101 protein-coding genes, 1 tRNA gene and 1 pseudogene (2 of these 103 only partly in view) are annotated in these 113725 nt (G+C 64.0%); 66 read left to right on the top strand and 37 right to left on the bottom strand.

The genetic code is table 11. The features are described from left to right. The 9 genes from ACYVRU_RS02770 to ACYVRU_RS02730 form a co-directional block, all read left to right on the top strand. Nucleotides 1-62, top strand: partial view of a cyanophycin synthetase family protein gene (locus ACYVRU_RS02770; RefSeq protein WP_114540407.1) — the final stretch only. The gene continues 340 nt to the left of window position 1, outside the view; 62 of the gene's 402 nt are visible here — the last part of the coding sequence; its start codon lies beyond the left edge, outside the window; its stop codon occupies nucleotides 60-62. A gap of 1 nt (nucleotide 63) precedes the next feature. Further along, on the top strand, nucleotides 64-1500 hold the full coding sequence (locus ACYVRU_RS02765; RefSeq protein WP_022741101.1) for an aminotransferase-like domain-containing protein: 1437 nt from the start codon (nucleotides 64-66) through the stop codon (nucleotides 1498-1500). Nucleotides 1501-1540: 40 nt separating this feature from the next. Then, nucleotides 1541-2542, top strand: a complete 1002-nt coding sequence (locus ACYVRU_RS02760) for a D-alanine--D-alanine ligase family protein (protein ID WP_114549190.1) — start codon at nucleotides 1541-1543, stop codon at nucleotides 2540-2542. 157 nt (nucleotides 2543-2699) lie between these two features. Beyond that, nucleotides 2700-3272, top strand: coding sequence for a YtxH domain-containing protein (locus ACYVRU_RS02755; RefSeq protein WP_114549189.1), 573 nt, complete (start codon nucleotides 2700-2702; stop codon nucleotides 3270-3272). 3 nt (nucleotides 3273-3275) lie between these two features. Then, nucleotides 3276-4094: a PRC-barrel domain-containing protein gene (locus ACYVRU_RS02750; protein WP_114549188.1), complete on the top strand. Its 819-nt coding sequence runs from the start codon at nucleotides 3276-3278 to the stop codon at nucleotides 4092-4094. 154 nt (nucleotides 4095-4248) lie between these two features. After that, on the top strand, nucleotides 4249-5028 hold the full coding sequence (locus ACYVRU_RS02745; RefSeq protein ID WP_114540410.1) for a TVP38/TMEM64 family protein: 780 nt from the start codon (nucleotides 4249-4251) through the stop codon (nucleotides 5026-5028). A 149-nt stretch (nucleotides 5029-5177) separates the two neighbouring features. Continuing rightward, entirely contained in the window at nucleotides 5178-6125 is a 948-nt protein-coding gene (locus ACYVRU_RS02740; protein WP_114540411.1) for a beta/alpha barrel domain-containing protein, read from the top strand. Nucleotides 6126-6325: 200 nt separating this feature from the next. Then, nucleotides 6326-6835: a GNAT family N-acetyltransferase gene (locus ACYVRU_RS02735; protein WP_302233484.1), complete on the top strand. Its 510-nt coding sequence runs from the start codon at nucleotides 6326-6328 to the stop codon at nucleotides 6833-6835. Between the two features lie 703 nt (nucleotides 6836-7538). Further along, a complete protein-coding gene (locus ACYVRU_RS02730) occupies nucleotides 7539-8594 on the top strand; it encodes a hypothetical protein (protein ID WP_147270662.1) in 1056 nt (351 codons plus the stop codon). A 681-nt stretch (nucleotides 8595-9275) separates the two neighbouring features. Here the strand turns inward: ACYVRU_RS02730 and ACYVRU_RS02725 are convergent. Both ACYVRU_RS02725 and ACYVRU_RS02720 read right to left on the bottom strand, forming a co-directional pair. Then, nucleotides 9276-9359: transfer RNA gene (locus ACYVRU_RS02725), tRNA-Leu, on the bottom strand. A gap of 105 nt (nucleotides 9360-9464) precedes the next feature. Beyond that, nucleotides 9465-10928 (bottom strand): sodium-dependent transporter, encoded by a 1464-nt coding sequence (locus ACYVRU_RS02720; protein ID WP_256156174.1) that lies wholly within the window; start codon nucleotides 10926-10928, stop codon nucleotides 9465-9467. 191 nt (nucleotides 10929-11119) lie between these two features. Here ACYVRU_RS02720 and ACYVRU_RS02715 point away from each other — a divergent pair, with 191 nt between their 5' ends. Then, the gene (locus ACYVRU_RS02715) at nucleotides 11120-12481 is read left to right on the top strand and encodes an Mbeg1-like protein (RefSeq protein WP_417757961.1); all 1362 of its coding nucleotides are present in this window, start codon (nucleotides 11120-11122) and stop codon (nucleotides 12479-12481) included. Between the two features lie 96 nt (nucleotides 12482-12577). Here the strand turns inward: ACYVRU_RS02715 and ACYVRU_RS02710 are convergent, their stop codons facing one another. Both ACYVRU_RS02710 and lysA read right to left on the bottom strand, forming a co-directional pair. Further along, complete coding sequence (locus tag ACYVRU_RS02710; RefSeq protein WP_461185695.1) at nucleotides 12578-13078, bottom strand: nitroreductase family protein; 501 nt, start codon at nucleotides 13076-13078, stop codon at nucleotides 12578-12580. A gap of 215 nt (nucleotides 13079-13293) precedes the next feature. Continuing rightward, entirely contained in the window at nucleotides 13294-14649 is a 1356-nt protein-coding gene (gene lysA, locus ACYVRU_RS02705; RefSeq protein WP_278980467.1) for a diaminopimelate decarboxylase, read from the bottom strand. Nucleotides 14650-14890: 241 nt separating this feature from the next. On the opposite strand from lysA, the gene ACYVRU_RS02700 reads away from it, so the two are divergent. From ACYVRU_RS02700 to ACYVRU_RS02680, 5 genes are all read left to right on the top strand, one after another. Next, on the top strand, nucleotides 14891-15286 hold the full coding sequence (locus ACYVRU_RS02700; protein WP_114549182.1) for a molybdenum cofactor biosynthesis protein MoaE: 396 nt from the start codon (nucleotides 14891-14893) through the stop codon (nucleotides 15284-15286). A gap of 283 nt (nucleotides 15287-15569) precedes the next feature. After that, nucleotides 15570-16853, top strand: coding sequence for a homoserine dehydrogenase (locus ACYVRU_RS02695; RefSeq protein ID WP_114549181.1), 1284 nt, complete (start codon nucleotides 15570-15572; stop codon nucleotides 16851-16853). After that, nucleotides 16854-17516 (top strand): HAD family hydrolase, encoded by a 663-nt coding sequence (locus ACYVRU_RS02690; protein WP_114549180.1) that lies wholly within the window; start codon nucleotides 16854-16856, stop codon nucleotides 17514-17516. It begins immediately after the preceding gene. 98 nt (nucleotides 17517-17614) lie between these two features. Next, nucleotides 17615-17749: a hypothetical protein gene (locus ACYVRU_RS02685; protein ID WP_261797841.1), complete on the top strand. Its 135-nt coding sequence runs from the start codon at nucleotides 17615-17617 to the stop codon at nucleotides 17747-17749. Nucleotides 17750-17923: 174 nt separating this feature from the next. Beyond that, a complete protein-coding gene (locus ACYVRU_RS02680) occupies nucleotides 17924-18670 on the top strand; it encodes a helix-turn-helix domain-containing protein (protein WP_278980463.1) in 747 nt (248 codons plus the stop codon). A 235-nt stretch (nucleotides 18671-18905) separates the two neighbouring features. On the opposite strand, the gene ACYVRU_RS02675 is transcribed toward ACYVRU_RS02680, so the two are convergent. After that, on the bottom strand, nucleotides 18906-19217 hold the full coding sequence (locus ACYVRU_RS02675; protein WP_173114617.1) for a hypothetical protein: 312 nt from the start codon (nucleotides 19215-19217) through the stop codon (nucleotides 18906-18908). Between the two features lie 167 nt (nucleotides 19218-19384). Here ACYVRU_RS02675 and ACYVRU_RS02670 point away from each other — a divergent pair, with 167 nt between their 5' ends. Then, on the top strand, nucleotides 19385-20188 hold the full coding sequence (locus ACYVRU_RS02670) for a spermidine synthase (protein ID WP_455803493.1): 804 nt from the start codon (nucleotides 19385-19387) through the stop codon (nucleotides 20186-20188). 207 nt (nucleotides 20189-20395) lie between these two features. Here the strand turns inward: ACYVRU_RS02670 and ACYVRU_RS02665 are convergent, their stop codons facing one another. After that, nucleotides 20396-20698, bottom strand: a complete 303-nt coding sequence (locus ACYVRU_RS02665) for a response regulator transcription factor (protein WP_114540437.1) — start codon at nucleotides 20696-20698, stop codon at nucleotides 20396-20398. Between the two features lie 85 nt (nucleotides 20699-20783). On the opposite strand from ACYVRU_RS02665, the gene ACYVRU_RS02660 reads away from it, so the two are divergent. From ACYVRU_RS02660 to ACYVRU_RS02650, 3 genes are all read left to right on the top strand, one after another. Next, nucleotides 20784-21080 carry a hypothetical protein gene (locus ACYVRU_RS02660; RefSeq protein WP_114549177.1) on the top strand — a complete coding sequence of 99 codons (297 nt, stop codon included), beginning with the start codon at nucleotides 20784-20786 and terminating at the stop codon, nucleotides 21078-21080. Between the two features lie 110 nt (nucleotides 21081-21190). Then, the gene (locus ACYVRU_RS02655) at nucleotides 21191-21349 is read left to right on the top strand and encodes a hypothetical protein (RefSeq protein ID WP_022741004.1); all 159 of its coding nucleotides are present in this window, start codon (nucleotides 21191-21193) and stop codon (nucleotides 21347-21349) included. 143 nt (nucleotides 21350-21492) lie between these two features. Then, nucleotides 21493-23055, top strand: a complete 1563-nt coding sequence (locus ACYVRU_RS02650) for a putative ABC transporter permease (protein ID WP_161127724.1) — start codon at nucleotides 21493-21495, stop codon at nucleotides 23053-23055. A gap of 101 nt (nucleotides 23056-23156) precedes the next feature. On the opposite strand, the gene ACYVRU_RS02645 is transcribed toward ACYVRU_RS02650, so the two are convergent. After that, nucleotides 23157-24899: an FAD-dependent oxidoreductase gene (locus ACYVRU_RS02645; protein WP_417177645.1), complete on the bottom strand. Its 1743-nt coding sequence runs from the start codon at nucleotides 24897-24899 to the stop codon at nucleotides 23157-23159. A 220-nt stretch (nucleotides 24900-25119) separates the two neighbouring features. Here ACYVRU_RS02645 and ACYVRU_RS02640 point away from each other — a divergent pair, with 220 nt between their 5' ends. Further along, entirely contained in the window at nucleotides 25120-26793 is a 1674-nt protein-coding gene (locus ACYVRU_RS02640; protein WP_181869738.1) for a response regulator transcription factor, read from the top strand. Nucleotides 26794-26808: 15 nt separating this feature from the next. Here ACYVRU_RS02640 and ACYVRU_RS02635 read toward each other — a convergent pair whose 3' ends face one another. Further along, on the bottom strand, nucleotides 26809-27258 hold the full coding sequence (locus ACYVRU_RS02635; protein ID WP_114540428.1) for a type II toxin-antitoxin system HicB family antitoxin: 450 nt from the start codon (nucleotides 27256-27258) through the stop codon (nucleotides 26809-26811). Nucleotides 27259-27287: 29 nt separating this feature from the next. Next, nucleotides 27288-27467, bottom strand: coding sequence for a type II toxin-antitoxin system HicA family toxin (locus ACYVRU_RS02630; protein ID WP_227069497.1), 180 nt, complete (start codon nucleotides 27465-27467; stop codon nucleotides 27288-27290). 263 nt (nucleotides 27468-27730) lie between these two features. On the opposite strand from ACYVRU_RS02630, the gene ACYVRU_RS02625 reads away from it, so the two are divergent. From ACYVRU_RS02625 to ACYVRU_RS02615, 3 genes are all read left to right on the top strand, one after another. Further along, complete coding sequence (locus ACYVRU_RS02625; protein WP_114540430.1) at nucleotides 27731-29014, top strand: O-acetylhomoserine aminocarboxypropyltransferase/cysteine synthase family protein; 1284 nt, start codon at nucleotides 27731-27733, stop codon at nucleotides 29012-29014. A gap of 8 nt (nucleotides 29015-29022) precedes the next feature. Further along, complete coding sequence (gene metA, locus ACYVRU_RS02620; protein ID WP_461185694.1) at nucleotides 29023-29949, top strand: homoserine O-acetyltransferase MetA; 927 nt, start codon at nucleotides 29023-29025, stop codon at nucleotides 29947-29949. A gap of 147 nt (nucleotides 29950-30096) precedes the next feature. Then, nucleotides 30097-30324: a hypothetical protein gene (locus ACYVRU_RS02615; RefSeq protein ID WP_114549171.1), complete on the top strand. Its 228-nt coding sequence runs from the start codon at nucleotides 30097-30099 to the stop codon at nucleotides 30322-30324. Nucleotides 30325-30326: 2 nt separating this feature from the next. On the opposite strand, the gene ACYVRU_RS02610 is transcribed toward ACYVRU_RS02615, so the two are convergent. Beyond that, nucleotides 30327-31721 carry a helix-turn-helix transcriptional regulator gene (locus ACYVRU_RS02610; RefSeq protein WP_173114602.1) on the bottom strand — a complete coding sequence of 465 codons (1395 nt, stop codon included), beginning with the start codon at nucleotides 31719-31721 and terminating at the stop codon, nucleotides 30327-30329. A 471-nt stretch (nucleotides 31722-32192) separates the two neighbouring features. On the opposite strand from ACYVRU_RS02610, the gene ACYVRU_RS02605 reads away from it, so the two are divergent. Beyond that, on the top strand, nucleotides 32193-33845 hold the full coding sequence (locus tag ACYVRU_RS02605; protein WP_417177644.1) for an FAD-dependent oxidoreductase: 1653 nt from the start codon (nucleotides 32193-32195) through the stop codon (nucleotides 33843-33845). A 189-nt stretch (nucleotides 33846-34034) separates the two neighbouring features. On the opposite strand, the gene ACYVRU_RS02600 is transcribed toward ACYVRU_RS02605, so the two are convergent. The 3 genes from ACYVRU_RS02600 to ACYVRU_RS02590 are packed head-to-tail and all read right to left on the bottom strand — an operon-like array spanning nucleotide 34035 to nucleotide 37482. Continuing rightward, a complete protein-coding gene (locus ACYVRU_RS02600) occupies nucleotides 34035-34757 on the bottom strand; it encodes a GltB/FmdC/FwdC-like GXGXG domain-containing protein (RefSeq protein WP_161128058.1) in 723 nt (240 codons plus the stop codon). Between the two features lie 4 nt (nucleotides 34758-34761). Next, on the bottom strand, nucleotides 34762-36267 hold the full coding sequence (locus ACYVRU_RS02595) for a glutamate synthase-related protein (protein WP_202427885.1): 1506 nt from the start codon (nucleotides 36265-36267) through the stop codon (nucleotides 34762-34764). 3 nt (nucleotides 36268-36270) lie between these two features. Next, complete coding sequence (locus ACYVRU_RS02590; protein ID WP_114549166.1) at nucleotides 36271-37482, bottom strand: class II glutamine amidotransferase; 1212 nt, start codon at nucleotides 37480-37482, stop codon at nucleotides 36271-36273. Nucleotides 37483-37756: 274 nt separating this feature from the next. Between ACYVRU_RS02590 and ACYVRU_RS02585 the strand changes: the two genes are divergently transcribed. After that, nucleotides 37757-38065, top strand: coding sequence for a hypothetical protein (locus ACYVRU_RS02585; RefSeq protein WP_114549165.1), 309 nt, complete (start codon nucleotides 37757-37759; stop codon nucleotides 38063-38065). Between the two features lie 454 nt (nucleotides 38066-38519). Here ACYVRU_RS02585 and ACYVRU_RS02580 read toward each other — a convergent pair whose 3' ends face one another. From ACYVRU_RS02580 to ACYVRU_RS02570, 3 genes are all read right to left on the bottom strand, one after another. After that, the gene (locus ACYVRU_RS02580) at nucleotides 38520-39386 is read right to left on the bottom strand and encodes a ZIP family metal transporter (protein ID WP_173114591.1); all 867 of its coding nucleotides are present in this window, start codon (nucleotides 39384-39386) and stop codon (nucleotides 38520-38522) included. A 140-nt stretch (nucleotides 39387-39526) separates the two neighbouring features. Then, on the bottom strand, nucleotides 39527-39898 hold the full coding sequence (locus tag ACYVRU_RS02575; protein ID WP_114549164.1) for a PIN domain-containing protein: 372 nt from the start codon (nucleotides 39896-39898) through the stop codon (nucleotides 39527-39529). Then, nucleotides 39882-40139 carry a type II toxin-antitoxin system Phd/YefM family antitoxin gene (locus ACYVRU_RS02570; protein ID WP_114549163.1) on the bottom strand — a complete coding sequence of 86 codons (258 nt, stop codon included), beginning with the start codon at nucleotides 40137-40139 and terminating at the stop codon, nucleotides 39882-39884. Before ACYVRU_RS02570 ends, ACYVRU_RS02575 begins: the two co-directional genes overlap by 17 nt. 779 nt (nucleotides 40140-40918) lie before the next feature. Between ACYVRU_RS02570 and rplM the strand changes: the two genes are divergently transcribed. From rplM to ACYVRU_RS02515, 11 genes are all read left to right on the top strand, one after another. Then, nucleotides 40919-41353, top strand: a complete 435-nt coding sequence (gene rplM, locus ACYVRU_RS02565) for a 50S ribosomal protein L13 (RefSeq protein ID WP_022740957.1) — start codon at nucleotides 40919-40921, stop codon at nucleotides 41351-41353. 2 nt (nucleotides 41354-41355) lie between these two features. Beyond that, nucleotides 41356-41748 carry a 30S ribosomal protein S9 gene (rpsI, locus tag ACYVRU_RS02560; protein ID WP_022740956.1) on the top strand — a complete coding sequence of 131 codons (393 nt, stop codon included), beginning with the start codon at nucleotides 41356-41358 and terminating at the stop codon, nucleotides 41746-41748. A 242-nt stretch (nucleotides 41749-41990) separates the two neighbouring features. Then, on the top strand, nucleotides 41991-43484 hold the full coding sequence (locus ACYVRU_RS02555; RefSeq protein ID WP_288219480.1) for a hypothetical protein: 1494 nt from the start codon (nucleotides 41991-41993) through the stop codon (nucleotides 43482-43484). A 121-nt stretch (nucleotides 43485-43605) separates the two neighbouring features. After that, entirely contained in the window at nucleotides 43606-45267 is a 1662-nt protein-coding gene (locus ACYVRU_RS02550) for a molybdopterin-dependent oxidoreductase (protein WP_415978962.1), read from the top strand. A 9-nt stretch (nucleotides 45268-45276) separates the two neighbouring features. Beyond that, nucleotides 45277-46086, top strand: coding sequence for a molybdopterin-dependent oxidoreductase (locus ACYVRU_RS02545; RefSeq protein WP_114540627.1), 810 nt, complete (start codon nucleotides 45277-45279; stop codon nucleotides 46084-46086). A gap of 6 nt (nucleotides 46087-46092) precedes the next feature. Beyond that, nucleotides 46093-46383: a molybdopterin-binding protein gene (locus tag ACYVRU_RS02540; protein ID WP_114540628.1), complete on the top strand. Its 291-nt coding sequence runs from the start codon at nucleotides 46093-46095 to the stop codon at nucleotides 46381-46383. Between the two features lie 305 nt (nucleotides 46384-46688). Continuing rightward, entirely contained in the window at nucleotides 46689-48203 is a 1515-nt protein-coding gene (locus tag ACYVRU_RS02535; RefSeq protein WP_417177642.1) for a rhamnulokinase, read from the top strand. A 68-nt stretch (nucleotides 48204-48271) separates the two neighbouring features. Next, nucleotides 48272-49525, top strand: a complete 1254-nt coding sequence (locus ACYVRU_RS02530) for an L-rhamnose isomerase (protein ID WP_418380298.1) — start codon at nucleotides 48272-48274, stop codon at nucleotides 49523-49525. A gap of 48 nt (nucleotides 49526-49573) precedes the next feature. Beyond that, entirely contained in the window at nucleotides 49574-50506 is a 933-nt protein-coding gene (rhaD, locus tag ACYVRU_RS02525) for a rhamnulose-1-phosphate aldolase (protein ID WP_417003620.1), read from the top strand. A 26-nt stretch (nucleotides 50507-50532) separates the two neighbouring features. Further along, nucleotides 50533-51894 (top strand): MFS transporter, encoded by a 1362-nt coding sequence (locus tag ACYVRU_RS02520; RefSeq protein WP_173114570.1) that lies wholly within the window; start codon nucleotides 50533-50535, stop codon nucleotides 51892-51894. A gap of 269 nt (nucleotides 51895-52163) precedes the next feature. Further along, nucleotides 52164-54257, top strand: coding sequence for a glutamine synthetase III family protein (locus tag ACYVRU_RS02515; RefSeq protein ID WP_461185693.1), 2094 nt, complete (start codon nucleotides 52164-52166; stop codon nucleotides 54255-54257). A gap of 77 nt (nucleotides 54258-54334) precedes the next feature. Here ACYVRU_RS02515 and ACYVRU_RS02510 read toward each other — a convergent pair whose 3' ends face one another. Both ACYVRU_RS02510 and ACYVRU_RS02505 read right to left on the bottom strand, forming a co-directional pair. Then, nucleotides 54335-56392: a tetratricopeptide repeat protein gene (locus ACYVRU_RS02510; protein WP_461185692.1), complete on the bottom strand. Its 2058-nt coding sequence runs from the start codon at nucleotides 56390-56392 to the stop codon at nucleotides 54335-54337. A gap of 223 nt (nucleotides 56393-56615) precedes the next feature. Next, complete coding sequence (locus ACYVRU_RS02505) at nucleotides 56616-57392, bottom strand: response regulator transcription factor (RefSeq protein ID WP_231699524.1); 777 nt, start codon at nucleotides 57390-57392, stop codon at nucleotides 56616-56618. A 165-nt stretch (nucleotides 57393-57557) separates the two neighbouring features. On the opposite strand from ACYVRU_RS02505, the gene ACYVRU_RS02500 reads away from it, so the two are divergent. The 3 genes from ACYVRU_RS02500 to ACYVRU_RS02490 all read left to right on the top strand — a co-directional run bounded on the left by ACYVRU_RS02500 (nucleotide 57558) and on the right by ACYVRU_RS02490 (nucleotide 60651). Beyond that, nucleotides 57558-58502 carry an ATP-binding cassette domain-containing protein gene (locus tag ACYVRU_RS02500; protein WP_161128053.1) on the top strand — a complete coding sequence of 315 codons (945 nt, stop codon included), beginning with the start codon at nucleotides 57558-57560 and terminating at the stop codon, nucleotides 58500-58502. Continuing rightward, nucleotides 58495-59634 carry a hypothetical protein gene (locus ACYVRU_RS02495; protein ID WP_227069476.1) on the top strand — a complete coding sequence of 380 codons (1140 nt, stop codon included), beginning with the start codon at nucleotides 58495-58497 and terminating at the stop codon, nucleotides 59632-59634. The genes ACYVRU_RS02500 and ACYVRU_RS02495 overlap by 8 nt, the downstream gene beginning before the upstream one ends. A gap of 135 nt (nucleotides 59635-59769) precedes the next feature. Next, nucleotides 59770-60651, top strand: a complete 882-nt coding sequence (locus ACYVRU_RS02490; protein ID WP_227069477.1) for a sensor histidine kinase — start codon at nucleotides 59770-59772, stop codon at nucleotides 60649-60651. Between the two features lie 124 nt (nucleotides 60652-60775). Here the strand turns inward: ACYVRU_RS02490 and ACYVRU_RS02485 are convergent, their stop codons facing one another. The 3 genes from ACYVRU_RS02485 to ACYVRU_RS02475 all read right to left on the bottom strand — a co-directional run bounded on the left by ACYVRU_RS02485 (nucleotide 60776) and on the right by ACYVRU_RS02475 (nucleotide 64447). Continuing rightward, nucleotides 60776-61300, bottom strand: coding sequence for a hypothetical protein (locus tag ACYVRU_RS02485; RefSeq protein ID WP_022740922.1), 525 nt, complete (start codon nucleotides 61298-61300; stop codon nucleotides 60776-60778). A 510-nt stretch (nucleotides 61301-61810) separates the two neighbouring features. Beyond that, nucleotides 61811-63706, bottom strand: coding sequence for a response regulator transcription factor (locus tag ACYVRU_RS02480; protein WP_417000237.1), 1896 nt, complete (start codon nucleotides 63704-63706; stop codon nucleotides 61811-61813). 225 nt (nucleotides 63707-63931) lie between these two features. Then, entirely contained in the window at nucleotides 63932-64447 is a 516-nt protein-coding gene (locus ACYVRU_RS02475; protein ID WP_173114561.1) for a hypothetical protein, read from the bottom strand. Between the two features lie 331 nt (nucleotides 64448-64778). On the opposite strand from ACYVRU_RS02475, the gene ACYVRU_RS02470 reads away from it, so the two are divergent. After that, the gene (locus ACYVRU_RS02470) at nucleotides 64779-65615 is read left to right on the top strand and encodes a hypothetical protein (RefSeq protein WP_461185691.1); all 837 of its coding nucleotides are present in this window, start codon (nucleotides 64779-64781) and stop codon (nucleotides 65613-65615) included. Nucleotides 65616-65620: 5 nt separating this feature from the next. Continuing rightward, nucleotides 65621-66328 carry a TorD/DmsD family molecular chaperone gene (locus ACYVRU_RS02465; protein WP_461185690.1) on the top strand — a complete coding sequence of 236 codons (708 nt, stop codon included), beginning with the start codon at nucleotides 65621-65623 and terminating at the stop codon, nucleotides 66326-66328. 211 nt (nucleotides 66329-66539) lie between these two features. Here ACYVRU_RS02465 and ACYVRU_RS02460 read toward each other — a convergent pair whose 3' ends face one another. Together ACYVRU_RS02460 and ACYVRU_RS02455 are read right to left on the bottom strand one after the other, a co-directional pair. After that, nucleotides 66540-68492 (bottom strand): UvrD-helicase domain-containing protein, encoded by a 1953-nt coding sequence (locus ACYVRU_RS02460; protein WP_461185689.1) that lies wholly within the window; start codon nucleotides 68490-68492, stop codon nucleotides 66540-66542. Nucleotides 68493-68501: 9 nt separating this feature from the next. Continuing rightward, nucleotides 68502-69455 carry a hypothetical protein gene (locus tag ACYVRU_RS02455; protein WP_461185688.1) on the bottom strand — a complete coding sequence of 318 codons (954 nt, stop codon included), beginning with the start codon at nucleotides 69453-69455 and terminating at the stop codon, nucleotides 68502-68504. Between the two features lie 363 nt (nucleotides 69456-69818). Between ACYVRU_RS02455 and ACYVRU_RS02450 the strand changes: the two genes are divergently transcribed. The 6 genes from ACYVRU_RS02450 (at nucleotide 69819) to ACYVRU_RS02425 (ending at nucleotide 78536) form a co-directional block, all read left to right on the top strand. Continuing rightward, nucleotides 69819-73463 (top strand): molybdopterin dinucleotide binding domain-containing protein, encoded by a 3645-nt coding sequence (locus tag ACYVRU_RS02450; RefSeq protein ID WP_412669003.1) that lies wholly within the window; start codon nucleotides 69819-69821, stop codon nucleotides 73461-73463. A gap of 15 nt (nucleotides 73464-73478) precedes the next feature. Beyond that, nucleotides 73479-74138 carry a 4Fe-4S dicluster domain-containing protein gene (locus tag ACYVRU_RS02445; RefSeq protein ID WP_114549334.1) on the top strand — a complete coding sequence of 220 codons (660 nt, stop codon included), beginning with the start codon at nucleotides 73479-73481 and terminating at the stop codon, nucleotides 74136-74138. 6 nt (nucleotides 74139-74144) lie between these two features. After that, the gene (locus ACYVRU_RS02440) at nucleotides 74145-75059 is read left to right on the top strand and encodes a dimethyl sulfoxide reductase anchor subunit family protein (protein ID WP_461185687.1); all 915 of its coding nucleotides are present in this window, start codon (nucleotides 74145-74147) and stop codon (nucleotides 75057-75059) included. A 219-nt stretch (nucleotides 75060-75278) separates the two neighbouring features. Further along, a complete protein-coding gene (locus ACYVRU_RS02435) occupies nucleotides 75279-75968 on the top strand; it encodes a 4Fe-4S dicluster domain-containing protein (RefSeq protein WP_227069483.1) in 690 nt (229 codons plus the stop codon). Nucleotides 75969-75980: 12 nt separating this feature from the next. Next, nucleotides 75981-77051, top strand: a complete 1071-nt coding sequence (locus ACYVRU_RS02430) for a 4Fe-4S binding protein (protein ID WP_231699520.1) — start codon at nucleotides 75981-75983, stop codon at nucleotides 77049-77051. 285 nt (nucleotides 77052-77336) lie between these two features. Beyond that, the gene (locus tag ACYVRU_RS02425; RefSeq protein ID WP_114540349.1) at nucleotides 77337-78536 is read left to right on the top strand and encodes a 4Fe-4S binding protein; all 1200 of its coding nucleotides are present in this window, start codon (nucleotides 77337-77339) and stop codon (nucleotides 78534-78536) included. 248 nt (nucleotides 78537-78784) lie between these two features. Here the strand turns inward: ACYVRU_RS02425 and ACYVRU_RS02420 are convergent, their stop codons facing one another. Both ACYVRU_RS02420 and ACYVRU_RS02415 read right to left on the bottom strand, forming a co-directional pair. Continuing rightward, a complete protein-coding gene (locus ACYVRU_RS02420) occupies nucleotides 78785-79825 on the bottom strand; it encodes a sensor histidine kinase (protein ID WP_455798328.1) in 1041 nt (346 codons plus the stop codon). A 584-nt stretch (nucleotides 79826-80409) separates the two neighbouring features. Further along, nucleotides 80410-81084, bottom strand: a complete 675-nt coding sequence (locus ACYVRU_RS02415) for a response regulator transcription factor (protein WP_461185686.1) — start codon at nucleotides 81082-81084, stop codon at nucleotides 80410-80412. A gap of 260 nt (nucleotides 81085-81344) precedes the next feature. Between ACYVRU_RS02415 and ACYVRU_RS02410 the strand changes: the two genes are divergently transcribed. The 3 genes from ACYVRU_RS02410 (at nucleotide 81345) to ACYVRU_RS02400 (ending at nucleotide 85805) form a co-directional block, all read left to right on the top strand. After that, nucleotides 81345-82418 carry a VTC domain-containing protein gene (locus ACYVRU_RS02410; protein ID WP_461185685.1) on the top strand — a complete coding sequence of 358 codons (1074 nt, stop codon included), beginning with the start codon at nucleotides 81345-81347 and terminating at the stop codon, nucleotides 82416-82418. 252 nt (nucleotides 82419-82670) lie between these two features. Next, nucleotides 82671-83366, top strand: a complete 696-nt coding sequence (locus tag ACYVRU_RS02405) for a DUF4956 domain-containing protein (RefSeq protein WP_451916801.1) — start codon at nucleotides 82671-82673, stop codon at nucleotides 83364-83366. A gap of 279 nt (nucleotides 83367-83645) precedes the next feature. Next, entirely contained in the window at nucleotides 83646-85805 is a 2160-nt protein-coding gene (locus ACYVRU_RS02400) for a carbohydrate-binding domain-containing protein (RefSeq protein WP_461185684.1), read from the top strand. 4 nt (nucleotides 85806-85809) lie between these two features. Here the strand turns inward: ACYVRU_RS02400 and ACYVRU_RS02395 are convergent, their stop codons facing one another. Then, complete coding sequence (locus ACYVRU_RS02395; RefSeq protein ID WP_461185683.1) at nucleotides 85810-86610, bottom strand: helix-turn-helix transcriptional regulator; 801 nt, start codon at nucleotides 86608-86610, stop codon at nucleotides 85810-85812. Between the two features lie 114 nt (nucleotides 86611-86724). Here ACYVRU_RS02395 and ACYVRU_RS02390 point away from each other — a divergent pair, with 114 nt between their 5' ends. The 5 genes and pseudogenes from ACYVRU_RS02390 to ACYVRU_RS02370 all read left to right on the top strand — a co-directional run bounded on the left by ACYVRU_RS02390 (nucleotide 86725) and on the right by ACYVRU_RS02370 (nucleotide 89447). Continuing rightward, complete coding sequence (locus tag ACYVRU_RS02390) at nucleotides 86725-86982, top strand: hypothetical protein (RefSeq protein ID WP_461185682.1); 258 nt, start codon at nucleotides 86725-86727, stop codon at nucleotides 86980-86982. 86 nt (nucleotides 86983-87068) lie between these two features. Continuing rightward, the gene (locus tag ACYVRU_RS02385) at nucleotides 87069-87272 is read left to right on the top strand and encodes a solute carrier family 23 protein (RefSeq protein ID WP_451918023.1); all 204 of its coding nucleotides are present in this window, start codon (nucleotides 87069-87071) and stop codon (nucleotides 87270-87272) included. Beyond that, entirely contained in the window at nucleotides 87212-87409 is a 198-nt protein-coding gene (locus ACYVRU_RS02380; RefSeq protein WP_407925153.1) for a solute carrier family 23 protein, read from the top strand. The genes ACYVRU_RS02385 and ACYVRU_RS02380 overlap by 61 nt, the downstream gene beginning before the upstream one ends. Nucleotides 87410-87424: 15 nt before the next feature. Further along, nucleotides 87425-88345 (top strand): annotated as a pseudogene (locus tag ACYVRU_RS02375) (MFS transporter); the annotation flags it as partial. A gap of 181 nt (nucleotides 88346-88526) precedes the next feature. Further along, on the top strand, nucleotides 88527-89447 hold the full coding sequence (locus tag ACYVRU_RS02370; RefSeq protein ID WP_173114526.1) for a carbon-nitrogen hydrolase family protein: 921 nt from the start codon (nucleotides 88527-88529) through the stop codon (nucleotides 89445-89447). 193 nt (nucleotides 89448-89640) lie between these two features. Here ACYVRU_RS02370 and ACYVRU_RS02365 read toward each other — a convergent pair whose 3' ends face one another. From ACYVRU_RS02365 to ACYVRU_RS02335, 7 genes are all read right to left on the bottom strand, one after another. After that, nucleotides 89641-90321 (bottom strand): TorD/DmsD family molecular chaperone, encoded by a 681-nt coding sequence (locus ACYVRU_RS02365; protein WP_451918022.1) that lies wholly within the window; start codon nucleotides 90319-90321, stop codon nucleotides 89641-89643. Nucleotides 90322-90435: 114 nt separating this feature from the next. Next, nucleotides 90436-91305 carry a DmsC/YnfH family molybdoenzyme membrane anchor subunit gene (locus ACYVRU_RS02360; RefSeq protein WP_256156208.1) on the bottom strand — a complete coding sequence of 290 codons (870 nt, stop codon included), beginning with the start codon at nucleotides 91303-91305 and terminating at the stop codon, nucleotides 90436-90438. Nucleotides 91306-91307: 2 nt separating this feature from the next. Continuing rightward, nucleotides 91308-91895, bottom strand: a complete 588-nt coding sequence (locus tag ACYVRU_RS02355; protein WP_256156209.1) for a 4Fe-4S dicluster domain-containing protein — start codon at nucleotides 91893-91895, stop codon at nucleotides 91308-91310. Then, on the bottom strand, nucleotides 91896-94784 hold the full coding sequence (locus ACYVRU_RS02350) for a molybdopterin-containing oxidoreductase family protein (protein WP_173114514.1): 2889 nt from the start codon (nucleotides 94782-94784) through the stop codon (nucleotides 91896-91898). It abuts the gene before it with no gap. Between the two features lie 40 nt (nucleotides 94785-94824). Beyond that, nucleotides 94825-95562, bottom strand: coding sequence for a hypothetical protein (locus tag ACYVRU_RS02345; RefSeq protein WP_173114511.1), 738 nt, complete (start codon nucleotides 95560-95562; stop codon nucleotides 94825-94827). Beyond that, on the bottom strand, nucleotides 95549-96541 hold the full coding sequence (locus ACYVRU_RS02340) for a 4Fe-4S binding protein (protein ID WP_461185681.1): 993 nt from the start codon (nucleotides 96539-96541) through the stop codon (nucleotides 95549-95551). Before ACYVRU_RS02340 ends, ACYVRU_RS02345 begins: the two co-directional genes overlap by 14 nt. Continuing rightward, nucleotides 96534-97199: a 4Fe-4S dicluster domain-containing protein gene (locus ACYVRU_RS02335; RefSeq protein ID WP_173114505.1), complete on the bottom strand. Its 666-nt coding sequence runs from the start codon at nucleotides 97197-97199 to the stop codon at nucleotides 96534-96536. The genes ACYVRU_RS02340 and ACYVRU_RS02335 overlap by 8 nt, the downstream gene beginning before the upstream one ends. A gap of 259 nt (nucleotides 97200-97458) precedes the next feature. Here ACYVRU_RS02335 and ACYVRU_RS02330 point away from each other — a divergent pair, with 259 nt between their 5' ends. Further along, a complete protein-coding gene (locus tag ACYVRU_RS02330) occupies nucleotides 97459-98982 on the top strand; it encodes a helix-turn-helix transcriptional regulator (RefSeq protein WP_256156212.1) in 1524 nt (507 codons plus the stop codon). A gap of 12 nt (nucleotides 98983-98994) precedes the next feature. Here the strand turns inward: ACYVRU_RS02330 and ACYVRU_RS02325 are convergent, their stop codons facing one another. Then, the gene (locus ACYVRU_RS02325) at nucleotides 98995-100434 is read right to left on the bottom strand and encodes a helix-turn-helix transcriptional regulator (RefSeq protein WP_173114499.1); all 1440 of its coding nucleotides are present in this window, start codon (nucleotides 100432-100434) and stop codon (nucleotides 98995-98997) included. Nucleotides 100435-100668: 234 nt separating this feature from the next. Between ACYVRU_RS02325 and ACYVRU_RS02320 the strand changes: the two genes are divergently transcribed. From ACYVRU_RS02320 to ACYVRU_RS02285, 8 genes are all read left to right on the top strand, one after another. Then, nucleotides 100669-101349: a hypothetical protein gene (locus ACYVRU_RS02320; protein WP_173114496.1), complete on the top strand. Its 681-nt coding sequence runs from the start codon at nucleotides 100669-100671 to the stop codon at nucleotides 101347-101349. Then, nucleotides 101349-104207: a molybdopterin-containing oxidoreductase family protein gene (locus tag ACYVRU_RS02315; RefSeq protein WP_173114493.1), complete on the top strand. Its 2859-nt coding sequence runs from the start codon at nucleotides 101349-101351 to the stop codon at nucleotides 104205-104207. Before ACYVRU_RS02320 ends, ACYVRU_RS02315 begins: the two co-directional genes overlap by 1 nt. Beyond that, entirely contained in the window at nucleotides 104200-104790 is a 591-nt protein-coding gene (locus tag ACYVRU_RS02310; RefSeq protein ID WP_157012922.1) for a 4Fe-4S dicluster domain-containing protein, read from the top strand. Before ACYVRU_RS02315 ends, ACYVRU_RS02310 begins: the two co-directional genes overlap by 8 nt. After that, entirely contained in the window at nucleotides 104791-105651 is an 861-nt protein-coding gene (locus tag ACYVRU_RS02305; protein ID WP_418133648.1) for a dimethyl sulfoxide reductase anchor subunit family protein, read from the top strand. A 63-nt stretch (nucleotides 105652-105714) separates the two neighbouring features. Beyond that, entirely contained in the window at nucleotides 105715-106638 is a 924-nt protein-coding gene (locus ACYVRU_RS02300; RefSeq protein ID WP_461185680.1) for a molecular chaperone TorD family protein, read from the top strand. A gap of 128 nt (nucleotides 106639-106766) precedes the next feature. Continuing rightward, on the top strand, nucleotides 106767-108098 hold the full coding sequence (locus ACYVRU_RS02295; protein WP_288219440.1) for a uracil-xanthine permease family protein: 1332 nt from the start codon (nucleotides 106767-106769) through the stop codon (nucleotides 108096-108098). A 96-nt stretch (nucleotides 108099-108194) separates the two neighbouring features. Further along, nucleotides 108195-109541: a uracil-xanthine permease family protein gene (locus ACYVRU_RS02290; protein WP_114540343.1), complete on the top strand. Its 1347-nt coding sequence runs from the start codon at nucleotides 108195-108197 to the stop codon at nucleotides 109539-109541. Nucleotides 109542-109557: 16 nt separating this feature from the next. Next, entirely contained in the window at nucleotides 109558-110787 is a 1230-nt protein-coding gene (locus tag ACYVRU_RS02285; RefSeq protein ID WP_302683107.1) for an MFS transporter, read from the top strand. Between the two features lie 52 nt (nucleotides 110788-110839). Here the strand turns inward: ACYVRU_RS02285 and ACYVRU_RS02280 are convergent, their stop codons facing one another. Next, nucleotides 110840-111262: a hypothetical protein gene (locus ACYVRU_RS02280; protein WP_114540358.1), complete on the bottom strand. Its 423-nt coding sequence runs from the start codon at nucleotides 111260-111262 to the stop codon at nucleotides 110840-110842. Further along, nucleotides 111255-111887 carry a DUF3990 domain-containing protein gene (locus tag ACYVRU_RS02275; RefSeq protein WP_114540341.1) on the bottom strand — a complete coding sequence of 211 codons (633 nt, stop codon included), beginning with the start codon at nucleotides 111885-111887 and terminating at the stop codon, nucleotides 111255-111257. The genes ACYVRU_RS02280 and ACYVRU_RS02275 overlap by 8 nt, the downstream gene beginning before the upstream one ends. A gap of 155 nt (nucleotides 111888-112042) precedes the next feature. On the opposite strand from ACYVRU_RS02275, the gene ACYVRU_RS02270 reads away from it, so the two are divergent. Together ACYVRU_RS02270 and ACYVRU_RS02265 are read left to right on the top strand one after the other, a co-directional pair. Continuing rightward, nucleotides 112043-112822, top strand: coding sequence for an ATP-binding protein (locus ACYVRU_RS02270; protein ID WP_114540340.1), 780 nt, complete (start codon nucleotides 112043-112045; stop codon nucleotides 112820-112822). 45 nt (nucleotides 112823-112867) lie between these two features. Continuing rightward, entirely contained in the window at nucleotides 112868-113080 is a 213-nt protein-coding gene (locus ACYVRU_RS02265; protein WP_173114467.1) for a hypothetical protein, read from the top strand. Between the two features lie 103 nt (nucleotides 113081-113183). On the opposite strand, the gene ACYVRU_RS02260 is transcribed toward ACYVRU_RS02265, so the two are convergent. Continuing rightward, nucleotides 113184-113725 carry the 3' end of an ATP-binding protein gene (locus ACYVRU_RS02260; protein ID WP_173114464.1) on the bottom strand. Its footprint extends 784 nt past the window's final position, so 542 of the gene's 1326 nt are visible here — the last part of the coding sequence; its start codon lies off the right edge, out of view; its stop codon occupies nucleotides 113184-113186.

Below are 113725 nucleotides of genomic sequence, written 5' to 3'. Positions count from 1 at the left end.
ACCTCATCGCATTGGGCGCCCTGAAGGACGCCTTGGCGCTTCTGGAAGGGACGGTTGAATAAGATGTCGTCAGCTCACATCACCTTCGACACCACCGGCGACAAGATCGCCCGACGCGTGCGCAAGATGCGCCCGTCGGCCGTGCGCAACCTGTTCGCCGCCGCTACGCGCGACGATGTAATCTCGCTGTCGGGCGGCATGCCCGCTGTGTCGCTTCTGCCCGAGGAGGACATTCGCCGCGCCACGCTGGCCGCCATTGAGAGCCCCGAGGCCCGCGCAGTATCGCTGCAGTACGGCCCCACCGACGGGCTCGCCGGGCTGCGCGCGGTGCTCGCCGACATGATGCGCGATCTGGGCATCCGCGTGAAGGCCGACCAGGTGCTCGTCACCACGGGCGCCCAGCAGGCCCTAACGCTCATCGCCGAGGCTTTCATCGACCCCGACGACATCATCATTACCGAGGGCCCCACCTATCTGGGGGCGCTGCAGGCCTTCTCCGCCTTCGAGCCCGATGTGCGCGCGATCCCCTTCGACGAGGACGGCATGCGCATGGATCTCCTGGAAGAGGAACTCAAGCGCATCGGCAAGGACAACCCGCGCCTGAAGTTCTGCTACACCATCCCGAATTTCCAGAACCCCGGCGGCGTCACCATGACGGCCGAGCGCCGGCGCCGCCTGCTCGAGCTGGCCCATGAGTACAACTTCATGGTGGTGGAAGACGATCCTTACGGCCGTCTCCGCTACGACGGCGGCCACCAGGTGCCCCTGAAGGCCATGGACGATTCGGTCATTTACCTGGGCACGATTTCGAAGATGCTGGGGCCGGGGCTGCGCACGGGCTGGATTGCCGCGCCTGAGGCCGTGCTCGCCCGCATCAACCTGGTGAAGCAGGGTGCCGATTTGTGCGGCAGCGCCTTCGACCAGCTGGTCGTGCAGCACTACTTTGCCGATGTCGCCTGGCAGCGCACGCTGCAGAAGTTCATCGCGCTGTACAAGGAGCGCCGCGACGCCATGCTGGCGGCCCTCGACGAGTTCTTCCCGCCCGAGGCCACCTGGACGCATCCGGCCGGCGGCATGTTTCTCTGGATTACGCTGCCGGACTATATGGATACCGATTCGATGCTTGCCGAAGCGCTGGAGTCGGGCGTAACCTATGTGCCGGGGAATTCGTTCTTCCCCGATGGCAAAACCGGGCGCAACTCCATGCGCGTGAACTTCAGCTTCGAGACGCCCGAATCCATCACCGAGGCCATCCGACGCCTGGCGAAGGTGATCGAGGAGCGCCTCGAACTCTACCGCGTGTTCATTGAGGCCGGCGCGCTGCCCGGCTACGACAGAAAGGATGCAGCCATGGACGAGAATGCCACTTCTTGGAAGGACGTCATCGTCGATTCCGAGCAGAACGAGGAAGCGGTCATGCAGGCCCGCGAAGGCGATGCCGAGCAGATCGAGATCGCCGAGGAGAAGGTGACCGAGGCGCAGGAAGCCGCGGCAGAATAAAGGCCGCCCCCGAGGAGTTTCAACAACAAAGGAGACGTGTATGAAAGTTGCAGTGCTCATGGGAGGCAAGTCCTTCGAGCGCGAGGTGTCGCTGGCCTCCGGCAAGGTGGTGTGCGAGGCGCTGGAAGAGGCCGGCCACAAGGTGGTGCCCCTGGACACCAACGCCGATCTGGTTCCCACGCTGCGCAGCGAGCGGCCCGATGTGGTGTACAACGCCCTGCACGGCAAGCACGGCGAGGACGGCACCATCCAAAGCCTGCTGGAGTTCCTCGGCATCCCGTTCGTGGGCTCGCCGGCGAGCGTCTGCCATCGCGCTTGGAACAAGGACGCCCTGCACTCGTCGCTGGCGAAGTACCGCGACCTGACTGGCGAGGAGGGCTGCGCGTCCTGGCCCCAGGGTGTCTACCTGGCGCGCGATGCTTTCAAGGGCATGGGTGCGGCCACGGCGCTCGATATGGTGGCCGACCGCGTCATCGGCGGGTATCCAGTTTGCGTGAAGCCGGCCCACGGCGGCAGCGCCCTGGGCGTGCACAAGGTGAAAAGCCAGGAGGAGCTGGGCGAGGCGGTGCTCGATGCGCTGTCCTACGACGAGGCCGTGAACATCGAGCAGTGGGTCGATGGCGTGGAGCTTTCCGTGTCCATCCTCGGCACCGGCTGGGACGCCCACGCGCTGCCGCCGGTAGAGATTGTGGCTCGCGAGGGCTTTTACGACGCGGCGGCCCGCATGGCCGACGACGCTGTGGAGTTCTTCTGCCCCGTGCGCGACGAGTCGCTTTCCCCCAACGCGGCCGATGCCCAGGCAATCCGCGCGGAAATCGAGCGGGCGGCGCTGGAAGTCTACCGCGCCTACAGCGTGCGCGATCTCGGGCGCGTCGACCTCATCTGGGACGGCGGCGCGGCCCGCTGCTTCGAGGTGGACGTGTCCCCGGGCATGACCGAGCGCTCCCTGTTCCCCATGGCCTGCGCCGCGGCCGGCCTGTCGCTGCCCGCGGTGCTCGACACGCTCGTGAACGAGGCCTACGCCCGCGGTGCCTGTTTCTAGGTTCGCACGGACTGAGGTTTTCTCTGAGAGATTTCCTCATCTATGACGAATTACAACTTGTTTACCGTAAGGTGAGCAATGAGCAGCGAGAGCCCCCGCGCGGGGCTCTCCGCCTATAATGGGCGAACCTGATACTCTGTCGATAAAGGAGGCAGTTATGGCCAACAAATTCGGAATGTTCCTCATCGGTGGCGTCGTTGGCGCCGTTGCAGCTCTGCTGGCCGCGCCCCGTTCTGGCGCCGAGACGCGCGCCATGGTGGCTGACAAAGCCGGCGAGTTCGCGGGCAACGCCCAGCAGTGGGGCGATTCCGCCGCCGCCGGGGCCCAGCACATCTACCAGGAAGCGGCCACCAAGGGTGCCGAGGTCGTGAACAACGTGACGGCCCGTGGCCAGGAGATCGCCTCCGAGGCCGCCGCTCGCGGGGCCGATGTGGCCGCCACCATCCAGGAGGCCGCCAGCAACATCTCCCCGACGATCAACGAGAAGGGCGACGAGCTGCGCGACAAGATCGAAGCCGCCCGTCAGCGCATTGCCGATCAGGTGGCCAAGAACGCCGATGCCGACGCCGACGCCGCCGAGATCGTCAAGGACGTCGCCGAGACGGCCAAGGAAGCCGCCAAGGATGCCGCCGCCACGGCCGAGGAAGGCGCCAAGGAGACGGCCGCCGAGGTGAAGGAAGCCGCCGGCGAGGTGGCGAAGGCCGCCGAGGGCAAGAAGGACGAGAAGTAAATCATGGCCAAGCGATACGGCACCACGGGCGAGATCGTTGGAAAGCGCGTGCTTCTCGACAAGAGCACGCCGAAGAAACCTGAGGCGGTAAAGCGGCTCGGGAAGGTGCGCCACTGCGTGTTCCACCCCACCCAGCGCCGCTTTGTCGGCTTCATCGTGAAACGCCCCGACTTGCTGTGGATGTTCCGCCGCAAGGACGTGTTCGTGGCCTATAACGGCTACGACGTGGTGGACGGCCGTATCGTGGTGTCCCAGGCCCCCGAAGCCACGGGCAAAGGCGCCTGCAAGGCCATGGGCGTGAACTACGATGACTGCGTGCTGTGGGCGGGGCTGCCCGTCATAGGCGAGGACGGCACCGTGTACGGCACGGTGGGCGACGTGTCCTTCGATCCGAAGACCGGCGAGGTGCGCTCGCTCACGGTGACCCAGGGGGCCACGGCCAACGCGCTGCTCGGCGTTCGCGAGATCCCCGGGCACCTCATCCGCGGCTTCAAGCGCGGCATCGGCACGGCGCTTTCCGTGAACGGGCAGGACGAGGGGGAAGAGCCGATTTTGGGCGCCATCCTCGTGTCCGACGAGGTGGCCGAGCTTGCCGTCGAGGGTGGCCTGGCCGCGAAGGCCGGCGAGGCCACGGCCGTGGTGGCCGACCGCGCCCGCGAGACCGTAGAGGCCGTGAAGCCGGCCGTGTCCACTGCCACCAAGGCTGCGGGCAAAGCTGTGAACAAGGGGGCCTACGCCACGGGCCGCCAGATCAAGCGCGCCAGCGGCATGTTCTCCGCCTTCAAGGAGGAGTACGACAAGGCTCGCAAGGAAGACGACTAGGCCGCGCGCTGTGGGCGGGCGCTGGGCGCCGACGTTTTGGGCGCCGAGGCGCCGACCTGCGCGCCGCGGGCCTGCGGCTTACGATTTCGTCACTAAGGTAAAGAGTTCCTGAAAGCCGCCCCCGTCGTGGGGCGGCTGCATTAGACTGGAAGCCATGGAAAAGCACCCGAACAACCACCACCATTCCGAACGGCTCGAGAAGCTCGAGGCGAAGGCCCACGAGGAGAAGTCGGTCGCCGGGCATCCGATGCCTGCGGCGGACATCTTCAAGTTCGTGGGGCTCATCGCGTTCTTCGTCATCATGATCGTGGTGGTCGTGCTCGTCTGGCCCATGATCCACGAGCTGTTCGAGCCCGGCGGTGTCGACCGCGTCACCTCCGACATCCGCAACGCCGGCCCCTGGGGCTTCCTCATTCTGCTGGCAATCCAGTTCCTTCAGATCGTCGTGGCCTTCATCCCTGGCGAGGTAGTCCAGGTGGCCGCCGGTATGATTTACGGGCCTTGGGTGGGCGCGCTCATCATCTGGCTCGGCTGCATTATCTCGAGCTCGTTCATCTTCGTGCTGGTGCACAAGTTGGGCGCCCCGTTCGTCCAGGCCATGGTGCCCGAGAAGTACATGGGCAAGTTCCGCGATTGGGAGACCTCCGACAAGTTCAACGTCATCGTGTTCATCCTGTTCCTCATTCCGGGGCTGCCCAAGGACGTGTTCACCTACATCACGCCGCTCACGCACATGTCCATGAAGAACTTCGTGCTCATCTCGAACTTCGCCCGCATTCCCGGCATCGTGCTTTCCACCTACGCGGCAGCGGGGCTTGTGTCGGGCAATATCGTGGAATCGGTCATCATCTTCGCCGTGACCGCCGCTGTGGCCATCGTGGCGCTTGTCGTATACGGACGCGTGACCAAAAAGTCGAACGGCTCCGAGAAGTAATCCGTGCCGCGCCGCCTCCGTGCCAGCGCTTGGGCGCAACGAGAGGTTCTGCGCCTACTTTCTTTGTGAAAGAAGGCGCGGTCAGGCTTTGTTTCTGTACAATAAGCGCGTTATTGCAACGACTCTAACGACTCTCTAGGAGGAAACCCATGCCGAAGATCACCCGGGAAGAGGTGCGCGTTCCCGCCGACGTCATGCCCGAGGCCCGTGACGAGTACATCACCAACTACCTGAAGGCCACGCGCGAGACCGGCCGTCTCATGCTGTTCGCCTGCGATCAGAAGATCGAGCACCTGAACAAGGACTTCTACGGCGAGGGCATCGACATCGCCGATCTCGATCCGGAGCATCTGTTCAAGATCGGCTCCGAGGGCGTGTGCGGCGTGCTCGCCGGCCAGCGCGGGCTGGTGGCCCAGTACGCGGCCGACTACCCGGAGATCAACTACCTCATCAAGATGAACTCCAAGACCAACCTCGTCGGCACCAAGCAGGAGGATCCCTACTCCCCGCAGCTGTACGATTTGGACGCCGTGCTGGCCATGAAGGAGGCCGGCGTGAACATCGTGGGCCTCGGCTACACGATCTACCTCGGCTCCGAGTACGAGGCCACCATGATGGCCGAGGCGGGCGAGCTCATCGCCCAGGCCCATGCCAACGGCCTCATCGTCGTGCTGTGGATCTACCCTCGCGGCAAGGCCGTGACCGCCGAGAAGGATCCCGACCTCATCGCCGGTGCCGCCGGCGTGGCTCTCTGCCTTGGCGCCGACTTCGTGAAGGTGAACCCGCCGAAGCCCGAGGACGGCCGCACTCCGGCCGAGGCCCTGAAGGTGGCCTCCACCGCCGCCGGCCGCACGGGCCTCGTGTGCGCGGGTGGCTCCACCGTGGATGCCGAGACCTTCCTCACCCAGCTGTATGACCAGATTCACGTGGGCGGTGCCGACGGTAACGCCACGGGTCGCAACATTCACCAGCGCTCCCTGGACGAGGCGGTGCGCCTGACCAAGGCCATCTCCGCCATCACCTTGGCCGACTGGGCCGTCGCCGACGCCCTGGCCGTGTTCAACGGCGAGAAGGACTTCACCCTGGCCGACATCTAGTCCGGCCTCGGAGCTTGCTGGCGGCTTCGCGCCCAGAGCGTCCGCCAACCTTGCGTTCGATCCCGTAGGGGCGACCTCGGTCGCCCCTTTTTTGTCGTGCGGCATTGTGCCGCTTGCGGGGGGCTGACCAAGGTCAGCCCCTACGGAAATTGCTCCCTGCAGAGATCGCTTCTTGAGAATACCATGGAAAGAAAGCCACTATGAGCACACTGGATCCATTAGCCTTGAAGGTTACCCGGCCTTACCGGGAGGACGATCTGCCGGCGATGGCGGAGATCTGGAACGAGGTCGTAGAAGCGGGCAATGCCTTCCCGCAGACCGAGCCGATGACGTTGGAAGAGGCGCGGATTTTCTTTGCCGAGCAGTCCCATACGGCCGTGGCTACGGTGGGTGGGCGCATCCGCGGGCTGTACACTCTGCATCCCAACAATATCGGGCGCTGCGGCCACGTTGCAAACGCGAGCTTCGCTGTGGCGGGGGCCAGCCGCGGCGAGGGCATTGGGCGCCTGCTCGTGGAGGACTGTCTGCGCCAAGCGGCCGCATGCGGCTTCCGCGGCCTGCAGTTCAACGCCGTGGTTGCCAGCAACGAACGGGCCCGAGCGCTCTACGAGAGCCTCGGCTTCGCGCGTATCGGCATGATTCCCGGCGGCTTCCGCAACAAAGACGACGTCTACGAGGATATGTACATCTACTATCACCCGACGGTTTAGCTTCCTCCTTGAACTTCGTTCTTGATCCAAGCTCTCCGCCGCAGCCTCCTTTTTTGGCGGTTAGCTAGAAGATACGCAAGGCGGCATAAGCCTCTCTTCGTAAACAAAGGGCCCTATGGGGGCATTGCAGGTTGGAGTACGGCTATTGAGGCGTTGGGATCGCATTCGCAAGAGCGCCCAGCCATGGGTATCGTATTAGCCCTGTAGTCCTGCTGCGTTTCCGGGCGGTTTCATCTCGAGGCGGCCTAGGGTGACCGGCGATATGTCCCGGTTTCCAAGCAGACTGTTTTTTTGCACCAAACTCCGTTAGGTAGATTGCCGGTTTCGAAAGCTCGCGCTAAAGCAGCCCAAACAACTCGAACGTAAGGCTAGGTTTGTCAGAAAAAGGCTTCCGAAACCGGCTCCTGTCTTTCCGGCAGGACTCATGAATCTGCATAACGGAGTTTGATGCAGAATTTTTGGCTTGCGAGAAGCTCGGAGAGTCGCTATTGGCGGCATAGCGCCTTTTGCCCAAGGGTTTTGGTGGCACTGAGGATCGCTTTCCTGGGGATGCCCTTGAAATCGCGATGTCTGCGCGTAAAAGGCAAGCGATAACGCGCGACAGTATGAGTCGAATTATGTGCGATGGCCTCAGGAATGGAGGCTAGATCGATTCTTCGATATTGCTCGTACGTACAATCTGCGGATCGGTTATGCTAGCGGAATGAATATCTATCCTAGTCATACACTCGCTTTGGGTCTTTGGCGTGCGTGGTCGTTGGCGCATCCTGTATCGCTGTCGGCTTTTCATGCATCGAGCAAGCGGAACGGCCTGCCCCTTCCCGTCCATGCGCTGCCGTCCTCATCAGTTGTAAAAGCCGCTGCCTCGAAGTGGGCCGATGTGGTTGCGGCCTTGTCCGCGTTGCCGTCAGCGCTGCTCGCGGAAACTATCGAAGATGCGCAGAATGAGAGAAGGCCTCTTGAGATTCTTGTTGGGACAAAACGCGGCGCGCGCAGCACGAACTGCATTCAACGCCACCAGTGTCAGTTGCGCTTTCCCCGTAATGCGTTTCTTGAGATGGTGCCCGAAGTGTGGGTGTCTGCGCCAGAACTTGTCTTCGTGCAGATGGCCTCGCGACTTGAATACGGGGCTTTGCTTGCATTGGGCTATGAGCTGTGCGGCTGCTATCCTCTTGGAGAGGGTTCAGGGTTTCAGGTGCGCGGTCCTCTGACGACCCCTGAGCGTCTCGTGGCGTTCTCCGGGCAGCTGGGCGGTGCGCGGTCGGCGAAGCTGGCGCGTTCTGCGGCGCTGCAAGTACGAAGGAAGTCCGCTTCAATTATGGAGACCGAAGTGGCTATAGCTGCTCTGACGTCTCGGAGGCGCGGCGGCTTGGGCTTGCCTCCCGCGCGGCTTAACGAGCCTTTCGCTTTGGGAGAGAAGGGCCAGCGCATCGCCCATCAGAAGAGCGTGGTGGGCGACATTTGCTGGTGGGACAAAGGTGCTGTGGTGGAGTACGACGGACGTGAGAGCCACGGGAGCCGTGAGGCTCAAATCAGAGATTCGCGTCGGCGCGACGCCCTCTTGGCCGAGGGGATCGATGTCACGACGATAACCTCCTCGCAATTCGCGAATGTCTGTGAGTTCTCAACGCTTATGGGTGAGGTGTCGCAAAAAGCAGGGAAGGTGTTTCGGGGATGGCGGCCAGGCCAGATTGAAAAGCATATGAAGCTGCGGCAGGACGTTCGCTCTTTTCATCGGGATTATCCTTCGCGACGTTGATGAAGCGACTTCGGTGTGCTTCTTCGCTGCTTGTCGATTCAGGGGGGCGATACCCATCATGGCGAGAGTGGCAGATCGGCTTCACGCTGAAGAGCATGTCGAAAGGTGACGTAGCGGGGAGGGCGAAGAAAGGTGGTTTATGGGCGAGGGACGGCGCGGGCGTGACGCGTGAACGTGACGCGCGAGGGCAAGCGCGCGAGAGGGCGCTGCGAGGGCTCATAAGGTGAAAGAGCGGTGCGGATATGTCGTGTGCGAGAGCTATGACGGAAAATGCTGGTTTATAGAAAATCGTTGTCTGCGGAATGCCGGAAAATGGAACGAGCGCTTGAAAGCTCGGGTATGGTTTCTGAAAGAGGCTATTTGATGCACCAAACTCCGTTTTGCAGACACTGCAGCGCGGGAAAACCGCTGCTCGTCTGACTGAGCGATTTTGACTGGATCAGCGACCTGCGAAAATGCACTGCATTAGCGTGTAGGGCGTCAGATTAGTTTAGATGAGTGTTCTGCGAAATCTACAAAATGGAGTTTAGTGCGGTGGCGTTGGTTGTAGAGGAGCGCGAAACAGTTTCGGACGGATCGCGCAGCTGGTCATAGGAAGCGCGGACGATTTCGCGCGAGCAGGACTATCGGCCACAGGGGAGCGCAAAACGGCCCCGAGGGGACGGGGCCGTTGATTTTCGATGGTGCCCGAGGCGGGATTTGAACCCGCACACCTTTCGGCAACGGTTTTTGAGACCGTCGTGTCTGCCGTTCCACCACTCGGGCTCAGGGGCACCAATGCAGTATAGCGGAAGGGCTCGCCAACGTCGAGGTGAAATCGGCGACGCTTAGGGAATTCCCCGAACTACGTCACGCCGCTATGCCAAGCTGCTACGCCAAACCCGCCCACATCATGATCTTGGGCACGTAGCCCATGATGAAGATGATGATAATGAGCGCGGGCAGCCCGAAGGTGAGCCAGCCGCGGGCCCAGCGCGGGAACTTCATGCCCGTGCCCGCATCGGCCTCGGCAAGGAAGTTGTCCCAGCCCCAGCCTTTGCGCGACACGCAGAACACCACGTACAGCAGACTGCCCAAGGGCAGCAGGTTGTTCGACACGATGAAGTCCTCGATGGATTGAATGTCGCCGATGCCCGGAATAGTGATGCCGGCAAGCACGTTGAAACCCAGGGCGCAGGGCAGGCTCAGCACGGTGACGAGCACGGCGGTGCGGGCCAAGGCGCGCTTGCGGTCGAGATCCCATTTCTCCATGGTGAAGGTGATGAGGTTCTCGAAGACGGCGATGATGGTGGAGAGCGCCGCGAAGCTCATGAACACGAAGAACAGCGTGCCCCACAGCTGCCCCAAAGGCATCTGGTTGAACACGTTGGGCAGGGTGACGAACACGAGCGAGGGGCCCTGGTCGGGGGCGACGGCGAAAGCGAAGCAGGCGGGGAAGATGATGAGGCCCGCGAGGATGGCCACGGCGGTGTCCAGGCCGCAGATGCGCAGGGCCTCGCCCGTGAGCGAGTTCTGCTTGCCGATACGGCTGCCGAAGACCTCCATGGCCGAGATGCCGAGCGACAGCGTGAAGAACGCCTGGCCCATGGCCGCATACACCGCGTCCCCGAAACCGGCCAGGCCGCCGGCGAACATCTTGCCGAAGTCGGGTACCAGGTAGAACTCCAGGCCCGCGTCGGCGCCGGGCAGCGTGACGGAGCGCACCACGAGCAGCGCCATGACGCCGAGCAAGGCGATCATCATCACTTTCGTGATACGCTCGACGCCCTTCTGCAGGCCCAGGCTGCAGACGAAAAAGCCGATGACCACCACGGCGAGCATCCAGCCCACCATCTCGGAGGGGTTGGCGAGCATGGTGCCGAAGACGCCAGCGACGCCATCGGGATCGAGTCCGACGAAGGTGCCCGTGGCCATTTTCGCCATGTAAGCGAGCATCCAGCCGCAGACGGTGGTGTAGAACATCATGAGTAGCATGCAGCCGATGTAAGCCCACCAGGAGAACCAGTGCCAGCGCCGCGAGGGCTGCAGGATGTCGAAGGCCTGGGCGGCCGAACGCTGGGAGGCGCGGCCGACGGCGAACTCCATGACCATGACGGGCAGTCCCAAGATGACGAGGAAGATGAGGTAAAGCACAATGAAGGCCGCCCCGCCGTACTCGCCGGCGATGTAGGGGAAGCGCCACACGTTGCCCAGGCCGATGGCGCAGCCGGCCGAAATGAGGATGAAGCCGAGGCGGCTCGCGAAGTGCTCGCGGGGCGCGGTGGCCGACGCGGGGGCGTTGGCGTTGCTGTCCGAGGCGCAAGCCGGGGAAGTGGAGGTGGTATCGGTGGCCATGGGAACCTTCCTGATGCGGGATTTCCAAGCGTTTTGAACGAAATTGCAGCGTCATTGTAGCGGAAGATAAGCGGGAGGGTCATGGTGATGCGAGGCAGCTTTGGCAACGGCTCTGTGTCTGGTGGGGGAGGCGACCGTGCGGCTTAAAGCGGCGCCCTCATAATGCAGTCATGAACGATGTGCTCACATACTTGCAAACTCAACTTGCCCCTTTCGACGAGGTGCCCTTCAACGCCGTGGACTCGGCGCTGCTCGCGCAGTTCTGTATGGTGCGCGGCGAGGGGATTATGCCGCAGGTGTACAGCGGGGAGGCTTCGGAAACTGCGTCTTCGAAGGCACGTGAGGGCTGCGGGCCTTTAAGCGAGCTGCGCGGTCTGCTCGGGCGGCTGCGCAGGCATGCGAGCGAGCGTGCTGCGGAGCCTTCTGCGGCAGCCGAGCGCGATCGGGCGGAAGTGGCGCAGGATGCGAAGGCCCCCGTGGCTCCCGTACGGTTCGTCGATCTCATGCGAGCCGAGTTGTTTCCTGCGATGTTTTCCGGTATGCACGCAGCGCAGATGAAGCAGCAGCTGTTCTGGATGGCCGCGAGTCCGCGTTTTCGGGACGTGCTCATCTACGATCATGCGGCCGCATTCGACGAGGTGCGTGATTTGCAGTTCGCCGCCACAACCTACGTGTGCCCCGGGCGCTTCGCTTACGTGGGCTTTCGCGGCACCGACACGACGCTCACCGGGTGGCGCGAGGACTTCAACATGGCCTATCAGGCGCCGGTCGAGGCCCAGGCGCTGGCGGCCCGCTATCTGGCGGCGGTGGCCGCTGATCCGCGACTGCCCGAGGCCCTCATTTTGGGCGGCCATTCCAAGGGCGGCAACCTGGCCGAGTACGCGGCGCTCGCGGCGGCGCCGGAGGTGCAAGGCCGCATTGCTCACCTGTACAACCACGACGGCCCCGGATTCAAGGCCGGTTTGTTCACGGCGACCGACTACGCGCCGCTTGCGGGCCGCATGACCAAGCAGGTGCCGGCCGATTCCATGGTGGGCATCCTCATGGAATCGGCGATGCCGACAAACGTGGTGCAGGCCACGGGCCGCGGCTTCGAGCAGCACTCGGTGTTCCACTGGGTCGTGGAAGGCGCGGATGGGGCGCCGGGGCCACGCGATGCAGAACGTGCGCGCGATGCGGGCGAGGTGCGGGATGCAGACGGGATGCGCGAGGCACCAAGGGCCTTCGCCACGCTCCCCGAGCTTCCCGAGCGCACGCAGCGTCGCGCCGAGGCGCTGGATCGCTGGCTCGCCTCGCTGGATGGCAGCGAGCGCGAGGCCATGGTGAACGCGCTGTTCGCCGCTTTGAAGGCGGCCGGCATCACTGATGCCTCCCAACTCTTCGAGGGCGGCCGCGAGTGGGCGATTTTGCGCGACGGCGTGATGGGAACGCCTGCGGAGGACCGCACGATCATGCTGAATGCCCTGCGCGGGCTCACGCGCGCCTTCAGCGACGTCACCGCCGAGCGCAACAGCGCCCGTCGTGCCGAGCAGCGCCGCGCCAAGGGCGCCTGACCGATGCTCCTGCGGCGCCGTGTCCTGCCGAGTCTGTCAACGCTTCCGTAGGGGCGGACTTTAGTCCGCCCTCATCGGCTGAGATGACGGTGCATTCTAAATCCAATGCACGCGCGTCTCGTCGTAGCGCGTGGGGCCTTTGGGCTCCGGTTTGTGCTCGGGATGGCCCACGGCGATGAGCGCGAAGGGCGTAACGCCGCGCGGGCTTCCCAGAGCCACATCAACAGCGGCCATGCGATCCTTCTCCGGCGCGATGCCGAGCCACACGGCGCTTAGGCCCAGGTTGGCGGCCTCGATGAGGATGTTCTCCACGGAAGCGCTCATGTCGTAGGAGGCGTCTTGCGGCGCGCGCAGGCCCTCGGTGCGCTGGCACGCCACAATGACGCAGGGGGCGAGTTTGGCCGGCGTGCCGTAGGGGCTTGAAGCGGCCAGAGCCAGACGCGTGGTCTCGTCCCGCGCGATGTAGAATTCCCAGGGCTGCTGGTTCACGGCGGAGGGGGCGGCCATGGCGGCACGCATCAGCTTCTCGATATCTCGGATGCCCACCGGCTCGTCGGTGTACTGACGGACGCTGCTGCGCAGGTAAATGGCATTCATAGGGCTTGGCCTCGATCCTGAACGTGCGGCGCAAGGCCTCGCGCCAACGGCGAGCCCCAGAGCCTCAAGGGACGAGCGGAAATGGGCATGAGGGTGGGTGCCGCTTCCCGCGATTGCCTTCACCTTAGCAAGCTGGTTTCGTTGCCAGGGTGTGAACCGTTCCTTATTACGGTTCCGCCAACCCGCCGCAATAAAACCGACAAGAAGCCGGTGCCCTACAGGTCGCGCTGGTAGAGGTCCTCGTAGGTCTCGCGGCGGGTGACCACGCGCGATGCGCCGTCGCGCACGAACACCACGGCCGGGCGGGGCTGTCCGTTGTAGTTGCTGGCCATGGTCATGTTGTAGGCACCGGTGCCGAACACGCACACGATGTCGCCGAGGTCGGCCTTCTGCAGGGGCATGTCGATGACCACGGCGTCGCCGCTCTCGCAGTGCTTGCCGCACAGCGTGACGATTTCCTCGCGGGGTTGCCCGGCTTTGTTGGCGATGGTGGGCTCGTAGTCGGCGTGGTAGAGCGCCGTGCGGATATTGTCGGACATGCCGCCGTCGATGGCCACGTACTTGCGGATGCCCGGCAGCGTCTTCAAGATGCCCACGGTGTACAGCGTGACGCCGGCCGGGGCCACCAGCGAGCGGCCCGGCTCCACCAGAAGGCGCGGCAACGGCAGGTTGTGCAGCGCGCACAAATCGCGCACCGCCGAGCAGGTGACCTCGGCGAAGTCGTCGATGGAAGAGGGCTGATGCTCGGCCAAATACGCGATGCCCAAGCCGCCGCCCAAGTCCAGCTCGGTGATCTCGTGGCCGTAGGTGTCGCGGATGCGGGCCATGAACTCCACCATGACCGCCGCCGCCTCGCGGAAGGAGTGCAGCGCGAAGATCTGCGAGCCGATGTGGCAGTGCAGGCCCGCAAGGCGCACGTTCTCGGCGGCCAGCACGTCGCCGACGCACTTGAAGGCGAAGTCCTCGCGCATGGTGAAGCCGAACTTCGAGTCCTCGCAGCCGGTGCGGATGTACTCGTGGGTGTCGGCCTCCACGCCGGGGGTGATGCGCATGTACACGTCCTGCACCACGCCGAGGCGCCCGGCGATCTCGTTCACGCGGGCCAGCTCGATGCGGCTGTCCAGCACGATGCGTCCCACACCGGCGGAGATGGCCTCTTCCAGTTCGCGGGGCGTCTTGTTGTTGCCGTGGACGAACACGCGCTCCATGGGGAAGTCCACCGAGCGGGCGCAGGCCAGCTCGCCGCCGCCGGACACATCCAGGCACAGCCCCTCGGCCTCGGCGATGCGCAGCACTTCCTTGTTCAGAAACGCCTTCGACGCGTAGATGATGTCGGAGTTCTCGTAGCGGCTGCGGAAGGCCTCGCGGTAAGTTTCCATGCGGTGGCGCAGGTCGGCCTCGTCGAACACGTAGAGCGCGGTGCCCTCCTTGCGAGCCAGCTCCACCATGTCGACGCCGCCGATGAACAGGTGGTCGTCGCGCACCTCGGCGGTCTCGGGCAGCACGGCGCCCAGCTCCATGGTGGTGCGCATATCGGGCTTCTTCGTCAGGTCTGAGGCGGGCAAGCTCATGGCCGTGTCCTTTCTCGGCGTGTTGCAGCGCCGCGTTGCGGCGGCGCAGGTCTCTCATGGTCTGGCGCCTATGGTAACAAGGCTCTGTTTTAAGCGCTTAAAATCGGCGGCCTTCCGTGTGATAATTGGGAGGGAATGGCGGCGTGCGGCCGAGGTTCCAGCTCCTGTGGTATATTCTCGGCGACAGATAATGTCGAGCGAAATGCTCTACTTTGGAAAGCTCCGAACGAAAGGACGCGAGATGGCTAAGACCGAACCTTCCGTTGATCAGTGGCTGCGCGAGGCTAAGGCTGATCCGGCGGCGGCCCAGTGCGGCATGTTCCTCACCCACAACGGCGTGGTGCGTATCACCCCGAAGGCCCAGGTGCGCGAAGGCGTGGAAGGCTTGGGCGAGGTGGCGGCCGTCGAGTTCTCCTATGATGCGGAGGGTCTGGCCGCCGCCGAGGCCGAGGCGCTCACCTGGCCCGGCGTCTACTATGTGCGCACCTGGCTGAACGAGGGGCGCTGCGAGGTGGGCGATTCGCTCATGTACGTGCTCATCGGCGCCGATATCCGCCCCAACTGCATCGACGCGCTGCAGAAGCTCGTGGGGCATATCAAGAATGACCTGGTGGTTGAGAAAGAGATCTTCGCGTAGAAGCTGATGGTGGAGCGGGGAGAGGGCGGTTTCCCAGCCCGCTGCGCGCTTTATCCCCTTCCGAATGCGGCAAAAGAAACAGCGAAAGGAACGCACATAAGTCGGTATTATCCCGACATCGTTGCTGCTGACGTGGAAGCTGTTTCTTAATGGCCGCGTTCTTCAGGGGGCGCGCAGAGGTCTGGGAAACCGCCCTCTCCCCGCTCTGATGCACGACTTCCTTCGCGGTGCTTGTATAATCGTCCGATCACAGAGAACTTTCGCGCTCGGGAGAGGACGTAACATGGCAGTGAAAATCGGCTTGGTGGGCACCGGCACCGTTGGCGGTGGGTGCATCGACATCATCCAGAAGCACAAGGACGACTTCCTGCGCCACTTCGGCGTGGATATCGAACTGGCGCGCGTGTGCTCGCTGTCGCCGGCCGAGGCCGAGGCCCACGGGGTCGGCCACCTGTTCACCGACAACTTCAACAACATCATCAACGATCCCGAGATCGATATCGTGGTGGAGCTCATCGGTGGCACCACCATCGCCCGCACGGTCGTGCTGAACGCACTCGCTGCCGGCAAGAACGTGGTTACGGCCAACAAGGCACTCATGGCCACCCACGGCAAGGAGGTTATGGAAGCCGCCGAGGCTGCTGGCAAGGAACTGGCCTTCGAAGCGTCCGTGGGCGGCGGCATCCCCATCATTGATCCGCTGAAGCACTCGCTCATCGCCAACGAAATCACCTCGGTCATGGGCATTGTGAACGGCACCACCAACTACATGCTCACCCGCATGGCCGACAACGGCCTGTCCTACGAGGATGCCCTGCATGAGGCGCAGCAGAAGGGCTTCGCCGAGGCCGACCCCACGGCGGACGTGGGCGGGTTCGACGCGGCGGCGAAGATCGCCATCTTGGCTTCCATCGCCTTCAACTCGCGCGTGACCTTGGACGATGTCTTTACCGACGGCATCACGAATATCTCGCCGGTGGATATCGAGGCTGCTCGCGACATGGGCTACGTCATCAAGCTTCTGGCCATCGCCCATCGCCGCGAGGATGGGGTCGATGTACGCGTGCATCCCACCATGATCCCGACGAACCACCAGCTGGCCACCGTGAACGGCGTGTTCAACGCCATTTACGTGGTGGGCGACTTTGTGGGCGAGACCATGTTCTTCGGCGAGGGCGCCGGCGCGGGTGCCGCGGCTAGTGCCGTCATGGGCGACGTGCTGGAAGTTGCGCGCCACATTCAGCAGGGCGTGGCTCCCATTGTGGGCTGCACCTGCACCGATGACCTGCCCATCCTGCCCATGGACGAGCTGGTCATGCGCTATTACCTGCGTTTCTCGGTGACCGACCGTCCGGGCGTTCTGGAAACCATGGCCGGTGTGTTCGCGCGTCACAACATCTCGGTGAAGTCCATCGTGCAGCGCGGCCGCTCTGGCGCCGAGCGCGTCGACCAGGTAGTGGTCACCCACCGCTGCCGCGAGCGCGACATCCGCGAGGCTCTGGAAGAGGCCCTGGCCCTGGACAACGTGGTGCTGGACACGCCTTCCGTCATCCGCGTGGAGGAATAAGTGATCGGCACCATTTTCGATTGCGATGGGACGCTGGTGGATTCCATGGGAGCGTGGCATGAGGTGGATCGCACCCTGGCGGCCGAGGCCGGCATCACGCTGACCGAGGCCGACGCCGAAGCCATCACCACCATGTCGCTGCCCGAGGCCAGCGCCTATTTACATGAGCAATGCGGTCTCGGCGAGAGCAACGAGGCGGTGCTCGAGATGATCTTCGACCGCATGCGCGCCTTCTACGCCAACGAAGTGGAGGCTCGTCCGGGCGCGCTGGCCTTCGTGCAGGCCCTGCACGAGCGTGGCGTGCCCATGGCGGTAGCCTCGTCCACGCCGGCCGACATGCTGGCCACGTGCGTGGAACGCTGTGGGTTCGCCCCCTACATGAAGACCGTCGTGTCTGTGGACGACCTGCAGACGAGCAAACGCGAACCGGCTGTTTACGACCACGCCCGCAGCTTCCTCGGCACTGATCGCGCCCACACCTGGGCTTTCGAAGATGCCGCCTACGCCCTGGACACCCTGCGCGCGGCCGGCTACCGCACTGGCGCCATCTACGACAACGACATCTCCGGCACCCGCGACCAGCTCTTCGAGCGCGCCGACTTCCTCATCGCCTCATGGGAGGATCTCGACCCCGACATCTTTCTCGCCAAGGCCGGCGCTTAAACGGCAAAACCGTAAGATACGCGCAACGGCAGCGTAAGTGGATGCTGCCATGATGGAACCATCGAAATTGGGGGATGCGGAACCGCCGAAAGGCTCAATTGGGAGCACACCGCCCAGCCCGTGCCCCGCCCGAGCGAAAGGAGCCCATCATGATCACCACGCTCTGCGCCGTCGCCCTGCTCGCCGTCGCCGTCTTCGTCCTCGCCGGCTGCATTGCCACCGCGGCTTTGTAGAACCAGCTTGCTTTCTTGGCTTGCGGCGAACTCCGTGCCGGAGGATGGTTCCTCCGGCACGCCGGTCTATGAAGTACCAGTTCAGCGATCCTTTGTTAAGCATCGTTGCTTGCGCATGCGGAGCTTTCTTGTTACGGTGAAGCGGTGAGAACGTTTCCGAGAAGGGCTGGCGCCATGCTGAAGGACACCATCAAGAAGCTGCGCACTGAGCAGGGATTGAGTCAGGACGAGTTGGCCGAGCGCATCCACGTGGTGCGCCAGACCGTCTCGAAGTGGGAGCGTGGCACCTCGGTTCCCGACGCCGATTCGCTTGTGGCCCTGGCCCGCGCCCTCGGAGTGAGCGCCGCTGAACTGCTGGGGGAGAGTGCGATGGCGGAGAAAAAGCCGGACGACCTTGCGTGGGAGACCTCTCTTCTTGATGAGCGCATTACCAGTGAGTCGCAACGGCTCGATCGCCTCGTGCGCTCCCTCAAATGGGCGTTCGTCGGCGCGGCGGCTATGGCGCTGGCCTTCGGACTTTTCGTCTGGCTGCCAAACCAGCAGTTCTCATACGTGATATGGTGGGACAGCGTGGCCGACGACCCGGATTACTGCAAGATCGTTTATCGCCTCGATGGCGAGGAGAAGTCGATGCGACTTTTCCTGGATCCCGAGGATCATGAGTGTGTTATTGGCTGCGCTGGGGAGCCGGGTATGGCGGAGGCCATGGATGCAGCGGAGCTTCTCAAGAAGCCGGGCGGCCTGGATGCGCTGTCCGAACGCGCGAATCAAGCCATAGAGGCGATGGGCGGCACCGTGCTTCGCCACGAGCTATGGCTCCCCGCCGCCAGTCGCGAAGACGATGATCCTACCAATGACGATGTGCCTTACTCAGTTTGCTTCTACGCCGATTCCGACGACCAAGATATCCCATGGCTATGATCTGGGCTTTTGCAGTTTCCGAAGTTGAAGGTGCATTGCGCTACAGACAACGGCACCCCGCGAAATCGTGACAGGTGCTGACGCCGTCGAATGAGGAATCGTAGCTGCGGGCTGGTGGTACCAGGTGCTGTCGAGGACAATGGGAAGGCTGAGGCTAGGTGCTCTGCTAGATGAGTTTCCAGGGGGCTGGCCGAACGAGTCCCCGAGATTCGCTGATATGCCGTTAATAATCTAGCTAAGACTCCGAGATCGTCTCTACGGAGGTGACGGTGCCGCCGTGGTCTTCTATGTAGGCGCAGACGGCCTCTTCGAATTCGCTGGCGCTGCCTGGGATGTTGTAGAACTGCTGGGCGTTCACGGCGCCGGCTATGGCGGGGGAGCCGGTGCAGCCGATGGCTGTCGTGGGGTCGTAGGCGTCTAGGTCGATGACGAACTGGCTTGCCTGGCCGTTGAGCTCGTAGTCTATGATAGTACGGTTGATCGCCGCTTCTTGGATCGCTATGGAACCCGAGAGCCCTGGTATGGCGTAGAAGGCGACGGCCAGCACAAGGCCCTCCTTGTCGCCGATGATCTCATTCTCCTTTCAACCGTAGCGATTGCCGCCCGATCAGGCAAGCAACTGAAACTAACACGGCGGTTTCTGTGCGATACTGTGGCACAGAGTGCGATAAGGTTCGGCCGTGGTCGCAGTTGCAGGCTCGGAAAGGGGCGATGGTGCTGGCGGATTGGTGGGACAGGGTCGCCGGGCGCGCGGGGAAGCGCGAGGTGTTTCCTTCTCGGTTCGGGGAGGCGGCGGTGTATGCGATGCCGGCGGAGGACGGATCGCTTGTGCGCATGTTGAACGTGGGCGGGGTGCTGCAGTCGGCGACCTATCTGGACGAGCGTTGGGCGACGTGCCCCTTTGCGTACCTGCGATCCTTCGACCACCTCTTCGAGGCGGCGCTTTCCGAGGCGCCGGATCCGCTGGTCGTAAACCGCGTGCTCATGCTCGGCGGCGCTGGGTTCGCCTATCCCAAGCAGCTGCTGCTGGAGCATCCGGGCGTTGCGCTGGACGTGGTGGAAATCGATCCGGCCATGGTGCAAATCGCCCGGGAACGTTTCTTCCTTGATCGTCTGGAGATGCAGCTGGCTGCCGAGGGCCGCGCCGACGATCTGCGCATCTTCGTGGAAGACGGCGAGGCGTTCCTGCGGCGGTCGGACGGCGCCCCCTACGATGCCATCATCAACGACGTTTTCGTCGGGCGCGAGGCGGTGCCGTTCTTCGCCAGCGACGAGGGCATTGCTTGCGCCCGCGCGCACTTGACGCCGGGCGGCCTACTCATGGCTAACTGTGTCGTGGAATACACTGGCGACGCCATGTACCGCCTCTTCTCCCAGGTGGAGCGCCTGCGCGGTCACTTCGCCAACGTGTACGTCATCGACGCCTCTGACGACGAGTTCGGCGGCGCCGACAACTACCTCCTCATAGCCACCGACGGTTCCTACCCCTTCACGGGCGTCATCCCCTACGGGGATTAGGGGGCATTGCGCGATGGCGCTGCGAACTGTCGCAAATTTTGCGATAGTTGATTTCGGCGAGTCTTCCAGCTTTTTCTTAAGTGTGTTGACTATGGGCTACCGACAGTCTTGACGTCGCAGTCGAAAGGAAGGACATCTACGAGCGGTCTCTCTTAAAGTTAGAGCTTGGATAATGTCAGCGCGTGCTATTTCTAGCAAGGATCGCTTTTAGCTTTCGAGGCGGCAGGCGAGGTCGGCGCGGCGGTTGATGCCGAGCTTTCGATAGAGGTTGCGCACGTGGGTTTTCACGGTGTTGGGCGAGACGACGAGCTCCTCGGCGATTTGCGGTGCCGTGCGCCCTTCAACGAGGAGGCGCAGCACATCCTCTTCGCGGCGGGTGAGGTCGTAGGTGCGGGCGGCCTTGGCGCAGAGGGCTTCGATATCAGGCTCTTGCGGCACCTCCGGGTCGGCCAGCTGCGAGTCAGCGTAGCCGCTTTTCGCCAGTTGCAAACGCTCTGCTTCGCGCTTCATGGCGGCTTCGCGCCAGTAACGACTTAGGAAAAAGGAGGCCAGTGCGGTTGCTGCCAGCAGCGCCGCTGAGGCGATCGCGGCCGTTTTGGATGCTCAAGCAGCGCTGTATCCTCTTGGTGGCGATGACTTCATAGTGGGCCTTGCCGGCGGGTATGACACGCTGATGCCGGGTGAGACGCGCGTAATCCGCTACGCCTTCGTCATTTACCGTAACAGCTTCGCCGAGCAGGACGGCATCGATAATGCCGATCTTTCGGCCATGGAAGTTGCGTATCTCGATTGCAGCCCGTGGCGCGTTATCGCCCTGAAGCTGGCGAACGCTCGCGATGCCGCCCAAGTGCACCCGCGCAACGCCTACACCGACGGGATCCTCGGGCGCTAGATTGGCGAGGCGCCTGGTCGACGTTCTTGTCCCGCGCGTTTCTTCGTAGCCCTCTTTCGCGGTCGAGGCGTTCTCTGGTTCGTGCTGCTTTTGTGGAAGGTGGGTGGGGCGTGCAACAAAGCGGGCTTCCCAAACGTCTAGTAGATAGAGAATCAGAGCAGAACGAGCGCGAGGAGGCTGACGTGCACAAGTTGAGCGACATTATGGCCGTTATGGGGCTGGCCGTCGTGTTCGTGGGCATTGCGATGTTCATCGCCTGCTGGGGGTAGGCCGCCGGCCGCTTGTTTCCCGTAACCGCTGCATAACGAGGGCTTATCGGGTTGGCAGACGTTGCGTCAGCTGGTCATGGTTTCACAGAGCGCCCCTTTACACTGGATGCCGAGACATGCGTTCAGGGAAAAGGAGGCCGGCCATGGGAGATGAAAAACGCCATGTAGATCACCTGGAAGAGGCCGCGCACAAGGCCGAGGCCGACCTGCGGGACGACCTTGAGAAGGCCGTGGAATTCGAGAAGGCCGACGTGGCTGAAACTCATCGCGAGTGGCACGACCAGCTACATAACGATCATGCCGAGCTGGTGGCCGACGTTGCTCGCGACAAAGAAGAGATCCGCGAGGCCTTAGACGACGCGCGCCACCCCGAGCGCATCGTGCATGCGGCCGAGGAAAAGCTCGCCCACGCCGCCGACGAGGCCCGCGATGTCGTGCGCGCCGTGGAGCACCCGAGCGTCATTGTCGATGACGCTAAGGAGGCTCTGGCCGAGAAAAAGCACGCCCTTGATGAGACCGCGGCCACTATCGCTGCCGAATTCGCCAGCCCCGCCGACAAGAAGCGTCTGCCAGTGGTGCTGCGCGTGTTCGGCGTGCTGCTCATTATCGGCTCGGGCGTCGCGCTGCCGGTCATCGCGAAGACCATGTATCAAGCTGTGACCATGTTCGACTCTGGGGCTATGCGCGGCGAGGGCATCTCCACCATCGTGGTTACCTTCGTGAATCTGGCCGTGCTGGTGGCCCTCGCCGTCACGCTCATTGTGTTCGGCGTGCGCCTCATCCGCAACCAGCGGCGCTGGGCGGCGCTGCTCTCCTACGGGTTGTACGTGCTTCTTCTGGCCGGGGCTCTGTGCTCCATCATGCTGGCCGGCATTGGCTACGAGCTTATTCCCTACGGCGTCGGTTTCGCAGTCACGGTGGCGCTGCAGAGCTACCTTGACCCCTCGCTGCTCGAAGAACGTCGCGCCCACCGCAAGGCCCGCGAGGCCGAGGAGCATGCGGAGGGGGAGGCCGGCACGCTCGGCCGCGACCCCTCGGGCAAGGGCTACATCACGCTGAACTTCTTCAACCTGTTCTGGATATTCGTCGTGGCCAGCGTGCTGGGGCTGCTCATGGAAGAGATCGTCCACTTTCTGTTCGTGGTGCCAGGCCAATGGCAAGACCGCGCGGGGCTGCTGTTCGGCCCGTTCTCGCCCATCTACGGTTGCGGCGCGGTGCTCATGACCATCTTCCTCAACCGCTTCCACAAAAGCAATTGGCTCGTCATCTTTCTGGTGGCGGCGGTCATCGGCGGTGCCTTCGAGGCGTTCGTGAGCCTGTTCATGCAGTACGCGTTCGGCGCGGTGGCCTGGGACTACTCTAACATGCCCGGATCACTGTTCGGCGGCCGCACGTGCCTGCCGTTCATGGCCTGCTGGGGTCTGCTCGGCGTGGTGTGGATAAAGCTGCTGTTGCCGTTCATGCTGCGGCTCGTGAATTTCATTCCGTGGAACTGGCGTTATATGCTTACCACTGTGGCCGCCTGCTTCATGTTGGTGGACGCCGTCATGACCCTGCAGGCCCTCGACTGCTGGTATATGCGCCTGTCCCACGACCCGGTGGACACGCCTCTCCAGCAGTTCTACGATCACGAGTTCGGCGATGCTTACATGGCCGATCGCTTCCAATCGATGACCATCGTCCCCTCAGATGCGGTGCGCGGATAGAAGGGGCGACAACGAAACGGGCGGCGCGCTTGGCGGCCGCCCGTTCGCATGCAGGACGCGGGGAGGGAAGGCGCCCTATCGGAATAAGTGGGGATGCGGAGCTACTGCTTGGCGCCCAGCACCTGGCCGATGGTGTAGCCCATCAGGCAGTTGCGGGTGTGCGAGAGGCAGTTCAGGTGGTGCGGATAGGTGTTGTAGAACATGCCGCCGGACACGATGCCTGCCGCGAACAGGCCCTCGATGGGCTGGCGATCCTTGTCGAGCACGCGGCACTCGGTGTCGACGATGAGACCGCCCGTGGTGCACAGGCCGTCGGCGAACTCCTTGGTGGCGTAGAACGGCGGCTGATCGATGGTCATCATCATGGAGCCGGGCATGTCGAAGTCGGTGTCGGCGCCGGCGGCGCACATCTCGTTCCAGTGGTTGATGGTCTCCACGAAGGTGTCGGCGGGCACTTCCATGAGCTCGGCCAGCTCTTCCAGGGTGTCGGCCTTGAAGGCGTTCTCGCTCTGGGCGGCAGCTACCCACTGCTCCTTGGGCCCGTAGCAGGAAGAACTCGGCGTCCAAATCTTGTCGATCTTGGTGTCCAGGGCGCTGTCCACGATGTAGAAATCGTAGGTGCCGGGCTGGTACTGGATGGCCATGGCCAGCTGGCCGTAAGGGTCGTACTCCGGGGTGAACCTCTTGCCGAGCTTGTTCACGCGCACGAAGGGCATGAGCTGCTCGGGATCGAGCATGATGGACTGCGGGAACTCATCCTCGGCAGCGCCGACGGCCACGCCCATTTGAAGGCCGTCGCCCGTGTTGCCGAAGGCGCCGGTGAGCCAGCGGCCCGGCACGCTGCGCGGGCGGCAGCGCTCTTTCAGCATCTGCTGGTTGAACTCGTAGCCGCCGGTGGCCAGCACGACGCCCTTGGCGCAGTTGTACTGCTCGTACCCGTCGGCGCTCTTCACGATGACGCCGGTCACGGAGCCCGCCTCGTCGGCCACCAGCTGGCAGGCCGGGGTCTCGTAGCGGATCTCGACGCCGGCCTCGGTGAGGATGCCAGCGAGAATGTCGGCCAGCTCGCCGGAAGGATAGGGGAGGTTCAGCGACGTGTTCCACGAGCGACTGAGCGCCGTGGGGCCGTACTGCTCGCGGAAGTCGGGGAAGTCGCCGGCGGCGAAGGTGAGGGGGTAGTCGTTGAAGTCTTGGTTGTCGAAGTGGCTGATGTACCAGTTCACGGCTTCGCCGTTCTTCTCGAGGTAGTGCTGGTACAGCGTCATGTCCGCCTGGAACGAGCAGCCGATCATGGCGTCTGACATCCACTCGGTGGTGTCGTACTCCATGCCCCAGAACTTGTGCAGCTCGGAATTGGTGCCGCCGATGGTGGCCGAGTTGTAGTTGCCGCGGTTCTGCTTCTCCACGGCCACGGTTTTCAGGCCCTGCTCGGCGCAGGCCAGGGCGGCGGCGTCGCCGGCCGGTCCCAGGCCGCAGACGACGACGTCCACGTCGTGGGTGGCGACGATCTCATCGGCGGCGATGGGCTCTGCCACAAAAGCGACCACTCCCTCGCCGGCCGAGCCCACTTCCACTTCCTCTACCACCGGCCAGACGGCCTTGGCGGGATCGGTGGTCTGCATGGTGCCGCCGGTCGCCGCATCGTCGGCGGCGATGGTCTCGCCCGCGACTTCGGCCTGGGTCTTGGGCGCGCAACCCGCAAGGCCTGCGAGGGCGGCGGTCCCGGCGGCGACGGCCGCGCCGGAGAGGAAGCCGCGCCGGCTCACGGAAGGCGCCGCGGCGGGGTTCGAGCTGCCCGTGGGGCAAGGGGCGGACGGGGTGCTGGGTTGGGTGCATTCGGTCATGATGTTCCCTCCATCGTGTCTCTCGGCGTCGGGTGCCGGCCCTTTGCCGGAGCCTCAACGCAGTGGCCCTATCTTTGCTCGCCAGGTGCGCTAACCCCATCCACCGAAACGGTAGATATTTGAGAAAACGCAGGTAAAAGCCATGTCGTCTCCCGTGGTTGTTCGTGATGGCCGCGCTGATCTGTGCGATACTTACTCCAGTTCAAGAGAGGAGCGTGTGGTGGCTGGGGCTGTGCTAAATGAACGAGAAGGTGCCGAGGCGGTGCGGGGCGCCCGCCGCGTGGGCTGGGGCCGGGCGGTGTTCGGCTCGGCCTGCCTGTGGGCTTGGGGGTTTCTGGCGTATCTGAGCCCCGTGCTCATTCCCGCCGAGCGACCGGTCGGCGGCGTCGGCATCGAAGTCGGTTTCTTCGTCTCCCAAGGTGCGGTGGTGGTTGCCGCTGTGGCCATCGTCCTCGCTTTGCGGAAGCGCTCCGTTGCGGTGGGGCGCGGCGTGCTGCTGGTGTGCGCCTCGCTGCTCGCGCTGGCGAGCGCGCTGCTTCCGCTGACGGTGGCGATCGACGCGCCATGGCCCCTCGTCGGCTGCGGGGCGATATGCGGGGTTGCGGGAACGCTGCTCGGCTGCGCCTGGGGCGCCCGCTACTCCTTGGAGTCGAGGGATGTGTCGGCAGTCGTCATGGTCTCGTTCCTCGTGGCCTATGGGATCTATTTCGCAATTCTCTTGCTTTACGTCGCAACGCCCTTTGTCGTGGCGGCCCAGGTCGTTGTTGTCTTTCTGCCCCTAGCTTCCTGGGGCCTCTGGTTCTGGGATGCCTCGGCACGTTCGGGGCTTGCTCCCGAGGTGTTCCCCTCCTCTGCTCTCTCTACCGACATAGCGGGTTCGCCGGGTTCCTCGGGGAAGGCTCCCGGTGAGGTGACGGCCGGCTCGCGCGAGCTACATGCGCTTCCGTGGCGCTCGCTGGGGGTGATTGCCGTGGCGGCCCTTGTGGGCAACGTGATGGCCTCGGTCATCATGGGCACTTCCTACGAGGGGGCCGACAGCCTTTACCCGGGTGGCATCGCTCTTTGCGCCTGCATCGCCACCATGGCGCTCGTGCCCCTGACGGCTGAGCGGACGGCCTTCTCCGTAGCGCAGCTGTATCGCATCACCGTCACCTTCAGCGTCGTGGGTCTTGTGGCCATTCTGGTGCTCGGTGCGGCGGCGGTGCCGGTCGGAGGGGCGCTCGTTCAGGGCTGCACGCTGTTCTTCCAGCCGCTCGTCTATGTGGTGGTGACGCGCAGCACCCGCCTTCAGGGCTTGTCCCCCTTGGTGGCCTTCGGTGTGGGCCAAGCGCTGATCAGCGCCGTGGTGCTCGCGGGGAACCTGGCGGGAAAGCTGCTGTTTCAGGTGGCGGGGGAGACGCCTTTGCTGCTGTCTGCCGTATGCGGTGCCGGTGTGCTCGCGCTGTTCTTCATGGTGGTGGCCCGAGCCGCGCAGGTGGGGGAAGAGGGGAACGAGGAGAAAGACGGCGGTACGGAAGAAATGGAAGCCGAAACGAGAGGCGCCGATCGGGTTAAGGCTGCTGCTGCCGGACGCGGCTCTTCTGGTGTTGCGGCAGGAGAACGGCTCTTTGAGGACGGCGGCACCACCGAGGCTGCAACGCTGCCGAATGGTGATTGTGCCGCTGGCGTCGGAGCGCAGGGAGAAGATTCCGCCGCTGTTTTTGCGCGGGCAGTAGGACTAACGGCCCGCGAGACGGAGATCCTCTCACTGCTGGTGCGCGGTCGCACCCTTCCTTACATCGCCAACGAGCTGTTCGTGACCACGGGCACCGTGAAGACCCACGTGCGCCACATCTACGAGAAGGCCCTGGTCAACAACCGACAGGAACTCCTCGACAAGGTGGAGGCCCGCTAGACACATCTCCCGAAATCAGGCGGTCGCGACCTTCTTTGGGCGGCCAGCGGTTCGGGGGCTATTGAAATAGTCTATGACATCGTCGGCTGACACAAGGCGGGCGCTGCCAACTTTCTCGGTTCTCAGAATGCCGTCGCGAATCATGGCGTGTATGCGCGAGGTGCTGACATCGAGGGTATCCGCCGCTTCTTGGACGGTCATGGTGGTGAGGGAAGGCGTGTCGGCATCGCATTCCACGGCAACGGCGATGGCCTTGCCGTTTGCGGGGGTGGGATGGTCCATCCGCGGCTCCGGCAAGGGCCGTCCTTCGCGAAGCGCTTGGGAGATCCAGAGGGTCAGCAGATCTTGCGCCATGAAAGCCGCATCGAACAGAGTGTCCCCCTGGGTGCAGATACCCAGGTCGGGAAACTCTGCCTCCCACCCGCCGCTCCACGGGGTGAGGATGGCTTCGTAGAGAAACTTCATAGGTCGCTTCCTCTCTATTAGGTGAAGTATTAGAGAAGCCCTAGCTTTTCTTTGATGGCTCGCTCGACCCCCGGCGAAAGATCTCCGGGATGCCGGGGGATAGGGAACTCTTCGCCAGCAGCATTCGCGAAAATGTCATGTTTCGCTCCGTGTCTGACGAAGCGGCCGCCCATTTTCTTGGTGAGCCGTATCGCTTCTCTAGCTGTCATGGGCATGTCTCTCGACCTCCTGCATGGCGCAATTTATTGTAACAATTAGTAACAATAAATGCAAGTACTGCCGTCTTCTCAAAGCGAATTATAGCAAACAAATGTTCTTAGAACAATAGTTCATTTCAGGATAATCGAGGGGGTCTCGGCAGAAAGCTCTCGGATTTTCCGATGACATTCGCTGGGGACTTCCTATAACCGGGGTGGCCCGGGTGCCCCTATAATGGGCGAGCGAAAAAATGCGAGACCCAAAGGAGCCCTGAATGAGCGAGCGGATTGGAACGACCTGCGTGCAAGGCGGATGGCGGCCCGGCGACGGCGAGCCGCGCCAGGTGCCCATCTACCAGAACACCACCTGGAAGTACGACACGAGCGAGCATATGGGGCGCCTGTTCGATCTGGAGGAGTCCGGCTACTTCTACACGCGCTTGGCGAACCCCACCAACGATGCGGTGGCGGCGAAGATCGCGGAGTTGGAAGGCGGCGCGGCGGCGATGCTCACCTCCTCGGGCCAGGCGGCGAACTTCTTCGCGGTGTTCAACATCGCCGGCGCGGGCGATCACGTGGTGGCCTCCTCGGCCATCTACGGGGGCACCTACAACCTGCTCGCCCACACCATGGGCCGCATGGGCCTGGAGTGCACCTTCGTCGATCCGCACTGCACCGACGAGGAGCTTAAAGCCGCTTTCCGGCCCAACACGAAGTGCGTCTTCGGCGAGACCATCGCAAACCCGGCGCTGGCCGTGCTCGACATCGAGCGCTTCGCGGCGGCGGCCCACGGCCACGGGGTGCCGCTCATCGTGGACAACACCTTCCCCACGCCGGTGCTGTGCCGGCCCATCGAGTGGGGCGCCGACATTGTGACCCACTCCACTACCAAGTACATGGACGGCCACGGCGCTTCCGTCGGAGGCGTCATTGTGGATTCGGGCCGCTTTAATTGGAACGCCCACGCCGACAAGTTCCCGGGGCTCACGACGCCCGATGAGAGCTACCACGGCGTGGTGTATACCGAGCGCTTCGGCTTGGAAGGTGCCTACATCACCAAGGCGACGGCGCAGCTCATGCGCGATTTGGGCTCTATCCAGTCGCCGCAGAACGCCTTCCTCATCAATCTGGGGCTGGAGAGCCTGCACCTGCGCATGGCCCGGCACGCCGCCAACGGACGCGCGGTGGCCGAGCACCTGGCGAGCCACCCGAAGGTGGCTTGGGTGCGCCATCCGTCGCTGGAAGGCGACTCGGAGGCGGCGCTCGCGGCGAAGTATCTGCCGGAGGGTTCCTGCGGTGTGGTGAGCTTCGGCGTGGCCGGCGGGCGCGCGGCGGCCGAGACGTTCATGAAGAACCTGAAGCTGGCCCAGATTGCCACCCATGTGGCCGACGCCCGCACCTGCGTGCTGCACCCGGCCAACGCCACTCATCGCCAGATGAACGACGCGGAGCTTGAGGCGGCCGGCATCAGCGCCGACCTCATCCGCCTGTCCTGCGGCATCGAGGACGCCGCCGACCTCATTGCCGACATCGACCAGGCCCTGGCTGCCGTGGAATAGGAGGACGCATGCCCATTCGCATTCCCGATGCGCTGCCGGCCACGGCGGCGCTGGAGAACGAGAACATCTTCGTCATGACCGAGCATCGCGCCATGCACCAGGACATTCGTCCGCTGCGGCTGCTGCTGCTGAACCTCATGCCCACCAAGATCACCACGGAGACCCAGATTCTGCGGAAGCTGTCGAACACGCCGCTGCAGGTTGAAGTGGAGCTGCTGCAAACGGCGAGCCACGACTCGAAGAACACGGCCGCCGAGCATCTGGAGGCCTTCTACACCACCTTCGACGCGGTGCGCGACGAGCACTTCGACGGCCTTATCATCACCGGGGCGCCGGTGGAGCGGCTGGAATTCGAAGAAGTGGACTACTGGCCGGAACTCTGCGAGATCATGGAGTGGTCGAAGACCCACGTGCACTCCACGCTGCACATCTGCTGGGGCGCCCAAGCCGGCATCTACTATCACTACGGCGTGCCCAAGCACGAGCTGCCCGAGAAGATGTTCGGCGTGTTCCCCCACGAGGTGGTCAAGCGCACCTCGCCTTTGGTGCGCGGGTTCGACGATAGGTTCTTCGCGCCCCATTCGCGCTTCACCGAGGTGCGGGCGGCCGACATCGAGGCGCATCCCGCGCTCGAGCTGATCGCGGTGTCCGACGAGGCTGGGGTGTACGTGGCGAAGTCCACCGACTCGCAGAACTTCTTCGTGTTCGGTCACCCCGAGTACGACCGCGAGACGCTGAAAGCGGAATACGACCGCGACATCGCCAAGGGGATGAGCATCGCCGTGCCGGCCCACTACTTCCCCGACGACGACCCGACGCGCGAGCCGGTTTCCACGTGGTTCTCCTGCGCCCAGTTGCTCTACACCAACTGGCTGAACTACTATGTGTACCAAACGACCCCCTACGACATCACCCGCGCCGGCCAGCTCTCGTGAGCACGGTTGACGTCGTCGGGAGGGCGGACCAAGGTTCGCCCCTACAGAGGGAAAGCCGAGCTTGATTCCCGTAGGGGGCGACCTTGGTCGCCCCTGGGCCCCGAGTTCAGAAGAGCATCGATAAGCGTATACGAAAGGAGGCACCTCATGCCCATTGATCCGCGGAAAGATCCCCACGCTCGCATCGTGGTGAAGCCGCTGCCGAGCCAGCAGGCGAAAGGGCGCGACGCAGCCGCCGGATCGGGGCATCTGCGTCCTGCGGCCTCCGGCGACCCCTTCGTTCGTGCGGAAAACGAGGACGACGACGGCTACGACCCCTATTCCGACCGTCCCGCCGAGCGCGAGCCTCTGTTCTCGGAAGACCCCTGGAATTAGTTCTATTCCTGCTCTTCCAGAGGGTCGAGCTGATGGGGATCAAGCAGGTTGAACAACTCTTCTCGGGAATGGATGTTCAGCTTTTGGTAGATGTGGCGCACATGGGCCTTGGCGGTGCCGTTGGCAATGACCAGCTCGCGCTCGATCATGCCCACGGTCTTGTGTCGGGCGAGCAGCTTGAGGATCTCCAGCTCTCGCGCCGTGAGGTGGTATTCGGCGGCGAGGGCGGCGCACCGATTGTCCACCTGCTGCGCGTGCTTATCGGCGCGGCTTTTCCCGCTGCCGTTCAAAAACGAGAGGCCCCACTGGCCGTCTACATTCTTCTGGGACAGCAGCAGCACGGTGGCCATGATGACGGCGATCATGGAAAGGCCCGAAATGAGCAGGCCGCCATCAGCGGCTCCGAGGCTTCCGTGCTCTCCCGTGTTAGCCACTGTGCGTCCGAGGAACATGAAAGCGAGTCGCAGCGAGCGCTCGATGCCGAACAGCCAGATGGCCGATACGCCGTGGCGATAGCACATATTCGAGCACAGCGCCATGATCAGCACGGTGGCGGCCGTGTAGCCCCCGATAGCACAAGGACCGCTGAGGAGGGTGGCTCCCGCGCCCCACATGGGCACGAGCCACAGCGCAGCCACCGTGAGCGGCAGCGCGATGCGCACAATGGAGTTGAAATCGAATTTCTCACGGCGAAAGCCCACGCTAAGGAAGATCACGAGCGCCACTACAAGCACGCCAGGCGATGAGTGCGGCCCGAAGGAGTCGGTATACACGCGGGTCTCCAAAATACCGTAAGCGAACCCGTACAAGGCCATGAGCAGGAAAATCTTCCACGGCGGTTTGAAGTTGACGAGGTTCGGCTGGGGTCGTTTTTCTGCAGGGATGCGATTCATGCTGCGCCGTGCGAGCACAAGCGATACCGCCGGCAGCAGCGCGGTGAGGCAAGCGAGCCACGGTAGGCGCAGCCCCATGAAAACATAGACGATCACCGCGCCCAGGGCGATGGAGGCCGTGTAATAGAGGGTGACTCGCAAAGGGCTCAGGCAGCCGAACACCTCGCTCCATATAAGAATGACAAGCCCCATTCCCACGCCGCCGACGATAGCGGCCAGCCATGTTGCCGTGTAGCCGAGGCTCGGCACGATCATGGTGGCGAACAGTGCGACGGTGGCAAGCGTCATGCACGCGCCGCAGAGCACGAAGATCGACGGATGGCGGTAGAAGGGGCCAATGCGCCGCGCGAGCAGCACGCAGATGAGCATGACGATGGCGCCCACTCCATCAAAACACTCGCGCGCGCCGAAGGGGATCGCGGGAAACGACACGAACGAGCCGACGAAAGCGATCTCGATCCAGGCACGGTAGAAGCCCACGCCGAGGAAGACGAAGGGAACCACAGGAAAGCGGTGCCTCTCGGTGACCTCCGGGGTCGCCGTACCTCCGAAGACCGAAGGATCGGAAGGTGCCGACGATGCTCCGGATGCTGACGGCGCTTGCGCCGCGCTTGAGGTCGGAGCCGAGCCTGCAGTCGGAGTTGGCTCCGACCCCGGCTTGCCTATGAGTTTCTTGCTCGCAGCCTGCGGTGCGCCGTGCATGGTTCTAACCCCCTCTCCGAGCTTTCCGAAAAACTAGGGTCTATGATACCGTAACCTTTTCCATCATGTTTTGGGGACATTTGGTAACGGGCCTGATCAGGTGGGGGTTATGACAGCGGGTTATAAAAATAAACCCGCGAAATGCGCTGATGGTCGATGTTTGTGCGCCCATGATGACTGCTAGGGTGGCCCCAGCGTCCCGAGGAGTCGCAGGGGAGGGAACCCCGAGATCTTCTGGCGCAGGCAATCAAGGGGTAACAGAAAGGACTCACCATGACTGCTGAATTCACTCGACGTAACCTGTTCAAGATCGGCGGCCTGGCTGCGGCGGGTCTCGGCGGTGCTGCGCTTCTGGGCGCCTGCTCGCCGACCGGCAGCGCCGCTGCTGGCTCCGCTTCGAGCGACACGCCGACTGCCGCCACCGGCACGACCACCGTGGCCGGTCACGTGCGCGAGGGGCTTCCGAGCTTCCTGGCCGCGCCCGAGCCCATCACCGATATCGCCGAGACCAAGGACTACGACGTGGTTGTCGTGGGCGCCGGCGCTTCTGGTGTGCCCGCCGCCATTACGGCTCGCGAGGCCGGAGCCACTGTCGCCCTCATTCAGAAGGAGTCGACGGCCATCTCCCAGGGCAACACCGCTACGGGCATTCTGCTGGACACCTCCGACCCGGCCGGCGTGGAGGCCGTGGTGTCGCGCCTCATCAAGGACCATCAGTACCGCGGCAAGCGCGAGCAGGTAGAGCTGTGGGCGAAGAACTCCGGCGAGTGCATCACGTGGTTGCTCGACTTGGCCACCGCCCAGGGTGCCCAGATTTCTGACAGCACGATGAAGTGGACGGCTGCCATCAAGGAAGTGAATGGGTATCCCATGGACTACCTGTCCATCGACTTCGGTCCGAAGCCCTACAACACGGGCAACGGCATGCAGGTGCTGGCCGAGTACGCCGCCTCTCAGGGCGTGGAGGTGTTCTACGATACCGAGGCCAAGCAGCTCGTGGGCGATGCCTCCGGCGTGACCGGTGTCATTGCGGAAACCGCTGACGGCAACGTGCAGTTCAACGCCGCCAAGGGCGTCATCCTGGCTACGGGCGACTACCAGAACGACGACGATATGATGGCCTACTACCTGCCCGACCTGCAGAATCTCGGTCGCAAGCAGATGAACAAGACCGGCGATGGCCACAAGATGGCCGTGTGGGCCGGCGGTGCCATCGAGGACATCACGCACACCAAGATGCTGCACGACTTCGACGGCGGCCCGGGCTCCATGGCCGACATGCCCTTCCTGGCCGTGAAGAACGACGGCACGCGCTTCTGCGACGAGACGCTCGGCATGTCGCTCATGAACAACTTCCTGCGCAGCGAGGCCGACCAGGGCGACTACAACCAGATCTTCGACAGCAACTATATGACCGCCGCCGCCGAGTGGCCGGGCAAGCTGTTCGACCCCGAGGCCATCAAGGTGTACATGCCCGAAGAGGATGGCGAGAAGACCGGCGTCTTCAGGGATCAGATCGCCACGTTTAAGGCCGACACGCTGGAAGAGCTGGCCGAGAAGCTGGGCATCACCGACACGGCTGCGTTTGTCGAGAGCGTGAAGCGCTACAACGAGTGCGTCGCCGCCGGCAAGGATCTCGACTTCGGCAAGGAGGCCAAGTGGCTGACCGCCATCGACACGCCGCCCTTCTACGGCATCCACCGTCATGTGCGCGTGTCGGCCGTCGTGTCCGGCGTGAACGTTGGCCCGAACATGGAAGTGCTGGCCGTTGAGACGAACGAGCCCATTCCGGGCCTGTTCGCCATCGGCAACACCGCCGGCAACTTCTATGGCGGCGTGGACTATTCCATGTACATGCCGGGCCTGTCCCTCGGCCGTGCCCACACGCAGGGCTATGTGACCGGCAAGTACGTCGCCAGCCTGTAAATTCTCCATCCCCCTTCTGCCGGGCGCTTTTCGACGGGCGCCCGGCGTCATTCTTGTCAAGAGGCGCCTCGACCCTCCCCGAGGCGCCTCCTGCGTTTTGTGGGTTCGGCGGCGGGCGAGCTGGTTTTCGGCGGGTGTTTCCGGCTGTTGGTGATGGCGAGATGTGGGTTTTCTGCGACCGAAACGCGTCTAGCTCGCGTACATGGCCGCGTAAGGCCGGCTGGAGGCGGGGCGCAGCGCGACGAACTCGTCTACGCTCGCCTGCTCGTGGGGCTCGGTGCCGAAGCAGGCGTCGTAGCGGGCGAGCAGCGCGCCGAGAGTCGCCGAGTCATCGTCGGTCAGCTCTCCCGCATCCAGCCCGTCGGGCACCACGGCCGGCGCGTATTCACGGCGCAGATAGATGACCCCGCCGTGCATGCCGGAGGCCAAATGATCGCCGGCGCGGCCCATAAGCACGATGATGCCGCCGGCCATGTACTCGCCGAGGAAGTTGCCCGCGTCCCCGCCGATGACGATGACCGGGCACTTCCCGCCGTACTGCTTCATGTTGATGCCGCCGCGCCAGCCGCAGCCGTCGCGCACGATGAGCTCGCCGCCGCGCATGGCGTAGCCGGCCGCATCGCCCACGCGCCCGTGCACCACTACGGTGCCGGCGTTCATGGTGTTGGCGGTTTGGTCCTGGGCGCTTCCGAACACCTCCATCTCGCCGCCGTCCATGTAGCAGGCCAGATCGTTGCCAGGGGTTCCGTGAATTTCCAAGCGCTTGCCCGCGGGCAGGGTGCAGCCCAGGTAGCGCTGGGCGTAGGCCTCCACGATGCAGACGGTGTCGGCTTCGGCGAGCGCCGCGCGTACGGCGGCATTGGCCTCTTGGAAGTGCTTCGTTCCCAATTCCACGATGATGGTTTCAGCCATGCGATCACTCTCCCGCGTACTTTACGCCGAGGATTTCCAGTTCCTTCTCGTTCAGGCCCACGCCGCGCAGCATGAGCCGGTTGCCGCGCAGGGAGTCGATGGCGTTGATGCCCATGCCGCCCATCATCTCCTGAATCTCGTGGTTCCAGCCGGACGCGAGGTTCACCACGCGCTCGGCGGCGGCCTCGGGGTTCAGGCGGGCCACCAGGTCGGCCCGCTGGGTGGCGATGCCCCAGTTGCAGCGGCCGCTTGCGCAGTCGCCGCACTGGTGGCAGCCCATGGCGATGAGCGCCGCCGACCCGATGGAGACGGCGTCGGCGCCGAGGGCCACGGCCCGCACCACGTCGGCGGCGTTGCGCAGGGTGCCCGAGGCCACGAGGCTCACTGTGGAGCGGATGCCCTCCTGGCGCAGCCGCTCGTCCACGGCCGCCAGGGCCAGCTCGATGGGGATGCCCACGTTGTCGCGAATGCGCTTGGGCGCCGCGCCCGTGCCGCCGCGGAAGCCGTCCAGCACGATGATGTCGGCGCCGGCCCGGGCCATGCCGGAGGCGATGGCGGCCACGTTGTGCACGGCGGCCACCTTCACGGCCACGGGCTTGGCGTAGCCGGTGGCCTCCTTCAGCGAGAAGATGAGCTGGCGCAAGTCCTCGATGGAGTAGATGTCGTGGTGCGGCGCCGGCGAGATGGCATCGGTGCCCTCGGGAATCATGCGGGTGCGCGACACCTCCTCGTTGATCTTCTCGCCGGGCAGATGCCCCCCGATGCCGGGCTTGGCGCCTTGGCCGATTTTGATCTCGATGGCGGCGCCGGCGTTCAGGTAATGCGGGTCCACGCCGAAGCGTCCGCTTGCCACCTGTACGATGGCGCGGTCGGCGTAGGGTTCCAAATCGCGGTGCAGGCCGCCCTCGCCGCAGTTGAAGTAGGTGCCCAGCTCGCGCGCGGCCATCGCGAGCGCCTTCTGAGTGTTAAGCGACACCGAGCCGAAGCTCATGGCCGAGAACATGATGGGCACATCTAGCGACAGCTGGGGCGGAAGGGGAGAGACGACGGTGCGGGTGCGCTCGTTCACGCGCAGCTTGCTCGGGCGGCTGCCCAGCACCACGCGGGTTTCCATGGGCTCGCGCAATGGGTCGATGGAGGGGTTGGTCACCTGGCTCGCATTCAGCAGCAGATGCTCCCAGTAGATGTGGTAGCTCTTCGGGTTGCCCATGGAGGCGAGGAGCACCCCTCCGGTCTGCGCCTGGGCGGTGATGTCGTCCATGGCGCCTTCGGTCCACACGGCGCTTCCGGCATCCACCTGGGGCCAGCGGGTGATGGCAAGGGCCCGGGTGGGGCACAGAAGCGTGCAGCGCTGGCAGTTCACGCACTTCATGGAATCGGCGCGCAGGGCGCCAGTTTTCTCGTCGCGGTAGTGCACCTCGTTGGCGCATTGACGCACGCACAGGTCGCATTCGATGCATTCTTCCCGGTCGCGCAGTACTTTGTAGCGGGGGTTGCGGAAGTCGCGCATGATTTAAGCCTCCTTCCGGCGGGGCAGCACGCCGACTTCGTGGGCCAGCGGCGCGTTGTGCGGATCGTTCTCGGCGTCGGCATCGGCGGCGGCCTTGGCGGCGACCACGGAATCCAGCTGCACCACGAAGGGCTCGCCGCCCCCGATGGCGCGCATGTTCTCCGCGTCGGGGCACACTAACTCGATGGCCGCCTGCTCGCTGGCCATATACACCATGGAGCCCTTCTCGGCGGCCATGAGCGCCCGCAGCTTCAGCCGGTCGTTGATGGCGAGCAGCCCCTCGCTCGAGCCCAAGATCACCGAGAAGGGCCCGTTCACGAGAGCGCTCGCGTAAGTGGTACGCAGGGCGGTTTCGAAGGCAGCGTCGGCGGGTTCCATGGCGTCGATCTCGTCCCAGGCCGGCGCGGTCATGATGTGGGCGGCCAGCTCCGGCGTGAGCCCGTGGCGGCGGCTCAGCAGATCGAACAGGTAGGTGATGACCTCGGTGTCGGTCTGCAGCTCGCAGTCGTAGCCGAACTGCTCCACGTAGCGGCGGTTCGCGTCGTAGCTGGAAATCTCGCCGTTGTGCACCACCGACCAGTTCAGCAGCGTGAACGGGTGCGCGCCGCCCCACCAGCCGGGGGTGTTGGTGGGGAAGCGCCCGTGGGCCGTCCAGGCCCAGGCGTCGTAGTCGCAGATGCGGTAGAACGCGCCGATGTCCTCGGGGTAGCCCACGCCCTTGAAGGCGCCCATGTTCTTGCCCGACGAGGCGACGAAGGCCCCGTCGATCTTCCCGTTGATGTGGAAGACGTGGGCCATGGTGTACTCGGCCTCGTCCAGGCCGCTGGCCGCCAGGCGCATGGGGTGCGGGGCGGCGAAGTAGCGCCAGATGTCCGGCGGGTTCTTAATGGAGGCGACGGGCTCGGTGGGGATGCGCTCCTGCTTCTCGCTCATGAAGTAGGTGTCCAGGTAGGCCTCGGTCTCGCGCCGGGCCTCATCGGACTCGTACATGATGTGGAAGGCGTACAGCTCCTCGTACTCCGGGTAGATGCCGTAGGCCGCGAAGCCGCCGCCCAGGCCGTTGGAGCGGTCGTGCATGAGCGCGATGGAGCGCAGGATGTCGCTCCCGTCGTGGCGCGCGCCGCTTCGGTCCATGATAGCCGCGATGGCGCACCCAGCGGGAATGCGCACATCGCCCTCGCGAGGCGCGTTTCGCGGTCGGTCGAAATCGTACATGGCGTTCTCCTTGTGCATTGTGCGGAATGCTGTATCGTCAGCATAGGAGAGCAATGTTTCGCGAAACCGACCCCGGTGTTTCGCCTTTGTTAAGCCTTGGGGTGAAGGTTAGGAGGCGCGCGTTCTTGCGCGATGTCTTTTGGAGGAAGATCTTGAGCATACCCAGTGTGGAGGTGCTATGACGATCCAGTTACGGGAGAGCTGCTGGCAACAGCTATGGTGTTCGGAATAAACTGATTTGGAAAGAATGTCGAGCAATGAGGGTTGGTTGACCATGGGCGATAAGACGCCGGAGCGCAAGGGGCTTCTGTGGTGGATCGAGCACGAAAACACTAACGAGGCTTGGACAATGAAGAACCCCTGGGCCGTCGGTGCGATTGTCCTGACGATCCTCATTGTGCTGTGCATGTTGGCGACGTTTTTCTGGGGGCTGCCCCGTCCGGTGGCCAATGTGATCGTGAATGTCGCCTTCTGCGGTTATTGGGGCGTTCTTCTTGCCTTTGAGATTAAAGCCAAGCACCGCGTCGCTGCCGCGGGTACCGCGTTCACAATGGTATTCTCCGCCTTCTTATGGTGGCTATGAGCTATCTCTTCTCGCGCGCTCTCGTAGGTTTATGGCGTTCGGTTGCCGAAGGGGGCGTTTTCTGCACGAGATCTCGAGTTATAAGCCCCTGAGGAATCAGCGGCGGGACGCGTTACTAAGAAGCATTTTCAAAACCCCAGGTCAGATTGTTGTCTGCAAGGATGAGCCATTCGGGGTCGGCAATTAGACACCTCCGAGACGCTTATAACTCAAGATCTCGTGCATTTTTCGACCAGTTCGTTGACGGAACGCTTCTTGGCGGACGCCCGCATCGCTGTTCTCAGGTGCGAATGGCGCCTAGAAACGCGTAGGATCATTTTGTCTGCCGATTGGGATGACGAAGAGGACGGACGGGGCCTACGATGCCCTCGCATGATTCGAAGCCCGGGGAGATTTGGCTTGCCTACGCTGAATTCCTCGATCATCCGGGCATCGGCAAGGTTCGCCCAGCTTTCTAGAAGAAGATCATGAACATGCCGAGGGCTAGGCCAACCATGACGGCGAAGGCGGGGAGTTTGCTGCGGTAGATGAGGTAGCTCTCGGGCATGATTTCGCCGAACACCACGTAGAGCATGGCGCCCGAGGCGAACCCGAGCGACATCGTGAGGCCCAAAGGCCCGATGTCGCCGAGCCAGAAGCCGAGCCACGCGCCGAGCACCGTGGGCAGACCGCATGCGGCCGTGAGCAGCGTCGCCTTCACGCGTCCCGTGCCCCCGGAGATGAGCGGCACGGCCACGGCCATGCCCTCGGGGATGTTGTGCAGGCCGATGAGCACGGCCATGATCATGCCGGTGCCCCACATGAGGTTGTCGGACACGGCGAAGCTCGCGCCGATGGTCATGCCCTCGGGGATATTGTGCAGCGCGATGGCGCAGGCCATGACGACGCCGGCCACGAACAGCGACAGCCTGGAGTCGTTGTGGCGCTTGTGCATGTTCAAGTGGTCGGCGTGCACCAGTTCGTCGATGTCGTCATGGGTCTCGGGATGATGCTCATCGGCGGTGTGCGACACCTCCTTGCGGGTTTTGCGGTCGATGAGGTGGTTCAGCAGGTACACCACGGCCACGCCCAGCGCCACGGCGAAGATGACCAGCACCACGCCGTGCTCGGCAATCTGGCTGGCGGCTTCCTCGGCCTCGGCCAGAAGATCGAAGCACACCATGGCGGTCATGACGCCGCCGGCGAAGGCCAGAAGCAGGCTGATGGTGCGGTTCGACTCGCTTTTGAACAGGGCGCCAATGAAGCCGCCGAGCCCCGTTCCCCCGGCGCCGGAGATGAGCGTGACCAACGTGACGAATGCGAACGGCGACAGCGTTTCCATAGCGAACAGGCTTCCTTAGACCCCGGGATTTCACAAAGCATCCCGTATTGTGCTCCATCGCCTGCGCCCCTGCGAGCGCAACCGCCCGCGTGTAAGCCAACGGAAACAATTCCCCTCGCAACGGCGCAGAGGGGGATGGATTACGCGAGCTCCCTCAGCAGTTTGTTGAGCTTTTTGTCGAAGGTAAGCACGGGGGTGCCTTCCACGACGAAGCGTGCCGCCAAGATGCAGTCGGCGAAATCAAGCGAGTGGTTCCGATAGAGCTCGAGGGCGTAGCGCATGGTGGATTCGTGTTCGCAGGCGACGTCATCGAGGAGCGCGATCATGGTGTTGGCCACGTCGGTTCGGTCGAAGCCGTAAACTGTTCCGCCAAGTACGTAGACGCACTCGGCTATGAACTCAGGTGAGGTGCATGCGCCGTTTTCCACATGCTGGCATACCGTTTCGAACTGGTCTTCGACATCGGCGAGGAGGTAGCGAAGCAGGCAGTTCGTATCAAGGAAGGTCGACATACTTCGCCTCCAGCGCCTTCTGGTAAGCGGCCTTTTCCTCGGTGCGCGACACCTTCGGTCTCTTTCCCGCAAGAGCGCCAGCGGCCTTCAGCTTACGCGGTGCCGGCTTGGGGATAGGCACGATCATGGCGCACGGCCGGTTCCTTACCGTGACGACAAACTCGGCCCCCGTTTCATCTACGCGTCGAACGACGGAGGAAAGATTCGCCTTCGCCTCCGCCAAAGCAATGCTTGCTGCCATGGGAGCTCCCTTCTAAGGTTCCGCAAGGTTTCGGGAGAATTTTACCTTAGATATGACCATTTGACTAGTTTATTGGTCATATCGGTTCCGTGGCCGCAAGATAACCCCCATGGCGATCTCTCGCGCTATCTCAAGGGGATCCGTGCCGGTCTCTTCGGAGTCGGTTACTGAAGGGGTCGTTTTTTTCACGAGATTGACGGTTATGAGCGTCTGGGGGGGGTGCGAGGATGTCAGCTGTGAAGGTGCTCCTGCACGTGCGATGCTCTGACCTGGGGTTTGTCAAGCGTCTTCCTGAAATGTGCCTCGTCGCTCGGCCTTTAAACGCTCATAACCGTCGATCTCGTGCATTTTTCGACTGGTTCGTCGACGGAGCGCTTCCCAAGGACGGTCCTTCTCTGCGATGGTGGTGCTCTTTCCGCAACGACGGCCGTCCATCACCCCCACAATGCTCCCATCCTGCCGTTCGCGGGTGGAGTTTTGGCGATTCTTCGCATTCTCGGAGCGGTTTCGTTGACATTCGCGCGCGGGCGGGTGAGAATGCAAAAGTTCGCTTTCAAAAGCCCCGTAAACGCATGGGTTCAAGGAAACGCAACCGCCGAGGGTTGTCCAGGCCCGAAGCACCGCGTGTCGGCGTAGGAAACCGACTTCCAAGGATCGTGCACTTTTGAAAACAAACACTCTGGCGGACGGTTCCACCCCGGCTATCGCGGCTGCCACGCCGACGCAGGGGAGGAGGCTTCAGCCGCCCGACAGAACCTGCAATCTATTGGAGGAAAACAGTGAAGACGTATCATGCAAAGCCCGGTGAGGTTGAGCGCGAGTGGGTCATCATCGACGCTGAGGATCAGGTTCTCGGTCGTGTGGCCACCAAGGCTGCTCAGATTCTGAAGGGCAAGCACAAGCCGCAGTACACCCCCCATGTGGACACGGGCGACTTTGTCATCATCATCAATGCTGACAAGATCAAGGTCACCGGTACCAAGGCTGCCACCAAGACCTACTATCGTCACAGCGGGTTCCCGGGTGGGCTCAAGCAGGAGACGTTCACCGAGGCCATGACCAAGCACCCCGAGCGCGTCATCGAGCATGCCGTCAAGGGCATGCTGCCGAAGAACACGCTGGGCCGTGCGATGGGCAAGAAACTGAAGGTGTACGTCGGCGCTGAGCATCCCCATGCCGCTCAGCAGCCCCGCAAGATCGATCTGGAGGGTTAATCATGGCAGATGAGGCTTTGTACTACGGCACCGGCCGCCGCAAGAACGCGGTGGCGCGCGTCCGTCTCGTTCCCGGCACTGGCAAGGTGACCATCAACGGTCGCGACGGCCAGGAGTACTTCGGCCGCGAGGCGCTGTTCAACTACGCGATGACCCCCTTCAAGGTGACCGACACCACCGGTCACTTCGACGTGAAGGCTCGCATCGACGGCGGCGGCGTGTCCGGTCAGGCTGGCGCCCTGCGTCACGGCATCTCCCGCGCTCTGCTGGAGGCCGGCGACTACCGCGCCGAGCTGAAGAAGGCTGGCTACCTCACGCGCGACGCCCGTATGGTGGAGCGCAAGAAGTACGGTCTGAAGAAGGCCCGCAAGCGCCCGCAGTTCTCCAAGCGCTAAGTTTGGAGTCGCGCATCGTTTATCGGTGCTGCCGCAATACTGCAACCGAAAGCCCGCTGTCCGCAGCGGGCTTTTTTGTGCCCAGATACTTTCGCGATGGGTGGAAAGGCTTCCCGAGGGGGCGCCGAGGGGGTGGTAAAAACTTTCTAGCGCGCGCCCAACCTCTTGAAGTGGGGCGCGTCTTTCTGAGAACATAGCTTCGTTCGGAGGAAAAATGGGAGAGCAAAGGGGAGGGGACAATCGTGGAATCCAAACCGGCATTTCGCTCGGCACCGCTGCTCGATCGGGCTCTGCGCATCGCCTCCCAGCGGGCGCAAACCTACGACAGTTTGGCGGAATCGCTCGGTGTCACTCCCGAGGATGCGGCGCTGTACTGGTTTTCAATCAACAGCTTGCGCCGCGGCCTCGGGCATGATCTGCCCCCGCTTTCGGCTTCGGCTCGCTGCTGGTACGACCCCACCTGGCACCTGGAGGCTCTTCTCGAAACGTTCCAGATCAACGAGGGGCTCGCGTCCCATTACGGACGTATCTTCTATGATCCGGAAGGCGGTCATCTGGAACTGAACATGGCGGCCAACGAGGTGGTGTACGCCATCGGCCTCGAACATCCCGACATCGATGTCGCGCGGCTGCGGCGCGTGTGCGTGCATGCTTGCGAGCCGGAATGCGGCATCGAGCTTCTGGCGGCCAATGCGGGCAAGGTGCTGTTGTCGATAGAGGAATACCGCGACGAGGCGATCACCCCCGCTTTCGTTGAGATGCTCTACGCCAGGCTGGTGGCCGGCATCGAGGCGGTTCCCGAGGACGTTTCCGCTCGAGTCGAGGGACTCGAGCTGCTCTGCTCGTTCATCAATGGGGACACCGGCCCCCTCAAGGGCCAGTGCGGCGACCATCGCCTTATTGTGGCGCTGACGGCTCTGTTCTTCGTGAGCGCATCGGGTATGTTCCCTGTGGGCAATGCCCCGTTCGCCTACCTGCTGTACTTGCTGCTCCTTCATCGCTCGGGCTACCATTTCTCGGCCCATGTCCCCGTTATGCGCTTGCTCTACGGTACCGACAGCGCCCTGTGCGCCCAAGAGCGCGGGCGCTACGCCGCCGAGGCGGACGCGCCGACGCTGCCGTTCGAGCCGGGGGATCTGGCCGTGGAATACGACGGCACCTACGATTGGACGTTCGTGTTCGAACGTGCCGTCGAGCTTATTTTGGAAGAGCAGCGCTGGGTGATGACCAAACTCGAGGGCATGAGCCGGCGACGCGATCGGCTGCGCGCCATCATCGACGCCGACGGCTCGATGAACGCCCGCCAGAAGGAAGTGCTGCTCGAGGCGGTGCTGCATAGCAACGCGGAATTCACCTACGACATCCATATGAAGCGCTATGCCATTTCCTATCCGAGCGCCCGCAGCGATTTCGGGCGCCTGATGGATCTGGGCTTTCTCCAACAGAGCGACGATGGCGTGCGGCACTTCTTCTTCGCCAACGACGACTTGCACGAGCGGTGCCGGGCCTATTTGCGCGAGCATTGCGCCGAAGCCTATCTGCATTACTACGACGACGAGGGGCGGCTGCGTCCGGAATTTCGCGCTACCGACGAGGCGTCCGCGCTGTACAACCGCGACATCGGTTTCTACGAGAAGGCGCTGCTCGACAAGATGTACACCGAGCACTACGACTTTCGACGTGCCTCTATCGCCGACAGCGACGGCCTGATACGGCGAAGTCCAACCCGGGATTAAGCGCTGCGGCCGCACACGGGTGCCGGCGCAGCGCCCATTCCAATTCCATCAAGTTTCGAAAGCCCGGAAAGGAGGCGCGAAGCGTCAGGGGAACCTATTTTCCAAAACCTAAGGAGGAGCTATGAGAGAGCAAGCAACGAGAACGGGGCGGCGCTCGCGCAAGGGGATTGCGTGCGCGGCGGTGCTCGCGTGCGTTTTGGGAGCGGGATGCCTGGCCTGGGGCTGCACTCCGGCTGCCGCGCCGAGCGATGGGGCCGACAAGACGGCTGACTCCACGACAACAACCGAGCCGGCACCGGCGACAAGTGACGGCTACAGCGATCAGCTGGCCAGTATCAGCGGGTTTCCCACGGAGGGCCGCTTCGTGGACGGCGTGACCGCCCTGCCCGGTTTCTATAAGAACAGCGAGAAGAACGCCGCCAACGCCGAGGCCAACGAGCCGCTTCGCTACACCGACCGCAACGGGTTCACCGTGCAGCCGGTGCCTTCCGACGATCGCGCGTTCAACATTACGTACCTGAACGCCGAGAACCGCGGCTGCACCTCGTGCCACACGCTTGAGAGCGCCATCATGAGTCTGCCCACCTACCATCGCCTGATCTTCTTCGGCTATCCCACCGAGCAGACCTTCGCGAACTGCATTGCGTGCCATTCCAAGACCTACCAGGGAACGAACTACCTGGGCGAGGCCATCCACAACACCCACATGACGAACGCGATGTTCACGAGCCAGGGTGGCACCTGCTTCTCGTGCCACTACAACGACGTGGAGACGCAGACCCTCGGCCGTTGGGACGACTACAAGTACAACCTCTACCACGGCATCACCGATGTGGCCGCCGAAGAGGTTCAGGTGACGACGAGCTACGACCAGACCACGATCACTCCGGCCGAGAACCGCTTCTTCAAGACGGTGAAGGACGAGCCGTCCGAGTGGCTCGTGGACGACACGCAGGTGGATCCGTCCATCTACGAGAACTGGACCGTCTCCATCGACGGCGACTGCGACAATCCGGTGACCATGACCCTTCCCGAGATGGAAGAGCAGTTCGGTACCGTGAAGCAGGTCATGAAGATGGACTGCACCATCAACGGCGTGGGCCAGGCCACCATCATGCAGAGCGAGGTGGAGGGCATTCCGCTGTCGAAGGTCATCGAGTTCGCGAAGCCCAAGGCCAGTGCGAACATCGTGAGCCCCATCGGCTCGGATGGCTACGACTACGCCCAGATGCCCATCGATTGGGTGGTGGGCAACAACGCCATCCTCGTCACAAAGATGGATGGCGAGACGCTGCCGAACACCCAGGGCTACCCCTGCATGGTGTGGGTGTACAACACCTCCGGCGGCAATTTCGTGAAGCGCATCAGCAACCTCACGTTCATGACTCAGCCTGAGGATGCCGCCATGAGTCAGGTGTACCTGGGCGAGTTCGCCGACGACTGCACGGGCGAAGTGTACTCCAAGCCCAACAGCGGCGTGCTGAACTACCCCACCAATGTGGTGCTCACGGGCGACGAGGCCAAACCGGTGCATCTGGAGGGCTTCGCCGACGCGTGGAACGAGCCCATCAAGAAGCTCGAGTTCTCCTTCGACCACGGCGCGACCTGGACGACGCTGGACACGCCGAATAACGATTCCAAGTACTGGACCTACTGGCGCATGGACTTCACGCCGCCCGAGGCCGGGACGTACCTGATGGATATCCGCACGACGAGCATCGCGCCGGACGGCTCCGATCACGTGAGCCAGTACGATACCCAGTTCATGTTCACGGTGGAGTAGGGGGAGACCATGAAAGATTTGAAATCGAAGGGCCGGGCCGCGGCTGGCGCCTTGGCGAGTTTGACGATGATCGCGTCCATGTCGGCGGTGCCGGCCTTGGCGGTGGCGCCGGGCGATGGCGCTGACGGGAATGCAGCCGCCGACCCGCAAGCGGAGGTGGGCGAGAACGCCGCCGTGGCCGGTGCGGTGAAGGTGGCCCGAGCCGAGGGCGTCTTCTCCTACGACCAGGAGGCCGTCACACCCAACGAGACGATCCGCACGATGTTCCAGAAGGCTGTGCGCGTGGTGTGCGGCGCTGGTATTGCGTTTGCTTCGGAGAACCCGCTCGACTGGCAACTGACGGTGTCGGGCGCGGTGAATGACGCCTACACCGCCTCGGTGGGCGATCTTGCCGGCGACGAGTCGGTGCAGCAGAAGATGACGTGCACCTGCGGCGGCAACCCTGCGGGCGGCCGCGCCATCGTTACGGCGAACGTGAAGGGCATTCCGATCGAGTCCATTCTGGAGCGCGCCGGCGTGCAGCCCGGGGCCAACGCGGTGACGTTCGTGTCGGCCGATGGCACCGAGACCATGCTGCCGCTCGGCTACGTGATCGGGCGCCACGGCGTGCTCAGCTACGAGATCAACGAGGAGGCGCTCACCGCCTCGGTGGGCGGGAGCAACCAGCTGTGGATGACCCGCACGCCCGCGAACTACTTCGTGCGCGATGTGGTGGAGATCGTGGTGTCGGCCGAGGACGAGGCGCCGGCCGTGCCCGGCGAGGCCGACGAGCATCCCAACAGCCCGAACGCCGGCGTGCTGACAGGCGCGCAGGAGTAGATCGCGATGATAGCGCCGCTGTCGGTGGAGGTGGGGCGCCCGGTGCGCTTCGAGGGCTACGCCGAGGACTACGGCGTGCCCATTGTAACGGTGCAGTTCTCGTTGGACGACGGCGAGAACTGGACCGACTACGACGTGTCCGCCTCCACGGGCGATCGATGGGTTCACTGGACGTTCGAGTACACCCCCGAGGTGCCGGGAACCTACTGCCTGCTCGTGCGCTCGGTCAACGAGCGTGGCGGGGTGAGCCCGGAGCCGGATACCGCTACCTTTATCGCCTTCGCGCCGGAAGGCTAGGGGCGGCTGTTTGAAGCTGCACGATTGGCTACAAGGGAGGGCATCCGAGCAGGTGTTCTCCCTCGAGGGGCCCGGTTCGTCCGGGCCCCTTTCAATGACGACCCATGAAGTCATTGTTGTTGATTTGTTACAGGCCGCCACCTCTTTGGGCGCGCGCCCTTGCAGAGGGCCCCTTTGCTGGTACACTGTGCGCCGCATTAATGGCTTGTGCGTTTTCCCAGGTAAAAGTTGAGAAATACGCTCATGGTCAGCGGGGTTCGCCCAAAACGGGGCCCCTACTGGCGTGCGAAGATAGGAATGGCGACATGGCGCATTCTGCCCGTGATCTGCGGCGCGACTGCTATGCGGCGGTGGACATCGGAGCCTCCTCGGGCCGCGTGGTGGTGGGCTTTGTGGAAGACGGCCGCATCCATTTGGAAGAGGTGCACCGATTCGACAACCGCCAGGTGCGCCGGGGCGGCCACGATTGCTGGGACATCGACCTGCTCTACGGCGAGCTCGTGCGCGGGCTTGCCCTGTGCAAGGAGGCGGGGTTCGCGCCGAAATCCGTCGGCATCGACACCTGGGGCGTCGATTTCGTCCTGCTGGATGCTGACGACAACCTGGTGGGCGACGCCGTGGCCTATCGCGACGAGCGCACTCAGGGCATGTTCGAGGTGGCCGACGCCATCATGAGCCCCGAAGAGCTCTACCGCCGCACGGGCATCCAGCGCCAGCCCTTCAACACCATCTATCAGTTCCTGGCCCTGCAGCGCGAGAACCCCGAACAGCTGGAAGCGGCTGAGACCTTCCTTATGATCCCCGATTACCTGGGCTTTCTGCTGACCGGCGAGAAGGCCCTCGAGTACACCAACGCCTCTACGACCGGCCTTCTGAACGCCGAGACCGGCGCTTGGGACGAAACGGTGCTGGCCCGCTTCAACATCCCGCGGCGCCTCTTCCGCAACGTCACCATGGCCGGGGCGTGCCTGGGGCCGGTGAAGCCCTCTATCGCCGAGAAGATCGGCTACGACACGTGCGTGGTGCTGCCCGCCACCCACGACACCGGCAGCGCGTTTCTGGCGGTTCCCGCGTGCGATTTGCCCGCGGTGTTCCTCTCCTCGGGCACGTGGAGCCTGCTCGGCGTGGAGAACCGCAGCCCGCTCACCACGGCGGCGGCCTACGGCGAAAACTTCACCAACGAGGGCGGCTACCACTTCCGGTACCGCTTCCTGAAGAACATCATGGGGCTGTGGATGATCCAATCCATTCGCCGCGAACTGAACGGCATCACCTACGTTGTGGACGAGAAGGCCATCCGCAAGGGCCGCCTGCACCAGTACATGCGTGTGGAGGGCCTCGGTCAGGAAGTGGGCTTCGAGGATCTTATCCGCGCCGCTGACGAGGCGGAATGCGCGGGCGTTCAGGCTTCTATTGTGAACGTGAACGACGATCGGTTCCTCTCGCCTGATTCCATGATCGAGGAGATTTTGGAAGCCTGCGAGGAGACGGGCCAGGCGGTGCCGCAGACTTTGGGAGAGCTGATGCTCTGCGTCTACGAGAGCCTGGCGCGCTGCTACCGCGACGCCGTGGAAGGCTTGAGCTCGCTGGCGGGACACGGCTACAAATCCATCAACATCGTCGGCGGCGGCTGCCGGGACGGCCACTTGAACCGCCGCACCGCCGAAGTATGCGGCATTCCCGTGTACGCCGGTCCCGTGGAAGGCACCGCGCTCGGCAACCTGGCCGTGCAGATGCTCGCCGACGGGGTGTTCCCGCACCTCAAGGCCGTGCGCGCCGCCATCGCCGAGTCCTTCGACGTGCAGAAGGTGGAGCCGTGATGGGCGATTCCGACCCCGACGATTTACAGCAAGAGCTTCTAGATACTGGTGAACAGAAAGGAAACCCGATGACTACCATGTACGATTTGGCCCGCGAGGAGTACGCCGCCCTCGGCATCGACACTGAGGCGGTGATGGAGAAGCTGGCCGCCAAACCCATCTCGGTGCACTGCTGGCAGGGCGACGACGTGCTCGGCTTCGACCAGGAAGGGGGCCTGTCCGGCGGCATCCAGACCACGGGCAACTACCCTGGCCGCGCTCGCACCTTCGAGGAGCTGACCTGTGACTTCGAGGCCGCCATGGCCCTCGTGCCCGGCGCCAAGCGCATCAACCTGCACGCCTCCTACGCCGTCTTCACCGATGAGAACCCCTGGGTCGACCGCGACGCCATCGAGTACAAGCACTTCGAGCCCTGGGTCGCGTGGGCGAAGGCGCACGGCTACGGCATCGATTTCAACCCCACCATCTTCGGCCACCCCATGATGAGCAACGAGCTGTCGCTGTCCTCGCCTGATGCGGCGACGCGCGACTTCTGGATCCGCCACTGCAAGGCCTGCCGCAAGATCTCCCAGCAGATCGGCGAGGCGCTCGATGACCAGACGCTCTGCAACATCTGGATTCCCGACGGCCTGAAGGACGTGCCCGGCGACCGCTTTGGCCTGCGCGAGCGCCTGCGCGATTCCCTCGACGAGATTTACGCCGAGAAGTACGACCGCGTCATCGACTCCTGCGAATCGAAGGTGTTCGGCATCGGATTGGAATCGATGACCGTGGGTTCCAACGAGTTCTACCTGGCCTACGCCGCCACGCACCCCGGCGTGTACGATCTGCTGGATCTGGGTCACTTCCATCCCACTGAGAACGTGGCTGACAAGCTCTCGGCCCTGCTGCTGTTCTTCGACAAGGTGCCGCTGCACGTGACGCGCCCGGTGCGCTGGGACTCCGACCACGTGGTGCTCTTCGACGACCCCACCAAGGAAGTGGCCATGGAGATCGCCCACATCCCGGGCGCGTGGGAGAAGGTCATCATCGGCCTCGACTTCTTCGACGCCTCCATCAACCGCGTGGGCGCCTGGGCCACGGGTACGCGCGCCATGGAAAAGTCGCTGCTCTACGCGCTGCTGCAGCCGGGCGAGCGCCTGAAGGAGCTGCAGGACACCTACCAGTTCACCGAGAAGATGATGCTGGCCGAGCAGGCGAAGAGCATGCCCTTCGGTGCCGTGTGGGACGAGTACTGCCGCCGCGCCGGCTGCCCGCTCGATGGCGAGCTGTACCCGGCCGTGGCCGCCTACGAAGCCAAGGTCCTGCCCGAGCGCGTGTAGCTCAACCAAGGTCTCGCCCCCGAGGAGTTTCAAGCAAGGAGCAACGATATGGCATTTTTCGATCAGGCACAGGAGATGCTTTCCCAGGGCATCGACACGGCGCGCGGGGCGGTGTCCGGCGTGGCCATGGAGCAGCTGGGATTCGTGCGCGGGTTCGTGCGCCTGTGCAACGACGGCTGGGAGCAGGGCTGGCACGAGCGCAACGGCGGCAACCTCAGCTATCGTCTGCGTCCCGAGGATGTGGACACCGCTCGCAAGTTCTTCGACAAGGAGCCGCGCCCTTGGACGCCCCTCGGCGTTGAGGTGCCGACCATGGGTGGTGCATACTTCCTCGTCACCGGCACCGGCAACTACATGCGCAATGTGGCGTCCGATCCCTCTCGCAACATCGGCATTGTGGAGCTGTCCGCGGCTGGCGATGCCTACCGCATCGTGTGGGGTCTCGACGACGGGGGGCGCCCCACGTCCGAGTTCCCGACCCACGTCATGAACCACGCCGTGCGCGCCGCGGCCACCGACGGCACCTGCCGCGTCATCTACCATGCGCACCCCACCAACATCATCGCGCTTTCCTACCTGTTGCCGCTGGACGCGCGCACGTTCACGCGCGTGTTGTGGAAGGCCATGACCGAGTGCGTCGTCGTGTTCCCGGCTGGCGTCGGCGTGGTGCCCTGGATGGTGCCCGGTGGGGCCGACATCGCCCGGGCCACCTCCGAGCAGATGAAGACCTTCGACGCGGTGGTGTGGGCGAGTCACGGCCTGTTCGTCTCCGGCGCCGACTTCGATAGTACCTTCGGGCTTCTGCACACCATCGAGAAGGCCGCCGACATCTACGGGCGCGCCCGCGCCATGAACGGCGGTTCGGGCGAATTCCTGAACACCATCACCGACGAGGGGCTGCGGCAGATCGGCCGCGAGTTCAACGTCAAGATCAACGAGGCCATGCTGGATTTCCCCGCGGCTTCGGCGACCGACAACTAGGCAACTAAGAAAGGGTCTGCAAAACTATGGCTCTGTCCCAAGAGAAAAAAGGCACCATCGCCGTATCACTCACCAACTTCCTCGACTCCGGCTGCATCGTGGCCTCGGGTGTGGCGCTGGCGGCCTGGGCGATTGCTTTCAACTTCGACAACGTGTGGGTGTCCATCTTGGGCGCCGTGGGCGCGAATGCCTTCGGCGCGGCGGTGGGCGCGCTCATCGGCGGCTTTCTGGCCGACCGCTTCGGGCGCAAGTTCATCTACACCTATAACCTGCTCGTGTACGCCACGGGCGTCTTCCTCATTATGTGCGCGGTGAACCTGCCCATGCTCTGCGCCGGCATCGTCATTTCCGGCCTGTCCGTGGGCGCCGGCGTACCGTCGTCGTGGAGCTACATCTCCGAGATGTCCTCCTCCACGAGCCGCGCCGCCAACATCGGCATCAGCCAGTTCGCCTGGTCCTGCGGCCCGGCGGTCATCTTCCTCATCGCGCTTCTGTTCTCGTTCATCTTCCCGACCTTCGGGCCGGACGGCGCGCTTCTGCCGGCGGGCACCTACGGGCCCTTCGACGGCCTGTTCGCCATGCGCCTGCTGTTCCTTATCCTGTTCGTGGTGGCGCTCATCGCGTGGAATCTGCAGCGCAAGCTGGAGGAGTCGAAGGACTGGACGGAAAAGCAGGACGCGGCCGCCGGCAAGCGCGACACCTTCATCCAGATGATGGGCCGCGCGCTGACCAACTCGGTGAACGTGAAGTCTATCGTGTTCCTGGTGGCGGTGTACCTGACGTGGAACATCGTGGCCGGCACCATGGGCCAGTTCATGCCCTACATGTACGCGGCGGCCGGGCATTTGGACGACACGACCATCTCGCTTCTACAGGCGGTCATGTGGATCCTCACGGCGGTGGGTTCGCTTGCCATCTTCTCGAAGTTCGGCGACAAGATCCCGCATCGCATCCTGTTCGCGGCCACGGCCGTGATGGCGCTGGCGGCCTGGGTGGTCATGGTGTTCTTCGGCATGCAGCTGGAAGCGGGCACGGCCGATAGCTGGGGCTGGCTTCTGTGGGTGTTCGTGGCGCTGTGGGGCATCTCAGCCGGCTTCTCGGCCCAGTGCTTCTATGCGCTGTGGTCGACGGAGCTGTTCCCGACGCTGTATCGCGGCGGCGTGCAGGGCATCATGTTCTTTTTGGTGCGCGGCGTGCTGGGCATCTGGTCGCTCGTGGCCGTGGCGGGCCTCGGCGTGGAAACCCCTGCGGGCTTCGTGACTGCCGGCATCATCATGTGTGGCTTCCTTCTGGTGTCGCTCGTGGTGGGCGTCATCTGGTGCCCCAACACCCAGGGCCGCACCCTCGACGAGATCACCGAGGAGCGCTACGGGAAACATATCGATTAGCTGCACCCCAGGCACACCGTCGTGTTGCGCCGAATACGCGCTGCCATTTGCCGAGCGCGATCTTAATTCCTCAACGACCCTGCCTCGGCGGGGTCGTTTTGCGTGGGGCGTGAAAACGAACCGCCCCTTTCGTAACTTCGGTTTCGCTTACCAGAAAACTCCTCGAAACAATGAGCCATTAACTTGGAACGTGCCGGGTGCAGCCGTTGCGGTGGCTCCGACGTGGTATCTTATTCCGATCATCGACCCGAGTGAGGAGCGAACCCGTTATGTCGAAAGTGACCGATCTGTACGGCTCCATGGTGTTCAACGAGCATGTGATGCGCGAGCGTCTGCCGAAGACCACCTACAAGCAGCTGATGAAAACTATCAAGGAAGGCGCGCCTCTGAACGAGGACGTGGCCAACGTCGTCGCCCACGCCATGAAAGAGTGGGCCATCGAGAAGGGCGCCACCCACTACACTCACTGGTTCCAACCGCTGACGGGCATCACTTCCGAGAAGCACGACAGCTTCATCGATCCCACCGATGACGGCTGCGCCATCATGACCTTCTCCGGCAAGGAGCTCATCCAGGGCGAGCCCGATGCCTCCAGCTTCCCCTCCGGCGGCCTGCGCGCCACCTTCGAGGCCCGCGGCTACACCGCCTGGGATCCCACCTCCTACGCCTTCATCAAGGACGAGGTGCTCTGCATCCCCACGGCTTTCTGCAGCTACACCGGCGAGGCGCTCGACAAGAAGACGCCGCTTCTGCGCTCCATGAAAGCCATCGAGACCCAGGGCCGCCGCGTGCTCGACCTGTTCGGCGACGACTCGTCCGATCGCGTGACCACGACCCTCGGCGCCGAGCAGGAGTACTTCCTCGTCTCCGAGAAGGACTACGAGAAGCGCCTCGACATCATGCTCACGGGCCGCACGCTGTTCGGCTATCCGCCGGTAAAGGGCCAGGAACTGGAGGAGCATTACTTCGGCGCCATCCGTCCCACAGTGAACGAGTTCATGAAGGAGCTCGACGACGAGCTGTGGGCGCTCGGCATTTCCGCGAAGACCAAGCACAACGAGGTGGCCCCGGCCCAGCACGAGCTGGCGCCCATCTTCGCCGAGACGAACCGCGCGGTGGACGAGAACCTGCTCACCATGGAGAAGATGAAGCTGCTGGCCAGCCACTACGGCCTGGTGTGCCTGCAGCACGAGAAGCCCTTCGAGTCCATCAACGGGTCGGGCAAGCACAACAATTGGTCCATCTCCGCCGGTGGCCGCAACCTGCTCGATCCGGGCGAGAACCCCATGGAGAACCTGCGCTTCCTCGTATTCCTCACCGGCGTTATTGAGGCGGTCGACGAGTATCAGGAGCTTCTGCGCATGTCGGCGGCGAGCGCCGGCAACGACCACCGTCTCGGCGCCAACGAGGCGCCGCCGGCCATCGTGTCCATGTTCCTCGGCGACGAGCTGGGCGCGATTGTGGAGGCGCTCATCGACGATCACGACTACACCTCGGCCGAGCGCGTATCCATGGATCTCGGCGTGGACGTGCTGCCGAACTTCATCAAGGACAACACCGACCGCAACCGCACGAGCCCCTTTGCCTTCACGGGCAACAAGTTCGAGTTCCGTATGCCCGGCAGTGCCCAGAACCTGTCGGATGTGAACATGGCGCTGAACACGGCCATGGCCAAGTCGCTGAAGGAATTCGCCGATCAGATGGAAGGCAAGACCGGCGAGGAGTTCGAGGCGGCCGCCATCGACTACATCAAGCGCACCCTGCGCGACCACGAGCGCATCATCTTCAACGGCGACGGCTATTCCGAGGAATGGGAGAAGGAGGCCGAGCGCCGCGGGCTGGCGAACCATCGCACCACGGCCGACGCGCTGCCGTGCCTGGTCGACCAGAAGTCCATCGACTTGTTCGCCGAGTTCGGCGTGCTCACCGAGGACGAGGTCCGCTCCCGCTATGAGGTGAAGCTGGAGAAGTACAACAAGATCATGAACATCGAGATTCGCGCCATGAAGCGCCTGGTGCGCCGCGATTACCTGCCGGCCATCAACCGCTATGCCGCCAAGCTCGCCAACGGCATCACCTCTATCCGCAACGTGCTGCCCGAGGGTGACACCTCGTTCATGGAGGACAAGCTGAAGAAGCTCGTGGAAGGGGCCGCCGAGATCAACCGTCAGTTGGAGAAGCTGCACAGCTTGCATCGCGCTTCGCTGGAAGTGGCCGATCAGCAGGAGCGTGCGAACATGAACGCGCATGAGATCGTGCCGGTCATGGACGCTCTGCGCGCGGCCGTGGACGCTATGGAGATCATCGTCGAGCGCGAGGCCTGGCCCGTGCCGACCTACAACGAGATCCTCTTTTACGCATAGTCGACTTCGCCGGAAATCTTGCCTATAAAGAAAAGGCCCCCTGGAGGGCCTTTTCTTGTGCGTCTTGCTTGGGGCGCTTACACGCCCTGGCGGAGGCTGGCGGCTACGGCGTGGAGGATATCGTTGCGCTGGGTGCTCGCCACGAGGCTCGCCAGGGGAGCGGCGGCCAGCGGCATGTTGGCGTCACACAGCTCGATGAGCGCGCGGCCCACCACTTCCATCACGTCGTCCAAGGGCGCCAGGGGCACGCCGGCCGTGCGCAGGCAGGCCACAGGGTCCCAGTCGCTGCCGGGCACGCTGTTGCCCATCTCGCTCACCAAGTCGTTGCGTTCGCGCAGGGCGGCCTCGCCCATGGGGCTTGCCTCCGGCACGCGCAGGTAGCAGGCCAAAGCCTCGGGCAGACGGCCCGTCTGCCAGTAGGCGAAGGCCAGCCGGTAGTACACGTAGGCGATATCGTTGCCAGTGACGGCCACGCGCAGGGCCTCCCGGGCCACGTCGATGATCCGATCGTAGTGGTCGCCCTCGGCGAAGCAGGTGATGAGGTCGTTGTAGGCCGGGGCGCTCGTGGGGGCCAGTTCGATGCAGGCGCGGGCCTGGGCCTCGGCCGCATCCAAATCGCCCATGTCGCGGTAGATGCGCGAGAGCGACGAACGGGCCGCCTGACCGATGTCCGAGGCGCGCACGTAGCGCACGGACGGGTCGCTTTCCACGAGGCTCGTCAGATAGCGGGCGAAGACGTTCTCGCAGTACAGGATGCGGCGCGGCTCCGAAGGCTGGGCGAGGTCGTCGGCCACGACATCGGCCGCCGCGGTGGCGCTCGTCTCGGCCACGATATCCTCCAGCTGGGCCACGGCCAGAAGCAGCGAGTCGTCCTTCTCCTCCATGATGGCGCGGTAGTGGGCCCCCAGTTCGGCGTCCTGCTCGCTCATGACGTCCAAGTCGCTCACGATGTCGGCGTGCAGCATGCCGCGAAGATCTTCCGGCAAGGGACGTGTGTCCTCTGCCACGGGGGTGTAGGGAACCGACAGCTCCACGGCCAGCGGCTCGACGGGCTGCAGGTTGCCCTCGCCGTCGATATTGGCGGCGATGTGAGTCAGGTGCAGCATATCGAACAGCGTTGCCGGGTCGCATTCAGTGGCCGGCGCGGAGAACTCGCCGCTGCGGATTTTCGCCATGGCGCCCATGGTGAAGGGGATGCGCCCGAACTCCAGAGACAGCACGTTGGCCCCGGCGATGGAGCCCTCGCGCCCGTTCACGACGACGCGCGTCACGCCGACGGAAGTGCCGAAGGCCGCGGCGGCGATGAGGGCCGCCAGGCGCAGGGCGTAGGCAGCCGCGGCGGCAGGGCGTTGCGCGGTGCAGTCGATCCACTGGCCCGCATCTCTGCTGAAGCGGGATTTCGGAAACACGTCGGGGGTGGGCAGCGACACGCTGGCCACAATAGTGCCCGTGCCGGCATCGCAGGCGAAGCGGTATTCCAAGCGGAAGGGGAGTACCATGGCCTCGCAGGCGGCGGCCAGGCGCGTGGAGAGATCCCAGTTCCCGCCGCGGGTGCCCGTCGTGCCGTACTGGGTGTCCAGCTTGTTGTCGCGCTCGGCGGCGGTCAGGTAGTCGTTGGCGTCGTTGGCGATGGAACGCAGCACCTGCCAGTCCAGCTCGCTGCAGGCGCCCTCGGTCGTGGCACTCACAAAGGCGGTGCCCTCGTCGCCTTCCAAGGCCTTCGAAATGAGGGCCAAACGATCGAGCACGGACTCGATGCGCAAAATGGTGCCCCGGTTGCCGGCCGAAATCGTGCTGTCGTCGAAGATGGACCAGAACAGGCCCGTGGTGTTCAGGCGACGCAGCTCCACCGGATGCTCCACGGCGATGGCGCGCAGGCTGGGCGCCTCGGCTTCGGAGAGCAGGCGGGCGGCGTAGGCGTCGAAGCCCGAGGACGAGGTCGGGTCGGTCGGGTCGGCCATGGACACGCGGAACAGCAGGCCGTCGATGGCGTCGGGCAGCGGGGTGGCGGTGAACTCCGCCAGCGCGTCGCGGGTGGTGCGGCCCGAGGCAGTGGCGCCGGCCGCGTTCTGGGAGCCGCCGTCTTTGGCGGACTCCTCGGGGTTGTTGCCCTTTTTGCGGAAGAAATCGAACACGGCGGAACCTTTCACCGGAGTAGTTGGATAAGTCTGCCCATTGTCCCACAGTGCGCGGTGTTTCACCGTGTCAACTTGGGAGAAATTGCCAGACCATCACGGTTTTCAGGGGATTTGCGAGCTTAATTGACGAGAAAGGGGGTGAGGTCAACAACATTCATGAGCAAAAGCATCAGGAATGTTAGCGAGCGATGTGCGGTGAAGCCCTCTGCGGCGCCGCCCGTCAGGCATTGTGCAGTTTGTAGCCCATGCCCCACACGGTTTGCAGGTAGCCGTCGGTGTCCGTGGGCTTCAGCTTGCGGCGCAGGTTCGACACGTGCACGTTCACCGTGGAGTCCTCCACCGAATAGGGCTCGCCCCAGGCCAGCTCGAACAGCTCCTGCTTGGTGAACACCTTCTGCGGTCGTGCCATGAGCAGTTCCAGGATGTTGAACTCCGTGCGCGTGAGGGCTACCTCCTCGCCGTCGACGCGAAAGACGCGCCCGTCGGGATCCAGCTCCCAGCGGCGGAAGGCGAGCAGCCGCTGGTAGCCGCCCGCGTCTGTGGCACTCGCGGCCGTCCCGGCATGCGCGCGCTCGGCATGGTGGCGCCGCTGAACCTCGATACGGGCCTGCAGCTCGTCTAAATCGAAGGGCTTGGTCAGATAGTCGTCGGCGCCGGCTTGCAGAAGGGAGATTTTGTCGGCGGCGGTGATGCGCGCCGAGATGACAATGATGGGAAGCGCGCTGTCGGCGCCGCGGATGGCGCGCACGATCTCCTCGCCGGGGACGCCGGGCAGCATGAGGTCGGTGATGACCACATCCGGGCGCTGCTCTCGCAGAAGCATGAGGCCCTCGGTGCCCGAGAAGGCCTGGCGGCAGCGGTAGCCGCGACGTTCCAGATGCGCGCAGACCACCTCGTTGATAGAGGGGTCGTCCTCGATGATGAGTATGTCGGCAACGGTTTCCACGGGAAGCAGGATAATACGCGCGGATGCGTTGGCGTCGGCATCTTCAAACAATCTTAACGCTTCGCCAGAACTTTCTTTAATTCCCGCGTTCACACTGAAAGCCGTAGGAAATGCGGTATAAGCGAGAAAGGACGAGGCGATGGTGCGAGAGCGGGAACGCGAACGCGAACGAGAACGAGAGCGCGAGGGCAGAGGTAAGCGAGAAAGGGGCGAGGCATGAACGTCATCGAGGCCCGCGGGCTGACCAAGGTCTATGGCGGCCGCGCGGTGGTGCGCAATTTCTCCATGACTGTGGCGGCGAGCGACATTTACGGCTTCGTCGGCAAAAACGGCGCCGGCAAGTCTACCGTCATGAAGATGATCTGCGGCGATGCGCTGCCCACGGCTGGCGAGGTGGTGCTGTTCGAAAGCGATCGGGCCGCGGCGGGGGCCGCGGGCGCTGCGGGGCCGGATGAGGGCGGCGTGCGGCGCATCGGCGTGCTGATCGAAGAGCCGGGGCTGCTTTTGAACCTGTCGGCCTACCGGAACCTCATGGCGAAGGCACTCGCCTGGGGCATCGTGGACGGTCCGGCCCGCTGCGAGGAGGTGCTCAGGCTCGTGGGGCTCTCCTCGGTTGGCAACAAGAAGGTGCGCGGGTTCTCGCTCGGCATGAAGCAGCGGCTGGGGCTCGCCATGGCGCTGCTCGGCAGCCCCGATGTGCTGCTGTTAGACGAGCCTTTCAACGGGCTCGACCCCGAGGCGACGCGCGCCATGCGCAACCTCATCGTGCGCGTGAACGAAACCTTGGGCATCACGGTGGTCGTCAGCTCGCATGTGCTCGATCAGCTCGATCGCATGGCCACGCGCTACGGGGTCATCGCCGACGGGCGCATGGTGCGCGAGATGACGGCCGAGGAGGTGGCCGCCGAGTGTCGCAGCAGCCTGCGCGTTCGCACCGAGAACCCGGCCCGGGCGCTGGCACTTTTGGAAGAGGCGTATCCCGCGCTCGCCTTCAAAGCGGAGCCGGATGGGGCCATTGTTATCACGGGGGACTACGACGATGGTGCTATCAGCCGTCTGCTTGCCGGCGCCGGTGAGGTGGTGCGTGAGTTGTCCCAAGACCACCGCGATCTGGAAGAGTACTTCGTGGAACTGATGGAAGGGGGCGCGCAGTATGTTTAACTTGCTGAAGAGCGATATCTACCGCCTCGTGCATGGCAAGATGCTCTGGGTGGCCGCTATCGTGCTGGTGGCTCTGTCTGTTCTGGCGGCCGGCATGATGCACTGGGTGTCCTCGCCGGAGTTTCTGCGCATGACGGCGACGAGTTTCGAGATGACCGTGAACGTCAGCGACGGGGTGACCGGCGGGGCCGGCGTCCTGGGCGAAGGAGATGCTGCCGCTGCGAATGCATCGGCGGAAGCTGCGGCTGCGGCCAGCGCCTCGGGGCGCGGCCTGTCGCTGGATGAGCTGGACACGCTAGGCGCTGCCGAGGCCGCCGGATCGGCCGAATCCGAAGAGGACAGCGTGCGCGACGATGAGACGGCGAGCGATTCCGCATTCGCCTCGAGCGAGCTGTGGGATCTCGTCGCTGACAATCCCGAGGCGCTCAGCGATGCCGATTTCGAAGGAGTGTCCCGCGACATGCGCACCCTGGCCTCGCCGGCCGATATGCTGGGAGATATGGCGGTGTCGGGTGGGGCGTTGGCCATGGTCGTCTCGCTGGTGACGGCACTCTTTCTTGCCCAGGACTTCTCCATGCGCTTCGCGCGCAACTTGGTGATGGATCGCCGGGGACGCGTGCGCTACTACGGCGAGAAGCTGGTGCTCGTCGGTCTTCTCGCGGCCTTCTATCTGGCCGTGGCCGCCCTGGCCGGAGCCGCGTCCTTCGCGGCGGCAGGCTTCACCTATGCGGCGGCAAGCCCGTTGGGCGACCTGGCGCTCTTCCTCGGGCTGGCCTGGCTTCTGGCCTTCGCCTACGGGTGCACGACGGCGGTCATCGTGTGGGCGAGCCGCAGCGCCGGGGCCGGGGTGGCCTGGGCGCTCGTGGTCAGCTCCGGCATCGCCGGCTCGCTTCTCGGCCAGGTGCTGCTTCTGCTGGGCCAGGGCGAGCCCTGGATCGGCGCGTTGGAGCCGTGGATGCTCGCCTCCTGCATGCAGAATGTGGGCAATCACGCCTCGACGCTGCTCGCGACGCCTGCTGCCGCCCCGCTGACCATGGCGCCCCTCGCTGTGCAGGTGCTCATCGTGGGCACCGCCGCAGTCGCCCTCTGCGTCGTGCTGACGTTCGGCCCGCTGTGGAAGCGCGATTTGTAGGAGACATCCGGTGGAGGGGCGCGGCAACGTCTCACTGCATGCTAGTCTCCGTAGGGGGCGACCTCGGTCGCCCCTTGCCACAACTAGAGTCATGCGACAGGTGCTCTGCAACAAACGAAACGAGAAAGGACAGTTGTGACGCTTGCCATATGCTTCGGGGGCCTGGCGCTCTGCGGGTTCGCGCTGGTGCTGCTGTACGGCCACGAACTTCGCCGCATGGCCCGCTTCCTGCGGAATCGCGACGGGCGCTCCAACAGCCGCTTGACCACCGAAATGCCCGGACCCGGGTTCGCCGATCTGGCTCGTGCGGTGAACGGCACGCTGGATGCCGCCGACCGGCGCGAGCGCGAGCGCGCCGCCGAGCAGCGCCAGTTCCAGCGCGATCTGGCGAGCCTGTCCCACGACATTCGCACGCCGCTCATGGGTGCGAAGGGCTATGTCTCCCTGGCCGCCGAGGAGCCGGACGATGCTCGCCGCGCCCATTACCTGCAGGCAGCCGAAGCGCGCCTGGCCGACATGGAGGGCCTGCTGGACGCGCTGTTCGCCTACGCCCGCGCCACCGATGCCGCGTCCGATCTGGATAGGCGCCCCCTTGTCGTTCTGCCCGTGCTCGCCGATGTGCTCACTGGCCAGTTTCCCGCTTTCGAAGAGCGCGGCTGGGAGCCGGCGGTGGACTTTCCCGACGAGTCCCTGGTGGTCGAGGCCGACAGCGAGGCGCTGGCTCGTATGTTCGAGAACCTGGTGAGCAACGCCCTGCGCTATGGGACGTCCGCGCCGTCTATCATTCAGCGGGGTCGCACTTTGACCTTTTCCAACAAGGTTCCCGACCCGGCGGCTATCGACGTCAACCGTCTCTTCGAGCGCTTCTACCGCGCCGATGTCGCTCGCGCCCAAGGAGGCGCAGGCCTGGGCCTTGCCGTGGTGGCCAGCCTCGCTACCGCCCAGAACATAGAGGTTGAGGCCTCTTTGGAAGGCGACGAGCTCTTCTTGACCCTCGTCTTTCCCGCCACCCCCTAAGAGGCGCAGTAGGAGAGAAGGGCACATCTGGATTCACAAGGGCCGCTATCTGCCGCAATGAAAGCGGGGCTGCAACCTCACGTGAGGTTGCAGCCCCGTGTCGTTCTGCCCGACCCTGCGTACGCTAGAGTGCGGCGATTTCGCGGTAGGCGTTCATGGCCGTCTTGCGGCTCATCTTCGACGTGTCCCCTTTGAGGAAGGCGTAGAAGTTGCCCTTGTTCAGGCGGGTGACGCGGCAGGCCTCGGCGCGGGTCATATTCTTGTCGGCCAGAAGATCGCCGAAGGCGGTTGAGACGTACTTCAGGATTTTGCGGTCGACCTCGATGCGCGAGGAGTCGGTGCGCCATTCGACGAGGATGGTTTTGAACGGGTCGCCGTCGGGCAACATGCCCAAGTACACCTCCAGCGGACGCCCCGACGCATGCCAGTGTTCGACGAACTCGTCGAACATCTCGGCCGCTTTCGTGCCCTCCGCGCGCCGGAGCAGGTATTCCTCGCGTCCGTCGCAGATCGCAAGCAGAAGAAGCGGCGCGAATGCCTCGGGATGCGCATCCTCGGCGGCGGCGAAGAACTTCTTCGTGCTTGTAGTGTTTAAACCGGTCAAACCTTGGCAGCGTTTAAGTAGGAAATAGCGGAATGAACAGGCCATACTTCTCCTTTCTCTCTGAGAGCCGAAATTATTAATAGAATAAAATAATACTTTTCATGACCGAATTAATCAAGAAAAAGTTCGCGATCGCCACAAATGCCCCAAAATTCGTAGCCCGATCGGGGAAAATGTCAGAAACTCTGAAGAACTGCGGCAAAAAGCTAGGTCGGGCTGCGGATTCGAACGTGCGATCCGCAGCCCGAGGTGGATTTTTGGAACAGAACCCGTAGCCAGGGAAAGGAAAATGTCAGGGAACTCAAAGGAGCGCGGCAAAATGTAGGGCCGGGCTACGGGTTGGGATGAAATCAGCTTCCCCTGTGCGGAATGAGCAGAAGCGAATGGCGGTTCACTTCCGCTATGTTAAATTAGCGGAAGTGAACCGCCATTCGCTTCCGCAATGGTTAAAGCAACAGAAGCGAAATCGTGAGCAAGGGGCATCGGCGTGAGTCCCTAGGAGATTCTGCGGCCGTTGCGGCAGGAGATGCGCGGCGGCCGCAGCTCCGCACGGGGTTACAGCTCCACTTCGTCGATGAGGTGGATGAGATCTTGCTGGCTGTGGATGTTCAGCTTGCGGTAGATGTGGCGGATGTGGGTCTTCGCCGTGCCTTCGGAGATGTAGAGCTGCTGCTGGATGTGGGAGGACTTGTAGCCGCGGGCCAGGTAGTACATGACCTCGCTTTCGCGCCGCGACAGCAAGTAGGTGTTGGCGACGATCTCGCAGCGCTGGCGGAAGCGGCCCCGGGCGGCGGGCGTGTCGTCGGCGGGCGCGGGGGCGGCGGTCTCCTCGGCGAAGATGGAGCGCGAGAAGTCCATGGCCTGACGGGCGGGGGAGGGGGCAGTGGAGGCAGAGCTTGCGGTGTCAGAAGCGGCGCTTGCATCCGATGCATCGTCCTGCATGGCGTCCACGGCGGTCGGGCCTTTTGCGGCGGAAACGACAGAAGATGCGGAGGCGATCTGCCCCGATGCCGCGCCGGAGGTTTCGCCCAGCTCGGCAAGGGCGGCCACGACGGCGTGCTCCCAGTTTGCAGGGACCTGGGTGCGCACGTCGGCCTGCTCGGGGGCAGAGGGGACCGCGCCTTCCCGGGCACGTTCCAACGCATCTGCTTTCCCCTCGTTCACCACGATGAGCGGGGCCCGCGAGGCGCTCTGTACGGCCACCTTCCTCGGTGTTACGGCCACGATGGAGGCCATCTCGTGCTCGTCGGGCAGAAGCGCGTAGGCGAGCATCATGGCGACCAGCACGATGAGCACGGTGCCCATCTCCCCCAGACCCGTCGGCGCGCCGAGGGCGCCGGTGAACAGGGGGAGGGTGGATCCGCCCAGAGCCGCCAGCGCCATAACGCCGCGGCCGAGGCCGAACACGAAGATGGGGGAGAGGCGGAAGCGCTGGGAAAGCTCCGAGAAGAAGATCCACATGAGCGCCTCGAAGGACATGTAGCCGACGAGCACCACCGAGGTTCCCCAGAACGACGCGCCACCGGCGGTGAAGGGGATGAACACGGCCGTCACGGCGATGAACGGGATGAGCGGGCGGAAGAAGGTGTGCCAGCGCTCGTCGCCGCCCAGCGCCAGGAACGTCACCATGATAAGCACCGTGGTGGCGCAGGCGGTGACAAACAGCAGTGCTTGGTCTTCGAAAGCGCTGCCGGGCAGGATGGTCTCTATGGAGGTCTGGCGCATGATGCCTAAGGCCACGCCGAGGAAGAACACCGGCAACCCGAAGCGCAGCACGAAGCGCGCGTGGTTGATGGGCAGTGGCTGGAAGATGAGCTGGCGATTATCGAAATCAAGGCTTACGTGGCGACGAAGCACGAGCAGCAAGGCGATTTCCGCGAAGGGAATGAGCGCGCTTGCCACGCCTCCCCACGGGAAGGGGATCTGATGCAGCACCAGACCGTAGATGCCGAATCCGATGGCGATGGAGAGTGCTCCGTTGATGACGACGGAGGCTGAATCGCGGCGCGAGAAGGCGATGCCCCAGGCCAGCAGCAGCACCGACGATCCGGCGCCGGTGAGCACGCCGGAGGCAAGCTGCAGCGCCTCCGAGCTAAGGAGCGATCCGTCGGGCGCGAGCAAGAGCAGTGTCCCCGTCGAACCGAGCAGAGCGGCGATGACGAGGGTGGGCGTGGCGTGCAGCGGGCGAATGAGCCTGGTATCGAGAACGCTCGCGACGAGCAGCAAGAGCCCGTACACGAGAATGGACACGAAATAGGCGAGAGACAGCTGATCGTTGAAGGGCCCGGCCTGAAGGCCGCTGGTTCCGAAGATGCCGCCCTTGTCGAACATCGAGCTGTAGATCCAGGCCTGATGCAGGCCATAGCCGAGCGAGATGATGCTCAACTCGCCGAAGGATGTGCCCTCTTTGAAGTCGATGTTGATGGTGACGCGAGGAACCTGAAACCCCATAATCCCCCTCCTGCGGGTCCGGCCGTCTCGCCGGGCGGGATGACGCATTATTGCTGAGTCAGGGGATTATAGATAGCGGATGGTGCCTCGTCAACTTGCTCACGGATCCCCTGGCCCGTAAAACCTCCTGTTCGGCGCGCTGCTATGCCGTTGCCATCGGCGTGCTCTTGCGCGCTGCGGTCGGGGCCACCGCTGGTCGACGATGGCCCCGCGACGGTCGGCGACCTACTTGGTCACCGTGATCACCACGTTGTCGTAGCGATCGAGAACGGTCGAGCCATCGCCCTTCGCGGGGGCGGTGTAAGCCTCGCTCACGTTCTGGGACGTGGCGGCGTAGGCGCCTTCCGCGTCCTTGTAGGCCTGCACATCGCCGGTGGGGTACACGCTGATCTCAGCGTTGTAACCGTTGGCGGCGAGGTAGTCGGCCACCGACTGAACGTCATAGTTGTGAATGGCGTCCAGCCCGTTTTGGTTCTCGCTGGAGATGATGCCCTCGGTAAGGACGACATCGGCCGTGCTGCCCGCCGGAACGAACATCAGGTCGGAGTGCACGTCGCCTCCCACGGCGGTCTCGTCGACCACCATGAAGACCTCGTAGCTACCCAGACCGTCAGAGGAATCCGACACGCTGTCGTCGTGCACGTAGTAGAAGCCGTACGCCGGGACAGCGATCAGGGCTGCGCACAGGCAGGCCAGAACCGCGATGGCAAAAACCTTCTTGCCGAATGCTGCGTTGGTCATAAGTGCTCCCTCAATCGTGGTCGCCCCGCAGTTTCGCAACGCAGCCCCATTATGGCGCGCGCACGGAAAAGGTCAAGGGCAAAACCCCAGGTGCAGCGCACAATCATCCTCGTGGAAGGGCGAAATCATCACGAGAGGATGATGCCGTTTTTCGCAAAGATGGGCCTGGTCGTATGAGCTGGGCGCCGCGATGCTTCCTAGAATGTAGGACGAAGAGGATAGGAAGCGGCGTCTGCTATCGGATTGCTCGAGCGAACGAAGGGCGAAAAGAGCCTTCCGCGCATCGGGGTTCGCGATGACGACCGCGCGCGAAACGAGAGAGGAAACCTGTATGGCCTATCAGCATCAGGGTTCTTGCGCGAGCGCCGGGGACACCCTCGAGCTGCTCGCCTTCGACGACGAGTTCGACCCCTTGGCGGTGGACGACTCGGAAATCGATCAGGAATGGATGGACGACGAGAACCCCTACGACACCATCGACTACCCCACCATGCGCAACATGCCCGAGACGGTGCACCACGACCCGGTGTACTCGCCGGCGCGCCAAGGTAGTGCCACCGAGGCGCTGCAGGCGCTCATCGTTCGCAACCCCAACCGCCGGCCCGTGCTGCTGAACATCATTGGGGTGTGCGAAGACGGCTGCGCCTCCAGCGTCATCTCCGAGAAAGTGGACGAGTGGCAGCGCGACAACTGGTCGGTGTACGCGCCGATGACGTTGTGCCGCATGTTGGAACGCGCCGGGGCGCTCGTGTTGGAGATGCCCGAGGTGACCGACGAGCACGAGAGCGTCGAGGAAGGCGTGAGCTACCTGGAGATTCGCGAGACCGTGGATCCGGTGTGGCGCTCGACGCCCGAAGCCTTGGCCCTGCGCGAGGAATACCTCGCTGGCAAGAGCTTCCGCGCAGTCGTACTGGGCTCCGACGAGGCGCGCTACGCCGAGGTGTACCGCGCGGTCATGGAGGCGCTCGCCGAGGCGCCCCGGAAGCTGGCCGACATCGAGAGTCTGACCGACACCATGGACATCACCAAGTCGCCGCGCCGCTTCGGCCAGCACTTCATTGATGTTCTGGAGACGTGCGACTGCGTCATCTGGGGCGACGGAGCGTGGAATTTGACCGATCTGGGGCGGGCCATGCTCGCCGAGCTTTCAGACGTTAAGGAGGCGTAAGAGCCATGGTCGTTATGGAAGAAGCCGTTGAGGAAGTTGCCGCTCCCGAGGAGGTGAATCTCGTCGAGCTGATGAATGCCCGCGCCCGATCCTACGGTATGCTGGCGCGCTTGTTCCGCGAAGAGGTGGATTTGCCGACCCTGCGCGAGCTGCAGCAGATGCGCTTCCCTCAGGCCACGGGCAACGCGGCTGCCGACGAGGGGTACCACCAGCTCTACGATTATCTGAAGCGTGCCTGGGACGACTCGGTGACCGAGCTCGCCATTGATTACGTGAGCACGTTCATCGGCCATGGCGTGAACGGGTATTCCGCCGCCTATCCGTACGAATCGGTGTACACCTCCGAGCGCCGCCTGCTCATGCAGGAGGCCCGCGCCGAGGTGCTCGCCACGCTGCGCGAGAACGAGCTTGTGCGCGGCAACTGGAACGAGGCCGAGGACCACATCGCGCTGGAACTGGAGTTCATGCAGCGTATGGCCCTGCGCGCCGCCGAGGCTTTGGGCGATGCCGCCGAGGAAGAGGCCATCGCCTACCTGCGCACCTCTTACGACTTTCTGGAGAACCACCTCTTGAACTGGGTTCCCATGCTGGTCGCCGATATGCGCATGCATGCCCGCACCCTGTTCTACCAGGGCCTGGGCCAGCTGACCTTCGGCACTCTCCAGGAAGACGAAACCGTCCTGCGCGAGCTTCTGGACTCCGTGGAAGCTTAGCGGCTTTTGACGCCTCCGCTGCGACGAGGCGTCCCAACCCTACCAATCCCTTCCTTCTTTCCCCTCCTTTGTCGGCCCCGCCCCTCCTCGGCGGGGCCGACCCATTTTGGGCGAGCGACCGCACAACGTATGCGCTGATTTGTTTGAGAAACGAGCGCATAAGAAAAGCCCCAATCGGGGCTTTTCTTGCAGAAGGGCTTCGGAGGAAGGACTAGTCCATGCCCAAATCGGCGAGGAGGGCTTGGCCGCCCAGCGTGATGGGGGCGGCGCCGCCGGCTTCTTCTAGGAAGCAGGTGGGGCGTACCTGGGCGATGCGCTCGCCGTCTTCCATGCGCACGCGAGCGACCTGCATCTTCGTGCGCTCGGCCAGCTCCAGGGGCGCACGGCTGAACGTGGAGAACATCAGCGTATCTGCGGCTTTGGCCACGCCGGCGGCAAAGGTGCGGCGATCGTTCTCGCGCACGCGGGCGCGATCGGCGTCGGTGGAGACCACCTCGAAGGCGTCGCGGGCCGGCATGAAGCCGTCCACGCAGCCGGTGACGTACAGGGTGCGGTAGCCGCAGCCGCACAGCTGCTCGTGGGAGCTCACGCGCACGGCACGGATGTTGGCCTCGTGGGTGGGGAAGAACTGGGCCTTTCGCACCATAGCGTACAGGGTCGCAGCGTCTTCGTCGCCGGCGAGGGAGTCAGCCAGGGCCGCGAAGTCGCGCAGCTTGTCGGCGCCGAGGGCCGCCAGCAGGTTGTAGCCGCGGCGACCCTCGTGGGCGGCGATCATCGCGCGACCGGCCGCGTAGCGCTCGGCTAGGCGCTCGGCCCGGGGGAAGGGCTCGTCCTCGCCGGCTGCTCGGGCGGCCGCAGCTGCTTCCAGGGCGTCCAGGATGCCGGCATCGTGCTCGTCGCACCAATCCAGCAGGAAATGCCAGCCATCGGAGTAGGTGAGGTAGTTGCCGAAGCCCACCCAGGCACGCCAGGCGAACAGGTCGTCCGGGTCGGCCAGCAGGTTCAGCGATGTGTAGGCCACAAGTGCTCGGGCGCGGTTCGTGTCGCGCGGATCGCCGGCCAGGCGCTCGAAGCCCAGCGACGACACGGCGAAGCCGCGGTGGGCGAGCATCTGCTCGAAGGCGTGCGCCCACTGCTTGTTGGGGGCCACGATGCAGATGTCGGACTGGGCCGCCTCGGGGTCTTCGGCGTTCACAGCGAACAGGTAGCGGCTCAGCCCGTTGAACTCCTCGTCGGGGGTGTTCCACTTCACCGTGGCGATGTCGCGGATCGTGCCTTCGCGCCGGGCGGCGGTGCGGGCGTCCTCGTTGCCGGTGAGCACGATAGCGTCGCAGAAATCGGTCACGTTGGGGTTGCCGAAGGCGACGTCCAGGGAGAACACCTCGACGCCCCGGCGCAAGGTGTCGAAGGTGGCGAAACCCTCGGGGGCCGGGAAGCTCGTGGCAACGCGCACGGTCTCGTCCGGATTGCCGGCGACGATGAGCTGGTCGCGGGCGAGCAGGCACAGGCAGGTCTGCTGAGCTGCGGAAAGGTTCTGGAAGTCGTCGGCGAGCACGAGGGCGAACCGCTGTCGCGCGCCAGCGCCCGCATCACTTTGCAGGTAGCGCCCGCAGAGGTAGGCCACCTCATCTTCCAGCATGGCGTTCGTGGCGCTAAGCAGGCGATGGGCCAAATCCAGCACGTCCTTCTCCTCGCCGACGGCCCAGTCGTCCTCGGGGGCGAGCGCGCACCATTGCTGCTTGATGTGGCCGAGCTCCGAGCGCAAGCGGCGGGCGGGAGTCCCCAGGGTCTTCATGTCCTCCAGGAAGAAGTTGTACTCGAAGGGCGCGAGCACGCGGGGAGTGCGGCCGGTGGCGGCGCGGGTCTCGGGCGCCTCCAGCACGGTGAGGCACACCTGCTGCGCACAGGCCACGGTGATGCGGCCGGCGATGTCTTCCACATCCTGCACCCCGGCGGCGGCCAGGGCGTCCACCAGGCGTCGACGCGCCACGCGGGCCGCCTCGGCCGTGGAGGTCTCGATGAGGATGTCCTCGGGGGCGCATCCGGCGGCCACGGCGGCAGCGGCCCGGCGCAGCAGCGCCTCGGTCTTGCCGGAGCGCGCGGGGCCGACGATTTTGGCCGTGCGGCCGTCGAAAGCGGCGATTTCTGCCATCATGTCAGTCATGGGTGCCTCCTAATCGGCCAAGATGCCGCTGGTCGAGTCGAAATCGCGCGTGGAGCCATCGGCGTAGACGACCGTCCACTGGTCGAAGGCAACAGCGAAATCGGCGTCGGGCAGGGCGTACTTCTTCTGGATGTCCTCGCCCAGATGTGCCTCCTCGGCGATGCGCTCGGCCACGATTTCCTCGGCGGTCTTGTCAAGCTCGCCGCGCTCGATTTCTTCCAGGTCGTGGGCGATGCGGGCGCGCACGACGATATCGGCCGCCTCCTCGGCCTCAAGCGCCGCTTCGGCGGCCTCAGCTACCAGAGCGGGGGAGGCCACGAACGACTCCTCGGCGGCCCTCTCGGCAGCCTCGGCCTCGGCTGCGGCCGCCTCTTCGGCGGCGCGGGCCGCAGCGGCCTCGGCCTCTTTGCGGGCCTCAAGCGCTACCATACCGGCGGCGTGCTGCTTCTCGTAGGAGGCCGCGGAAGGCAGCGTCACGGCGACGACATCCTGGCCGAGGGCCCCTGCGTTCAGGGCCTCGCGCACGCGGCTCACCCACTTGCTCTCCTCGGGGTCGATGCCGCAGGTGGAATCCAGCCGCATGCGCACCACGAGGCGACCGCCCTGCAGCTCGATTTCCAGCCACGTGAACACAAGCTCGGGCTTGCTCTCCTCGCGCTGGCGGCGGTTGAAGATCTTCATCTGGTTGTCCACGGCATGCACCTGGTTCAGCAGCCAGTGCTCAATGTAGTCGTTCCACAGTGCGTCGGCGCCTTCCACGGAGGAATCCAGGTACTCGCGGGCTCCTACGCGCACGGTCATGCGCAGACTGTTCACCGGCTCGCCGTCGGCCGCCGGGTGGGAGCGCACCACAGGCGTTCCCAGGTAAGAGTAGCAGCGGTCGATCTCCAAGCGCAGCTCATGATCGACGATCGACTCGTCCAAATCAAGCGTGAGGGCCATGGAAGGATGGGGCTTGCTCATCCGTCTCTCCTTTCTTTTTGGCAGGTTCCGCAAAAGATCCTTCAGCCGGCTTCGGCTCGTCTTGAATCTTGGGGAAACTGCCGCCTATCCTCTTCGCCATCCAGTATAGAGAGGCCTCGAACAGGTAAATCATCCCATCGAGATGAGCGCGTGGGATGATTGCGCGCTCCTAAATCGGCCTGCTCTTATGATTGCGCGGCGCGTGCGGCCCATACCATTTTCAACCGTTGGGCAACAAAACATCGGTGGCTGCTCGACAGCGGAGGCGGATCTTCACCCCCTCCACTTGCGAAGGCCGCCGGCGCCGCCGAGGGCTTCCGGTGTTTTGTTGGAAAGCATCGAACGAAAGAGAGAGGAGGACCCATGGCTAAACTTTCACTGACTCGTCGCAGCTTCCTGAAGGCCGCCGCCGTCACGGGCGCAGCGAGCACGCTGAGCTTCGCCGCAGCTCCGTCTGCGGCTTTGGCCGAGGGCGTCGACGAATCAGCTGGTGAGGTCAAGCGCATCCGTTCCTGCTGCCGCGCGTGCGGCAAATGCGAATGCGGTGTGTGGGTCACCGTGCAGGACAACAAGGTCATCAAGGTAGAAGGTGACGAGTCCAACGCACACAGCCGCGGACATTGCTGCGCGAAGTCCCAGGCGTCTATGCTGGCGCTGTACCACCCCGATCGTTTGCGCTACACCATGAAGCGCACCAACCCCAAGGGCGAGGACGATCCCGGCTGGGTGCGCGTCAACTTCGCCGAGGCCATGGACGAGATCGGCGCCAAGTACAACGAGCTCATTGCGAAGTACGGCGGAAAGTCGATCTTCTCCATGGGTGGTACCTCGCGCGTGTGGGCGCAGCCGCCCTACGGCACCCTGAAGTCGGTCTTCGGGACCCACAACTTCCATTCCGCCTACGAGATCTGCAAAGGCCCGCGCCATTTCGGCGGCGTGCTCACCGATGAGAAGGGCTCGCCGTGGATGGAGGTGGAGCAGGGCCCCATCGTGTACGTGCAGTGGGGCACCGCGTCCGAGTATTCCAACTACGACTCCACCAACCGTACCGTCGTGGACTGCTCGCAGCGCGCCTACAAGCACATTCTGGTTGACCCGCGCATGAGCCCGCTGGGCAAGGAGGCCGACCTGTGGCTTCCCATCCGCGTCGGCACCGACTTGGCCATGTCGCTCGGCTGGCTGAAGTGGATCGTCGACAACGACGCCTACGACAAGAACTTCGTGAAGCGCTGGTCCAATGGCCCGTTCCTCTACAACCCCGAGGCCGACGGCAAGACCTATAAGGGCTACTTCTTGGAGATGAACGGCGGCATCCACATGACGAGCCGCCTGCTCACCGAGGCTGACCTCGACCGCGAGTGGGTTTCCCAGTTCTGGGAGCCGGCGCCAGAGCAGTACTCCTACCGCCGCTTCATCTGCTGGGACGCTGCCAACGAGAAGCCGACCTACTGGGACGCCGAGGAATGCCAGTGGGAGGGCGAGAAGCACAAGATCCCGACCACCGGCACCTGGATCGAGCACCCTTACAAGCCCATCATCGCCGATGCGTGGCTGCCCGACCCCTCGAAGTTCGCCGACCCGGCCGACCCGGCCTACGACGCCTACTGGACCGGCGAGGGCAACGAGAAGGGCAAAAAGTCGAACCCGAAGGGCCTGCCGAAGGACCCGGAGCTGTGGCCCGACGGCGTGCAGGTGAAGCTCGCCAATGGCAAGATGATCGAGGCCAAGTCGGTCTGGCAGGAGTGGGAGCACAACCTGGAGGAGTACACGCTCGAGCGCGTCTCCGAGATCACCGAGGTTCCCGCCGACAAGATCGAGGAGGCGGTGCGCACCTACACCACGCGCCTGAACCCCCTTCACGGCAATGGCGGCATCCACTACCAGCTGGCTCCCGACCAGACGGGCCATGCCGTGCAGAACACCCGCGCCCTGCAGCTCATCGCCTGCCTCACCGGCAACTCCGACGAGCCCGCCGGCAACCGCGGCTCCTCGAAGGCCCAGGTGGACGGCTGCTGCGGCCGCGCCAACATGATCGTGACCGATCACGACCCCGTCGACTGGGGCATCCGCGAGGGCATCGGCACCATGGAGCTCGGCAACACGCCGCGCGACCTTTCCGTGGAAGACCAGATTCCGCTCATCCAGAACTTCGTGAAGTACCTGCAGGACGAGAACTCTCCGCTCATGGAGCGCTACGGCAACCACATCCCCACCGATGAGGAGGCCCGCATCATCGCCATGCGCAAGGGCGGCGACTATAAGGGATCGCGTTCCTTCCCGGGTCTGAAGACCCCGTTCGAGAACAACGCGGACCAGATTTCCGCCGAGCGCTTCCCGCTGCTGCGCTTCTGGAACTCCTGGACCGACGCCTCCTCCATTTGGGACGCCATCCGCGAGATCGATTCTCCCTACAAGCTCTACGGCGGCATCTGCATGTCCGGCGACTTCATGAACCAGTCGAATCTGCTGGAGGCGTGGGACGCGCTGACGCAGCTCGACTTCTGGGTGGACATCAACCTGTGGTCGTGCCCGAACAACGGCACCGCCGACTACGTGTTCCCCTGCACCCACTGGCTGGAGACCAACACGGGACGTGTGTCCCAGGGCGCCGGCGGCATCTTCGGCGCGGGACAGCGCTGCGTGGAGCCCATCGGGGACGTGGTCTTCGACCCGACCTTCGTCGTGTGCCTGCACAAGTCCATGGGCGTGCCGTTCAACGACCGCGACCCCGAATACGACGAGTGGCTGAACCTCGACTACCATGACTTCATCCAGGCCGGCGGCTCGGTGGGCTACGAGGAGCAGGAGTACCGCGTGCTCAAAGACGCCACCGACTGGTGGAAGACCGAGGAGTACCCCGACGGCCCCGACTTCCCGCAGTACGCCGCGAAGTTCCAGGAAGAGGGCTGGTTCGACTGCCGCAAGTGGCATCCCGAGCGCTGGGGCACCTACCGCCGCTGGGAGATGGGCTACCGTCGCCAGCAGGCCGGCTACAACCTGTATGCCGCTGTGGACGAGAAGTGCGCCTTCGGCACCCCCACCGGCAAGGTAGAGATCTGGTCGACCATCTGCGAGTCCTACATCGGCGACACGGTGAGCGAGTCCTACGTGCTGGAGACCCCGGGCACCGCGGCCAAGGTGGGGGAGAAGACCCCGTACTTCGCGAACGTGTGCTCGCCGGATCGCGACGCCTACGCCGGCGACATTCCGGACATCGACAAGTTCCCGCACTGGTTCGAGCCGAAGAACTCCCGCGTTCAGGCACCTGAGTGGTACGACGCCAACCTCGTGGACGGCGCGTCCTACAACAGCGACAACTACCTGAACAAGCCCTACCACGGCATCGCCGGGGTGGGCACGGGCCAGGCGACCGACAACGGTGACACCGACAACCTGGAGGCCTACAAGCAGGCCGTGAAGGAGAACCCGGAGGCCACCTTCATCTGCACCTCCGGCGCCCGCCAGCCCGTCTACTTCCACTCCGAGCACCGTCAGCTGCCCTGGTGCCGCGAGCTGTGGCCGTCCCCGCGCTTCGAGATGAACCCGAACGACGCGGCGCGCCTCGGCATCGAGCAGGGCGACTGGATCTGGGTGCGCACCCCGTGGGGTGCCATCCGCGAGGTGGCCGATCTGTACTACGGCATCAAGGAAGGCACCACCAACGCCAACCACGCCTGGTGGTACCCGGAGATGGACCACGCCGCCCACGGCTTCGAACTTGTCGGCATCAACTGCACCATGGACAAGTACGCCCAGTGCTGGATCTGCGGCGCCTCCCAGCTGCGCGGCAACCCGATGGTCGTCTACAAGGCCACCGAGGAGAACTCGCCGTTCGGCAACCCCGTGCCGTGCGACCCGTGGGGCAACGAGGCGATCACCAACGCCAACGACCCGCGTCTGAAGGAATGGCTGGCCAACGACCCGCGTCTGGACGACTCCAAGGTGGAGCTCACCTACGCGAGCGCCGATGCGAAGGGCCTGCAGACGATCAGCCTCATCAAGGAATAGGAAGGAGGAAACACGATGTCCAACTACGCAATCATCACGGATCTCAACCGTTGCACGGGCTGCCTCGCCTGCACCGTGGCGTGCAAGGCCATCAACGGCGTGGACGTGGGCAACTTCTGGATCAAGACCCTGCGCGTCGGCCCGCATCCCATCGAGGGCGGTTCCGGCACCTTCCCGGACGTGGAGATGTACTTCCTCCCCGTTCAGTGCCAGCACTGCGAGAACCCCGAGTGCGTGAAGGTGTGCCCGACCGAGGCGTCTCATGTCGCCGAGGACGGCACCATCCAGATCGACAAGGACAAGTGCATCGGCTGCCAGTTCTGCGCCATGGCCTGCCCCTATGGTGTGCGCTACCTGAACCAGACCGAGCGCGTCGTCGAGAAGTGCACGCTGTGCGAGCAGCGCACGAGTCAGGGCGAGCTGCCCCAGTGCGTGGCCCAGTGCGGCGCCCGCGCCCGCTTCTTCGGCGACCTCGATCAGGGCGTCGAGAACTTCGAGGCCCCGGCGCACCCGGACACCCCCGGCTGCCAGTACGACGACATGACGAAGACCCGCGTCAAGCTCAAGGACTACGTGGAAGCCTTTACCGAGAACGACATTCATCACCTCACCAACAAGGGCAACAACCCCAAGCTCATGTACTTGTTGCGCGAGGGCCGGAAGTGGAGGGAGTAACAACCCATGGAAATTCAGTGGCCCCTTATTCTCTTCACCTTCTTTAATTGCCTGGCCGGCGGTATCTTCTTGATGCAGGGTATTCTCACGCTCGCCGGCAAGGGCAAGGCTATGCAGCTCGCGTCCTGTGTGAGTGCCATCGTGGCCCTCGCCATCGGCGGCCTGTCGGTATTCTTCCACCTGCAGCACCCGCTGCGCATGCTGAACGGCTTTGGGCACATCACCTCGGGCATCACTATCGAGCTCATCTTCGTGATCGTGTTCGCCATCGCCGTGGTGCTGTACTTCCTCATGATGCGCCGCTCCGAGGAGGGCGTGGCCCCCAAGTGGTGCGCCATCCTGGCCATCGTCGTGTCCCTGGCGCTGCCCTTCGCGACGGGCGACTCCTATCTGATGAGCGCCATTCCCGTGTGGGACACCATGCTGCTGCCTCTGTACTACGTGGTGGCCACGGTGATGCTCGGCGGCCTGGCTGCCATGATCATCGCTGGCGCCACGAAAGCTGAGGACGCCGTGAAGCTGTCTGCCACCGTGGCCTTCATCGGAGCCGTGGTGTGCGCCGTGGTGAGCGTCATCTACGCGGTCGCTATCTCCGGCATGGGCGCGAACTATACCGAGATGGAGTATTACTTCGATCCGACGCTGCCCGATGTGGCCATGCGCCAGTCCGAGCAGATCACCGGTGCCATTCTGGCCGGCGAGCATGCCGTGGCCTTCTGGCTGGGCAACGTCGTCATCGGTTGCGCGGTGCCGGCGGTGCTTGCGGCTCTCGTGATGGTGGGCAAGATCCCCGCCGAGAAGGCTCTGGCCGTGGCCGTGATCGCCCTGGTGTGCGCCGTGATCGGCACCATCGTGTGGCGCGTGCTGCTCTACGAAGTGGCCGTGAACGCCCTCATCCAGTTCCAGTGGGCGCTTCAGTAAGAGGTTGAACGTGAGAAGGGCCATCTCTGGTCGGTTGGCCCTTCTCTGAAGACGAGTGTTGGACAGGGCGGCTTGATGTAACGGCTTAAGCCCCGCAGGCGACGCAAGTAAGCCGCCCTGTCTGTTTTGAAATGGCTTGCAAATAACGATTTTGCGGTTGGAGAACGCGGCAACCGTTATTTGGAAGCCATTTAAGCAAAGAGTGAAGAGGAGACTGCTATGGCTCAAGAGGAAAAGAAGGACGAAGCCGAAGTCAAGCGTGCGCCGCGTGGCGGCATCACGCGGCGCGGGCTGTTCATCGGCGTGGGATCGACGGCGGCGCTGCTAGGTCTGGGCGCTTTGCGCTACGCGGGCCACAACCCGCTGAACCGACCGCCGGGAGGCACCGACGAGGCCCATCTGGTAAGCGGCTGCATCCGCTGCGAGCGCTGCTACGAGGCGTGCCCCCGTGAGGCCATCGTGCCGGCGAAAATCGAGGACGGGCTGCTGGGCATGCGCAGCCCCATGCTCGACTTCAACACGGGAAACTACTGCGATTTCTGCTACGAGGAGAACGGCGGCAACCCCTTGTGCGCGGCCGTGTGCCCCACGGCGGCCCTGGAGCTGCCCGCCAGCTACACGGTGGGCAACCCGGAGACCGGCGAGACGGGCGACATCATCATCGGCACGGCGGAGATCGATCCTCGCACGTGCTTGGCCTATCGCATGACCGGCTGCCGCGACTGCTACGACGCCTGCAACTACAGCGCCATCGAGCTTAAGGACGAGGGCGGCGCGAACCCCATTCCCTACGTCGTGGAAGACAAGTGCAACGGCTGCGGCGCCTGCCAGGCCGCCTGCCTGTCGCTGTCGTCCGGTTCCATCAAGTCCACCGAGCGCGCCATTGTAGTGCGCCCTATTGAAGCCTAAAGGGGGTAAGTTATGGCTCAGAAGAAGGAAACTACGGAAGCGTCCGTTTCATCTCAGGCTGCGGGCGTGAAAGGGAAGGGCTCTGCGAACGCGCTGGCCGCGAAGCTGAAGACGCGTCGGCTGCGCACGGCTGTGGGAGCCGTGGTGTTCGTCGGCATGGCCGCCGGGCTTGTCGCCGGCGTGAGCATGGGCACGATGTCCGGCTTCGGTTGGGACACGTTCTCGATGCTGTGCCCCTTGGGCGCGCTGGGCACCATGATCGCCACGAAGACTGTGATTCCCCGCGCGGTGGTGTCGCTCGTGCTTATCGCCGCGCTGGTGCTCGTGTTCGGCCGCGCGTTTTGCTCGTGGCTGTGCCCGACCATGCTCATCGATCGCGTCCGCGACTTCTTCCGCTCGCCCAAGAAACGCCGCGAGCTAGCGGAGAAGAAGAACTCCGAGATCAAGGCCATCTCGCAGCAGGAGCTGACGAGTTTGAAAGCTGCGAAGGACGGCCACGCCTGCGGCGCCTGCGGTAAGTGCCAGCCGGTTCATCACGGCAAGGTGGACTCGCGCCACGCAGTGCTCGGCGGCGCGCTGCTTTCCACGGCCGTGTTCGGGTTCCCGGTGTTCTGCCTCGTGTGTCCGGTGGGCCTCACGTTTGCCACGGTGCTCGTCATCTGGCGCGCCTTCGCCCACGGCGACGCGACCATCGGGCTCATTCTCATTCCGGCCATGCTCGTCATCGAACTGGTGGTGCTGCGGAAATGGTGCTCCAACTTCTGCCCGCTTTCGGCCCTCATGAACCTGGTCGGGCGCTTCTCGCGCACGTTTGTGCCTACCATTAATGATGAGAAGTGCCTGGAGACGGCCCGTGCCACCTCCTGCAGCAAGTGCGCCGAGGTGTGCGACGCCGACATCAACATCCGTCATCCGGAATTCGGGCTGCGCACCATGGCCGACTGCACGCGCTGCCGCAACTGCGTGGACGTGTGCCCCACGCATGCCATCACGATGCCGGTGTTCGTCGGCAAGAAGGCGGGCAAGACGGTCGTGGAAATTCCCGATCCGGTCATGGACGACTTGGAACCAAAGTTGGACTAGCGACTCGTTGGGGGGCGGCCCGCGGAGCCCGTGCTCGCCGCCCGCTGATCGCTGTTTCCCGCTGCGAACGCGGCCAAGGAATCAGCGAAGATGACGCACATGAGTCGGTACTATCCCGGCATCGTTGCTGCTGAAGTGGAAGCTGATTCTTAAGAGCCGCGTTCTCCGCGGGGCGATCAGAGGTCGTCGATCACGGGCTCCGCGGGCCGCCTCGCGAGGTGATATTAAGCTGCAAGAGCGGGAGGGCTTTGGGAGAGGCCCGACCGTCTTGGAAGAGGAGTGATAATGGTTGAGACGATTGATGCGGGGGCCCATCGCTATGTGGGGGCCGCGTTTACGGTCGTGGACAGCGGGGCCATTCGGGTGCATCGGGAGCGGTGCGCGAAGGTGCGCAACCGCAATGTGGACTGCCTGAAGTGCGCGGCGGCGTGCACTTCAGGGTGCCTTTCTTTGGATGATGGCGAGTTGGTGATCGATGCCTCGAAATGCGTCGGCTGCGGCACCTGCGCCACGGTGTGCCCCACGTGCGCTTTGGAATCTTTGAATCCGTCGGACGCCGAGTTGAAGGTCGCCTGCCTGCGCGCCGCGCGCGGTGACGAGGTGGTCATTGTCTGCAGCCAGATGGAGGCGGCCTTGGGCGATTTGCTGGTGCCTGGTGTTGCGGCGTCCGTGATTTGCGCAGGGCGCGTAGATGAGTCGCTTCTGGCGGGGCTCGCCGCCGAGGGCGTGGGCTGTGTGACGGTGCTCTGCGGCGACTGCGAGCGTTGCGCCCAGCGCCACGGTCGCGACACGGCGGAGCTCGTGGCCGAAACGGCGCGTCAGGTGCTCGGCGCTTGGGGCAACGAGCTGGAAATCGTCGTGACCGACGTGCCTCCGGTGGGCGTTCTTGCTGATGGCGTCGATACCGGAGCCGTCGAAGCTGCCCGCGACGCCCACTTTGCCCAAGAGCCGGCTTGTCCGCCTGTTCGCGAAGCTGAAGAATTCCTCACCGGTTCATCTGTAGAGGCGGATGCCCTGCGCCGTCCCGCCCATTCCCTCCATGTCATGAAGGACGGCACGCTGCCGCACTTTATTCCCGATCGGCGCGAGCGATTGCTGGACGCATTGGCGCAGCTAGGGGAGCCTGCGAGCGGCAAGCTGGAGACCCGCCTGTGGGGTGCGGTGGTCATCGACGGCACGAAGTGCGTTTCTTGCCGCATGTGCGCGACATTCTGCCCTACCGGCGCCATCGCGAAGTTCGACGACGCCGACGGCACCCTAGGCGTTGCCCACACCCCGGGCGACTGCGTGAAGTGCGGCAGCTGTGGGGACGTGTGCCCGGCCGGCGCCATCACGCTGCTCGATGCCGTGCCTGTAAGCTGGCTCACCGACGGCAGCCGCCACCGTTACGTCATGACGCCGCGCCCCGTGAGCCTTACCGACAACCCACACCAGATCCTCGACACCTTCCGCCTCGACTTCAACGGAGACATCTTCGAACGGTAGGGGAGCCGCACCGATCGCCGGGGCCCTCCGCGCAGGGAGTCGGCGAACCGTTAGCGAGCCGGCCCTCCACGGCGTCTCGCCGAAGCCCGCACGGCGGCGACGGGATCGTCGTGCGGCGAACTTCAGACTTCTCCGCAAAGCAGGAGAGGCCGCATCTCCCGACTGCCCCGGCATCCGCCCCGGCAGCCACGCGACCTCGATCTGCCCGCCCCCGGCGCCCCTATCCTCTTCACGGCGCCGGGGGCGTTTTATACCAAGGGCAAGCGCAGAGTGAAGGTGGTGCCTTCTTGTGCGGTGCTGGTGACGGCGATGGCGCCCTTGTGGGCTTGGGCGATGTCGCGGGCGATGGCCAGCCCCAGCCCGTAGCCGCCGGCGCCGTCGTTTTCGCTGTCGACGGCGTTGTGGGTGCGGGCTTTGTCGGCGCGATAGAAGCGGTCGAACAGGTGGGGCAGGTCGGCCGCATCGATGGGCTCGCCGCTGTTGCGCACGGAAAGGACGGCATCTCCCGTCGCAGCCCGCAGCGTCACGGCCACGGTGCCCCCGGGGTCGGTGTACTTGCAGGCGTTGTCCAAAAGCACGGCCACGGCCCGTTGGAGGCGCGCGGCGTTGCCCCGTACGGCAATGCCCGGCGCGACCGTGCATTGCCAGGTAAGATCCCGTTCGAAGGCCACGGCCTCGAAGGTGAGGGCCTCGCCCTCCACAAGGCGGCTGAGGTCGACGACGGCCGCGGGGCCTTCCGAGGTTTGGGCGCCTTGCGGGGTCGGTCGGGCCAGATCGAGCATATCGGTCACGAGGCTCTGCATGCGCTCCGCCTCCATCTGGGTGCTCTCAATCCACTGGCGCTGGCTGGCGATGGTGTCACTGCCGCGCTGCCGCAGGATGGCGTTGTTGGCGAGGATGACCGTGAGCGGGGTCTTCAGTTCGTGGGACGCGTCGGCTGTGAACTGCTGCTGCTGGGCCCAGGCCTGCTGAACCGGGCGCAGCGCCCAGCGGGAGAAGACGAGATTCAAAAGGAACAGCAGCCCCAGCGCCCCTAGGCCCACGGCGGTGAGCACGAGGGCCAGCGAGCGCCAGCCGTCGGCGGCGCTTCCGTCGGCGAAGGCCACCATGAGGTCGGGGCCTGCCTCATGCTTGGCGAAGTACAGTCCGACGTCGGGCAGATACCCCCAGGGCGCTTCAGCGCTGACGACTTCAGGAATGGCGTGCACGAGCAGCGCCTCGGGCACGGTGGCTCCCGAGCGGTCGGTCAGTTGCATGACCGTGCGGTCGGCAATGTAGTAGACCGCCACGGGCAGCGAGGCCTCCTCGGCGGTGCCGGGGCCTCCGATGCGGGGCGGCGCGAAATCGGGATCGCTGGTGCCGGCGCCGATATCCTGGGTGGGAGCGGGGGCCGAGCCGTCCTCTGTGGGTGTTTCCGCGCCTTCAACGCTTTTGCCCGGGTTTGCGTTGCCGCTCGTGGTGCCTTCCGCGTCGTTGTCCGCGTCGGTGCCACCGGCCGCCTCGTTTCCAGCGCGATTGTCGTCATCGTCCGCGCCATCGGCGCCTGCGGCGTTCTCGCCGTCTTCCCGGGGGCCTCGCCCCGATGGAAAGGCTCGGCGTCGGGGATGAGCTGCGGTTCGTGCAGGGAGCGGCTCGTGGCGGCCATGAGCCGGTTGCGCACGTCGTCGATGTCGGCGCGGTAGTCGGCGTAGCAGATAGTGGCGAACGAGGCGGCCAGCACGAGGGCGGCCAGCGTCATGTTCAGGGCTATGAACTTCGTTCTCAGCTGGCGCAGCATGGGGGCGGCTTCGTCGGCTGCGCGCTTCGGAGTCCTGACGCCCTTCGGGTTCAGACAGGAGGCGAGGCGCGGTTTCGGAGGGAGTCCCATGGGCGCTTAGCCCTCCTCGGCGAGCCGGTAGCCCACCGAGCGGATGGTCTCGATCTTCGCCTTCGACCCCACGTGGGCCATCTTCTTCCGCAGAAACGAGATGTATGCCTCTACGTTGTTGTCGCTGGCGCTGGATGAGGGCCCCCAGGCGCGGCTGATAAGCTGCTCTTTCGAAAGCACTGCTCCCGGCGAGCCGAGCAGGATGCGGGCGATGGCGAACTCCTTCTGCGACAGGCGGATGGATTCGTCGCCGCAGGTGAGATCCATGGATTCAAGATTCAGCGTGAGGTCGCCCACGGCGAGCGTCTCGAAGACGACGTCGCCCTGGCGCCGTGTGAGGGCGCGCAGGTGGGCCAGAAGCTCGGCGGGGGAGAAGGGCTTGGTCATGTAGTCGTCGACGCCGGAGTCGTAGCCGCAGATTTTGTCGCTTATGGCATCGCGGGCGGTGAGCAGCAGAATGGGCGTGCCCACATGCGCTCGGCGCAGGCGCTGGGCCACGGTGAAGCCGTCGGCCTTCGGTAGCATGACGTCCAAGATGATGACGTCGTAGGTGCCTGCCTCGCCGTACTGCACGCCGGCCTCCCCGTCGTGCACGACGTCGGTAGTATAGCCGTTGTCCTCAAGGATGCGGGCCAGCGCCTCGGCGAGGCGAGCGTCGTCTTCCACGACCAGAACGTGCATGGTGATCCTTTCCGTAAGGGCCGTCGCGCACCGACGCCTCGGGCTCGGTTGTGGCGCTTCGCAGTGTGTGCCCGGAGCTGTTGTGGCGCTGGACGCGCTTGAATTCATTGTAACGGCCCACCTGAAGGCAACCTGAAAGGAATCGGCTGCTTCAGGCAGTTTTCAGGAAGTCCCCTTATTGTTGGGGCCGGCCTGCGGGAGATCGGGGTTTCGCGGCCCGGCGAGAATCAGGATCCGCGGCCAGCGAGGAAGGAGTATCCGTGACCGCCTACAACAGCGTGTTCAAGCGCGTGGAGAAGAAATACCGCATCGACGTGGCCGAGCGTGCGGCTGTGGAAGCGGCGGCGGAGCGCCTCATGGCTGTTGATGATTACGGTCGCACCCGCATCACAAGTTTGTATCTGGACACGCCCGAGCGCGCCATGATCGCCCGTTCGGTGGAAAAGCCGCTCTATAAGGAGAAGCTGCGTCTACGCGCCTACGGGGATGCGGCTGGGGTGGCCCTCATGGGAGCTTTCGGTGCCGGGCCGATTGTGCGTGAGCCAGGCGGCCTGCCGCTTTCCGATGGGGAAGTGGAAACGCGGGTGGCTGCGGGGCTACGAGTGGCGAGGACGGCCGCAGGGCTGCAAGTGGCGCCTGCTGCCGCCGGGCTGCAGACGATGGGCGATGCTGATGGGGATGCCGTGGGAAGTGTCGAGGCGTGCAGGCCGTGCGCTGGAGAGGCGCTTCGGGGCAACGGTTTGTCAGCGGGCTTCCCTGTGTTTTTTGGCATCAAGAAGAAGTTCAAGGGCATCGTGTACAAGCGGCGGCTCGTCCTGACGCTGCCGGCGGCGCTGGCCTTCGTGAGCGGCTTGCCCTACGAGCAGGCCTGTGCCCGTTGGCCGCTGCCGGATGCGGGGCTTGCGGCCGTGGCGCTCGCGCCGGCCACGCGCCAGATCGCCCGCGAGCTAGAGGCGGCCATGAACCGTTGGCTGCCCCTGGCGCCCTCCATGGGCATCGCCTGCGATCGTGTGGCCTGGGCCTATCGGCCCGAGGTACGCGAGGCGCGTGGGCGCGACGAGCTATTCGACGCCGACCTGCGCATCACCTTCGACGACCGCTTGGCGTATTTCGACTGCCATCGCTTCCGTTCGCCATGGCGGCCCATCATCGAGTCGAGCGAGTCCGTCATGGAGATAAAGAGCGCCGGGCCCTACCCGCCGTGGCTGGTGGACGTGCTGTCGGCCGAGCGCATCTACTCGGCTTCATTTACCAAGTATGGCAACGCTTATCAGATGGCAACGGCTGTGCCGCGCGCTCGAAATCATCGAAGGGCTATGCGTGGTGGTGCGTGAACCGTTCGGGAAATGCGAGTCCTGGAAATAGGCGAAAAAACGGAGTTGTTAGACATGGGCTAAGCTTCAAGGTCCTTCAACGGAGGAAAAGTGATTCGATCTGAGGCGAAAAACCCACTCGCAGGCCCTCTTTTCGGCGAAGCTCAGAACAAAGAAGTCTAACAAGTCGGAATTCCTGCCCAAAACGAGGGAGCGCATTGTCTGGAAGGTTGCTCGCAAGAGTAGGCAGAGAATGAACAAGAAAGGAAACTCATGCTTGAATCAACGTTCTCGTCAGTGTTCGGAACAGCGGAATCGCTGGTAGGGGCCGTCTCGGCGGCGGACTTCTTGCTCTGCTGCGTGTTCTCGGTGGTGCTGGGCGCGGCCTGCGCCGGTGTGTACATGTTCCGGCACAGCTACTCGAAGAACTTCGTGGTGACGCTGGCGCTCTTGCCGCTCATCGTGCAGATGGTCATCACGCTGGTGAACGGGAACCTCGGCGCGGGCATCGCGGTTATGGGCGTGTTCAACCTGGTGCGCTTCCGCTCCATTCCCGGTTCGGCGAAAGATATCGGCAGCGTGTTTCTGGCCATGGCCATCGGCTTGGCCACGGGCATGGGTTTTCTGGGGCTTGCCGTCGTGTTCACCGTGGTGGTGGCTGTGGTGAACCTGCTGTTCGTGCTCACGCCGTTCGGGCGGCCGCGCGAGCCCGGCAAGACGCTGCGCATCACCATTCCGGAAGATTTGGAATACGACGGTGTCTTCGACGAAGTGCTCAACCGCTACGCCGCGGAGTCGGAGCTGACCGAGGTGACGACTACCAACATGGGCAGCCTCTTCCAGCTGACCTACCAGTTGCGCCTGCGCGAGCGGGGGCTTGAGAAGGCGATGATCGACGAGCTGCGGTGCCTGAACGGGAACTTGAAGATCTCTCTGGGGATGACGCCGCAGGGGCGCGAGACGCTTTAGGTCCTCGGGACGCTCCGCGAGGTGCTTTCCGGCATCGGTGCTCGCCGCCCGCTGATCGCTTTATCCCGCTGCGAACGCGGCAAAAGAAATAGCGGAAGGAACGCACATGAGTCGGCACCATCCCAAAATCGTTGCTGCTGACATGGAAGCTATTTCTTAACGGCCGCGTTCTTCGCGGGGCGATCAGAGGTCGGCGAGCACCGATGCTGGAAAGCACCTAGGGAGATAGACCCAATAGTAGTGCAAGACCATAAGGACGAACGATCAAAGGGAGAATTGATGTTGAAGACAAACGAAATGATGGGCGCTTGCGTGGCGCGACGACGGGCTTGGGGTCGTGGAGCCTTGGCTGTGGCGCTGGCGGGATCGCTGGCGCTGGCCGGGTGCACGGGCGGCACCTTCGAAGAATCCGCCGGGGACGCCGGCGAGAAAACCGAGCAGGGGCAGGGGAACCAGGCCCAAGGCGACAACGGCGCGACTGACGGGGTGGACTGGGCGTCGCTCATCGACATCCCCGGTATGGATTTCGCGTACTCCGACCGCGACCGGGACGCCTCCTACGATGAGGCCGCGGCAACGAAGATTGCGCTGGCGGGCCAGGGCGCGACGGTGTCTGGTGAAGGCGCTGCGGTGGAAGGCACTGCGGTGACCATTACCGCCGCAGGCACCTACGTGGTGACTGGAGAGCTAATGGCTGGGTCGCTGGTGGTGAACGCCGGTGACCAGGACAAGGTGCAGATCGTGCTCGACGGTGCCTCCATTCGTAACGAGGCGGGACCGGCGCTGAACATCCAGCAGGCCGACAAGGTGTTCGTGACCTTGGCCGCAGGTTCGCAGAACACGTTGGCCGACGGTGCAAGCTACACGTTGGCGGAAGGGGAGGACGAGCCCAACGCCGCGCTGTACTCGAAGGCCGACCTGACCATCAACGGCACGGGCGCGCTGACCGTCGAGGGCAACTATCGCCACGGCGTGAACTCCAAGGATGATCTCGTGGTGACCGGCGGTGCGATTACCGTGACCGCCAAGGAGGACGGTCTGCGCGGCAAGGACTGCGTGAAGATCGCCGACGGCTCCTTCGCTATTACGGCCGGTGGCGACGGCGTGAAGTCGAACAACGACGAGGATCCGACGCGCGGTTTTGTGTCCATCGATGGGGGCACGTTCGCCGTGGAGGCGGGCGACGAGGGCTTCCAGGCGGCCACGTACCTGCGCCTGGCCGGCGGCGATGCGCAGATCAAGGCGGCCGATCACGCCCTGCGCTCCGATGTGGAGGCGGCCATGAGCGGCGGCACCTACGTCGTGGAGGCCGGCGGCAAGGGCATGAATCCCGAGACGAAGTTCACCATGGATGGCGGCACGTTCACGGTGGCGGGCTGCGAAGAGGGCATCGAGGCCCAGGAAGTGATCGTCAACGACGGCGAGCTGAACATCACTGCGTCCGATGACGGCATCAATGCCGCGGTGGCCGAGCGCGACTCCAACGACGCGACGACGGACGGGACGACCGACGGTTCTGATGGCGCGGCGGCCGCGGGGCAGGATCCCAATGCTGCCGGTAAGAGCGGCGACGCCGATGGCCTGAACGGTGCCGATGGGTCGGGTGCGCCGGGCGGCCAGAGCGAGAGGCCGGAGTTGCCCGAGGGCGCGGAGCCCGGTCAGATGCCCGAGGCCTCCGAGGGGTTCGATCCCCAAAGCGGCGAGCGTCCCGAGTTGCCCGAAGGCGTCGAGGAAGGCCAGATGCCCCAGCGTCCCGAGGGGGCAGACGGCGAGCGGCCCGAGCGCGGTCAAGGTGGCAAGTGGGCCGATGGCGAGCGTCCCGAACTTCCCGAAGGCGCCGAGCCCGGGCAGATGCCCGACGACGGCCAGATGCCCCAGGACGGCGACTTCGGCGGTCGCGGCGGCCGCGGCGGCGCGGGCAGCGGCCCCCTGGCGGCCAACGCCAGCGAGGACTGCCTCATCCAGATCAACGGCGGCAAAGTGACCATCAACGCTGGTGGCGACGCGGTGGATTCCAACGGCTATGTGGAGGTTACGGGTGGCGAGCTTGTCGGCGCCAGCTCCGGTGCCGGTGACAGCGCGCTGGACTACGAGTACGGCGCCACGGTGACGGGCGGCACGGTCATCTTGGCTGGAGGCGCTGGCATGGCTGAGACCTTCTCGGAGGGGAGCACCCAGCCCTTCGCCTTGGTGATGGTTGCGGGCAACGAGGGCGATGCCCTCGTCGTGACTGGGAGCGCCGGTGCGGAGCTGGTCGCCTGGAGGGCCAGCGAGTCGTTCCAGTGCGTGCTCGTGTCGGTCCCGGGCATGCAGGAGGGCGAAACCTGCACGCTCACGGTGAACGACGCGGCCACCGAGTTCACGGCCTCCACCACGCCGAGCAACACCATGGGCGGGGCCCGCGGCGCCGAGCGCGGAGGGCGTCCCGACAATTTGTAAGGTTTTACCGACGGCGGCCGCCTGTGCGGCTGCCGTCTTGTTCCGCGCAGAACTGCTCGAAGCAATCGAGCAGTTCCATGCGGCCCTGAGATTCGGTCTTCTGATAAATTTTGTGCACATGGGTACGGGCAGTCGACTCGGCAATGAAGAGCTTCTCTGCTGTGTATTGCATGGTGCGGCCCTGAATGAGACAAGTGAGCACTTCCGTTTCTCGCTTCGAGAGGCCATGGGCATTGGCAAAAGGAGCTATAAATGCCATTTTGTCCGGCCGCGCTTCCGCTGCCTCCTGCTGGGCCCGCTGATTGGCGATGGTGCTTAGCGCGTCGGCGGCCTTGTCGGTGAACACCAGAGAAGAGGCGGTAATGATGGCGAACAATCCGAGGCCTGTCGTGAGTGTTGCCGAGAAGCCGTCGCATAACTCGAGAATAAACCCGCCTCCGAATAGTAAGGGAACGCTGCGGTAGAGCACGTACGGCCCCCGGTTCTCGTTGAGCAAATGTACGGCGGCCACCATAACGAGCGCCAGCACGATGCTTGCGATGGCCTGAACTTGCGGTCCGCTGGTGAAGGGGTGTTCGGAGGTGGCGGTGCGACAGGAATAGAGGGCGAACGCAAACGCGTAGAGGGACAGACCCGCTGTGAGCCGGTGGAGAGAGGACGGCAATTTGACCGGCACCGCCTTGCGGTCGAACGGGTCGTCGATTTCCTGGAACAGTCCCGTAGTCGCCTGCAGGGACGAAGCACGTACGAAGTGGACAAAGAAGAATGCCGATACGACGGGGGCCGCAGCAGCGCATATTGCCATAACTGTAGGGCCGCAGGTGACAATGCCTAAGTACAATGCGGACCCGCAGGCATAGGAGCAGGCAGCATGAGAGCCAGTGCACCCACCTTCGAGTATCCGAAGTAGCACAGCCACATGAGCAACATGGCCACGTCCACCAAGGCAATGGGCGCGGCGCAAAGGGTAATGGCTACGGGCGTATTGGCCGCGATGAGGGCCGTATCTATTCCGCTGGGTTCGTTCAACGTGCCCGGTCTGCTTCTGTCCGCCGTATTGGCGGTGATGCTGAACCTGGTTCTGCCTAAGGAGGCTGCCGAGGCGGTTGTTGAGACGCCTTCGACCGGGAAGGGCTCGGGAACGGTCGAGGTGTACGACGGTTTGGTGGAGCCCTAAGGATCCATCTCATTAGGTGAAATATGGCGCCGGGCACTTTCGCGCTTTTTGCCCGGCGTGCAACAAAGCAACGAGGGGAGTGCCCTATGGGTGGAAAAGCGGTTGATATCGAAGAGAAGCTTCCCTGGTATCGGGCATTTCCCTTGGGGTTGCAGCATTTCCTCTCGATGTTCGGGGCGACGGTGCTAGTGCCCACGCTCATGGGGTTCTCCCCCTCGGTATCGGTGATGTGCTCCGGCATCGGCACGGCCTTGCTCTGCTTTGGCGCTCGCTATTGGGGGACGGCTTAGCCACCACGGTGGCAGGTTTTTTGGGCGCCCCGCCGGCGACCACGTTTGCGGAGAACATCGGCGTTCTCAACGTGACTCGGGTTTACGCCACTCAGGTATTTTGGTATGCCGCGGCGGGGTCGCTTGCGGGGTGGTGAGCGCCCGTCTTCGGTTGGCTTGTGACGGCCCGCCTCGTTCAAGCGGTGGGCACGGGTATTTTTATTCCGCTCATGATGAATGCTATCTTGGAGATGGTGCCCTCGCATCGACTGGGAACGTTTCTCGCTATCGGTAATGGGATGATCGCCTTGGGGCCGGCATCTGCTCCGATGGTGACGGGCGTGATGGTGGATGCGTGGGGGTGGCGCAGCGTGTTTATCGTACCACTTGTCGTCTCGGTGCTCATTGGCTGCTGGGGCGCGACAGTTCCAAGTAGGATGCCGATGCCTCATGGGCCGGATGCGCGGTTCAGCCCGAGGGGGATGGTGGAGAGCCGCGGGTTTGCGGGAGCGGCGGTGCTGGTGGTAACGACCATGAGCGTGTACTTCTCGCTGAATGTGATGGTGCCATTGTTCCTCGGAGAGCAGGTTCATTGGGAGTCGACGGTAGCGGGGTTTTGCATGGGGCCGCTTGTGGTCGCCTATGCCCTGGCATCGTTGGCGGGCGGCCGTATGCTCGACCGGAAAGGCCCTCGTCCTTTGCTACCGGGAGGGCTGGGGGTGGCAGTTGCCGGTTCGCTGCTTATGATGGCCGCCGGCCTTACGGCCAGCGTGCCGCTGGTGCTGGCTGGTGCGCTCGTCGTGTTTGTTGGATGTGGCATGACGGGCGCCTCGTTCCAAACGGTCGGTCTGCGACGCCTGCCTGCTTCTCAACATGCTATAGGTGTTACGATAATGACCATGGCTGTTCAATTGGCGGCATCCCTCGGGCCGCTGGTCTCCGTAGGAGTCATGACAGCCGCCCAGGGGGAAATGGGAGTTGGAGGTGCGAGCTATGCCGCTGCATGGCTCCTTAACGCTGCGGTGTGTGCCGGTGGCGCGGTGGCCGCTTGGAAGTTATCGAACCTAAGGGGAGGCTCGGCCGTTGTCGACTGATAAAATCGAGGAGCTCCTGCAGGATGTCCGAGAGGCGGGGCGAACCTCTGGGAAGCTGCTCGTAAATTCCGGTCTGCGGTTTTGCTCCGCGTCGGGAATGTTGCTGTTTCGGGACAGTCCTACGAGTGCGGTAAGTTTTATAATTGACCGATACATTGATACGAGTGAAGGAGCTATTGGTATGCGAGACATCGATCCTGTCTGCAAAATTGCGTTGGTGCAAGCGGAGCCTGTTCTATTCGATAAGGAGGCGTCCCTGGCAAAAGCTCTTGACTACATCGAGGAAAGTGCGTCCCAAAACCCCGACGTGATCGTATTCCCGGAGCTTTTCATCCCCGGCTATCCCATCGGTATGGACTTCGGTTTTAGCATGGGCAAGCGGACAGAAGCCGGCCGGTCCGATTGGAAACGCTATTACGACGCTTCCGTGGTAGCGGGCGATGCGGAGTTTCAGGCCCTTGCCGATGCGGCCAGAAAGACGGATGCCTATATCAGTCTCGGCTTCTCAGAGCGCGATGCGGTCAGTGGGACGCTGTACAACAGCAATGTCATTTTCGAGCCCGACGGCACCTACCGGGTGCATCGCAAGCTCAAGCCGACGGGTTCTGAGCGGGTGGTTTGGGGCGATGCCGATAAGGGCTATTTCCCTGTTACTCAAACGCCCTGGGGGCCTATCGGTGCCCTGATCTGCTGGGAGAGCTATATGCCGCTTGCACGGGTGGCGCTCTACCAAAAGGGGGTCACCATCTATATTTCGCCGAACACGAACGATAATCCCGAATGGCAGGCAACAATTCAGCACATCGCCATTGAGGGTAAGTGCTATTTTGTCAATGCGGATATGATTGTGGGAAAAAGCTCCTACCCCTCTGACCTTCATGAAATGGAGGCGATTTCCCAGCTACCGGAAATGGTGTGCCGCGGTGGAAGCTGCATCGTGGATCCCTATGGCCATTACATAACGGAGCCCGTCTGGGATCGGGAAACGATCATTTTCGCAGAACTCGATATGAATCTTCCGGCTGCTTGCAAAATGGAGCACGATGTGGTGGGGCACTATGCGAGACCCGACGTGCTGGAGCTGAAGGTCAGCGATCGATAGCCAGACGCTGTGGCGACAGATCGTTCGATAAAGGCACGATAAAGAGAATGCTTCCGATAAGGGTGAGAGGGGAGGCTCTACAGAAGCGTTCGGCTCGCCCCCGTGACGATTTCGTGACAGGTGAGTTTCTTGACTGCCCTGGTGCGCAGGGCAGTCAGCAGCCCGGCGGCATTCGGCGAACCGAGGCGGTTGCCTAGGCGATCGCCTCCTCGGTTTCGCCCATGGCGGCCGGCTCCTCGTCCAGGAAGGCGCCCGTAAGTTTGAGTACGCCGCGGTAGAAGCGAGTTTCCACCATGGTCTCGGCTTGAGCGAGGAAGGCGGACGTCCAGGAGGCTACGTGGGCGTCGAAGAAGGCGCGTTGGCGCTTCAGGAGTTCCCGGGCTCCTGTTCTGTCGCCTTCGCGCAGCGCTTGGGCCGTCTTATCGCAGAGATGGGCGAGGTAGGCGAAGATGAACGACAGGTGGTCCTCGGGCAGATCGACGCCCTCGGGAACGCGCAGTTGGTGCGCGCGCAGCTCCCGGTATACCTCGCTGCGAGCCTCGCCCATGAGCTGACCTGGCCCCTGGGTGCGAAACAGCGATTCGAAGGGCTGGGCCGTGCGGCCCTCGCGGGTGCGGATGCCGTAGAAGGCGCCGGTGAAGTCGGCGGCTAGCTCCTCTTTGGTGCCCGTGTGCCGCAGGCGCAGCGCTCCGTGCAAGTCGCGATAGGCCGGCGCGAAGGGCGATTCGCTGTCGCCGGCCAGCCCGGCGAGGTCGCTGGCGGCCAGGGCGTCAATCTGCTCCTCGGACAGCGGCTGATAGTACAGCGAGGCGAGCAGGCGGTACAGGGAGGCGCGATCTTCGAGAAGGTCGATGGCGCAGGCGAGGTCGGTCATGGCGGTCTCCTTAGGTGACGAGTGGGCGGGCTGGGACGATTCGCTTGACGGACCGTCCCGCAGGGGCCGGGGGAAAGTACCGGGAAGGGGCTTTCCCCCGGCCGGGGAACAGCGCTACAGGTTCAGCATCACGCTGGGGATGCCGTGGGAGAACAGGTTGAGGTAACCGGTGGCGCAGGCCCACATGAGCATGCGCAGGGCCACGCCCCCGATGGCGGCGCAGGCCACGCCGGCCACGGCCAGGGCGGCGGGCGCCTTCGCGGCCAGCGCGGTCATGCCGGCAATGGCGCAGGCTAGTACGCCGACGACGCCGCACGCCACGGCCCCGCCCCAGAACAGGACCCCTTGGGCCGCGACCGCGTCAAGGCCGAGGAACAGCCCGTAGGCGAGAATGCCCACGGCGTCCACGACGGCGCAGACGAGCACGGCCGGCCACAGCTTGCCTCCCAGCTCCTCGGCGCTGGCCGCTTTGTCGGCCGGCGTCTTGGTCGCGGCCGCCACCAGGGCGTAGGCGAAGGCGCCGAGGGCCAAAGACGTGCCCAGGTAGGCCAGGGGCAGCGTTTCGGTGCTCCAGGTGGGCTGGGCGTCGATCACGTAGCCGTGGCCGCAGAAGAACCCGATGGCCACGCCGAAGATCACCGCCAGCACCGCCACGACCCGCACGGCGCCGTCGCGGCCCTCCTCGCGGGTGAGCACCAGGTAGGCGGCGCCTGCGATGAAGCTCGCGCCCAAAAGCATCAGTTCGATGGAGATGCCCGAGAACGACAGCAGGTTTGTCACGGCGCTGATGGCGTTCAGCGGAGAGGCCAGGTGGGCCACCGAGCACAAACCGCCGATCACGAACAGGGCCAGTGCGCACCAGACGGCGCGGCGGCGCACCGTGCGCGAGCCGCCGAGCAGCTGGGAGAGCCCGGCGAAGGCGAGCATGGCGCCGCCGGCTCCGGCCAGCAGCGAGAACAGGACGAGGGGCCATTGAATCGCCATGGTTACACCAACTCCTTCCAGGAAGCGAACTTGGGGGACAGAATGTAGCGCGTGAGCGGCTTGGCGTCATTGGGATCGGGCAGCGTGTGGATGGCCTCCTCCGGGTACTTCGCCAGCTCGCGGCTCACATCGGATTCCGGGTCGTCGTAATCGCCGAAGAAGCGCGCGCCGCAGTTGCAGTTGTGGACGCAGGCCGGCACGCCGTCGCCGTCAGCGGTGATCTGGGCGCACAGCGTGCACTTCTGCACCACGCCGGCGTCCTCGTTGAACTGGCGCACGCCGTAGGGGCAGGCGTAGATGCAGTACTGGCAGCCGATGCACTTCTCCTTGTCGATGAGCACCATGCCGGTTTTGGGGTCGCGGTAGCTGGCGGCCGTGGGGCATACGTGCACGCAGGCCGGGTTCTCGCACTGCTGGCACTGGGAGGGCAGCCAGTACTTCTCCACGTTGGGGAAGGTGCCCGTGGGGCCCACGGCGATCACCTTGTTGTAGAAATGGCCCAGGGGCAGGTCGTTTTCCAGCTTGCACGCCACGATGCAGCTGTCGCAGCCGGAGCAGCGATCCAGGTTGATCAGCAGGCCCTTGCGCATTTAGAACACCTCCTCGGTGACAGGTTCGCCCGAAAGCGTGGGCATGAACGGTTGGAACTGCTCGCTCTCGATCCAGATGCGCTCGGGGCGCTCGGTCTTCTCGATCTTCACCGTGAAGGCGCGGTAGCTGTTCGTGGCGAAGCAGGGGTTTTGGAACTCGTCGGCGGACATGATGTTGTAGCCGCACTCCTCGATGCCGGGGGTGATGGTCTCCTGGGTCTCATCAAAGCACTCGGGGTTCCAGAAGCGCTCGGTGATGAGCACACCGGGGGCAATGCCCTGGGTGAGGTAGGCTCGCGCGTTGGACGATCCGCGGCGCGAGGTAATCTTCACCCAGTCCAGATGCTCGATGCCGTATTCCGCCGCCGTCTCGGGGTTGATCTTCAGCTCGGGGGCGGGCATGACCTCGCGGATGAAGGGCGCGTGGCGCATGGTGCCGTGATGGAAGTGGGGCAAGCGTCCCGTGGTGATGACGAGCGGGTACTCCGGATCGTAGCCCGGCTGGCCCTCGACGGGGCTTTCCGTCGGTTCCTTGAAGGTGCAGATGGGGTCGTAGTCGTCGCAGGCCGGCTGGTCGAAGGGATACATGTAGGGGAAGCCGGTGCGGGCCAGGCGCAGCATGGCCTCGGAGTACACGTCCACCTTGCGCGACATCGTGGCGAACCCGCGGGGCAGCCCGTCGCTCACCGGCTCCTTGTACTGGTAGTAGGCCATGTAGTCGTCTATGGGCTCCTCGGTGAAGCGGTGGTCGATGTCGTCGAGCATCTCCTGCCAGCTTCCCTTGCCCATCTGCTCGGCCCAGGCGGCCCGGGCCGCCTCCAGGCTCTCGAAGAACGGTACCTTGTAGGCGTCGGGGTCGAACACGTTCTCGGCGCCGAGCTTCTCCACGGCGGACGCGGCCACCTGGTAGGGCGATACGAAGGGGTTCACGGTCTCGCCGAGGTGCGTCACCTGGCAGCGGGCGTAGTGGCGGTTGAAGTGGGTGCCCGGCGCCTCGTAGGAGTCGTATTCCAGCCACTCGGTGGTGGGCAGGAACAAGTCGACGGTCTGCACGGTGAACGAGGTCATGTTGGGGTACTGCTGGATGACGAAGTCCTGCTCGTCGTAGGCCTTCTTCCACTCGAGGGAGGGCCCCATAACGGCGTACTTGTTGCCCGACATCTCGTACATCACGCGCGGACGGTAGGGCTCGCCGGTGGTGATGGCCTGCCGCAGCTCCTTCGGCGCGCAGGTCTGCCACTGGTGGATGCCCTTGTGCTCGTTGGCGCCCATGGTGTCGCAGCGGGACTGGAAGAAGTAGCGCTGCATCTCCTTGCCGTCGCGGCCCTTGGCGTCCCAGTCGGCCACGATGGCATCCAGCAGGCGGTCGTTCTCGGCCTTGGTGAGACCGGTGGTCCAGCCCAGGCCGTAGCGCTCGAAGGTGGAGGAGAACACGCCCAGGCGCTGAGTCGGGCGATCGGCGGTGCGGCTGGCGGCGCCGTGATTCTGGAAGGCGGAGCAGGGGGACTCCACGTGGCCGAGCAGCGCGTCGATGGCGAGCGCCCCCAAAGGCGCGGTGGAGGAGTTCTCCTGGTGGTCGGAGAACACGCCGTTGGACAAGCCGCCGAAGTCGGCGTTCGCGTACAGCTCGATGGCCTCGCGGATGCGTTCCGGATCGAGCCAGCAGGTCTCGCCGGCCGCCTCCAAGGTCCAGGGCTCGGCCTCTTCCTTGTAAATCTGGCCCGCCGTCTTGGCCTCCTTGCCGTTCACGGTGGCGGTGGCGAAGATAACGGGGTCGACCGCGCAGTCCTCGGGGACGGTGAAGGGGAAGGGCTGGACGGAGTTGGTTTTCGCGTCGAAGCACACGTAGGCCGGGGTATCGTAGACGCCGGCGGGGTCGGCGGCCGGGTTCACGTAGTCGGGCCACACCTCCTCGGCGCGATAGGCCAGGCGCGTGTCGGGGTTGATGAGGAAGGGCAGGTTCGTCCAGTGCTTCACGAACTGCTCGTCGTACAGGTCGTTCTCGATGATGTGGTGAATCCACGACAGCATGAGCGCGCAGTCGGAGCCGGGGCGCACGGGAAGCCACACGTCGGCCTTGGCGGCCTCGGCGGTCATGTAGGGGTCCACGACGATGGTCTTCACGCCGAGGTTCGACCGGGCATCGGTCAGCCCGTGGCCGCCGTGGGCCGCCTTGGAGGAGTGCGGCTGGCTGCCCCACAGCACGAAGACGCGCTCCGTGTCGTCGCGGCGGGTGCCGTCCAGCTCGGCGTTGTCGGTGATGCCCACCCAGCGATCCACGTTGTCCATGTCAACGCAGCAGTTGAAGCCCACCGAGGTGGTGGAGACGAAGTCGCGCGGCATGGCGCACTGGCAGGCGCCGGAGGCCAGGGAGTTGCAGCCGCCGAAGGTGTAGTCGAGGCCCGAGGTCTCCCATTCGATGTAGGCGCCGCCGCCCCCGCGGGCGCTCCAGTAGGCGTAGGGGCCGTACTTCTTCACGGCCGTGGCGATCTGCTCGCCGGCCAGGTCAACGGCCTCGTCCCAGCTGATGGCCTCCCACTTGTTCTCGCCGCGCTCGCCGACGCGCTTCATGGGGTGCAGCACGTGGCGGGGGCTGTAGACGGTCTGAATCTGGGACAGGCACTTCAGGCACACGCCGCCCTTGTTCAGGGGGCCGTCCGGGTCTCCTTCGATCTTCACGACGCGGCCGTCCTCGGTGTACACGCGCACCGGGCAGCAGTTGGTGCAGCCATGGCAGGCGGTCTTGTGCATCACGCGCTCCACGGATCCGGCGGCGAAGGCCTGATCGGTCGTTTCGAGCAGCGGGATCGAGCCGGCGGCCGTAAGGGCCGCGCCCGTGGCCGCTGCGGCCTTCATGAAGCCGCGTCGGCTGATGGTTCCCTTGGTCATGGGGGTCCTCTCTTTCCTCTCTACGGTCAAAATGGCGTTCCTAGCGAAGTTGCTGCAATACCTTCATTCCCCTCTCTGTGATCTTCCATCCATCGTTCCAGGCAAGGCCGCCCGAGCGTTCCAGTGCGTCCACGAAGAAGCTCGGCTGCAGGGGTTGGCTTGAGGTGGTGCTCGCGAAGGCAGCGGCGGGTCGGGTGCGCAACAGCGCCTCGATCTCCTTGAAGGTGCGCTGCTCGCGGCAGAAGTCCATAAGGTCCAGGTAGGTGGTAAGCCGCTGGGGTACGAGATCGAAGAGGCGTTGCAGCCGCTTCTCGGGCGCGAGGTCCTCGGCCACCTGCTCGCCGACCGGCGTGGTTACCACAGCGTAGGCGAAGGTGGCGTCCTCGATCTCGTCGGGAGTGAGCCCCGCCTTGGCCTGGGGCGTCAGGGGCCGGCCCGTCTCGTCCAGCTCCAGCCAGTACAGGCCGCCGGCGTGCACGAGGGTGCGGATGAGCCGGTAGGGGCTTTGGGCCACCGAGGAGAACTCGGGGCAGGCCCGAGCCGCCTCCTCGGCTTCGGCGAGCGTGCGCTGGGTGGTGCAGAAGGCGAGCAGCTTGAGGAAGATCTCGCGGTGCAGGGGCGCCCGGCTCACCGTCTCGGTAAGGGCGGCCACGGCTTCCTCGAAGGTGGCCTCGGCGCTGGCGTCGGCTTCGGGTGTCGATGCGGGCTCGGCGGCCTTGGGCGCGAGGTCGCCGTCGGCAGCGGCGACGTAGGGCGCGGGTGTGCTAGCGGTTTCCACGGGTCAGTCCTTTCTTCGTGAAGCGGATGGCGTCTGCGGGGCAGGCGGCGGCGCACTGGCCGCAGCGGGTGCACTCGGCCAGGGCCCGGTCGCCCAGATCTCCCGCCGGGTCGATGAACTCGGGGCAGGCAGCGGCGCATACGGTGCAGGGCATGCCGTCCTTGCGCAGGCAGAGGTCGGGGTCGATCTTGGGACGCGTGGCCTTGTTGAAGTTGGCCACGAGCCCCATAAGGGCGCTGATGGGGCAGAAGCGGTGGCACCATTTCCGCAGCAGGGTGAGCTCGGCTACGATGATGAGGGGGAACACGATGAGGTCCAAGGTGGGCTCGTTGAACCCGACGAGGCGGTAGAGGGCGATGGCCGTGGCGAAGGTGAGGCCCACCGGGCAGATGAGGCAGAACACGGGGAATCCGCAGATCGCCGCCGACACAAGCGAGCCGCCGAGCACCACGTGGCGCCCGTCCACCTTCGCGAACCGTCGCTTGTCGGTGCCATCGGCGGGGGCAAGCGACGGTTCGCCGGGTTTCTTCTCGCCGCAGCCCGCACAACCGGCGCACGCGGCCAGGCGCCCGCTCACGTGATGGGCCGCCTCGATGCGCGCCGCCTTGTCGGCCTCGCGGCGCTTCTTGCCCGACAGGAACCGGTCAAGCGGCGGAATGGGGCACACCCAGCTGCAGAAGGCCTTGCCCACGAGCAGCACTACGGCGGCGGCCACGGCCAGGATGATTACGGCCCGCGCCACGAAGGCCCCGGCGCCGAAGAGCGATTCCAACGCGCCGAGGGGGCATACTGCCGCAATGGACTCGTAGCCCACCGAGCACAGGGTGCCCGAGCCGATCCCGGCTACCAGGCCGATGATGAGAAGGGCGAACACGATGCCCGGGACGTATCGGCGCACGCGGCTCACCTTCGAGCGGCTGCCCTCCTCCGGCTGCGCGGAAACCTCGGCGCCCTTTTCGGGGGTTGTCGACTTAGCCATGCCACACCTCCACATTGATGCCGCGCTTGTTGCTGGCGTCGTAATTGCGATAGGCGCTCGTGGGGCAAACGTACTCGCAGGCGCCGCAGCCGTTGCAGCGCTTTTCGTCCACCACCAGGCGCCCGTTCTCGTCCAGGGACAGGGCGTCCCACTCGCAGGCATCGATGCAGGGCGCGTTGCACGTGCCCGAGATGCCGTACAGCTGGCACTCGGCCTCGTCTACCACGGCCATGCCGATCTTGTCCACGTAGGGGTCGAAGGCCGTAAGCGCCCCGGTGGGGCAGGCGGCGATGCAGCGGAAGGCGCCGTCGCACATGTCGCAGTAGCCCTCGCGAAAATCCATGATCGGCAGCCGCGCCCCGATAATGCCGGGGGTGAGCCCCTCCACGCCGATGGCGGCAAGCGGGCAGGCCGCCCGGCAACGGTCGCAGCGGATGCACGCGCCCCAGAACCGGTCGGCGTCCTGGCCTCCTGGCGGTCGCAGGCGATCGGTCTCGCCGCCGAAGGCCGCCGTGGCGCCCCCGAAGGCCAGAAGCCCTGCGGCCATCGCGGCGCCGCCGATGAGCGACCGGCGGCTGAGGCCCGGCTTTTGGGGGCGTGTCGCCCCGCCGTCCTCTTGGAGGCTCGCGGCGGAATTCGTTTTCTCCCTCGTCTTCACGCTCTCCCCTCTCCTCGTCTCTTCCCGCGCCCTTATCGGCGCGGGGAATCTGCTACACTTCCGGGAGGCTCATCCACTCGTCAAAGCCGAGCCTCCCGTTGGCATCTAGGTTAGGGGCTGGCATCTGCGCTGAACATTCTCCGAAGCGCTGTAAATTGCCATAAGCGGGCCTCCACCAAAACGCTTAGGGGTTGTGTTTCCGCAGGTGAAAAGAGGGATAATGGTTGGAGAGGGAAAAGATGCATCAAATGAGGGGCGCGTGGGCGGCCCAGCGGGCCAGGTGGCGGAGAGCCTCTTTCCCGTGCGCTTTTTGGGGTTCGGGTTCTATTGGGCGTGGCTCTTTCTGGCGGGGGTGACCCCCTCTCCGCTTATCGGGGCGCCGCTCTGCTTTGCGAATGCGCCGTTCGAGATGGTCGAGCTGTCGGTACGGGCGCTGGTGCTTGTGGTCGTGCTCATCGCTTCGCGGCGGCTGGCCTCCGTTGCCGGGCAGCGCGGGCTGCTCGTGCTCGGGGTTGCGGCAAGTGCGGCGGCGGCTCCGCTTGCCCTCGGCCTCGGAGGCGCCGAGGCGGCTTCGGCCTCGGCGGTGGCGGCCGCCATCGGCGAAGTGTGCATGTTCCTGCTGTGGCTCTGCTTTTTCGGGTACATGAAGGTGGGCGAGACCTTCGTTCTGCTCGTGGGATCCTATGCTATCGGCTCGGTGCTCTTCCTTCTAACGGCGGCATTGGGCTTCAACGCCATGGCGGCCGCCTCGGTGCTGTTCCCCGCGCTATCGGGAACGGCCTTCGTGCTCTCCCAGCGTCTTATGAAAGCGCGGACGGGAGAGGAGCTGTTTGTCGAGGAGCCGGTTTCGGGTGACGGTGCTCGAGAGACGGGCGGGGGCGTGCTGCCGGCCGCTGCCGTTGCGGCCTCTCGCCATGGGGCAGCGGGCGGCGCGGAGAGTCCCGTGCGCCAGAAAGTGCGCATAGGCGTGGCCCTTGCCCTGTACTCGTTCTCCTTCTCCCTCTCGTGCGGCATCGCCCTGTTCAGTGGGGAGGGAGTGATCGGGGCCTTCACGGTGGAGCCGGCGGCCATGATTGTGCTGGGGGTTATCTGCGCGGCCTTCTTCAAGTTCGACCGTCAGCCCGATCGACCCTACAAGCTCTATCGGGCCGTTGCCCCGCTTATCGGGGCTGGGTTCTTGCTGATGGCCGTCTCGCCCCTTCCCGACGAGGTGGGCGGTTTCTGCGTTGCCTTGGGCTACGTGCTCTTCGAGCTGCTGGTCCTCAACGACTGCTGCAATATCGTGAAGGCCAACGACGCGTCGCTCCTGCGCGTGATGGCGGCGGCCCGGCTGGCCATTACGCTGGGAATGTTCTTGGGCTGGCTGGCGGCGTTTGCCGCGGCCTCCTTGGCGGGTGCGGCGGAAAGCGTGTCGAGCTTGGTGGCCCTCGGGCTGTTCGCGGCTCTGGTTTCCGTCTCGCTGGTGTTCACCGAGCGTGATATGACCTCCTTCGCCGCCGTTGCCGACGATCGGGCCCTATCCGAGGGTGCTTTGGAGGGTCCCACCCGCGAGGAGGCCTTCGCCGCCTTCGCCGAGCAGCAGGGGCTTTCCCGGCGCGAAGCCGAGGTGGCGTCCTATCTGCTCGCGGGGCGCACGACGAGCTTCGCCGCAGAGAAGCTGTTCATCGCCGAGTCCACGGTGCGGGCCCATGTGCACAGCATCTACCGGAAGTGCGGCGTACACTCCCGCATGGAACTGATGGATGCCTTCGACGAATGCTGGATGGAAGGTGTCGATACGTAGCCCCTCGCCCGGTTAAGCTTTCGGATGTTCGGAGCAGAACTGCTCGAAGCGGTCGATAAGCTCCATGCGACCCCGGGTCTCGGTTTTCTGGTATATCTTGTGAACGTGGGAGCGGGCGGTGGACTCGGCGATGAACAGTTTCTCGGCAGTGTACTGCATGGTGCGGCCTTGCAGCAGGTACTCTAGCACCTCGGCTTCGCGTTTCGAGAGGTCGTGCTCGGTGGCGAACAGCGGAATAAACCGCGTCTTGTCGAGACGCGCCTCGGCGGCCTCCTGACGGGCTCGCATGCCGGCGATGGTGCCGAGCTTCCCCATGGCCTTATCCGTGAAGACGAGCGACGCGGCAACGATGACGACAACAAAGCACAGAGCGATTATCAGACGGCTCGATTGATCGGGATCCAGCGCGGCGCTGAGAGGAGCGCCCAGCACCCAGCCGAGGAAAATGCCGAGGGAGCCGGCGATGCGCACGATGAGCATCGAGCGCAAGAGCGAGCCGTCGTTGGTTTTGGTGGCATTGCAGAAATCGTTGAAGGAAAGCGCCTCGAAGAGAAGATAGCCGAACATGATGAAGAAGCCCGCGCACAGGGAGAGTCCGGCGGGCAATACGAGGAAGAGGGCGGCGCCCCCGCCGAATACCAACGGCACGCTGCGGTAGAGCGCGTAAAGGCCGATGCTCACATCGCTGAGGCGTATGGCCGCGATGACGACAGCGGCAAGCACGATGCTGGCGAGGGCTTGTACGAGCGGTCCGCTGGAGAACGTATATTCGGAGACGGCGGTACGGCTCGAGAAGAGAGCGAACACGAAGGCGTACAGGGTAAGACCGATGGCCAGCCGCCTGAGGGCCGCCGGTAGCTTCGGGCGGCGGTCTGCGGCGGGGGAGGCTTGAAACAGCCCTTCGGAAGCGAGGGACGGAGGGTTCTTCACGAAATAGGCGAACAGCGCTCCCGACAAGATAGGACTTGTGATGGCGGCGACGAGCATCGCCGTCTCGCCCGCAGCAACGACGGCCAGGTACAGTATCGAGCCCAGGGCGTAGGAGCAGGCAAGCATGAAGGCGATATCGCCGATTTTCGCATAGCCGAAATAGCAGAGCCACATAATGAGCATGGCCACATCGACGACGGCCGTGATGAAGGCCGCCAAGGTCACGGCCTCTGGGGTGGCGGCAGAGGAAAGGGCGAGGGCGGCGACGGGGCCGCCGACAAGGCAGCAGACGGGGTAGACCCAGCGTCCTCGGCTGGTGGTGAGTAGGCGGGTGGCCGCAAGGGAGAGCGAGAGAAGTAAGAGGCGCGCACCCACTTCCCATACCTCGAAGGGGAGGCTCCCCAATCCTTTAAGCGCTCCGAACAGCGGAGAGGGCGATACGGCCACCAAAAAGAGCCATATCCAGAAAAGGGCGAAGCCGAATGTTCGCATGAAGAACAGTGATCTCGATTCATCCGACATGATTCCCCTTTCGCTTCGCTCGTCCCATTATAGAAAGCGCTATTTTGGGCCGCAACAATTTAGCTTTCGAATTACAAAGCCTTGAACTGGCATTTCTTAAAAATCAACGTTTTGATGGATGGGCCGTTGCGCTCAAAATCAACCACTTCAACGATGGTTCCCCCCTTGGCCGCGCTGGTAGGCTCGGGCCATCAATTATGTGCGGGAAACTCAACAAGGAAGGAGAGACGCATCATGGCAGACTCGATTTGCCCGAGCACCGCCGCCCCTGGGGACCAGCCCGACGGGGCCGCCGTGGCGCGCGTCGAGAAGGCGTTGCATCGCCGCGGCGCCTTCACGGAGATTATGGGCAAAGTCCTGGACTTCTGCCGCCAGCGCCGGCTTCTGGCAGAGGTGGAGGACGAAATCGCAAGTTATCCGGAATTCAAGTATGTCGATCAGAGCCAAGCCGCTATCGCCTTCATGCTCGTCGAGGCCGGCGGCCTTGCGCGCATCGATTTGGATCGGGATGGCAACCCCGTGGATCCGGCTCGTCTGGCCTCTCTGGATGAGGACGCAGCAGACGAGCTCGTGCAGTTCTGCGCTCTGGAGACGACGTCGGCCGGGGTCCAGGTTGCCCAAGCCCATCGTCCTGAGGTGCGCTTGGAAGAGCTGTTCGCCCGCACGCCGGAGCGCAACGACGCCTACCGTGCCATTCTGCGTGCGGCCAGCGAGCCCAAAACCTTTGCGGAAATAGAGGCGCTGCTCGGCAAGCAGCTCTCCCTGCCCTCGCTTAACGGGAAGTCCGGGCTGCCTCTGTACCCCAGCGCGTTGGTGGCGCACCTGGAGAAGGCCGGCGGCTTGGTGTGGGACGAGGCCTGGAGTACCACCCCGGCCGGAGCGAGCTTCGCGACCTCAAACGAAAGGAGCAAGTAATGGCGGCACGGAAGTCGAGCTACGGAAAGCTCGCCCACATGGCGCAGAAGGTGCAGGGCATCGACTGGGCCTCGGACGCCTCTCTCGTGGAGGCTGACGAGCAGTTTGCCCGCTCGGCCCCGCTGCGCGAGCGCCATCACAGCTGCTGCCATGGCTGCTACAACTGCTGTCCTTTGTGGGTGTACACCGAAGACGGCGTGGTGGTGAAGATCGAGGGCGACTACGACGGCACCCTGACCCAGGGCTGCCTGTGCACCAAGGCCCTCAACCAGCAGCATCTGGTGTACAGTCCGCGCCATGTACTGCATCCCATGAGGCGCGTAGGATCCCGCGGCGGCAACGACTGGGAAGTCGTGTCGTGGGATGAGGCCTACGATATCGTGGGCGAGCAAATGGCCTTGGCTACGAGGAAGTACGGCCCCTATTCCATCATGGTGGGCGCTGGCGGTGGCGGCACCTACGGTAACGTGTTCCAGCGCGTCACCCAAGATGCCATTGGCGCTCCGGTGTGCATTTCCGGCGGTGGCTGCCAGTGCTATCTGCCCGCCGACTGCGCGGGCCAGTGGATGCGCGGTGGCTCCAACAACCGCCACGAGGGCAACAACGCCCGCGAGATGTGGAACGCCTGGCAGCCGGCCATGGAGTGCGTGGTGCTGTGGGGCGCCCAAACGAGCGCTTCCGGCGCAGCCTATGCCGCTCGCGCCAACGCCGAAATGCGAGAGCGCGGCATAAAGACCATTGTTATCGACCCCTACTATACCGAAGAGGCGGCCAAGGCCGACATCTGGTTGCCCATTCGTCCCATGGGCGATATCGCCATGCTTTTGGGCTGGTTCAACTACATTATCGCGAACAAGCTCTACGATGAGCAGTTCTGCAAGTACTGGACCAACTACCCCTTCCTCGTGGATCCTGACACGCGCCTGCCTTTGAAGGCCGAAGAGGTGTGGCCCGACTACGTGAACCCCTCGGCCGACCCCAACGACGTGTACGACACGCCGGCCTACGTGTGCTTCGATGCTCGCACCAACAGCGTGCAGCCCTTCCCCTACACCGCCCCGGAGGACTCTCCGGTCGACCCGGTGGTATTCTGCGAAGCCGAGGTGAACGGGCGTCTGTGCAAGAGCGCCGGCCAAATCCAGTGGGAGGCCTGCGAGGACTTCACCTTGGAGAAAACCGCTGAGCTCACCTGGGTCGATGCCGACACTATCGAGCGTGCGATCAAGCTGTACGCCACCACGCTCTCGGGTATCGGCACTGGCCAGTTCGCCGATATGAGCGAGCTGTCCTCGAACTTCATCTTCGGTACTATGGCCCTGGACATGCTGTGCGGCAAGGTGAACAAGCCGGGCGTGGTGCTCACCGAGCAGAAGCCCGAATCGCGCCACACCGCGCGTCCCACCCACTTCTGGTGCAACCGTCCCTATCAGGAGACCTTCGGCATCGGTTGGACGGTGGGCCTGACCGAGGGCGAGAACCTTCGCCGTTCCCAAGCAGCTGTGGAGCGCTGGAATGCGAAGGGTGTCGATGGCAAGGCCAAGCAGCAGGCTTTTGTGGACTACCAGCTGGCTCGCTTGGGATCGCTGGAGCACAAGGCCGTGCACCAGTGGCAGCTGAACGCCTTGGCGCCGGTGCGCGAGGCGTTGCTGACCGGCGAGCCCTACAAGATCTCGGTGCGTTGGGAGCAGTCTGGCAACAAGTATTGCGTCATGAGCAATGGCGAGCAGTGGAACGAGGCTTACGCCAACATCGACTTCTGCGTGCACCAGCAGCCCCACATGACTTCCACTACCATTGAGGACGCCGACCTGTTCCTGCCCATGCAGGAGTGGTTGGAATTCGAGCACGCCACCGAGACGACCACCCAGTTCAACCAGACTTTCATGCGCAAGCAAATCGTGCATATGGGCGAAACGGAGGATCCGTTCATCTGCGTGACGCGTATCGTCGACAGCTTGTGCGAAAAGCTCGGCGGCGATGATGCGGTGCTCTGCCGCGACTTCCAATTCAACGGTACCTATCGCACCAAGGAGGACATCTATCCGGCTTGGGCCGAGATGTTCGGCGTGGAAAGCTGGCCCGAGGCCGTGAAGCACTCCGAGGATCACACGCTCACGGTGCCTATTGACGAGCTGTACCAGTTCTATCAGCACTTGGATATCGTGGACGATGGGCTGCCTGCCGGATTCGCCACGCTGTCTCGCAAATGCGAGCCCTATGTGACCATGGCGGTGCTGAACGGCCGCACCGGTTTTCCCTATCACTTCCCCTACACCCAGGTGGCCGCCGACGGCACGTGGCCGGAGTACGATGCCGTGTGCACCTACAAGGAGCAGAGTGAGAACATGCTCCAGGACGATCCGGATTTCCCCTTCTACCTCACGACGGGGCGCGTGGCCCACTACCACCACACGACGCTGCGCACCGCTCCCTACAGCCGCGAGCTCATTCCCGTCCCCGATATGCGCATCAACCCCCGCGATGCCGCGGCCCTCGGTGTGGCCCACGGCGATTGGGTGGAGCTGTCGAGCCGTCGCGGTGCCACGCGCGGCCGCGCCTACCTCACCGAGGGCGTGCGTCCCGGCGTGGTGATGATGGAGCGTTTCTACTTCCCCGAAAGCTACGACCATTCCACCAAGACCATGAGCGGCGGCTGGCGCCAGTGCAACGTGAACCTCATGGCCCGCGATGATGTGGTCAACGACAACTTCGCCTCCGCTTCCTGGCGCGGTTACCGCGTCAACGTGAGGAAAGCCGAGGCTCCCGAGGGCCTGTGGACCGAGCCGGAGCAGTTCCAGCCCCTCATGCCCAGCCGCACCTTCGAGTCCCGTACCGAGGAAGGGGCCTGCCATGCCTAGGAAGTGCCTTGTCATCAACATCGACCGGTGCACCGGTTGCGACAGCTGCATCGTGAGCTGCAAATTCGAGAATCACCTGCCCTTGGGCACCTTCTACAACCGTGTCATGCAGGTAGGACCTACGGGCACCTACCCGAACATCGAACGTTACAACCTGCCCGTGCAGTGCCAGCAGTGCACCCATGCGCGCTGTGTGGAGGTGTGCCCCACGGGTGCCTCCTATCGCGACAGCGAATCGGGCATTGTGCTGGTGAACGAGGCGAAGTGCATTGGCTGCCAGTACTGCCTGTACGCCTGCCCCTACGGCGTGCGCAGCTTCAGCGAGGAGGATGGCGTGGCCCGCAAGTGCACGCTGTGCCAGCATCTGACCGCCGACGGCAAGGCCGATCCGGCCTGCGTGCACAATTGCCCCGGCGGCGCCCGGTTCTACGGCGATCTGGACGACCCGGATTCGGCTGTTTCCCGGGAACTGGCCAAGTACGACGATGAGTGCATTCACACGCTGGGCGCTCCCGAAGGCGAAGAGCCCCTGACCCGCTATATCCTCTCGCCTTCGACGGCTCATTGGAAGGAGCTGGTGTAAATGGCACCGAAAATTCAGTGGCCCCTCGTTCTGTTCTCAATGCTCGCGGGGTGCGGCGGATGCTGCTTCGCTTTCGCGGGCGTGGCCGGCGCTCTCGGCGAGTCGACGGCGGTCACGCTCTGGGCGACGGGCATCTCGTTGGTGCTCGTTGTGGTGGGCGCCGTCTGCTCCATGATGCATCTGGCCACGCCCCGTCACGCTTTTGCGGCCGTGACCCATCTGCTGTCCTTCTCGGGCATTTCCGTGGAGCTGATCATGCTCGGTGTGGTATCGGCGCTCATGGCGGCCTATGGCGCTGCGTGCCTGTGGTTCGACAACGAGCTGGCGCGCCTCGTGCTCGGCATTGCCGGAGCAGTGGCCGGCGTCGTGCTGGCTTTTGTAACGGGCCATGGCTACCTCATCTCATCAAAGCCCACCTGGAATACGAAGAAGCTGCCTTTGGCCTATACGGGCACGGCGCTTGTGGCCGGCGGGTTTCTCTACGCGGTGGTGTCGGTGGCGACGGGGGGCGTCTGGGCTATGGAGTTGCCCGTGAAGCTGCTGCTGGCCGTCTGCGCTGTCTTCTCGGCAGTGACGGTGGCCGCGTACCTGGGGCATTTGGGGATGCAGACGGCGAAGAAGAACCCGACGCTGTTCTGGGTCGGCATCGTGGTCTGCGGCCTGGTGGTGCCTCTGGCCTGCGCGGCGATCCTGCTCGCTCCTCTGCCTTCGATGGCTTTCGTCGCGGTGGCGGCCGTCGGTTTCGTTGCCGCCATGGCGGGGGGTCTCAGCCTGCGCATGCTCATGTGGATCGTCGGTGCGGGATTCCTCTTCTTTTTCGAGGACGCCCAAGCAAATCGCAGCGCCATTCTCAACTGCTAGCTATTTTCGGCGGGCCTGTCCGCAAGGATCGCGCCCGCCCTGTCAAAGAAAGGTGGGGAAACCATGATGACCCCCGACGAGTTCTCCCTAGTGCAGGCGAACCGTGCGAAGTTGTACCGCCTTTTCGGCCGTCTTTTCAGGGCGCCGCTCTCCCAGGATGACATTGAGGCGCTTGCAGCGGCCCGGATCGGCTCCCTGAAGAGCGAGGACGCTGCGTTCGATCACGGCATGCACGTCATGGAGCGTTATCTGGAGAAGCGCCACACGGGCACGCGCGCCTTCTTGGGACGCGATTTCACGGCGGCGTTTCTGGGTATGCGCGATGAAGCCGGCCGTTACGCTTTGCCCTACGAAAGCGCCTTTGTGGACGCAACGCAGCATTACATGGGCACAGCGCGGGGCAAGGTGTACAACATCTACAAGAAACAGGCGCTCAAGCTGGCGGAAGGCATCGATCTTCCCGAGGATCATCTGGCCTTTATGTGCGAGTTCATGGCGACGCTGGCCGATCGTGCCGTTGAGGCGCGCGCCGCGTCCGATATGACGGCCCTGCGTGAGAATCTCCTGCTTTCCCAGGCGTTCCTCAAGCACCATATCCTGAATTGGTACCCGGAGTTCTCCGCTCTGGCGGCGCGCTTGGTGGACGAGCGGTTCTACCGCGGGCTTCTGGAGGCGGCCGGTGCCTTCTTCGCCCTGGATGCCAAGGTGCTTCGCGATCTGGTGAAAGATGAGAAGGCAAAGGACCGCTCGTTCGATCTTGCCCGCTGGGAACTGGCCAATGCCGTCCCTGTCGACAAAGAGGGCGTCTATCCGCAGCTTAATCGTCATCGTTGCCTGCGCGTGAAGGGCATGACCTGCGACCGGTGCGCGGCTGTGTGCCCCGAAGCGGTAGATCCGGTGGCGAATAGGAAGCATGAGCCCCAGAACGCTTGCACCGCCTGCGGTGCCTGCGTGGCGGTGTGCCCCGAGAAGGCGCTGTCTCTTTAGGATCCTGGTGTCTTTGCCGGGGCGTCCGTGAATCGATCCGCGCCGGCACCATCGTTGGCATTCGGGTTCGTCAAATGGTTGAAGCGCCGTGCAGGAAAGCACGGCGGGAAAGAAAAGGAGGTTTCGTTATGAGACAAGACGGAGGTTACGCCATTGGGGATAAGGTCCCCATGGGGAAGGCCATTGTGTACTCGTTGCAGCACCTGATGGCCTTCGTGGGCGGCGGCGCTATTGTGCCCGCCATGATCATGGGACTCAATCCGGCGCTGGCGGTGTTCTGCACCGGCCTTGGCACCATCATCTATCTTATTTGCACGCGCAACAAGGTGCCGAGCTACTTCGGCGTGTCGTTCAGCTTCATCACGCCCATGGCCGTGGTGACGGCCGTCGATGGCATTTCGGGCGCGCTCTGCGGTATTGTGGCCGTCGGTGTGGCGCTCTGCGTGGTGGCGGGCATTGTGAAGCTTACCGGCACCGGCTGGATTGACAAGGTGCTGCCGCCGGTAGTGACCGGCTGCATCATCGTGGTCATCGGCGTGGGTCTGTCGGCCACGGCGGTCAACTCCGTGATGTTCGACGGCGGTGCGTCGGAGACCTTCGACACGATGGGCTGCATTGTCGGATTCATCACGTTCCTCGCGGCCGTGGTGGCATCTTCCTGGGGTCGCGGCTTCCTTAAGATGGTGCCCGTGCTCATCGGCATCGTGGTGGGTTATATCGTGGCCATTCCCCTGGGTATGGTGGACTTTACCGCTATCAACGAGGCAGCTTGGATCGGCCTTCCCGAAGTGACGCTGCCCACGTTTAGCGTGAATGCCCTGCTCGTTATCGCTCCCATTGCGTTGGTGCTCGTAGTCGAGCATATCGGCCACCTGATGACGGTGACCAATCTTTCCGGCGAGGACTGCAACAAGTACCTCTCCTCTTCGCTGCTCGGCAACGGCCTTGGCACGGTGGCTTCCGGCTTCCTGGGCGGCCCGGCTTTGACCTCCATCGCCGAGAACATCGGCGTTATGGGTCTGTCGAAGTGCTATTCCACCCGTATCTTCTGGTGGACGGCCGCTTTCGCCATGATCATCGGCGGTTTTTGCCCGAAGCTGGCCATGCTGTTCTACTCCATTCCCAACTGCGTGCTGGGCGGCGTGTCGTTCCTGCTGTTCGGACTCATCTCTGGCAACGGTCTGTCGCTGCTCGTGGATGCCAAAGTGGATTTCAATGAGAATCGCAATCTCATGATCGCTGCCGCCTCGCTCATCGTGGGCATCGGCATGATGACCACCGGCGTGTCCATCCCCCTGGGTTCCTTCAATGTTCCCGGCCTGCTGCTGGCTGCGGTGCTGGCTGTGATCCTGAACCTCGTCTTGCCCAAGGAGTCTCAGGGCGAGAAGCCGGTGACGGCGACGACGGCGGCCGAGGGCGCCGGTAAGGTCCAGGTCTACGACGAGTTGGTCGAGCCCTAAGGCGCTGTGGTTTCCCATCCGTTCAAGCAAGGGGTCGCGGTGCCGAGAGAGTTGTGCGCTCGCTCGGCACCGCGCCGTTGACAAGGGGTGTCCATCATGGGCAAGAGAGTGGTAGATGTCGAGGAAAGGCTTCCCTGGTACCAGGCGCTGCCTCTGGGGCTACAGCATTTCCTCTCAATGTTCGGAGCAACGGTGCTCGTGCCCATGCTCATGGGATTTTCGCCGTCGGTATCTGTGATGTGCTCGGGTATCGGAACGGCGTTGTACCTCGTGGCAACGAAGGGGAAAATTCCGAGCTACCTGGGACCTTCCTTCAGTTTCGTGGGGCCAGTGGTTATTGCGAGCGCTACGGCGGGAGTGGCCGGGGTCGGCTCGGCCATTGTGGGGGCCGGCCTGGTGTTCGTCGTGTGCGCTCTGGTGGTGCGCAAGACGGGAACGCGCTGGATCGATCGGCTCATTCCCACGGTGGTCATGGCCGAGATCATCTTCGTTATTGGCTGCGGCCTGGCTACTACGGCGGTTTCGGAGGCGCTCACCGTGCCCGAGGGCGAGACGCTGTGGCAGACGCTCGTTGTGGCGGGGGTGGCCTTCTTCGTGGTCGTGCTGTGCACGTGCTTCGGGAAGCGGGTGCTGAATACCATCCCCGTGTTGGCCGGGGCCGCAGTGGCTTACGGCCTTTCATGTGCTTTCGGTATGGTGGACTTCACCCCTGTGGCTGAGGCGGCTTGGATCGGCTTGCCCGAGTTCACGTTGCCCGTCGTCGATGTGACGGCCATTGTGCTGGTGAGCCCTATCGCGATTATCGTGGTGATCGAGCATATCGGGCATCTGTTTGTCATCGGCGAGATGACCCACAGGAATTACAATCCCATTCTGTGGCGCTCGCTTTTGGGGGACGGCCTGGCCACCACTGTCGCCGGCCTTCTGGGGGCACCTCCGGCGACGACCTTCGCTGAGAACATCGGCGTGCTCAACGTGACGCGCGTCTATTCGACCCAAGTGTTCTGGTATGCTGCCGCCACGGCATTCATCGTTGGCGGATTTTGTCCCAAGCTGGGGGCGCTGGTGGGCACTATTCCCGATCCGGTTATCGGCGGGGTGTCCATCGTGATATTCGGGCTGATTGCCTGCAATGCCCTGAAGATGCTTGTGGAGCACGCCGTCGACATGACCGATTCCCGGAACCTCATCATTTTCGGCGGTCCGGCCATCGCGGCTATCGGCATGCAGTCGATGGGCGTGAGCATTCCCGTCGGTGAGTACTCCGTGCCGGGGCTGGCCGTGGCGGCGCTGCTGGGCATTGTGCTGAACCTCGTGCTACCCGGCCGTTCCGCCGATGCGGGGGCCGAAAAGGTTCCCCCTGTACCGCGGGAAAGCTATGATGATCTGGCCCGCGATTTCGAGCGGGCCGAGAACGGATCGAACGAGAAGGGGCAGGCGTGAGGCGGTTGGTTCTTTCATGAGTGCGCGGAATGCCGCGGGTCGTCTCATAGGATTTTTTGCGGGCGGTTTTATCGCCGGCTTTAACGAGAACCTGGTGAACATGGCGCTTGTTGCCATCATGGGCGAGTTTTCCGTGGATGCCATGACGGCGCAGTGGCTTGTGACGGGGTTCATGGTAGTCACGGTGTTCGTTGTGGCGGCCATGGCGGCCCTGTATCGACGGCTCGGCCCGCGGACGTTACTGTTCGTCGCTCTGGCGTGCAACGCGCTCGGATCGATGGGCGGTCTGGTGGCCCCTACCTTTGCGGTGCTGTTTGCGTCGCGGCTCGTGCAGGCCGTGGGCACGGGCATTTTCATCCCCCTTATGATGAACGCCATATTGGAAACGGTGGCATCGGAGAAATTGGGCACCTATCTCGCCGTGGGCAACGGCATGATCGCCTTGGGCCCCGCCGTGGCGCCTGTGGCCACCGGTGCCCTCGTCGGCGCCTTTGGCTGGCATAGCGTGTTCGTGGTTCCCCTGGTGGTTTCGGCGCTTATAGGTCTGTGGGGCCTTGTCGCCGTCAGGCCCTCGAGACGCGGCGACGTCCAAGGGAGCTTCGTCTCTCTTCGCGGGGTGCTGCTCAACCGCGGTTTTGTCGCCGCGGCCCTGCTCGTGGTGCTCACCATGAGCATTTACTTTTCCCTTAACGTCATGGGCCCGCTGTATCTGGAAGAATGCGCCCACCTCGGCCCGGCCCTCTCGGGGCTGTGCCTGGGCCCGCTCGTGGTGGCCTATGCTGTCGCGTCGCTTGCCGGCGGTCGCCGTCTCGACCGCCGAGGTCCCGCCCCCTTGCTTTCTCGAGGCTTGGCCGTGGCGGCTGCTGGATCGGTGCTGATGGCCGTAGCCGCCTGGATGGCAAGCGAGATCACACTGCTGGCGGGGATGTTGGTGGTGTTTGTCGGCTGCGGCACGGTGTGCGCCAATTTCCAGACTACAGGGCTGCGGTGCCTGGCGCTGAACCAGCACTCCCTGGGCGTCACCATAATGACGATGGCCGTCCAAATTGCTGCTTCTATCGGACCGTTTGTCTCGGTGGGCACAATGTCGGGCATCCAAGGTGCGGTAGGGGAGGCCCAAAGCGCCCTTGGCTATGAAGGCGCCTGGCTACTCGCGGCCCTCGTTTGTGCGATGGGCTCGCTTCTCGCCTGCTGGGCCTGTCGACAGCTGTGGAAATGGAGGCGCAACAATGCTGATGCGGGGTAAGGCTAACGTCGGCGTTCGTCGGAAGCCGGCATGACGGACTCTCTCAAAGCCGTTACGGGCGCTGCGCCGCCAGCTCTTTCAGGTTCTCGATGGCCAGTTCGGGATCGAGCACGTGCATGCCGAGGTAGGCGCCGCCCATGGTGTCGGCATCGGCGGTGGCGTAGATGGCGCGACTCGTCTCGCCGGTGAGATAGTGCCACAAACGGTACAGGTAGCCGGTCCAGTACATGGGTTCCCGGCCCCAGGAAGCTCCGGCACGGGGCAGGCCGCCCACTTCGTCGTCAAGCTCTTCCAACAGGTATTCCTCCCCGGCCCACTGCAGGAAGTCGAAGACCCCATCCATACGTCGCGCCACGTCGCTGTTCATGAAGGCCTCGATGAAGGTGGGGCAATCGTAGCCGCGCGCGCGGGCCAGTTCGAAGAGACGTCCCTGGATGTCGCACAGTTGTCGTTGGTCTAATCGCAGGTCAGCCAAGGGGAACACCGGCTTCCAGTATCTCGTCGAAGAAGTGTCCCTCGCGGCGGTGCTCGCGACAGATGCGCTCAGCCAAAGCCACTCCCTCGGCCCGGTTCGCCTCGCTCGTGGCAATCAGCTCGGTCCGCTCGTCCTCGCTGAGGCTACGCTCATCCACGATGCGAACGGCATCGCATGCGGCTTGGGTGAGCGCCACTACTTGGTTGCCCAGCTGCAGCGCGGAAAGACTTTTTATAAGGGCGACATCAGTGATGTCCCCGTTGAAGAAGCGGTCGAGGACGACGAACATGCGGTCGTTGGCAATGGGCCCAATGGCAACATCTGCACCCTCAAGCACGGCGGCTGTCTCTGCATAGAGGGCGGTGCCGCGGGCCTGCTCCATCTTGCCGCGATGATAGGCGACGACGAGGGCCCAGGTTGCGTCAGCGGAAAGCTCGCGCACATCGAGGCCGTCGAGATCAAGTTCCACGGTGTAAAAGCGCGCATCGGGGAAGTCGCAGATAAGGGTGAGCGGCTGCAGGGGTTCGGTGCCCAGGTAGAAACCCCGTCCGAAATCACATCGATCCCGGCTAAGAGGCGCAATGGGGCCGTCAATACCGTGGCGTGAGCCATGATAGAGAAGCATGGGGCCTCCTTTGTGACGAATGACCGTGCAGCTCGTACCGATAGTATAGCGGAACAGAGGGCGGGCGGGTTGCCCACAGCTGCCGCGTTGCACCCTCCCGCAATAAAAGGACAATATTTTCCCCGCCCGTTTTTGCGGTATCCTGAAAGCTGAACATGACGTGGGCGCATAAGGCCCGCGGCAGCGAGGGCGGCGAACCGGACGAGACCGGCTTCCCCCGCGAGGGCTACCAGCTGGGCGATTTGGCCGGCGCTGTGAGCCTGGCCATTCCCATGGAGGTGTACGAGGCGGAGGCCCGCGAGCGCACGATGGCCAACGTCAGCCTGTTCGGGGCGCTTGCGGCGGTCATCGTGGCGGTGGCCGTGGCGGTGAACGGAGCGCTCCGACGGCAGGGGCGCCAGATGGACACCCTGGACGCGGCGAGCCTCGAGGCCGACCGCTATCGGGTTGAAATTCTCCCCTCGATGTGCTCGACGTGGAGAATGCGGTGGAGGCGACCGTTGCGCCTGACCGTGGCGCTCACGGCCGCCCGCGATGGCCTGCTCATCGAGGTGGCCGACACCGGTATTGGCATTCCCGAGGACGAGCTCGCCACCATTTTCGAACGCTTCCGCCAGGCGGACTCGTCCATCTCGCGGCGCTACGGCGGCAGCGGCTTGGGACTTGCGCTCGTGAAGGAGATGGCCGAACTGCTCGGCGGCCGCGCCACCGTGCAGAGCGAAGTGGGCGTCGGCAGCGTGTTCCGCGCGAGCCATTCCGGCGCCGTCATGGGCAAAGACGAGCTCATCGAGGAGCTATGGGGCGAGGAGTACCTGGACGGCGCCATCTCCATCGCCGTCTACGTGCGGAAAATTCGCGAGAAGATAGAAGAGAACCCCGCCAAGCCCGCCTACCTGAAGACCGTCTGGGGCGTGGGATACTCCTTCGAGGCGTGAGGGCACCCCGCAATACTTTCGCAATAAAACGGCAAAGCGCTCTTTATGGCATCGCCGGCGCCCTCTTTCATCGAGTGGGGCGCGCAATCGTTCATCACTACGTTTGCCAATAAGAACCTTACCACGAATCCGCTTGCGGGCTCTGATGGACAAGGACGTACAGCGGCTCACAATTTCGATGGATCGATGGATTATCTGGCCCGAGCCGAGGCCATGATCGATGACGCGTTGGAATCGCTCAGCGCACAGCAAGCCTAAGCAAGTTTCTCACTTTGTGATAGTACTGACGTTGGGAAGGCGGACTCGATTGGGGCCCGCCTTCCCCTTATTGCGAGAGCCTGTATAGGTGTGCGGATTGATTCTAGATCGCACCCTTCCGCATCTGTGCGAACCACTCGGGCAGCAGCCCTGCTGCGTATAGGGGCAGGTTCACTACCCAGTCCTGCTCTTTGAAGGGCGACAGCGACAGGCGCAGGCCCCGGCCGAGGTGGTTACGCTCCACGAACAAGCGAAGGCTCTTCGCCTTCAGGTTCGTGGTGGCCTTCGCCTCGACGGCCACGATGGAGCGGCCGTAATCGTACACGAAATCGACCTCGCCGGAGGAGTTCTCGGCCGACCAGTAGTAAGGAACCACCTTGCCTGTGGCAACGAGCTCCTGGCACACGTAGTTTTCCGTGAGGGCCCCCTTGAACTCGGAAAACAGCTCATGGCCGTCAACGAGAACCGAGGCATCGAGACGGCTTGCCGCGCCGAGGAGTCCCACGTCGAGCAGGTATATCTTGAAAGCGTCTCGATCCTCGTAGGCGGAGAGGGGCAGTCCCGGCTTCGTGATGCGGTTGACGCGCAGAAGCAGTCCTGCGTCCACGAGCCACTGGATGGCCTCTTCGTAGCCGCGTGCGCGGG

This window comes from Adlercreutzia sp. CNCM I-6216 (assembly GCF_977113345.1).
This window is presented reverse-complemented; position numbering and strand designations above follow the sequence as displayed.

What these genes read in the sequence shown, in the direction of transcription:
- ACYVRU_RS02765 (WP_022741101.1), top strand. Translation starts at nt 64, where the DNA reads ATGTCGTCAGCTCACATCACCTTCGACACCACCGGCGACAAGATCGCC.
- ACYVRU_RS02760 (WP_114549190.1), top strand. Translation starts at nt 1,541, where the DNA reads ATGAAAGTTGCAGTGCTCATGGGAGGCAAGTCCTTCGAGCGCGAGGTG.
- ACYVRU_RS02755 (WP_114549189.1), top strand. Translation starts at nt 2,700, where the DNA reads ATGGCCAACAAATTCGGAATGTTCCTCATCGGTGGCGTCGTTGGCGCC.
- ACYVRU_RS02750 (WP_114549188.1), top strand. Translation starts at nt 3,276, where the DNA reads ATGGCCAAGCGATACGGCACCACGGGCGAGATCGTTGGAAAGCGCGTG.
- ACYVRU_RS02745 (WP_114540410.1), top strand. Translation starts at nt 4,249, where the DNA reads ATGGAAAAGCACCCGAACAACCACCACCATTCCGAACGGCTCGAGAAG.
- ACYVRU_RS02740 (WP_114540411.1), top strand. Translation starts at nt 5,178, where the DNA reads ATGCCGAAGATCACCCGGGAAGAGGTGCGCGTTCCCGCCGACGTCATG.
- ACYVRU_RS02735 (WP_302233484.1), top strand. Translation starts at nt 6,326, where the DNA reads ATGAGCACACTGGATCCATTAGCCTTGAAGGTTACCCGGCCTTACCGG.
- ACYVRU_RS02730 (WP_147270662.1), top strand. Translation starts at nt 7,539, where the DNA reads ATGAATATCTATCCTAGTCATACACTCGCTTTGGGTCTTTGGCGTGCG.
- ACYVRU_RS02720 (WP_256156174.1), bottom strand. Translation starts at nt 10,928, where the DNA reads ATGGCCACCGATACCACCTCCACTTCCCCGGCTTGCGCCTCGGACAGC.
- ACYVRU_RS02710 (WP_461185695.1), bottom strand. Translation starts at nt 13,078, where the DNA reads ATGAATGCCATTTACCTGCGCAGCAGCGTCCGTCAGTACACCGACGAG.
- lysA (WP_278980467.1), bottom strand. Translation starts at nt 14,649, where the DNA reads ATGAGCTTGCCCGCCTCAGACCTGACGAAGAAGCCCGATATGCGCACC.
- ACYVRU_RS02700 (WP_114549182.1), top strand. Translation starts at nt 14,891, where the DNA reads ATGGCTAAGACCGAACCTTCCGTTGATCAGTGGCTGCGCGAGGCTAAG.
- ACYVRU_RS02695 (WP_114549181.1), top strand. Translation starts at nt 15,570, where the DNA reads ATGGCAGTGAAAATCGGCTTGGTGGGCACCGGCACCGTTGGCGGTGGG.
- ACYVRU_RS02680 (WP_278980463.1), top strand. Translation starts at nt 17,924, where the DNA reads ATGCTGAAGGACACCATCAAGAAGCTGCGCACTGAGCAGGGATTGAGT.
- ACYVRU_RS02665 (WP_114540437.1), bottom strand. Translation starts at nt 20,698, where the DNA reads ATGAAGCGCGAAGCAGAGCGTTTGCAACTGGCGAAAAGCGGCTACGCT.
- ACYVRU_RS02650 (WP_161127724.1), top strand. Translation starts at nt 21,493, where the DNA reads ATGGGAGATGAAAAACGCCATGTAGATCACCTGGAAGAGGCCGCGCAC.
- ACYVRU_RS02645 (WP_417177645.1), bottom strand. Translation starts at nt 24,899, where the DNA reads ATGACCGAATGCACCCAACCCAGCACCCCGTCCGCCCCTTGCCCCACG.
- ACYVRU_RS02635 (WP_114540428.1), bottom strand. Translation starts at nt 27,258, where the DNA reads ATGAAGTTTCTCTACGAAGCCATCCTCACCCCGTGGAGCGGCGGGTGG.
- ACYVRU_RS02630 (WP_227069497.1), bottom strand. Translation starts at nt 27,467, where the DNA reads ATGACAGCTAGAGAAGCGATACGGCTCACCAAGAAAATGGGCGGCCGC.
- ACYVRU_RS02625 (WP_114540430.1), top strand. Translation starts at nt 27,731, where the DNA reads ATGAGCGAGCGGATTGGAACGACCTGCGTGCAAGGCGGATGGCGGCCC.
- metA (WP_461185694.1), top strand. Translation starts at nt 29,023, where the DNA reads ATGCCCATTCGCATTCCCGATGCGCTGCCGGCCACGGCGGCGCTGGAG.
- ACYVRU_RS02615 (WP_114549171.1), top strand. Translation starts at nt 30,097, where the DNA reads ATGCCCATTGATCCGCGGAAAGATCCCCACGCTCGCATCGTGGTGAAG.
- ACYVRU_RS02605 (WP_417177644.1), top strand. Translation starts at nt 32,193, where the DNA reads ATGACTGCTGAATTCACTCGACGTAACCTGTTCAAGATCGGCGGCCTG.
- ACYVRU_RS02600 (WP_161128058.1), bottom strand. Translation starts at nt 34,757, where the DNA reads ATGGCTGAAACCATCATCGTGGAATTGGGAACGAAGCACTTCCAAGAG.
- ACYVRU_RS02595 (WP_202427885.1), bottom strand. Translation starts at nt 36,267, where the DNA reads ATGCGCGACTTCCGCAACCCCCGCTACAAAGTACTGCGCGACCGGGAA.
- ACYVRU_RS02590 (WP_114549166.1), bottom strand. Translation starts at nt 37,482, where the DNA reads ATGTACGATTTCGACCGACCGCGAAACGCGCCTCGCGAGGGCGATGTG.
- ACYVRU_RS02585 (WP_114549165.1), top strand. Translation starts at nt 37,757, where the DNA reads ATGGGCGATAAGACGCCGGAGCGCAAGGGGCTTCTGTGGTGGATCGAG.
- ACYVRU_RS02580 (WP_173114591.1), bottom strand. Translation starts at nt 39,386, where the DNA reads ATGGAAACGCTGTCGCCGTTCGCATTCGTCACGTTGGTCACGCTCATC.
- ACYVRU_RS02575 (WP_114549164.1), bottom strand. Translation starts at nt 39,898, where the DNA reads ATGTCGACCTTCCTTGATACGAACTGCCTGCTTCGCTACCTCCTCGCC.
- ACYVRU_RS02570 (WP_114549163.1), bottom strand. Translation starts at nt 40,139, where the DNA reads ATGGCAGCAAGCATTGCTTTGGCGGAGGCGAAGGCGAATCTTTCCTCC.
- rpsI (WP_022740956.1), top strand. Translation starts at nt 41,356, where the DNA reads ATGGCAGATGAGGCTTTGTACTACGGCACCGGCCGCCGCAAGAACGCG.
- ACYVRU_RS02550 (WP_415978962.1), top strand. Translation starts at nt 43,606, where the DNA reads ATGAGAGAGCAAGCAACGAGAACGGGGCGGCGCTCGCGCAAGGGGATT.
- ACYVRU_RS02545 (WP_114540627.1), top strand. Translation starts at nt 45,277, where the DNA reads ATGAAAGATTTGAAATCGAAGGGCCGGGCCGCGGCTGGCGCCTTGGCG.
- ACYVRU_RS02540 (WP_114540628.1), top strand. Translation starts at nt 46,093, where the DNA reads ATGATAGCGCCGCTGTCGGTGGAGGTGGGGCGCCCGGTGCGCTTCGAG.
- ACYVRU_RS02535 (WP_417177642.1), top strand. Translation starts at nt 46,689, where the DNA reads ATGGCGCATTCTGCCCGTGATCTGCGGCGCGACTGCTATGCGGCGGTG.
- ACYVRU_RS02530 (WP_418380298.1), top strand. Translation starts at nt 48,272, where the DNA reads ATGACTACCATGTACGATTTGGCCCGCGAGGAGTACGCCGCCCTCGGC.
- rhaD (WP_417003620.1), top strand. Translation starts at nt 49,574, where the DNA reads ATGGCATTTTTCGATCAGGCACAGGAGATGCTTTCCCAGGGCATCGAC.
- ACYVRU_RS02520 (WP_173114570.1), top strand. Translation starts at nt 50,533, where the DNA reads ATGGCTCTGTCCCAAGAGAAAAAAGGCACCATCGCCGTATCACTCACC.
- ACYVRU_RS02515 (WP_461185693.1), top strand. Translation starts at nt 52,164, where the DNA reads ATGTCGAAAGTGACCGATCTGTACGGCTCCATGGTGTTCAACGAGCAT.
- ACYVRU_RS02500 (WP_161128053.1), top strand. Translation starts at nt 57,558, where the DNA reads ATGAACGTCATCGAGGCCCGCGGGCTGACCAAGGTCTATGGCGGCCGC.
- ACYVRU_RS02495 (WP_227069476.1), top strand. Translation starts at nt 58,495, where the DNA reads ATGTTTAACTTGCTGAAGAGCGATATCTACCGCCTCGTGCATGGCAAG.
- ACYVRU_RS02485 (WP_022740922.1), bottom strand. Translation starts at nt 61,300, where the DNA reads ATGGCCTGTTCATTCCGCTATTTCCTACTTAAACGCTGCCAAGGTTTG.
- ACYVRU_RS02480 (WP_417000237.1), bottom strand. Translation starts at nt 63,706, where the DNA reads ATGGGGTTTCAGGTTCCTCGCGTCACCATCAACATCGACTTCAAAGAG.
- ACYVRU_RS02475 (WP_173114561.1), bottom strand. Translation starts at nt 64,447, where the DNA reads ATGACCAACGCAGCATTCGGCAAGAAGGTTTTTGCCATCGCGGTTCTG.
- ACYVRU_RS02470 (WP_461185691.1), top strand. Translation starts at nt 64,779, where the DNA reads ATGGCCTATCAGCATCAGGGTTCTTGCGCGAGCGCCGGGGACACCCTC.
- ACYVRU_RS02465 (WP_461185690.1), top strand. Translation starts at nt 65,621, where the DNA reads ATGGTCGTTATGGAAGAAGCCGTTGAGGAAGTTGCCGCTCCCGAGGAG.
- ACYVRU_RS02460 (WP_461185689.1), bottom strand. Translation starts at nt 68,492, where the DNA reads ATGACTGACATGATGGCAGAAATCGCCGCTTTCGACGGCCGCACGGCC.
- ACYVRU_RS02455 (WP_461185688.1), bottom strand. Translation starts at nt 69,455, where the DNA reads ATGAGCAAGCCCCATCCTTCCATGGCCCTCACGCTTGATTTGGACGAG.
- ACYVRU_RS02450 (WP_412669003.1), top strand. Translation starts at nt 69,819, where the DNA reads ATGGCTAAACTTTCACTGACTCGTCGCAGCTTCCTGAAGGCCGCCGCC.
- ACYVRU_RS02445 (WP_114549334.1), top strand. Translation starts at nt 73,479, where the DNA reads ATGTCCAACTACGCAATCATCACGGATCTCAACCGTTGCACGGGCTGC.
- ACYVRU_RS02440 (WP_461185687.1), top strand. Translation starts at nt 74,145, where the DNA reads ATGGAAATTCAGTGGCCCCTTATTCTCTTCACCTTCTTTAATTGCCTG.
- ACYVRU_RS02435 (WP_227069483.1), top strand. Translation starts at nt 75,279, where the DNA reads ATGGCTCAAGAGGAAAAGAAGGACGAAGCCGAAGTCAAGCGTGCGCCG.
- ACYVRU_RS02430 (WP_231699520.1), top strand. Translation starts at nt 75,981, where the DNA reads ATGGCTCAGAAGAAGGAAACTACGGAAGCGTCCGTTTCATCTCAGGCT.
- ACYVRU_RS02425 (WP_114540349.1), top strand. Translation starts at nt 77,337, where the DNA reads ATGGTTGAGACGATTGATGCGGGGGCCCATCGCTATGTGGGGGCCGCG.
- ACYVRU_RS02415 (WP_461185686.1), bottom strand. Translation starts at nt 81,084, where the DNA reads ATGCACGTTCTGGTCGTGGAAGACGACGCTCGCCTCGCCGAGGCGCTG.
- ACYVRU_RS02405 (WP_451916801.1), top strand. Translation starts at nt 82,671, where the DNA reads ATGCTTGAATCAACGTTCTCGTCAGTGTTCGGAACAGCGGAATCGCTG.
- ACYVRU_RS02400 (WP_461185684.1), top strand. Translation starts at nt 83,646, where the DNA reads ATGTTGAAGACAAACGAAATGATGGGCGCTTGCGTGGCGCGACGACGG.
- ACYVRU_RS02395 (WP_461185683.1), bottom strand. Translation starts at nt 86,610, where the DNA reads ATGGCAATATGCGCTGCTGCGGCCCCCGTCGTATCGGCATTCTTCTTT.
- ACYVRU_RS02390 (WP_461185682.1), top strand. Translation starts at nt 86,725, where the DNA reads ATGAGCAACATGGCCACGTCCACCAAGGCAATGGGCGCGGCGCAAAGG.
- ACYVRU_RS02385 (WP_451918023.1), top strand. Translation starts at nt 87,069, where the DNA reads ATGGGTGGAAAAGCGGTTGATATCGAAGAGAAGCTTCCCTGGTATCGG.
- ACYVRU_RS02370 (WP_173114526.1), top strand. Translation starts at nt 88,527, where the DNA reads ATGCGAGACATCGATCCTGTCTGCAAAATTGCGTTGGTGCAAGCGGAG.
- ACYVRU_RS02365 (WP_451918022.1), bottom strand. Translation starts at nt 90,321, where the DNA reads ATGACCGACCTCGCCTGCGCCATCGACCTTCTCGAAGATCGCGCCTCC.
- ACYVRU_RS02360 (WP_256156208.1), bottom strand. Translation starts at nt 91,305, where the DNA reads ATGGCGATTCAATGGCCCCTCGTCCTGTTCTCGCTGCTGGCCGGAGCC.
- ACYVRU_RS02355 (WP_256156209.1), bottom strand. Translation starts at nt 91,895, where the DNA reads ATGCGCAAGGGCCTGCTGATCAACCTGGATCGCTGCTCCGGCTGCGAC.
- ACYVRU_RS02350 (WP_173114514.1), bottom strand. Translation starts at nt 94,784, where the DNA reads ATGACCAAGGGAACCATCAGCCGACGCGGCTTCATGAAGGCCGCAGCG.
- ACYVRU_RS02340 (WP_461185681.1), bottom strand. Translation starts at nt 96,541, where the DNA reads ATGGCTAAGTCGACAACCCCCGAAAAGGGCGCCGAGGTTTCCGCGCAG.
- ACYVRU_RS02325 (WP_173114499.1), bottom strand. Translation starts at nt 100,434, where the DNA reads ATGTCGGATGAATCGAGATCACTGTTCTTCATGCGAACATTCGGCTTC.
- ACYVRU_RS02320 (WP_173114496.1), top strand. Translation starts at nt 100,669, where the DNA reads ATGGCAGACTCGATTTGCCCGAGCACCGCCGCCCCTGGGGACCAGCCC.
- ACYVRU_RS02315 (WP_173114493.1), top strand. Translation starts at nt 101,349, where the DNA reads ATGGCGGCACGGAAGTCGAGCTACGGAAAGCTCGCCCACATGGCGCAG.
- ACYVRU_RS02310 (WP_157012922.1), top strand. Translation starts at nt 104,200, where the DNA reads ATGCCTAGGAAGTGCCTTGTCATCAACATCGACCGGTGCACCGGTTGC.
- ACYVRU_RS02305 (WP_418133648.1), top strand. Translation starts at nt 104,791, where the DNA reads ATGGCACCGAAAATTCAGTGGCCCCTCGTTCTGTTCTCAATGCTCGCG.
- ACYVRU_RS02300 (WP_461185680.1), top strand. Translation starts at nt 105,715, where the DNA reads ATGATGACCCCCGACGAGTTCTCCCTAGTGCAGGCGAACCGTGCGAAG.
- ACYVRU_RS02295 (WP_288219440.1), top strand. Translation starts at nt 106,767, where the DNA reads ATGAGACAAGACGGAGGTTACGCCATTGGGGATAAGGTCCCCATGGGG.
- ACYVRU_RS02290 (WP_114540343.1), top strand. Translation starts at nt 108,195, where the DNA reads ATGGGCAAGAGAGTGGTAGATGTCGAGGAAAGGCTTCCCTGGTACCAG.
- ACYVRU_RS02285 (WP_302683107.1), top strand. Translation starts at nt 109,558, where the DNA reads ATGAGTGCGCGGAATGCCGCGGGTCGTCTCATAGGATTTTTTGCGGGC.
- ACYVRU_RS02275 (WP_114540341.1), bottom strand. Translation starts at nt 111,887, where the DNA reads ATGCTTCTCTATCATGGCTCACGCCACGGTATTGACGGCCCCATTGCG.
- ACYVRU_RS02270 (WP_114540340.1), top strand. Translation starts at nt 112,043, where the DNA reads ATGACGTGGGCGCATAAGGCCCGCGGCAGCGAGGGCGGCGAACCGGAC.
- ACYVRU_RS02265 (WP_173114467.1), top strand. Translation starts at nt 112,868, where the DNA reads ATGGCATCGCCGGCGCCCTCTTTCATCGAGTGGGGCGCGCAATCGTTC.